Raw genomic sequence first — 107,916 nt, forward strand, 5'->3', positions numbered from 1 at the left:
AAAACATGTCGCGCACCACGGCGCGCGACACCACAATGCCCGCCCCGGTGGTAAGGCCCTGCACTGACCGGAAAAACACCAGCTGGCCAATGCTTTGCGACAGTGCGCAGCCCATGGAGGCCAGCGTAAATGCGGCCAGCCCCCACAGCACCACCGGTCGGCGTCCCACGCTGTCGGACAGGGCGCCATGAAACAGGCTCATGAAGGCAAAGCCGAACAGGTAGGCCGACAGGGTTTGCTGCATCTGCAAAGGTGTGGCATCCAGCGAGCTGGCAATGCCGGCAAACGCCGGGATGTAGGTGTCAATGGAAAACGGTCCGAGCATGCCCAGCGTGGACAGCAACACCGCCAGCGCCCAGCGCGGCGCGCGCCACAGGTGTTGTGCGTCGGGATTCATCCGGACTGTTAGCGCGGCACACCGATCAGGGTGACCAGCACAATCAGCATACCCAAAACCAGATTCACCAGCACCCAAGATCGGATTTGCGCCAGCGCCGCAGCACCTGCAGGCCAGTCGGCGGCTGGTACGGCTCGGCTTAGGCGCTTGTACAGGCCAAACCGGATATGACCGAAAATCAGCATCATGACGATGCCCAACGTGGCCATGATGGTCCACTCCAGCGGCATGCTGAAATGCCCGCCCGCCTGCACCACCTGTTTGGCAACCTGGCCGATCATCCAAAGGCCCGTGACCAGCGCTACCGCAACGGCTGCCAGTACGGCGCCAAAGAAGCGGCCCAGCACCGCGTGCATCAGGCGAACCCGCACCGCCGGCTCCAACACACCGACGGCCGGGCGTAAAAAGAAATGGGCAAACACCATGCCTCCGATCCAGACGATGATGGCGAGCAGGTGCAGGGTTTTAAGGATGGCGTACGACATGGACAAGACTCATGAATGGAACAAGATGGGGAGTGTGCATCAGGAACGGCAACAGAGTCAGCCTGGGGGTGAAAGCCTGTCGCAGGTTCGGCCAATTTGAATCAGCAAAAAAAGCTGATGCGCCTGCGGAGCACCTATTCAGGCACTTATGATGACCGAAGTACTACTATGATGATAGCTAAAAGGCTATATACAGCAATTAATGGTGCCCGGGGCCGGAATCGAACCGGCACGCCTTGCGGCGGGGGATTTTGAGTCCCCTGCGTCTACCAATTTCACCACCCGGGCCACGCTTTGAGGCTCGAATTATGGCACAGTGCAAGTTATGAAATATTCAACCATTGAAGATCTGATCGGCAACACTCCCCTGGTACGTTTGCAGCGCATTGGGGCCACTGAAAGTGCTGCACGTAGCAATGTCATTCTGGGCAAACTGGAGGGTAATAACCCGGCCGGTTCGGTCAAGGACCGTGCCGCCATGTCGATGATCCAGCGCGCCCAGGAGCGCGGCGAGATCAAGCCGGGCGACACGCTGATCGAGGCCACCTCGGGCAACACTGGCATTGCGCTGGCCATGGCGGCGGCCATCAAGGGCTACCGCATGGTGTTGATCATGCCCGAGGATTTGTCGATCGAGCGCGCGCAGACCATGAAAGCGTTTGGCGCCGAGCTGATTTTGACGCCCAAAAGCGGCGGCATGGAATACTCGCGCGACCTGGCTGACCAGATGGCGCACGAAGGCAAAGGCCATGTGCTCGACCAGTTCTCCAACCCCGACAACCCGCGGATCCACGTGGAGACCACCGGACCCGAAATATGGTCAGCCACCAAAGGCAAGATCACCCACTTTGTCAGCGCCATGGGCACCACTGGCACCATCACCGGGGTCTCGCAATACCTCAAGAAAAAGAACCCGGCCATCAAAATCATCGGCGTGCAGCCCACCGAGGGTTCGCGCATTCCGGGCATCCGCAAGTGGCCGCAAGCCTATTTGCCCAAAATTTACGACCCTACCCACGTCGATGAGCTGCTCTACGTGAGCCAGGAAGATGCCGAGGAAATGTGCCGCCAACTGGCCCGCGAAGAAGGCATCTTTGCCGGCATTTCTGCCGCGGGCGCCTGCTGGGTGGCGCAGGAAATTGCCAGACGTGAAAAACATGCAACCATTGTCTTCATCGTCTGCGACCGGGGCGACCGCTATCTGTCCACCGGCGTCTTTCCGGCCTGATGACGCGTGGCCCTCAAAATTCCAGGAACCCAGCATGCACATCGACAAAGAAATTGACACCAGCGGGCTCAACTGCCCGTTGCCCATCCTGAAAGCCAAGAAGGCCCTGGCCGAGCTGGAAAGTGGCCAGGTCCTCAAGGTGATCGCCACCGACGGCGGCTCGCTGCGCGATTTCCAGGCCTTCGCCAAACAGACCGGCAACGAGTTGCTGGAGCAGCAGACGCTGGGCGAGGAATTCATTCACGTGCTGCGGCGGCGCTAATCCGGTCATTGCGAGCGAAGCGTGGCAATCCATGACTTCGTGGATTGCCACGCTTCGCTCGCAATGAGACGAATTTAGTTAAGCCGCGCCAACTGGTCCCTGACCTTGGCCAGCGTGGCTTCAAAATCGGCCAGGCGTTTGCGCTCCTGCTCGATCACGGCGGCGGGAGCCCGGGCCACGAACGCTTCGTTGCCGAGCTTGCCGTGCGCCTTGACGATTTCACCTTCCAGCCGCGCCAGTTCCTTACCCAGGCGCCCCTGTTCTGCGGCCACGTCAATAGCCATGAACAGACATATTCGCGCCTCGCCCACGACGGCCACCGGCGCGGCTTGCGCGGCGGCGGCCCAGGAAGCTTCGTCTTCAAACACGCGCACTTCGCTGAGCTTGGCCAGCGCCTGCAGCACGGGTGCCGCCTGCGTCATGAAAGCGGCCTCGGCGGCTGAACCGGCAATGGCAAACAGCGGCAAACGAGTGGCCGGCGACACACTCATTTCGCCGCGCAGGTTGCGGCAGGCGTCCACCAACTGCTTGAGCTTGGCCACATGGGCAATCGCGGCTTCGTCAATGCGCTCGGGCTGGCTCACCGGGTAGGCGGCGATCGCCACCGAGGGACCGTCTCGCCCGGCCACCGGGGCAATTTTTTGCCACAGTTCCTCTGTCACGAACGGGATGATCGGATGCGCCAGGCGCTGGATGGTCTCCAGCGTGCGGATCAGCGTGCGGCGCGTGGCGCGTTGCTGCGCGGCATTGCCCTGCTGGATTTGCACCTTGGCGATTTCCAGGTACCAGTCGCAGAACTCGTTCCAGATAAAGTCGTAAATGGAGGCGGCGACATTGTCGAGACGGTAGTCGGCAAAGCCCTGAGCCACCTGGGCTTCGACCTTTTGCAGCAGGGAGACGATCCAGCGGTCGGCCGCGCTGAAGTCGAGGTAAGTGGCGCCCACCTCGCACTCGGCCGCCGTGTGCTCTTTCAAACCGCAGTCCTTGCCTTCGCAGTTCATCAGCACAAAGCGGCTGGCGTTCCAGAGCTTGTTGCAGAAGTTGCGGTAGCCTTCGCAGCGCTTGGCATCAAAGTTGATGGAGCGACCCAGCGAGGCCAGCGAGGCAAAGGTGAAGCGCAGCGCGTCGGCACCAAAGGCCGGAATGCCCGCCGGGAACTCTTTTTCGGTGTTCTTGCGCACCTGCGGCGCGGTCTCGGGCTTGCGCAGGCCTTCACAGCGTTTGACCAGCAGTTCGGGCAGCGCAATGCCGTCGATCAAATCCACCGGGTCGAGCACATTGCCCTCGGACTTGCTCATCTTGTGGCCCTGCGCGTCGCGCACCAGGCCGTGGATGTAGACGTGTTTGAACGGCGCCTGGCCGGTGAAGTGCGTGGTCATCATGATCATCCGGGCGACCCAGAAGAAGATGATGTCATAGCCGGTGACCAGCACACTGCTGGGCAGATAGAGGTCGAAATCTTCAGTTTTTTCGGGCCAGCCCATGGTGCTGAAAGGCACCAGCGCCGACGAGTACCAAGTGTCAAGCACGTCTTCGTCACGTTTGAGCGTTTTGCCAGGGGCCTGCGCCTGGGCCTCACGCTCGTTGCGCGCTACATAGACCTTGCCGTCTTCGTCGTACCAGGCCGGAATCTGATGACCCCACCAGAGCTGGCGGCTGATGCACCAGTCCTGGATGTTGTTCATCCACTGGTTGTAGGTGTTGACCCAGTTCTCTGGCACAAACTTGACCTGACCAGACTGCACCGCGTCGATGGCTTTTTGGGTGATGCTTTTTCCCGTGGGGTCTTGCTCAGACACTTTGGACATGGCCACAAACCACTGGTCGGTGAGCATGGGCTCAATCACCTGACCGGTGCGGGCGCAACGTGGCACCATCAGCTTGTGTTTTTTGATTTCGACCATCAGCTCCAAAGCCTGCAGGTCCTTGACGATCTGTTTGCGGGCGGCAAAACGGTCCAGGCCTTGGTAAACGGCCGGTGCCTCGGTGTTGATCTTGGCATCCAGCGTCAACACACAAATCATCGGCAGCTTGTGGCGCTGACCTACGGCGTAGTCGTTCAGGTCGTGCGCCGGCGTCACTTTGACCACGCCGGTGCCAAAGGCCTTGTCAACGTAGTCGTCGGCAATGATCGGAATGGTGTGGTCGCACAGAGGCAGCGTCACGTGTTTGCCGATCAAGTGGGCATAGCGCTCGTCTTCCGGGTGCACCATGGCGGCCACGTCGCCGAGCATCGTCTCGGGGCGCGTGGTGGCGACCACCAAACCCGGGGCCAGTTTGCCATTCACCAGCTGCGGGCCGTCGGCAAACGGGTACAGGATGTGCCACAGGCTGCCGTCTTCTTCCTCGGATTCCACTTCCAGGTCTGACACGGCGCTCATCAGCACCGGGTCCCAGTTGACCAGACGTTTGCCACGGTAGATCAGGCCTTGCTCATACAGACGCACAAAGGTCTCCGTCACCGTTTTGGACAGCTTGGGGTCCATGGTGAAGTATTCGCGGCTCCAGTCCACCGTGTCGCCCATGCGGCGCATCTGGGTGGTGATGGTGTTGCCACTCTTTTCCTTCCACTCCCAAACCTTGCTGACGAAGTTTTTGCGTGCCTCGGCTGGTGTCGGTCCCATGTCGTGGCGGCTGATGCCTGCAGCTTGCAACTGGCGCTCGACCACAATTTGCGTGGCAATACCGGCGTGGTCGGTGCCCGGAATCCAGGCGGTGTTGAAGCCAGCCATGCGGTGGTAGCGTGTCAGGCTGTCCATGATGGTTTGGTTGAACGCGTGCCCCATGTGCAGCGTGCCGGTCACGTTGGGCGGCGGCAACTGGATGCAAAAGTTGTCACCGCGCGCAGCCGCCTCCGCATTTGGCGCGCCAGTGCCGCGGTAACCCGCCACACCGTAGCCGCGCCCTTCCCATTCGGGGCCCCAATGCGCTTCCAGCGCTGCGGGCTCGAAAGATTTGGACAGGCTGTTGAGGCCGGGTTGCTGGAGTGCGTCAGTCATGGTGTTTTGCCGAGGTGCCTGGCGCGCATTGCGGCGGCGCCAGGATGTCGCAGCAGGCGTGCAAGGCCGCACTGCGATGGGATTGTTCAAGGGACCTTGATTTTATTCGACCCGACCCTCAAGTGACTCGACTTGTCCGCATCAACACGGCAGCCAGTTGGTCGATTGTCGAAATGATTATCGGTTTCCAGTGTTCAATAGCCCGGAGCAATGACAGACATTGACAGCGTCAATTGGACGCCCTTGGGCGAGGCAGGTAAAGTGCAGGCGTCTTTGACACCAAGTTCAAGGCAAACCCTTTTTATTCAACCCTAAGGAGAATTCCATGGCAGCACTCAAAGGCTCAAGAACGGAAGACAACCTGAAAGCCGCCTTCGCAGGCGAGTCACAGGCCAACCGCCGCTATTTGTATTTCGCGAACAAGGCCGACGTGGAAGGCCAGCCCGACGTGGCAGCCCTGTTCCGTTCCACCGCTGAAGGCGAGACCGGTCACGCGCACGGCCACCTGGAGTGGCTGGAGCAGTGCGGCGACCCCGCCACCGGCATGCCGTTTGGTGCCACCCGCCAAAATCTGGCCTCGGCTGTGGCGGGCGAAACCCACGAGTACACCGACATGTACCCGGGCATGGCCAAGACGGCCCGCGAGGAAGGTCACGACGAAGTGGCCGACTGGTTTGAAACCCTGGCCAAAGCCGAGCGTTCGCACGCCAATCGCTACGCCAAGGCTTTGGCCGAACTGGCCGATTGATGTTTGAGTGATTCGTGTTGGGCGCTGCCTGCAGCGCCCAATGCCAATCCCATACCGCGTCGAAGCGGTGTGCAATTGCTGTTTCCCGCGCCACCACAACATTCTTGACAAGGAAGATCACCATGGCTACCGAGGGCAATCTGTCAGCACCCACCCGTCACGCGATCGACTGGAATAACCCCGAGTACTACGACGAAGAGAAAACCTTCGTCGAGCTGGAGCGCATCTTCGACATCTGCCATGGCTGCCGCCGTTGTGTGAGCCTGTGCGGCGCCTTTCCCACGCTGTTCGACCTGGTGGACGAGAGCAAGACCATGGAAGTGAATGGCGTTGACAAAAAGGATTACTGGCAAGTGGTGGACCAGTGTTACCTGTGCGACCTGTGCTACATGACCAAGTGTCCTTACGTGCCGCCGCACCAGTTCAACCTCGACTTCCCGCACACCATGCTGCGCGCCAAGGCCATCAAGTTCAGGAAGGGTGAAGTGGGCGCCGCCGAGAGGTTCCTGGCGTCCACCGACGTGCATGGCCAGCTCGCCGGCATTCCGGTCGTGGTGCAGGTGGCCAACGCGGCCAACAAGACCAAGGTGGCTCGCAGTGTGATGGAAAAGGTGGCGGGCGTGGACAAGGACGCCTGGTTGCCCTCGCTGGCAAGCAAAAAGTTCCGCTCGGCAGCGCCAGAAGCCAAGGCAACGGTAGTGAAAGACGGCGAGAAAACGCCCGGCAAGGTGGCGATTTTTTCCACCTGCTTCATCAATTACAACGAACCCGGCATCGGCCTGGACCTGCTCAAGATACTCGACCACAACGACATCCCCTACGTGCTGGTCGAAAAGGAAAAATGCTGCGGCATGCCCAAGCTGGAACTGGGTGACCTGGAATCGGTGAACGCCAGCAAGGAGGCCAACATTCCGGTGCTGGCCCGCTACGCCAAGGACGGCTTTGCCATTATGGCGGCGGTGCCGAGTTGCGCGCTGATGTTCAAGCAGGAAATCCCGCTGATGTACCCCGATGAGGCGGACGTGCAGCTGGTCAAGGCGTTTATGTGGGACCCGTTCGAGTACCTGATGCAGCGCAAGCGTGACGGTCTGCTGAAAGAAGAATTCCCGGTACCGCTGGGCAACGTCAGCTACCAGATTCCCTGTCATGGCCGGGTGCAGAACATTGGCAAGAAAACCGAGGAAATGCTCAAGATGGTCCCCGGTACCACGGTGAATACCTTCGAGCGCTGCTCGGGTCACGCCGGCACCTTCGGCGTCAAAAAGCTGTACCACCAGCAGGCCATGAAAATTGGCAAACCGCTGTTCAAGGGCATGGCCAGCATGAAGGACGGCAGCAAGCCCGACTACATCAGCTCCGACTGCCCGCTGGGTGGCCACCACATTGCCCAGGGCTTCGAGGTCAACGAACTGGGCACCCCTGAATTGCAGCACCCCTTGAGCCTGATCGCCAAGGCCTACGGACTGAAATAACACACTGAACACACCATGCAAATCACCGGAAACATCACCCCCGACAGCCTCATGAGCCTGGAGACCTACAGCAAATGGCGCAAGGCCAACAAGCCCGCCGTGATGGCGCACCGCAAGTTGCGCAGCGTGCATCTGGGCGAGCACATGACGCTGCAGTTCGAGTCGGAGACCACCATCCGCTACCAGATTCAGGAGATGCTGCGCATCGAGAAGATTTTTGAGGAGGACGGCATCCAGCAGGAAATCGACGCCTACGCCGCGCTGGTGCCCAGCGGCAGCAACTGGACCGCGACCGTGCTGCTGGAATATCCCGATGTCAGCGAGCGCAAGCGTGAGCTGGCGCGCCTGATCGGGGTGGAAGACCGTCTGTTTGTCGAGGTCGAGGGCCAAAAGCGCGTTTATGCCATCGCCGACGAGGACATGGACCGTGAAAACGACGAGAAAACCTCGGCCGTGCACTTTGCCCGCTTCGAATTGACCCCGGCCATGTGCGCCGCGGTCAAGGCCGGCGCCGCGGTCAAGCTGGGCTGCGATCACACCGCCTATCCGGCGCATATCGCGGTCGCCGATGACACGCTGGCCTCGCTGGCCTCTGACCTGAAGTAGGAATCCTGCATACTATGGGCTCGTCATTGCGGCCTCAGACCTGATCCGGGGTTGCAGCACCCGCAACCCATCGATGCCGGATCAGGTCCGGTGTGACACCTCCGGTTATTACGTCATGCTGTTTTTACTCTCCCCCGCGAAATCGCTCGACTTCGAGACCCCTGCCGGTGACGTGCCCCACACCCAGCCGCTGTTCGTACCTCAGTCAACCGAGCTGATCACGATCCTCAAGCAAAAGTCGCCGCAGGAGATCGCCAGCCTGATGAGTCTGAGCGACAACCTGGCGGGGCTCAACGTGGCACGCTACCAGGCTTGGCGACCCAGGTTCAGCGCCAAGAACGCCAAGCAGGCGGTTCTCGCCTTCAATGGCGACGTCTATGACGGGCTCGATGCCAAAACCTTGAGCGCGGACGACCTCGCCTGGGCGCAGGAACATGTCTGCATCCTGAGCGGCCTGTATGGCGTGTTGCGGCCGCTGGACTACATGCAGCCGTATCGGCTGGAGATGGGCACCAAACTGCCCAACGCACGCGGCAAGGACCTGTACCACTTCTGGGGGTCGCAGATTGCCAACTACCTCAACACCCGCTTGCAACGCGACACATCACCGGTGATCGTCAACCTGGCCAGCCAGGAATACTTCAAGGCGGTGGACCAAAAGGCGCTCAAGGCAAGGGTGGTGGACTGCGTGTTCGAGGACTTCAAGGACGGCAAGTACAAGATCATCAGCTTTTATGCCAAGCGTGCGCGCGGCCTGATGGCGCGTTTTGCCACCACGCGGCGCCTGAGCTTGCCAGCGCAACTCAAAGTCTTCGACCTCGACGGTTATGCGTTCGAGGCGACCCAGTCCAGCGCAGAATGCATGGTATTCCGCCGCCGCTTGACAGATTAGGCTTTGATGAGCACGCCGAACCATTCCCCGCTGGGTCATGCCTGCGCCTATGCAGACCAGCATGACGCCTCGATTCTGTTTCCGATCGCGCGCGCGCCGCAGCGCGCCGATTTGGGCATTGGCGCCACCCTGCCTTTCCTGGGCGCCGACCTTTGGACCGCCTACGAACTGAGCTGGCTCAACGCGCGCGGCAAGCCTCAGGTGGCGCTGGCGCACCTCACGGTGCCTTGCGAGTCGGTCAACCTGATCGAGAGCAAATCGCTCAAACTGTATCTGGGCAGTTTCAACAACACCCGATTTGCCGATGCCACCGAAGTGGCGGTGCGCTTGCGCACCGATCTGACCGAAGCCGCCTGGCGCGGCGGCGTGGTGCAAAGCAGCGTGGGTGTGAACCTGGTGACAGCCGACGTGTTCGACCGCGAACCCATCTACGAGCTCGACGGCCTGAGCCTGGACCGGCTCGATCTGGACTGCGACCGCTACACCCCGGCACCTGAACTGCTCAGCTCCGTCATTGACGAGGCGCCGGTGTCCGAGGTGCTCACCAGCAACTTGCTGCGCAGCAACTGCCCGGTGACGGGCCAGCCCGACTGGGGCAGCGTGCAGATCAGCTACTTCGGCCCGCAGATCGACCAGGCCGGGCTGTTGCGCTACCTCATCAGCTTTCGCAATCACCAGGGTTTTCATGAGGATTGCGTGGAGCGCATGTTCATGGACATCATGGCACGCTGCCGTCCGCACAAGCTCAGCGTGTATGCCCGCTACACGCGCCGCGGTGGGCTGGACATCAACCCGTTTCGCACCAGCCACCCGCAGGCGCTGCCGCCCAACCACCGCAACGCGCGCCAGTAGTGCTCGCCTGATTAGCAGCAATAATGCCGCTTCACGCCAACATCGCCATGACAACACCTGCCAAAAACACCGACCTCGATTCTGTCGAAGGTCTGCTCGGACGCCTGGAGCAACTCAACCAGATCGGCGCCGCGCTGTCCAAGGAGCGCGACATCACCCGGCTGCTGGAATCCATCTTGCTGGCGGCAAAGGGCATTACTCGCGCCGACGGTGGCACCATCTACAGCAAGGACGCCAGCGGAGACAGCTTGCGATTCGAGATTTTGCGCACCGATTCGCTTCAGATTGCCATGGGTGGCAGCGCAGCTGAGCCGATGCACTTCCCCGACCTGCCGCTGATCAACGCTGCGGGGGCGCCGAACGACTCGCTGGTGGCGGCTTATGCGGCCATTCACCGCGTCACCGTCAACATCGAAAACGCCTACACTGACCCTGATTTCGACTTTTCCGGCACCCGCAAGTTCGACCAGAATACCGGCTACCGCTCCCAATCCTTCCTGACCGTGCCGATGTGCAACCAGGACGGCGATGTGATTGGCGTGCTGCAATTGCTCAACGCCATGCGCCCCGGCAGCTCGGAAGTGGTGCCTTTTTCCAAGGCCGACCAGCAACTGGTGGAATCTCTGGCCTCGCAGGCCGCCATTGCGCTCAACACCCGCCTGCTGATCAGGCAGCTCGAAGACCTGTTTGAATCCTTCATCAGCCTGATCAACCTGGCGATTGACGAAAAATCGCCCTACACCGGCGGCCACTGCCAGCGCGTGCCAACGCTGACCATGATGCTGGCCGAAGCCGCGGCGCACAACCAGGAAGGCCCGCTGGCCGAATTCACCATGACCGAGCTGGACCGCTACGAGCTCAAGATTGCCAGCCTGCTGCACGACTGCGGCAAGATCACCACGCCAGTGCACGTGGTGGACAAAGCCACCAAGCTGCAAACCCTGTACGACCGCATTGATCTGATCGACACCCGTTTCGAGGTGCTCAAGCGCGACGCCGAAATTGCCGCCTTGCGCCAGCAACTGGCGCTACGCACCAGCGTCGATGTCGCCGCAGAGCGTGCGCTGACGACAAGCCTGACAAGCCAGTTTGGCACACTCGACGAGGACCGCAACTTTTTGCGCGCCACCAACTCCGGCGGCGAGTTCATGAGCGATGCCGCTGTGGCGCGCGTGCGCCATATCGCCAGCCATCACCAGTGGCGCAACGCCGACGGCCGGCAAGCCGATTTTTTGTCCGTCGAAGAAACCGAAAACCTGTGCATCCGCAAAGGCACGCTGACCCCGGCCGAGCGCGACACCATCAACTACCACATCGTGTCCACCATCAAGATGCTGGAAAAATTGCCGTGGCCCAAACACCTCAAAAACGTGCCCGAGTTTGCCGGCGGCCACCACGAGCGCATGGACGGCAAGGGTTACCCCAAGGGGCTCACGCGCGAGCAAATGTCGGTGCAGGCGCGCATCATGGGCATTGCCGATATTTTCGAGGCGCTGACTGCCTCCGATCGCCCCTACAAGCCGGGCATGAAGCTGTCGCAAGCCATCGGCATCATGGTCAAAATGAAAGAAGACGGCCATATCGACCCCGACCTGTTCGATATTTTCCTCAAGCAGGGCGTTTACCTCAGTTACGCCCAGGCCTTCGTCGATCCCGCGCAAATTGACGATGTCAAGCTGACACTTTAAAAATTTATCTGCTTTGGAGTTTGCCGGTCATGACAGACGGACGATCGATGCAGCACGGATAATTGGCGCATGTCTGCCCTTTTTGCACGCCCCCCGCGCTTTTCGCCACGCACGATTGGTATCGGCGCGGCCGTGATCACCGTGCTGATCTGGACCTCGTTCATTTTGATCGCCCGCGCCTCGGCCGACCCGGCGCGCGGCGGTGTGCTCACGCCGCTCGACATTGCCTGGTGCCGCATCGTCGGCGCGGCGCTGATTTTGCTGCCCTGGGGGGCCTACCTGGTGCATCAGGACCGCACCCGCGGCATCACGAGTGCCTCCTGGCTGAGGCTGTCACCCTTGCCCAGGCGCATTACCATTTCGGTCGGATTCTTTGGCGGTCTGCTTTACGCTCTGCTGGCCTACAGCGGCTTTGCCCACGCCCCGGCGCTGCACGCCTCGGTGCTGATGCCGGGCAGTTTGCCGCTGTGGACCGCGCTGCTGGCGGCCTGGTTGCTGCGCGATCGCATCACCCCGGGGCGCGCGCTGGGCCTCGGGCTCATCGTGCTGGGCGACCTGATGGTGGGGGGCTTAAGCCTGCTGCGCGCTTTTGACGGCGGCGACGTCTGGCTCGGCGACCTGCTGTTCATGAGCGCAGCCCTGTGCTGGGCCACCTACAGCGTGCTGGCGCGCCACCACGGGCTCGATGCGGTGCGCGCCACCATCGCCATCACCACCTTTGCTGCCGTCACTTTTGTGCCGATGTACAGCGTGTTGGCGCTGACCGGGGTGGTGCAGGCCCACATCTTTGCGGCACCGCTCAAGGACCTGCTGTTTCAGGCGCTGTTCCAGGGTTGGGGCTCGGTGGTGATCTCGGGCATCACGTTCACCCAGATGATCCGCCACTTCGGCCCGGTGCGCTCCACCATGATCACCGCGCTGGTGCCGGGTCTGTCGGCGATGGGCGCCGTGCTGTTGCTGGGCGAACCGCTGCACTGGAATCTGGTGGCCGGGCTGGTGCTGGTGACCGCCGGCATTTTGTTCGGCGTGCGCGCCGCCACCCTGAAGACCACCGAACAAGCCATTCTGCAGAGGGCCACCGCATGAACTTGCTGGCCTTGGACACCAGCACCGACATCATGTCGATTGCGCTGCAGCGCGGCACTGACGCTGGCGTCGCGCTGTTCCAGCACAGCGCAACGGGCGGCGCGCAGACCTCCACCCATTTGATTCCCGAAATCCTGCGGCTGATGGCGCTGGCGCAACTGCGTTTTGCCGACCTGGATGCCATCGTTTTCGGTGCCGGGCCGGGCTCGTTCACCGGCTTGCGCACCGCCTGCTCGGTGGCGCAGGGGCTGGGCTTTGGTGCGGCAATTCCACTGTTGCCGGTGGATACCCTGATGACCGTGGCCGAAGAAGCGCGTTGGCAAACCGGCGCCGCAGAGACCTTTGCGGCCACCGTCTTGCTCGATGCCCGGATGGACGAGTTGTACACCGCCGACTACGTTTTTGAACATGACGGCTGGACACCGTGCACCAGCGTGCGCCTGATCAAGCCTGAGCAGCTGGTCTGGAACGGCACGAGTGTGCTGGCCGGCAATGTGTTCGACAGCTATGGCGCGCGCTTGCCCGCACTGGCAACGCGCATCTCGGCCCTGCCCATGGCCACCGCGCTGCTGCGTCTGGCGCCGACCCTGCTGGGCGCAGGTGCGGCCGTGCCGGCCGAGCAAGCCATGCCCAGCTACATCCGCGACAAGGTGGCACAAACCACGCAGGAGCGCGCCGCCATCAAGGCGCAAGCCGGAGTGGCGCCATGAACCTGCATGCTCCTGACCAGGCGGTGGCGGCCCGTTTCGAGCCCATGAACGAACATCGACTCGACGTCGTCGTCGCCCTGGAGCAGCAAGCCCATCCCCATCCCTGGCAGCGGCGCCATTTTGTGGACTGCCTGGCCAGCGGCTACGAAGCGCAGTTGCTGATCGCTGGTGACACCCTGCTGGGTTATTTTGTCGCGATGAAGGGCGTCGAAGAAGTGCATCTGCTCAACATCACGGTCGCGCCCGAGCACCAGCGCCAAGGCTGGGCTCGCGTCATGCTCGACGCCCTGATCCTGTGGTCGCGCGGCCAGGGCGCGCAATGGTTGTGGCTGGAAGCGCGCGACGGCAACACTCGGGCACTGCACGTTTACAAAGCGCACGGTTTTCGCACAGTGGGCGTTCGGCGCCAGTATTACCCGGCGGCGCAAGGACGGCGCGAAGATGCGGTAGTGATGAGCCTAAAGCTCGAAAACGCGCCTGAGCTGGACGTGGCGCCATGAGCCTGGCCCTGGACGCGCGCCAACGCGCCATGCTGCTCGAAATGGGCGTGCGCGTCTGGCAGCCAGAGGCGCCAGACGCACACGCTGAAGACGCACGCGGTGCCAGCCCGCCAAGTCAAGACAAGATCACGGCCGTGGCCAGTTCTGCCGGGACTGAGCCGACGGCCAGCAGTTCGCCGCAGGCTGATGCCGTGGCACCGCCTCGGATGCCATCCAGGCCGCCAGCGCCCACCAAGGTGGCCGAACTGGTCAGCGGTATTGCCGGCATGGACTGGCCCACCTTGACCGAGACTGTTCGCCAATGCCAGGCTTGCGCCATGTGCCTGGGGCGCCGAACGCCGGTGTTGGCGCCACCGCCGCAGCCCACCGCATGCGACTGGCTGGTGCTGAGCGACCCGCCGGATGAAATGGAAGAGCGCGCGGGGCGGCCCTTTGTCGAAGAAGCTGGCCAGTTGCTCGACAACATGCTGTGCGCTGTCGGGGTGAAACGCTGGGACCAAGCCGCCAGCGCCAGCCTGTCAGCGGCAGAGCGCGCCTACCTGACCCCCGTGCTCAAGTGCCGCCCGGCCCTGATGCGGGCGCCCGACGCGACCGAGTTGAGCACCTGCGCCCACTTCCTGCGCCGCGAAATCGCCCTGACCCAGCCCAAGGTGATCCTGGCGATGGGCCGCTTTGCCATGCAACTGCTGCTCAGTGAGACCCCGCCCGAACAGGCCAGGCTGCCGCTGGGGAAATTGCGCGGCCAGGTCTGGCGCTTTGCCGATGTGCCGGTGGTGGTGACCTATCCGCCAGTTTTTCTTTTGCGCAACGGCGTTGACAAGGCCCGCGCCTGGGCCGACCTGTGCCAGGCACGCGCCGTGGCGAGCAGCGCCAGCAGCGACATGGCCACCCGGTAAAATCCGCCCATGCTGACTGTCAAAACCCAATTGCTCGATGTGCTGCGCACCACGCTGGAAGACATCCAGCCCGGCGCGGGCGCCAAGGCGGCTTTCGAATCGCCCAAAGTCGCCGCGCACGGCGACCTGGCCACCACCGCCGCCATGCAACTGGCCAAGCCGCTCGGGCAAAACCCGCGGCGACTGGCCGAGAGCCTGTGTACCCTGCTGCGCGCCACGCCGCCCTACCAGACCTGGGTCGAGGCGCTGGAAATAGTCGGTCCCGGTTTCATCAACATCAAGCTCAAGCCCGCGGCCAAGCAGCAGGTGGTGCGCTCGGTGCTGTTGCAAGCCGACCGTTACGGCGCACAGGCGGACAACGGCCAGCGCATGCTGGTGGAGTTTGTCTCGGCCAACCCGACCGGGCCGCTGCACGTGGGCCACGGACGCCAGGCGGCTCTGGGCGACGCCATTTGCAACCTGTTCGAGAGCCAGGGCTGGCTGGTGCACCGCGAGTTCTATTACAACGACGCCGGTGTCCAGATCGGCACGCTGGCGACCAGCACGCAATTGCGCGCGCAGGGTTTCAAGCCGGGTGACGCCTGCTGGCCGACCGACCCCGACAACCCGTTGAGCAAGAACTTTTACAACGGCGAATACATTGCCGACATTGCGGCCGACTTCCTGGCCCAAAAGACAGTCACCTCCGACGACCGCGCCTATACCGCTTCGGGCGATGCCGACGACCTGGACAGCATCCGCCAGTTTGCCGTGGCCTATTTGCGCCATGAGCAAGACCTCGACCTCTCGGCCTTTGCCGTCAAGTTCGACAACTATTACCTGGAAAGCAGCCTCTACACCAGCGGCAAGGTCGATGCCACGGTCAAGCGCCTGATCGAGGCCGGCAAGACCTATGAGCAGGACGGCGCGCTGTGGCTCAAGTCCACCGACTACGGCGACGACAAGGACCGCGTCATGCGCAAGCAGGACGGCAGCTACACCTACTTTGTGCCCGACGTCGCCTACCACATCAGCAAGTGGGAGCGCGGCTTCCAGAAGGTCATCAACATCCAGGGCACCGACCACCACGGCACCATTGCCCGCGTACGCGCCGGCTTGCAGGCGGCCAATGTGGGCATTCCTCAGGGCTACCCCGACTACGTGCTGCACACCATGGTGCGCGTGGTCAAGGGCGGCCAGGAGGTCAAGATCAGCAAGCGCGCCGGCAGCTATGTGACGCTGCGTGATTTGATCGAGTGGACCAGCAAGGACGCGGTTCGCTTCTTTCTGCTCGGCCGCAAGCCCGACACCGAGTACACCTTCGATGTCGATCTGGCGGTGCAAAAGAACAACGACAACCCGGTGTATTACGTGCAATACGCGCACGCCCGCATCTGCTCAGTGCTGACTGCCTGGGGCGGTCAGGTCAGCGCCCTGCACCCCGTTGATTTGTCGCCGCTGCAAAGCCAGCAGGCGCTGGCATTGATGCTGCTGCTGGCCAAATACCCCGACATGCTGGCTGCCGCTGCCGATGGTTTTGCCCCGCACGACGTGACTTTTTACCTGCGCGAACTGGCCGCCTGCTACCACAGCTATTACGATGCCGAGCGCATTCTGGTCGATGACGAGGTACTCAAGCTGGCGCGTCTGGCGCTGGTGGCGGCCACCGCCCAGGTGTTACGCAATGGCCTGGCGGTGCTGGGTGTCAGTGCCCCGGAAAAAATGTAACCCGAAGACAAGCAAAGACAACTCATGAAACAACAACGCGGCAGCACCTTTTGGGGATTTATCCTCGGGTTATTGGTCGGGCTGGGCTTGGCACTGGCGGTGGCCGTGTATGTGACCAAGGTGCCCATCCTGTTTTTCAACAAAGCGGGCAGCCGTAACCCCGATCAGGATGCCAATGAGCTTGAAAAAAACCGCAACTGGGACCCCAACGCACCGCTGTATGGCAAGAATCCCGCCAAACCGGCAGGCCCTGCCGAAACCATGGTCCCGGCACCCGAAGCCAACAAGATCGAGAACAAACCGGCGGTCAATGCCGACCCCCTTGGCGATCTGGTCAAGGCGCGCACCAAGAGCGGCCCCGCATCGACGGCGGCCGGCAGTACAGACCCTTTCACTTACTTCATCCAGGTCGGCGCCTACCGTACGAACGAGGATGCCGAGGCGCAGCGCGCCAAGCTCTCATTAGCCGGCATTGAGACCAAAATCTCCGAACGCGAGCAGTCAGGCCGGTCGGTTTTCCGCGTGCGGCTTGGCCCGTTTGACAAGCGAGAGGACGCGGACGCCGCCAAAACCCGCCTTGAAAGCGCGGGGATCGAAACCGCCCTGGTGCGCGTGCAACGCTGAACTTTGTCGCAGTTGGCCGCTCATAGTTTGCTTCTTCCATCCTCAAGAGAATTCACCATGCAACGTCGTGCATTTGTTGGCAACTACGGAGCGCTTGCACTTAGTGCCGCATTCCTCCTGCCATCCGGCCGGGCGCTGGCGCAAGCCAATTTACCCCGCGCCGGGACAGATTTCCTGGCCCTGAACCGACCGGCCCCGGTAGAAACACCCGCCGACAAGATCGAGATCATCGAATTTTTTGGCTACTACTGCCCGCATTGCAACGCCTTCGACCCGGTGTTATCAGCCTGGGTCAAAAAACTGCCCAATGATGTCGTCTTCAAACGGGTGCCGGTTGCGTTCACGGGTGGCGCAGAACCACAGCAACGTTTGTATTACGCGCTCGAAGCCATGGGATTGGTCGAACAGCTTCACGCGCGCGTTTTTGCTGCCATTCACGGCGAAAAACAAAATCTGGTCCAAAGCGCGGCCATCATCGACTGGGTGGTCAAACAAGGCGTTGACAGAGCCAGCTTCACTGAACAATTCAACTCGTTTTCTGCCGCCACCAAAGCCACGCGCGCCAGGCAACTGCAGGCCGCTTACCAAGTCGAAGGCGTGCCTGCGCTAGGTGTCGCGGGACGTTATTACACCGACGGCGCCCTGGCCCGGAGCATGGACCGGGTCTTGCAGGTGGTTGACTTTTTGACAGCCGAAGTTCGCCGTAGCCGCTAAGCCCGGCATCCTGCGGCCAGAGTCGAGCAATATCGGGCTGCGATGGCATGAAAGCGGGTGAGGCCCGCTACAATCTTGTAAACACTTACGCAAGATTCATGCCTTTATGAAAATCCCCTTCCAATGCTGGTTTGTCACCTGTGCGCTGGCACTGTCCGTGTCGGTTGCCTGCGCGGAAAATGCCGATCGGGACAAACCCATGAACGTCGAGGCCGACGCGCTGCGGTATGACGACAACAAGCAGGTCAGCACCTTCACCGGCCAGGTGGTACTGACCAAGGGCACGATCCTGATCCGCGGCGACAAACTGGAGGTGCGCCAGGACTCGCAGGGATACCAGTATGGCGTGGTCACAGGCGTTCCAGGTCAGCGCGCATTTTTCAAGCAAAAGCGCGAAGGCGTCGATGAGATCATTGAAGGCGAGGGCGAAACCATTGACTACGATGGCCGCCTGGACACCGTCAAATTTACCGGCCAGGCGCAATTGCGGCGTTTCCAGGGCGCCAAGCTCAACGACGAGTTCAATGCCGGCATCATCGTTTACAACAATTTGACCAATGTCTTCACCCTGGACGGCGCCCCGGCTGCGGGATCAACAGGCAGCACCGGCCAGCCCGGCGCGCCGGCCGGCCGGGTTCGCGCCATGCTGGCGCCCAAGTCCGCACCGGCGTCGGCACCCGCCAGCAGTGCGCCACTGCGCAGCAGCCCCAAACTGGGCGGCTCTGCGCAGTAATGACCATGCCCGCAATGACCGCCCCCGTGCCAGACACCGATCTGCCAGAAAGTCGCCTGGAAGCGCATCACCTGCAAAAGTTTTATGGCAGTCGCAAGGCCGTCAAAGACGTGTCACTGGCCGTGCGCAAGGGCGAGGTGGTGGGGCTGCTGGGCCCCAACGGCGCCGGCAAAACCACCTCTTTTTACATGATCGTGGGCCTGGTGCGGGCCAGCGCGGGCGACATCACCATCGACGGCCAGTCCATTGAACACATGCCGATTCACCGGCGTGCTCGGCTCGGCTTGAGCTATTTGCCGCAAGAGGCCTCCATCTTTCGCAAGCTCAATGTCGAGGACAACGTGCGCGCGGTGCTCGAATTGCAGCTGGATGCGCAAGGCAAAGCCCTGAACAAAGCCGAGATCGAGAAGCGCCTGACCGGCTTGTTGCAGGACTTGCGGGTGGATCATTTGCGCGACTCGTCAGCTCTGGCCCTGTCCGGCGGTGAGCGCCGGCGCGTAGAGATTGCCCGCGCCCTGGCTACCCAGCCCCGGTTTATTTTGCTCGACGAACCCTTTGCCGGCATTGATCCGATTGCCGTCATTGAGATTCAGCGCATCATCTCCTTCCTGAAAAGCCGGGGCATCGGGGTGCTGATCACCGACCACAACGTGCGCGAGACCCTGGGCATTTGCGATCACGCCTACATCATCAACGACGGCAGCGTGCTGGCGCAAGGAACACCGGCCGAAATCATCAACAACGTCGATGTGCGCCGGGTGTACCTGGGCGAGCACTTCAGAATGTGATGAAACAGGGCCTTTCCTTACGCACCTCCCAGCATCTGGCGCTGACACCACAGTTGCAGCAGTCCATCCGTCTGTTGCAACTCTCCACCCTGGAGCTCGGTAGCGAAGTGGACCAGATGCTCGACGACAACCCGTTTCTGGAACGCACCGAGGAGGCAGCCGAGCGCGAGTCGTATGGCCTGGAGCAGGCCGATACCGCCGTTAGCGCGAACGACCGTGAACTCGAGTACGCCTCTTATTCAGGCACCCCGGACGACTACAGCTCAAAGTCCAGCACCGATAACAGCGCCGAGGACAGTTCATCCGCCGTGGACGATGGCCCGAGCTGGGAAGGTGACGGTAGCGTCAGTATGAGCCCGGACGACGGCGAATGGGGCGGCGAGGCGCGCGCCCATGGCAACAACCTCAGTGGTGGCGGCGACGAGATGGATGCCACCGAGCTGGCGCGCAACCAGGAGTCGTTGCAGAGTTTTCTACAGCGCCAGGCGCTCACCCTGCGGCTGGGCGCTGAAGACCAGGCCGCGCTGTATTTTTTGATCGAGTCGCTCAATGACGAAGGCTATCTGGAGGACGACCTGACCGATCTGGCCAGGGGACTGGCGGGCGATGACGACAGTCAGATCGAAGAGCTGGTGCACCATTTCACCGTGGCACTGCGGCTGCTGCAGAGCCTGGAACCCACCGGTGCAGGGGCGCGTGATCTGGCCGAATGCCTGCGCCTGCAACTGCAAGCGCTGCAAGCCGACCCGGCCATCGAGGCCGACACGCTGGCGGTGGCTTTGCGCATTTGCAGCCAACCGATGGATTTGCTGGCAAGGCGCGACATCAAGCACCTGATGCCCTTGTGCGAAGCCAGCGATGCGCAGTTGCGTGCCGCCATCGCCCTGATTGGCCGCCTGGAACCCAAGCCCGGCCGCCGCTTTGTCAATGTCGAGCGCAACATCGTGGTGCCCGATGTGCTGGTGGTGGCCATTGGACAGGGCACCCAGGTGAAATTCCAGGTGCGACTGAACCCTGACGTAATGCCGCGCCTGCGCGTGCACGATATTTACGCCAACGCTCTCAAGGGCCACAAGGCTGGTGGCAGCGACGCCGCCAACTTTGCCGCCCTGCAGCAGCGCCTGCAGGAAGCGCGCTGGTTCATCAAGAACATCCAGCAGCGCTTCGACACCATCCTGCGCGTCAGCACGGCCATTGTGGAACGCCAGAAAAGCTTTTTCATCCACGGCGAGCTGGCCATGCGCCCGCTGGTACTGCGCGAAATTGCCGATGAATTGGGCCTGCACGAATCCACCATCAGCCGCGTCACTACCGCCAAATACATGGCGACACCCTATGGCACCTTCGAGCTCAAATACTTCTTTGGCTCCGGTCTGGGCACCGAGTCGGGCGGCAACGCGTCGAGCACCGCAGTGCGCGCGCTGATCAAGCAGTTCGTCGCCGCCGAAAGTCCCAAAAAACCACTGAGTGACAACCAGTTGTCCGACATGCTCAAGGAGCAGGGCATTGAATGCGCCCGTCGCACCGTGGCCAAATACCGCGAAGGCCTGCGCATTGCACCGGCGAGTTTAAGGAAAGAATTGTGAAACTTTGCGGGACAGACCGCAGTTACGCGAAGCGAACCAGCTCTGTCCTCAACATTTTGTCGGATGTTAGATGCCGCACCTTGCGGGACAGACCAAGAAATTTATGAACCAACTCCAACTTTTCCTCCCCTGCGCCGCTGGCGTCGAGGACTTCCTGGCGCCTGAGGTGCTGCGCATCACCGGCTTGCCGCCGGGCTGTATCACCAAGCAGCGCGGCGGCGTCGCGGTGCGCACCTCGCTGGCGCAAGCCATGCTGCTGAACCTGCACAGCCGCCTGGCCCAGCGCGTGCTGGTGCTGCTGGGTTATACCGAATACCGCAATGAACAAGACCTGTACCGCGCTGCGTCCGAAGTGGCCTGGGAGCGCTGGTTCACCCCGCGCGAATCCATCAAGGTCGAGATCACCGCGCAGCATTGCCCGCTCACGTCCTTGAACTTTGCCGCGCTCAAGATCAAGGACGCCGTGTGCGACCGCTTTCGCGCCGTGGCCAATGGCGTGCGCCCCGACGTCAACACCCAGTGGCCCGACGTGCGCATTTACGCCCACCTGACCACTGATAGCTGCTCGCTCTACATCGACACTTCGGGTGAGCCGCTTTTCAAACGCGGCTGGCGCGAAGACAAGGGCGACGCGCCACTGAAAGAAACGCTGGCGGCCGCCATGCTGGCCGCCGCCGGCTGGTTCGACGGTGAAGACGATTTGAAACCGCTCTACGACCCGTGCTGCGGCAGCGGCACCATCGTCATCGAGGCGGCGCAAATGGCCTGCAACATTGCCGCCGGCAGCCGCCGCCGTTTTGCCTTCGAGAAGTATGTGCCGTTTCAAAAACAGGTGTGGGACGCCATCAGGCAGGAAGCCGTGGCGGCCGAGGTGATCCGGTCACCCGGGCAAAAACCCATCATCTTCGGCAGCGATGTCGCGCACCGCATGGTGGACTTTGCGCAGCACAACGCGGCGCGCGCCGGCGTGGCCGACGTGATCGAGTTCCGCGGTGGCGATGCCCTGCAGCGCATGCCACCCATCGACGTCAGCACCACGGGTGGCGGCGTGATGGTGCTGAACCCGCCCTATGGCGAGCGCATCGATGTGGGCGGCGTCGCCAAAGGTGGCGCACGCCACGCGGGTGATGCGGGCGGCTTTGAAGACGAGCCCAATGTGCCGCGCTTTGGCGCCCGTGAACTGCCGCAAATCGAGGGCGCGGGTGAATTCTTCAACCAGTTGGCCAGCCACTGGAAGAAAAATTATTCTGGCTGGACCGCCTGGGTGCTCACCCCCGACCTGAAACTGCCGGGCAAGATGCGGCTCAAGGAAACCCGCCGTGTGCCGATGTGGAACGGCCCCATCGAATGCCGCCTGTTCCGCTTTGACATGGTGGCGGGGAAAATGGGGTGAGGGTTGTCCTTGACACCAACATCGTGCTCGACGCCTTTGTTTTTGACGATCCTGGCGCACGGCCGCTCAAATCGGCGCTGGCCGCCCATCAGCTTGAATGGATCGCCACCAAGGCCATGCGCGATGAACTGGTGCGGGTGTTGGGCTACCCCAAGATCGTGCCGCGCATGCTGTTTCACCAGGTCAGCGTAGCGCACGTGCTGGCCCAGTTCGACGGCCAGGCCATGCTGGTCGACACCGCACCCAAGGCCGGGGTTACCTGCCGCGACCCCGATGACCAGATGTTCATCGATCTGGCCGTCTCGCACCAGGCTTTGTTGCTGAGCAAGGACCAGGCGGTGCTTTGCATGCGTAAAAGACTCCAAGGCTGCTCAGTCAAAGTGCAAGAAACTGTGGACTAATTCGCTTTGGTATGGGGTATGCCAAATCATGTGGCAAAAGTAAACTCGACCCTGTCGGATGGGCAGTTCGGTCCATGCGGCTTGTTCTACCTTATTTTTTGCGAGAAAAATCATCATGTTTCATCACGCTACTGCCACTGACGCCAAAAACTTCAACTTCAACACGCTGCCATCCCGTCAGAGCGCGCCCGTTGCGCCGACCCTGCCCGAAGAGCTGCTTCCGTTTACCGTCCGACTGGTGCACAACGAAGCCGATTTGAGCAAGGCCGTTCAAATCCGGCACGCAGCTTATGCACGCCATCTGCCGGACTTTGCGGAAACACTCAAAATAGCCGAAACCGATGATGTCGAAAACGGCGTGGTGGTGCTGCTGGCGGAGTCCAAGGTGGACGGTTCGCCGCTGGGCACCATGCGCATCCAGACCAACCAGTACAAGCCGCTGTGCCTGGAACAGTCGATCGCGTTGCCCGAGTGGCTCACGGCACGCCCCTTGGCAGAGGCCACCCGACTGGGTGTCACCAACGAGAAAGGTGGGCGTCTGGTCACCACGGTGCTGTTCAAGGCCTATTTTCAGTATTGCCAGCAAACCGGTATCGAATGGATGGTGGTGACGGCGCGCGCACCCGTTGACCGGACCTATGACCGCCTCATGTTCAACGATGTCTTTCCAGAGGCAGGCTACATCCCCATTCACCACGTGGGCAACCTGCCGCACCGCGTGATGTCGTTCAACGTCGAAACGGCTGAGGATCGCTGGGCCGCAGCCAAGCACCCCTTGCTCGGCTTCATGTGCAGCATCCATCATCCGGACATCGATCTTGGTAATCCACGCCAAGGCTACGCCGGGTTGCAGGCACTGGCCACTTTTCCTGCGCACGGTGCAACGCTTCCCATGTGAGTTGGCGGGGTCGGGCGTTGGTTCATTTCAGCGACACCCGACTCACCCCTCTGCTTTCATGGGCGAGCAGAAACGCTCAGTCAGCTTTATGATCTGATGGTCGTTATTGGATAACAAAGCCATGAAAAAAATGCCAAAACCGTCCGGGTTTTTCCGGAATCGGACAGATCAGTTCAACCATTTCCTGGAACAGATGCTGTATGTCTTTTCGACCTACGCGCTGCCCTTGGTCATCGGACTGCTCTCGTTGTTGGCTCTCTTTGCCTGGAAAACACAATACCCGTTCACTGAACCACGCCAACTGCCCATCCAGGTGATCCAAGGGGCCGCTGACACCCTTGAACCGGCACAAGCGTTGGCCCTGTTGCGTGGGCAAACCCTGCGCCCCTTCCATGACACCCGGCTTTCCGAAACGCCTGCCTGGTTCACTTTCGTAATTCCCAAAGATGTTGCACCTTCAGCTCGGATGGTCGAATTTCCATCCCGCCATGCCATGGACGTCGCATGCTGGGATGCCAGCACGCTGAGTCCACTGGGCAGGGGCAGCCGCCAAGGTGCGACCGGTGGCATCTCCACCATCAAAGCGGGTTTTGCGCTTGAACTGAGTCCGGTCCTGCATGATGATGCCCAAGTGCTGTGCCGCAGCAGCGCCATTGGCCCGGCCCGTCTTTCAGTCCTCCAGTGGCAGGCGGCGGACTTAAAGATGTCTGCACTGGAGTTCCACCGCAAGTCGGGGCTTCTGGACGGCGGCATTTTGATATTGGCGGGCTTTATCCTGATCACAGCCTTGATCAACCGCAACGGGCTGTACGTGTTGTTCGCAGCCTGGCTTGTGATAAATTTGCGCATGGCTTCCCTGTCTGCTGGCTGGGACACGCAATGGCTGGGCAACACCGTGCCGCAAGAATGGCTGATACAGGCAAGGTCTGTGACTCTGACCCTGTATTACATATTGACCCTGACGCTGTTCACCTCGCTTTTCAGGGAAGATTTATTACTTGTCGGCTACAAATTCATCGTGCGGATAGCGCAATGGACCTGCTTCCCATTGCTGGTGTTGTCCATTTCCTTGCCCTATGCTTCTTATTTGCCGATGATTTGGTTGGTTGCCGGCTTCGGCATTGCCATGCTGATTCTTCTGCTGGTTCGCATTCTGCGGAAAACAAAATCGCGAGTTGCCATCTTGTATGGCACTGCCATCAGCATTACTCTGGTCGCCAGTCTCTATGAGGTGCTGGCGGCGGCGCTCGGCATCAAAGGGTTGATTGGATCGGTCAACAGCGTCACTGCCGCCTTGTCTTCAAGCCTGCTCACAGCGCTGGCAATTGCCGAGCATATGCGACAGGAGCATGAACAGCGTCTGCAAGTGCAGGCAGAACTGGCGCACACCTTCGAGGCCATGCCCATCGGCCTGTTTACCCTTGACCAGCGCGGCCGCTTCCTGAGCGCCAATCCTGCCCTGATTGACATGCTGGGCTCCCATGTTCTTACCAATGAGGGCAACAGGTGGCAGCGCTATTTTGCCGACGGCGCCTGGACACAATTGCATCAAATGGTGTTCAGCAAAAGCCAGAGCGAAATGGAAATCGATGGCAGAACAGCCCCAGGCTCTGCGACTCCCAAGCGTTTTCTCGTCAAGGCCACGCTGGCGCGCGACAAGATCGAGGGCTCGCTGCAGGACATCACGGAAAAATCCAGAGCCACTGCCGAACTGGAATTCCTCGCCAACCACGATCCGCTAACCAAGATACTAAACCGACGCGGTATCGAAAAAGCGCTCAGCCAAGCCATATCGGGTCAGTCCGAAGGAAAGCCACTGGCGGTGGCCTACCTTGACCTTGACCGCTTCAAGCTCATCAACGACCTGTTTGGCCATGGCGCCGGCAATGAAGTACTGCAGCAGGTGTGCGGTCGGGTGTCGGACATGCTGTCACGCGAATTCCATTTCGGCCGTGTCGGTGGGGATGAGTTCATCATTGTCTTTCCGGCAACCCCGATCACCCTGGCCTCGGTGGTCTGCCGCGGTCTCATCGACCTGCTGGGCAATGAGCCTTACCGCGTTGGCGACAATGCCTTCAACGTGCGATGCTCGATCGGGCTGGTCGAGGTCAGCCCCGGCATGCAGTTCAACGATGTCATGTCAACGGCCGACCGCGCCTGTCGCGAAGCCAAAACCACCAGCGGCCCCGGTCTGGTGGTGTACGAAAAGCACGCGGCGGCGTTTCAGCAACACGAGGCCGAACTGAAATTGATCGCCCTGCTCGCCACCCCGTCGGCCACTGACTGCCTGTACCTTGAGATGCAGCCCATCATGTCGCTCAAGGCGCCGCATGCATCGCTCAATTTCGAGGTGCTGCTGCGCATGCGCGACCCGCAGGGCAAGCAGGTCAACACCGAGCACCTGATCAAGGCAGGCGAAGCCAGTGGCCGCATGGGCATGATTGATCGCTGGGTGCTGACCACCACGCTGGCCTGGCTCAACGCCCATGCGGCGCAAATGAAGCACACCAAGTTCGTCTGCATCAATTTGAGCGGCGCATCACTCAACGACGAAGAATTCCTGAGCGAGATTTACACCATGCTGGAGCAAAACCCGCATCTGATTGACAAGCTGTGCCTTGAAATCACCGAAAGCGTGGCGCTGCACGATCTGGACAACACCCGCCGTTTTGTGGACACCGTGCGGGGTTACGGCGCCAAGGTCGCGCTGGATGACTTCGGCGCGGGCTACACCTCGTTTTCCTATCTGAAGGAGTTCAAGGCAGAACTGCTGAAGATCGATGGCAGCTTCATAGTCAACATGAACCAGCATCCGGCCAACATCGCCATCGTCGAAGCCATCGTCAGCCTCGCCAACAACCTGGGCATGAAGGTGATTGCCGAATGGGCCGAGGACAATGCCACGGTGGAAATGCTGACCGAGATTGGTGTCGATTACGTGCAGGGCTTTGCCGTGGCGCGCTCACAGCACCCCGACAAGCTGCTCACCGCCGCGTCGTCGGCCAGTTTTATCCAGGACGCAGAACTGGCCCACTTCGTCGGACTGATCGGCAAGGCCGACCCGATGCAACCGATCGCGGATCTGTTTTCCGATGTGCCCCGCCAGGTGCATTGACGCCGGGTCAGCACACCTCAAGGCCGCACCGGGCGTTTCTCGATGAAAGCCTGAACACCCTCCAAGGTGGATTCATCCATCATGTTGCAGGCCATGGTTTGCGCCGCATCCTCATAGGCTGCCTCGATGCCGTTTTCAAGCTGACGATAAAACAGGCGCTTGCCCAGAGTCACCGCCACGCGCGATTTGGCAACGATGCTGGTGACCAGGCGCTCTACCTCGTCGTCCAGCGCCTGCGGTTCGGCGATGCGGTTGATCAGGCCTTTGTTCAGGGCCTGCTCGGCAGTGATGAATTCGCCCGTGACCAGCATCTCGAACGCCGCTTTGCGACCGATGTTGCGTGCCAGCGCCACACTGGGGGTGGCGCAAAACAGGCCCAGATTGATGCCGTTGACGGCGAATCTGGCGGTGCTGGCCGCCACGGCCAGGTCGCACATGGCGACCAATTGGCAACCGGCCGCTGCGGCGACGCCGTGCACACGCGCAATCACCGGCACCGGCAGCTTCTGGATCGCCATCATCATGCGTCCGCACTGTCGAAACAGGTTTTGGTAGTAGGCCTGCGACGGCTCGGTGCGCATTTCTTTCAGGTCATGGCCAGCGCAAAACGCCTTGCCTGCAGCGGCCAGCACGACCACGCGCACCGTGTCGTCCCTGGCGATACGATCCAGCTCGCCCTGAAAGGCCTCCAGCAAAGCTTCGGACAGCGCATTGAAGGCCGCCGGGCGATTCAGCGTCAGGGTGACGGCGCCGCGCGCATCGCGGGCGGACAACACCAGGGGTTCTGTGACAGGGCTCATGATGGCATCCTCAGCCAAGCTGCCCCGCGCCAAGCAGGCGCGCATGTTCGATCTTGACGCACTGGTTCATCACCGAGTCCAGACCGGCTGCGCGCGCCAGTGCGTCGGCCTCGCGGTTTTCCACGCCAATTTGCTGCCAGAGGCACTTGGCGCAGATCTGCACCGCCTCCTGGGCGGTGGGCAACACCTCTTCGGTGCGCCGAAACACATCGACGATGTCCACGCCAAACGGGATGTCTGTCAGGCTGGCGTAGCATGGTTCGCCCAGAACCGACTCGCCCGATGCGGCATAGCGCGGATTCACCGGAACAATGCGAAAACCGTGCCGCTGCAGGTAGTGGGCAACCTCATGGCTGGGGCGCTGCGGATCAGCCGACAGGCCCACCACGGCGATGGTGCAGGGCTGGCGCAGCAGGCGGCGCATGGTGTCGATGTCAGTGCTCATGACTTGGTTTCCTTTGGCGCCATTTTGACATCATGCGCCTCGCGGCGGCGACAGGGATAATCTGACCAGATCAACTTTTTGAGCAGCGAGGCACGGCATGTCAGGAAAATCGAACGACCCGCAGGCCACCCCGGTCGATGTGGTCATCATGGCTGCGGGCAAGGGCACGCGCATGAAAAGCAGGCTGCCCAAGGTCTTGCACCGGCTGGCCGGGCGCGCCCTGGTGCAGCATGTGGTGGACACGGCAGCCGCCTTGTCGGCGCGCCAGGTCACGGTGATCACCGGGCATGGTGCTGATGAAGTGGAGGCAGCGTTGAACGCCAATCGCAGCGGCGAGTTTGAGCTGGGCTTTGTGCGCCAGGAGCCGCAGCTGGGCACCGGCCATGCGGTGCAGCAAACCGTGCCGGTGCTGCGCGACGACGGTATCGTGGTCGTGCTCTCGGGCGACGTGCCGTTGACGCAGGCCGACACGTTGCAACAGCTCATTGCCGCCTGCGATGGCAGCCGACTGGCGCTACTGACGATCGATTTTGCCGACCCCACGGGCTATGGCCGCATCGTGCGCACGGACGCTGCGGTGCAGGCCATCGTCGAGCAAAAAGACGCCACGACTGAGCAACTCGGCATCACCGAGGTCTATAGCGGCATCATGGCCGTGCCAGCGGCCCAGCTCAAGCGCTGGCTGGCGCGGATCGACAACCACAATGCCCAGGGCGAGTATTACCTGACTCAGATCGTGGCATTTGCCGTGGCCGATGGCGTGCCGGTGGTGGCTCACAAGATTACCGACGCCTGTCAGGTGGCAGGGGTCAACAACCCGGTGCAACTGGCCGAACTGGAGCGCGCCTACCAGCAGCGCCTGGCCGTGCAGTTGATGGAACAGGGCGTGCGCCTGGCCGACCCGGCACGCCTGGATGTGCGCGGCAGTTTGCATTGCGCGCAGGACGTGTCGATCGACGTGAATTGTGTCTTTGAAGGCGAGGTTTCATTGGGTGAAGGCGTGCGCGTGGGCGCAAACTGCGTCATCAGCAATGCCAGCATCGCCGCCGGCGCCGTGATCCACCCGTTCACCCACATCGAAGGCGGCAGACCGGGCAGCAAGGACGAGGTCGAGGTCGGCGCCGGTGCCCTGATTGGCCCGTTTGCGCGCCTGCGCCCTGGTGCCAGGCTGGGGGCCGAGGTGCACATCGGCAACTTTGTCGAAGTCAAAAACGCCACCCTGGCCAAAGGCGCCAAGGCCAACCACCTGGCCTACCTGGGCGACGCCACGGTGGGCGAACGCGTCAACTTTGGTGCCGGTTCCATCACCGCCAACTACGACGGCGCCTTCAAGCACCGCACCATCATCGAGGCCGACGTCCACATCGGCAGCAACTGCGTGCTGATTGCGCCCATGACCGTTGGTGCCGGTGGCACGGTGGGTGGCGGCTCGACACTGACCAAGGACACACCACCGCTGGCCTTGACGGTGGCACGCGCCCGCCAGATCAGCATCCCGAAATGGAAACGTCCCAGCAAATAGATTTTTACACCGAAACAGGCAACGGCACCCGCGCACCGAATTTGCTGCGTTTGACGCTGAAAAATGTCTTGACGTTGCGCACGTTGGCATCGACGGTGAACAACCGTTGCGTCAGCGCCAGGTAGTCGGGCATGTCACGCGCATGCACCACCAGGCAAAAATCCGGACCCGGCGAGACTCGGTAGCACTGCTGCACCGCGTCCTCGATCAAGACTTTTTTTTCAAAAGCTTCCAGTGCCGCCTGGTCTTGCCGGTCCAGCGTGATCTCGACCACGGCGCACAGGTTATGACCGATGACACTGGCCAGCGTATCGACACTGAGCACCGCGATCTCGCGCTCGATCAGCCCCGCCTCGTGCAGCCGCTTGACGCGCCGCAGGCAGGTGGGCGGCGACACATGCACCAGTTTGGCCATGGCCTGGTTGCTCAGCGACGCATCGGTCTGCAGACGTTCCAGCAGTTGCAGGTCGATGGCATCGAGTTCAGGTTGAGATGCGCTCATGTCAAGCTCCCGTATTCAGCGACGCTGCCAGCGCCGTGCCCACCACGGCCACAGCAGGTTCAGCGCCAAACCCAGCATCACCAAAGCAGCGGCCAGCAGTTTCCAGCCCGGCAGGCCCTCCCCAAGCCACAGTGCCGACCCGCCCATGCCAAACAGCGGCACCAGCAAGGCCATGGGCGTGATGGTGGCCGCCGAGTAGCGCGACAGCAACCAGCCCCAGGCGGCATAGCCGAACAGCGAATTGCCCCAGGCCTGCCACGCCACCGCGGCCCAGGTGAAGGCATCAGCCTGCTGCAAGCCCGCGGCCAAGGCGTCCCAGCCCTCCACCCAAAGCGACAAGGCGGCAAGCGGTGGCACGGCAAACAGACTGGACCACACCACATAGGCCACCCTGTTGATGCGCCCGGCCGCGCGCGACACCAGGTTGCCGCCGGCCCACGACAGCGCGGCCAGCAGAATCAGCCCCAGGCCCAGCAGCGTGGTGCTGCCGTCAGTGTGCGCCATGATCACGCCCAGGCCGGCCGCGCCCAGCGCCAACGCAATCCACTGCACCCGCTGCAGCGATTCACCCGCCATCAGCATGGCCAGGCCGATGGTGAAAAACACCTGCGTCTGGATCACCAATGACGCCAGGCCAGGCGAAATGTGACCATTCATGGCGACAAACAGCAACCCAAACTGACCGACACCAATCAGTAAACCGTAGCCTGCCAGGTTGCGCCAGGGCACGGCCGGGCGCGGCAAAAAAAACACCATCGGCAGCACCACCACGAGAAAACGCAGAGTGGCAAACAGCAAGGGCGGCATCTGCCCCAGCGCCAGTTTGATCACCACAAAATTGGTGCCCCAAACCGCCACCACGGCCAGAGCCAAAAGAAAGTGCCGCAGCGATAGCGATGTTTTCATTCAAATAGTTTTATATTTTGAAATAAATAGTTTCTTTTTCCAATTATAGAAATTTAAGTTCTGTAAATTAACAAAATAGACAACCTATTTCACGCCGTGGCTTTTAGCATCAATGCCTTCACTTCAGGAGTTCCCATGTGTGGCATTGTCGGCGCTGTATCCAATCACAACATCGTCCCCGTTCTGGTGCAGGGTCTGGCCAGGCTGGAATATCGGGGTTATGACTCCTGTGGTGTGGCGGTTTACGCCGATGGCCTGCAGCGTGCGCGCAGCACCGCGCGCGTGTCGGAGCTGATGGAACAAATCGACAGCACCCATCTGCAGGGAAGCACTGGCATAGCACACACCCGTTGGGCCACCCATGGCGCGCCCGCCGTGCACAACGCGCACCCGCACTTCAGCCACGGCCCAGGCCCGGATGCCGCCAGCAGGCCCGGCTACATTGCTCTTGTGCATAACGGCATCATTGAAAACCATGACGAGCTGCGCGCCGCCTTGCAGGCCAAGGGTTACGTGTTTCAGAGTCAGACTGACACCGAGGTGATCGCCCATCTGATTGACAGCCTGTACGACGGCGACCTGTTCGAGGCCGTGAAAGCCGCACTGGGTTCATTACATGGCGCCTATGCCATTGCGGTGTTTTGCAAAGACGAGCCGCACCGCCTCATTGGCGCCAGAGCCGGCTCGCCGCTGATTCTGGGCGTGGGGCCAGACGGCCAGTCGCACTACCTGGCCAGCGATGCCATGGCTCTGGCCGGAGTCACCGACCAGATTGTTTACCTGGAAGAAGGTGATGTGGCTGACATTCAGCTGGGCAAATACTGGCTGGTCGACAAAGCCTTCAAGCCGCTCACGCCAGCGCAGCGCCCGGTCAAAACGGTGCATGCCCACAGTGGCGCAGCCGAGCTGGGGCCGTACCGCCACTACATGCAAAAAGAGATTTTCGAGCAGCCACGCGCCATTGCCGACACCCTGGAAGGTGTCACCCACATCATGCCGGAGCTGTTTGACGGCGCCGACACCAGCGCAGCGCGGGTCTTCAAGGACATCGACGCGGTGCTGATCCTGGCTTGCGGCACCAGTTACTACAGCGGCTGCACCGCCAAGTACTGGCTGGAAAGCATCGCGAAAATCCCGACCCAGGTCGAAGTGGCCAGTGAATACCGTTACCGCGACTCGGTGCCGAATGCGCGCACCTTGGTGGTCACCATCACCCAGTCGGGCGAGACCGCTGACACCCTCGCGGCCCTGCGTCACGCACAAAGCCTGGGCATGAAACACACGCTGACCATCTGCAACGTGGCCACCAGCGCCATGGTGCGCGAATGCGAGCTGGCCTACATCACCCGCGCCGGTGTCGAGATCGGCGTGGCCTCCACCAAAGCCTTCACCGCCCAGTTGGCAGGCCTGTTCTTGTTGGTGCTGGCGCTGACGCAATCACGCGGCCTGCTCAGCGCGTCAGAGGAAGCACGCCACATCAAGGCCATGCGCCACCTACCGGCCGCCCTGCAGGCCGTGCTGGCGCTCGAGCCCCAGGTGATCGCCTGGTCACAGGACTTTGCCGCCAAGGAAAACGCGCTGTTTCTGGGCCGTGGCCTGCATTACCCGATTGCCCTCGAAGGCGCCCTCAAGCTCAAGGAAATCAGCTACATCCACGCCGAAGCCTACCCGGCAGGCGAGCTCAAACACGGACCACTCGCCCTGGTCACCAGTGCCATGCCGGTGGTCACCGTGGCGCCCAACGATGCGCTGCTGGAAAAGCTCAAAAGCAACATGCACGAAGTGCGCGCCCGCGGCGGCGTGCTGTATGTGCTGGCAGATGCCGATTCGCACATTGAAAGCAGCGAGGGTGTGCACGTGATCCGCATGCCAGAGCACTACGGCGAACTCTCGCCCATGCTGCATGTGGTGCCACTGCAATTGCTGGCCTACCACACCGCCTGCGCGCGCGGGACGGATGTGGACAAACCGCGTAACCTGGCCAAGTCGGTCACGGTGGAGTAATCTCGCTTTTACCATTTCAAGGCTTCAAAGTTCCGCCACACACTGCCTCAATTTTAGGTTGCAGATCAAGACCAAGGCATTGTCCTTGGTCCACCTTGACCCTGCCCATCAAAACCTCATTGACCGCATCCTGAAGCTCCATCAGGACGGTCTGAACAGCCGCCAAATAGCGGACCACCTGAATGATCTTGGGACCACTTCGTGGACCGGGAGGCGGTTCTATCCAGAGTTAGTCTTTGGATTGATCAAGAAGACGAAGATGAGAGTACAACGGGAAGTGTCAGCAATTGCGGAGATGCGTTGCCAGTTGCGTCCAACCGGAACAAATCCGATCAATGGAACTCAATATTCGCCTGGAAGCATCAGCACCCACTGCTCCCCATCCCAACAGGCGTACAAAACCTGCTCAGGTAGCGGAAAGTCGGTGTAGGGGATTTGCTGACTGGCACGCACGTTTCCGTTGCCATCTTCAAGCGTCAGCAAAGCCGCTGAATCACTGACAACAAGCCTAACCAATACAAACCAGTCCGTTGTGCCCAACTCCAGCAGGTAGCTGGCGACGGCATCAAACAACCAGAAAGAACCAGTTTCATCAGCGAGGTATTTGGCGCCGTCGGTGATCAAACACCGACGGCTCAGGCGGTAGGACCGCTCAGTTCCGGTGAACTGAGCCAAAGTTGTTGGATCGAACGCCATCATCAGACCCAATTAAGCGGATGTTTTGGCTGGTTTCAGTTTGCAGAGTTTGTCGAGCAATTCCATTGCTACCGAATCACCGGATTCGATGAGTAAAGCAATACGTCGCATCACTAGCCGGGATTTTTGACTATTACCCTTCGATAGTTCCCGCAAAACAGTAGGCGAGATGGATGCATTATTATTCAGCTTGACCTTAATCGTGTCGATGTGAGTCTTGATGGTTTTCTCACATGCCATCAGCGCTATATCAACTTCAGCCAATGTCAGTTGACCAATTGATGTAGACTTTTCTTTCGGCAATTTTACAGTCGTCTCTGCTTTGCTATCTGCTGTGTCATTCATGGAAACCTCCAAATTTGAAATAAACGCCATCGAAATAACAGCGTCCGTTGATCATATTTGGATGCAGAATATATGTAAGTTAAAAATCTACTGATCCAAAAGTGAAACCAAAAGTCAACTGAATTAGTAGAGATTGAGAATGTCAGCTTAGCTTAATCACAATAATACTGAGTCCAGAAGAAGGATCGGTGGCATATGAAAAATCTCTTGCTGTTGATTGCCTAATAACATTCAACAGTCTTTCCTTGCTGATTTTTGTGCCAGATTTTTCAATAGTCTTGATTGCGTCTTTATTGTTCATTATTTCCTCCGTTTAGTACATTTCTTCTTTCACGCGTTCAATATTCTCATCGTTGTTCCAATTAGAACGAATGAAAGCATTCAACGCATAACGAGCAACTGATGACCTTTTGTGTCCAAGACGATGGCATAGCTCGTCAAATCTATTGGTGAAATCTTGTGTTGCGCGGAAACCAACAACTTGATTCCGTTCAGGTGTGAATATTTCCATGTCGTTCTCCTATCTGATTTGTTTCACATCTATTTATTGGATCGCTTAATGTGGGTCAAATCCTTGCCTTTGGCGCTATAAACAAGCCAACTGATTGTTTCACCTGTCCGGATTGGCTCCATTAGGACAGAAGACACAATACTAATTGACTGAAAATCTTTCGTAAGCCGTGGACTTAATTTCTGCTCTACTTCATCCCACACACGATTTGTCATGCTTGTCGGAATTAGTAATATTGCATGAACATGATGCGGATGTCTTTTGTCAGCAAATGATTTCTTCAAACTAGATTCTTCGAATTCGTAATAGCAACCGAATTCATGAACCACAATCAATTCCTTAGCATGCCGACAAAGTCGCTTATTCACCTTCCAAACCACTTTGTGTTTGTACTGATCTAACCAATAGTCCGGTCTTGGAACAGACCCGGAGGCTTTGAATACAGCAGTTATTGCAAAGGGAGTCCAATCCTTTCTCATTGACTCTATCCATTCACTCTCTGCGTTCAGTAAAGTTTCTTTAGTTGGTATTATTAGGTCTGTTGGTATTAATTCAATCATTATTGATCCTTATCGGTTATGTAACAAAGGTCATACCCAGTAAAGGGCATCCAGGAAAACTTCCCGCGTAATCAAGACGTCATTGAAGTGCATGTCGCTGTCCTGATAAGACCCGACATGTCCATCTATTTATACGTGTGTAAAACCGTGAAAATTCGGAAAAAAAAGCCCGCGACTAGCGGGCAAATTGATGGTCACTGAAGAATGCAAAGTCAATCCAATATTGGCTCGTTCATCAGTTCATATTGCATTGTCTTAATCATGCTCCTAATGTCAGGAAAACACTGTCGAACAACGCTTTTCAAGAATGCTTCCTCTACCTCAGGATAATCTTCTCTAGTTGCTATTACCCTCAGCCGATCCAAAAGTGCTTGTTTGAATTCGGAAGATGCCATGAAGTCAAAGGCAACCAGATGAAATCTGGACTTAACAGCAACACTCAACCGTTGCGGTTCATTGGCGGTCATGATGAAGCAGTTGTTGGAAGAATACTCTTCCACCAATCCCCTCAAGGCTGCCTGAGCATCCTTTGACAAATAGTCTGCCTCATCCAGCACAACTACCCGTCTCGCGCCCGAGAAGGTCAAGGCGGAGCAGGTGCGCTCTAAGTTCCGCACCATTTCGATTGAATTCTTCATGGTACAGTTAATGAATAAGGTTTCGTCTGGATTGATTAATTTGGCGACGGTAGTTTTTCCACAACCTGGCTTGCCGTAGAACATTAGTGACATGCCACCTTTATCAGATACCAATTTGCGGAGCCGTGTTGCCAGCGCTGGTGGTAATACTAAGTCGTCAAATTTAGTGGGGCGGTACTTTTGTGCCCAATCAAGTTCGTTCATTTTCATCTTTGTCTCCTTCTTATGCTGCCAATGCCTGGGGCGTATCGTTGAGGATGTCCTGCAACGATTCGCTTTCTTCGACCTCAAAGTTGATCTCCTTCAATTCTTTCAAGATGCGTTTGAGTTTCTTACTGACCGCGTCATCAGGGCAATTTGGCAGTCGAACTTTGAAGCTAAATTCGTTGACTGTTCCATTTGGAACAACGTCGATGACAGCATCATCGGCGAGCACTGCCTTGGGTTTGCTTTGGGAGGATAGACCCAACTTTTCCCTAACGTTTGTTCCAGCGAGGCACGGGTTAATTACGCCCTCGTCGATCTTCGACGCGAATGAGTCATCGCTCATCGTTGCGATATGGTAAACAGTAGTCCATGTGTTGGGCAGCTTGTCGGCATTCGCAATCAGCTGGTCATATTTGCTTCCAATTTGGATAAATTTCCGTATCGTTGATGACTCTGACTTGTAGCCAATGAGCTCACAGAACTTCTCAAATTCAGACTTGATCCCCTTTGCCTTCATGTCTGAAACGACTTTCCCCATACGCAGGACTGATTCAGCGGTCTTCCTTGCATAACCATTGAATTTTGCTGCCATTTCGTTGGCACGAGGTGGTTCATTCAAATCTATTAAATTGCTAGTAACAAGTGCATTCATGATAATTTCCATTTCTAAAAAAGTTAAGTTAAACTGTTGATTTATAAAGACCTTTTCCTCTATCTCTCAACAGTTCCTATTTTATAGATTTCACACTTTTTTCCGACTGCTTAGATAATTGCTGCATATAAAGTGTTAGCATATCTGTTCCATTTGGAACGGTGAAAATGAAGAAATCTGACAACTCCCGGCACTTCCCATATAAGCACCCGACTTTTGGCACCAAGCACAAACCAAAAGCTAAGTCTGCTTGGGAGGGGTCTGTGTATTACTGGTGGTGGCAGCACTTGCGGCGCAATCAGGACTATCTTGAGACTTGCGCCAATGATGGGCATGGCAAGCTGGAAGCGACTTACAAAGAGTTCGGGGATGTACGCAGTGATGACTTCAAAGCGTGGTGGTCAGACGGTGGTCGTGGCGGTCACTTGTTTGCGAACCCTCGTGCGGAGGACTCAATAAGGGTGCTTGGACTGAACGAGGCAGCGCTAGGCAGCGAAGAAGCCCTGACCGTGAGTATTCCATTGAATCTGCCTCGCAAAATGATTGAGCAGCGACTAAAGCAGCTTCTCGATACACATCACACGGGCAAACGTGGGCATCAATTGGCGAAGAAGAGCACGGCTAGGTTTCGTGTCCACGGTCAACCTAACGTGCCGGCACTGGCGCAGGGACTTTTGGTTTATGACGCTGTGATCAAAGCAGCGGGATCTTCCCCAAAGACTCCGCATTGGAAAATTGCAACCGACTTGAAGATTGTTCCCCTGGAGCAGCGCGTATTGGCGAAAGATACAGATGCCGAAAAGACCGACAAGAAGAGGATTCTGACGATCACGGTCAGCCGCTATATGAGGCGGGTACAGGAGTCGATTCGACGTGCTGGGGAAGGAGTTTTTCCTTAGGGCTCGTCTTGAAGTCTTATTTCCACTTGCTGGATTCCAGAAGTTCGGCTTTGCCTCGAGGCAATGACTGCCTGAAATCCTGCCAGTTTCAGTCACACATCAACTGTCGACTTCGTCCATATAGCTTCACATGCGGCAAGCATTACACCCAGAAAACAAGGAAAAAGCGAATTTTTCTGACGATTTTGAGCATCCATGACTACAAACATTGTCTACAGACTACACAAAGCTCCTATGTACTGTACAAAACCAAAATGCAGTGCTACGATTGCATTTCAAACTTGTTGAAAGGACATGAAATGAGCGAAAAACGTCAAAAATTTGTTGAGCTCGCTGAAAAGAGAGTGACGAGAGCAATCAAGGATTTGCGTTTGATCGGGAATTTGTCGAACAGAAACAACTACACCTATTCAGACTCAGATGTACAAAAAATCGTCTCGGCACTTGACATGGAGGTGAAAAATCTAAAATCGAAGTTCGCTACCGATGACGGAAAAGCAGTGCAAGTATTCAAACTTCAATAATTTAATCTTAAAAGGGAGCGCGTATGGAAGAAAAATTATCAAGAAAAATTGCGGAGCAGATGCTCGCAGCTCATTCAGCCGACGATATCAAGGCGATCATTTCCGACACCGAGTTGGACTATTGGTTCTCTGCCGATAGCAATTGGAAGCCCTACGGTGGTCGGGAAAAGAACTGGGACACAGTTGGCAACCAGCAGGCAAATGCTGTAGGCTCGTTGGTGGAGTTGATTACCAACGCTGTGGACGCAATACTCCAGCGTAAGGCTCGTGAAGCTGGATTAGTGAATTTTCGAAGCGCAGAAGCACCCCAGTCGATGTTTGAAGCAGTTAAAAGGTACTTTCCCCATGTGGTGGAAGGAAGAATAGCCAACCTTGGTGCGAAGCAACGAACAGAGCTCGCTGAAAAGTGCGTGATCATTGGTGTCAAACGAGCCAGTCGTATCAATAGCAAATATCCTACATACACGATCCTTGACCGCGGAGACGGTCAGCTCCCTGATGATTTTCCAAATACATTCTTGTCCTTAAGCGAACGCAATAAAGAGGGAATTCCATTTGTGCAAGGTAAATTCAATATGGGTAGCACTGGAAGTCTCCGATTCTGTACGTCGGCGAATATAAATCTTGGGCATTACAAACTATTAATATCAAAGCATCCTGGACAGAACTATTGGGGCTGGACTCTAATTAGGGTACGAAAGCACCGCGCGGGTGAATCTCTGCCAGTTGCTGAGTATTTTTGCCCGGGTGGACAAATACCACGATTCAGATCAGAAACTTTGCAAGGACTTGGACATCCAACGATCGGAGTCGTATCTGATGGGACAATAATTAAACTTTATGAATATGATGTCGGCGCACCAGCACATACCGTGGACATTGGTTTGTATGATGCATTGACAGTAAGCCTAGTCGACTGTGCACTGCCAGTCCGTGTTTATGACTTTGACGCTAAACCTGTCGATAACAAAGGAGACTTGCGAAAAGAGGGAATCGCAGCTCGAACGTTTAGTGGGATGAATGCAACCCTCGTAAATGAAGCTGAGGAGAGTTCCGATGACGGGGTTATCGTTGGCGCCAAAGACACTGAATGGCAACATTTGGTACTTGAAGACAAGACGGAGGACTTAGGGGTAATTAAGATAGTGGCAACAGGTGTAAAAAAACTTAAAGACTACCTCCTAAAACAACCCGCGCGAGTATTTTATACAGTAAATGGACAAAGGCATGCTGTTGAGCGCGCTAGCTTTTTGAATACAAGAGTTGGTCTGGGGGATATACGAAATCACGTAATCATTAACGTAATCTGCGATCGAATGGATACAACGGCATTATCTAATATATTCATGCCGGACAGAGAAAGGAAGGTTGATAATAATCAATCTCGTCAACTTGAAGAAACTGTGATCAATGCTCTTCGAAATGACGACAAGCTTCGTGCTTATGCAGCTGAAATTAGATTGCGTAGGGCTACAGAATATGTTGATGAGACAGAAGAGTCCAAGGAACTTCTGGAAGAGCTTGTAAAATCTGACCCAGATATTAAAGAACTGTTTGGGCTAGGTGCAATGTTGCCTGAAATTACGCATGTTCCAGGCGGTGGAATCATTTTTGAAGGGAAAAAATTTCCAACAATTCTTGTGCCGTTAAATTTGAAACCTGAGGGCAAATTGCTGGTTAAAGAAGTGCCAATAAATGCAACGCGAAAAATTGAATGTGGTACTGATGCTGAAAACGAATATCTTTCTAGAATTGACTCTCCAGGTGAAACATGGTGTTCGTTGACGCCTGACTTGATGCCGCACAGTGTTAAGGTGCGCAATGGAACTGCGACATTCACTATCAAAGTTCCCAACTCAGCGAAGGTTGGTGATACCTGCCAAGTTGAGTTTGGCTTCGTGGACAATGGTAGAAATGTAGAGCCGCTCAAATTTGGTGTGTTGATACGTTACACCGAGGCAGAGGTTTCGAATTCCAAAAAAGGCGGAAATAAGACTGATACCAAGGCTAAAGTTGCTGACAGTCTTGCTTTACCGAAATTTGATTGGGTTGATCAGGCAGATTGGGATAACCATAGTTTTGATGAGAATTCGGGTGCATACGTAGCCGTAGGCGATAGCACAGTAGTTTATATAAATAGAGATAACAAGTCACTTCGGTACATGCGCGTCAAGGAAAAGGATGAGGCTGCGCGTCAAGTGTTCGAAACAATGTTTAAGTATGGTTTGGGTATATTTGCACTATCTATCCACCGAAAAGCCACTTTAGCGAGTGAGCACAATGCTGCCGAAGGTCAATCTCATTCAGGCGACATAGAGGAAACGGTGCGTGTTGCGTCAGACGGTATTGCTGCACACATAATAACCGTCATCAAGCGACTCGGAGGCGGAGACCTAGCAAAATAATGCTGCCCCGTAAGGGGCAACCTAGCATGATGAATTTGGCAGCATTGAGCGATTCCACGTAGACGTTTGTGGGGGGCTTTGGGTGCTTGCCACCTCGGTGGTTTCGAACGCGTGCCTTGCGAAGTGTGAGTTCGACCATGGGGATCGCTTTGTTGCACTAGAATCGGCGTACCCGGTCACGTGCGTGGATCGAGGCTTCGTCGCCCTTAGCGTTCACCAATACTGAGCTGAATTTAACTTGACTATGAACTCTATTCCTGTTGTTGCCATAGATTTTTTCTGTGGAGCTGGTGGAATGACTAACGGACTGATCCAAGCGGGGATCCACGTTCTTGGTGGAGTTGACAATCAGCCGCTTTGCGAGCGGACGTACGTACAAAATAAAAATCCCGACGGAACAAATCCAGCATATATTTGTAAAGATATTTTTCCAAAGACTAGGTCTCACCCCAACGGACAGCAGCATGAAATTCGAGACGCAATTGAAGTTGCTATTCGGAACTTTAAGCGACTGCATGGTATTCGTAAGGTAAAGCTGGTTTTTGCAATATGCGCGCCATGCCAGCCGTTTACGAAGATAACGAAAATTGAGATGTCCGAAGGTCGCCAGTTCAAGCGAAAAAATGATGCCAATCTGTTGACTACGACATTGGCATTAATTAAGGAGTTTAGACCTGCAGCGTTAATTTGTGAAAACGTTGAAGGTATGATTGGTAAAACTGAGGATTCTGTACTTGGAGGATTCAAGCGTACTTTGAAGAGGAATGGCTATTCATTCCAAGCCAAGGTAATCAACGCATCTAAGTTTGGTGTACCACAAAATCGTCGTCGAACCATTGGTATTGGTATCGATGCAAGAGTTTATCCGGGTGAAATTGAAGTGCCTGAGATGGATGAAGAACGTGATGGAATTGTCACTGTATCCGAGGCAATCGGTCATCTGCCGGCGCTTGCCGCTGGCGATGTTGATCCATTCGATCCAAACCACAGGGCGCGAGCTCTTTCGCCACTTAATTTAAAAAGAATAGCTAGCGCCCCACCTGGAGGAAGTAATGCTTACCTCTCCAATACTCCGTATGGTGACTTGACTTTGGATTGCCATAATCGATTAGAAGAAAAATCGGGTACGCGGTCATTTAGCGACGTCTATACACGTTTGAGTGGATCTGCTTTAGCACCTACTATAACGACCAAGTGTGTTTCAGTTAGCAATGGTAGATTTGCGCACTACGATCTTCGGCAGAATAGAGGTTTGACACCTCGTGAGGCTGCGTTACTCCAGACATTTCCAGAAGAATATATTTTTTATCCGGAAGACAATATACAGTTCTCAGCAATTGTAATTGGTAATGCTGTACCACCAAGACTAGCGGCTTACTTTGGAAACGCGATCATCAGAGCAATTGAATAGATTGCGATGATTAAATGTGACTTGTTGTGGTTTGTCTAGCCGCAGCGCAGCAGTATTCGACTGAACTGATGTCAGGTACTGTCTGTTGACATGACCTTATTTTCCAAATGCGTACCGGCATTTGAGAATACCCGGATCGCGCTCAACGATCTTCATCAAATGAAAGCCAAAGGCGATCTTTTGACTAAATTCATTATAGAATTACTAAAATATAATCAGACACTCTAAATTATTGATCTAAAAGGGAATTTGAGTCGACGGTAACAATGTACATATTCATCTCGTTTTAATAAAATGGCATTTGGCATTTTTATAATGGGATAAATTATGGCACTTGGTAAGCAAGCAAAAGTTTTGACCAAACAGCAAGCGGATGGTCTTTACCTATCCTTGGAACTAACAAGGGAACCCGAGCGTAACCGTCTCATCTTTCTGCTGTCGGTAAAGGCAGGTCTTCGCGCCAAAGAGATTGCGGGATTAACTTGGTCCATGGTGGTGGATGCGTCTGGGTTAATTGCTGAACAGATTTCTTTAGAGAATATTGCATCCAAGGGTAAATCTGGTCGCACCATCCCGATCAACAAGCATTTGAAAGGTGATCTTGAGGAGCACCTTTGTCGTGCTTTGCGACGGTGTTCATTGAGCGACCTTCTGCAGCAGAGGATCGTACAGACACAACGTGGAAGTGCTACCAGTGCTCAGGTTGTCGTAAACATGTTCAAAGGGTGGTACGCTAAAGCAGGGTTAGTTGGTTGTTCATCCCACAGCGGTCGAAGGACGTTCATTACGAATGCAGCAAAAAAGATATCCACCGTTGGCGGTTCCCTTAGAGACGTGCAGTGGTTGGCAGGGCACAGCAGTCTTCAAACTACTCAGCGATACATTGACGGTGATAGTGACGCTCGGCGAAAGGTAGTAGACCTTGTCTGACATCCTTCACATCTACACAAGGGTATCAACCGCAGTACAAGCGGACGAAGGTATGTCCTTGGACTTTCAGCGTGAACTGGGGGAGAAGCGTGCCAAGGACCTTGGTTTCGATTTCAAAGTTTGGAACGAAGGCGGCAAATCTTCCAATCACGAAGAAATCGACAAGCGACCCGTGTTGTCGCAACTGCTGACGGAAATTCAACGTGGGGCGGTCAAGCACCTGTTTGTGTATGACCAGTCTCGCCTATCCCGTAACGATTACGTCAGCTCCATTTTTCGATACGAGTGCAACAAGCACGGCGTCACCCTTTACAACAAGGAAGGCAAGTACGACCTTGCAAACCCTCAGGACCAATTTCTAAAGCAAATTCTTGATGCCGTTGGGCAGTTTGACAACGCCCAGCGAACCGAGCGGACACGACTTGGCAAATTGGCGCGGATTCGGCAAGGATATTGGCTAGGGGGACCACCTCCGTACGGATACGAAATTAAAGACCGGAAACTGGTGGTCAATGAAAATGAATCCAAATGGATCAGGGTGATCTTCGAACGGTATGCTGATCGAGTTCCACTGATGGATATCAAGGCAGAGTTGGATCGCAATGGCGTTGAACCGAGGCGGAAGAGAGGAACTTGGACACTTGGGTCATTACAAGCGCTGCTGCGCAATTCCCATTATGTAGGGCACTATGACTTTAAGGATGGGAAAAGTGGCGAGGAAATCCGCACTGACTGCCCACCAATTCTTTCAGCAGACCTTTGGACACGAGTTCAGGCAACCCGTGAACAAAACATGGTTCATCGAAGTGCTACTAACCCGGTCAAACATTTCTACTTGCTGAAAACCATCCTTCGTTGTGGTCATTGCGGGACGTGGATGTCCGGTATCTATTCAGAGCATCAGAGCAAAAATCACTACTACTGTCCAAAAAAGGAAAGGCAGTGGAGGAAGTTCCAGATCCCGGATGATGAAAAGTGGAAGCGTGGTCGGGTGTGTGAGATGACAAGATCATTGAACCTTGCAGCGACAGACGATCTTGTGTGGAATGCTGTCCTTGATGCTTTGTCAAAGAGTTCACTGATTAAAGAGGCAGTAAAAAGAGATGCCTTGGGCGAGGGTGGTCAACGTCTGAAAGCGTCAGATCACGAAGTCAAAGTTTCCACCAATAGGGTACGTCAGTTGAAAAAGACCCTGGCGAAGAGCGAGGACAGTCTGACTGATTTGGAAGCGGAACGCTTGATGGGGCGCATCACACCAGCTCAATATCCAAAAATCAAGGAAACCATCACCAAAGAAACACTCCAAATCAAAGCGGAAATTGAGCGTCTTGAGGCATTTGTCGCCGGCGTTCAGCAACAGAAAAGTTGGATTGATTGGGTTGGTAAATTCCGGAAAAAAATCGACGCTTACAAAAGTTTTACCCCAGAGCAGAAAAAAGAACTGCTACAGGGACTGGTGACCGTGATCGATGTTCACCTGATAGACAACCAGACACATTGGTTAGAGGTGCAGTTTCAGTTGCCGTTGGTTGATGACAATATTGAGCACTTGGATGTCACCAAGAAATCGGGATACGCTGTAAAGGACGGCACAAACGCACTCATGATTGAAATGAACTCACGCCCCTATGCCAAAAAAAAGTCGTTGCAATCAATGGGTTAGCGAATGGTAAAAGCGACATCAGTCAGTCACGGTGGAGTAGCGATCCCCGCCGCTTGACATGGCCATTTCCGCGTCCTTACGTCGCATCAGGTTATCCCGGCAGGGTGCGTTCAGGTCTATAGTGGTTCGGTTAACAACGCAACTCAAGGAGCGCGAAATGGAAAACAAGAATCCGAGTTCTGCTGGCAAATGCCCCGTCATGCATGGTGGCGCCACATCGGCCAGTATGTCAAAAACAGATTGGTGGCCCAAAGCGCTGAGCCTGGACATCCTGCACCAGCACGACAGCAAAACCAACCCGATGGGCGCGGACTTCAACTACCGCGAAGAGGTCAAAAAACTTGACGTCGATGCCCTGAAAAAGGACCTTAAAGCCCTGATGACCACCAGCCAGGATTGGTGGCCGGCAGATTGGGGCCACTACGGCGGCCTGATGATTCGCATAGCCTGGCACTCGGCTGGCACCTACCGCATCGCCGATGGACGTGGCGGTGGCGGCAAGGGCAACCAGCGTTTTGCGCCGCTGAACTCCTGGCCCGACAACGCGAATCTGGACAAGGCGCGCCGCCTGTTGTGGCCGATCAAGAAGAAATATGGCAACCAGCTCAGTTGGGCCGACCTGATCATCCTGGCCGGCACCATGGCTTACGAGTCTATGGGACTGAGGACCTTTGGTTTTGCCTTTGGCCGCGAAGATATCTGGCACCCCGAAAAAGACATCTACTGGGGCGCTGAAAAAGAATGGCTGGCGCCCAGTGGTGGTCCCAACAGCCGTTACTCGGGCGAACGCGAGCTGGACAATCCGCTGGCGGCCGTGATGATGGGCCTGATCTACGTCAACCCCGAAGGTGTGGACGGCAAACCCGACCCGCTCAAAACCGCCCATGACGTGCGCGTGACCTTCGAGCGCATGGCGATGAACGACGAGGAAACCGTGGCGCTCACCGCCGGCGGCCACACTGTCGGCAAGGCGCATGGCAACGGTGCTGCCGCCAAGCTGGGCCCGCCCCCCGAAGCCGCCGAGCTGGAAGAACAGGGCCTGGGCTGGATGAATCACACCAGCCGAGGCATCGGCCGCGACACCGTGACCAGCGGTATCGAGGGCGCTTGGACGACGCATCCGACCCAATGGAATGTCGGCAAAGGCGGCTACTTCGACTTGCTGCTCGGCCACGACTGGTGGCTGTACAAGTCTCCGGCGGGCGCCTGGCAGTGGGAACCCGTCAACATCAGGGAAGAAGACATGCCGGTTGACGTCGAAGATCCCTCGATCCGCTGCAAACCGATCATGACCGACGCCGACATGGCGATGAAGTTTGATCCCGCGTACCGCAAGATCGCCGAACGATTCCGCCAGGACCCAGCCTATTTCTCGGACATGTTTGCCCGCGCCTGGTTCAAGCTGACGCACCGCGACATTGGCCCCAAGGCCCGCTACATTGGCCCGGATGTGCCCAAGGAAGACCTGCTCTGGCAAGACCCGGTGCCCGCGGGCCGCACCGATTACGAGGTGGCTGCCGCCCGGGCGAAGATTGCCGCCAGTGGCCTGAGCATCAGCGACATGGTGACCACAGCCTGGGACAGCGCCCGCACCTTCCGCGGTTCGGACAAGCGCGGTGGCGCCAACGGCGCGCGTATCCGTCTGGCTCCGCAAAAGAACTGGGAGGGCAATGAACCCGCCCGGCTGGCCAGGGTGCTGGCCGTGCTGGAAGGCATTGCAGCGCAGACCGGGGCCAGCGTGGCCGATGTCATCGTGCTGGCCGGTAACGTCGGCGTCGAGCAGGCGGCCAAGGCGGCAGGTTTCGAGGTGACCGTGCCCTTCGCGCCAGGCCGGGGCGATGCCACGGCGGAAATGACCGATGTCGAGTCGTTTGCGGTACTGGAGCCGCTGGCCGACGGTTACCGGAACTGGCTCAAGCAAGACTTCGTGGTCAGCGCCGAAGAACTGTTGCTCGACCGGACCCAACTGCTGGGCCTGACCGCGTGTGAGATGACGGCACTGGTCGGTGGCATGCGCGTGCTCGGAACCAACTACGGCGCTACCCGGCACGGTGTGTTGACCGACCGGGTGGGTGCCCTGAGCAACGACTTCTTCGTCAACCTGACCGACATGGCCTACACCTGGAAACCTGCCGGGCGCAACCTGTACAACATCTGCGAGCGCAAGAGCGGCACGGTCAAATGGACGGCAACCCGGGTTGACCTCGTTTTCGGCTCAAATTCCATCCTGCGCGCCTACGCGGAGGTCTATGCCCAGGATGACAACAAGGCAAAGTTTGTCCAGGACTTTATTGCGGCGTGGGTCAAGGTCATGAATGCTGACCGGTTCGATCTGGCCTGAGTTGAACCACCTTGACGGTGACCGAACCCATGAACATGCCAGCGACACCGGCAAAGCCGTGGGCGCCGATGAGCATCGCCCGCTTCGCTGTGAATGTCTTCCAACACTTTCCCGACACTTTTTTTGCCAAGCGATACGGACCTCTTGCGGTGGTGCTGGAAACAGTGGTCGCAGTAGCGGGCAGGGTGAGCGTTGCTGCGCACCGCATGGAAAGCGACTATGGCTGGATCCGTGTGCTGATCTTGCTGGTGCAGGGCGCGTTTTTCAATTTATCTGGCCGCGTGGACGACGGCACCTGCGCCAATGTGCCAGCGCCTCAGATCGCCATCGATTACTGGCAACTCGCGCCCGATGCACGTTTGCCAGCGAACTGGCCAGCAACCAGACCTGAAGACAATATGAACATCGCAAAACATGACTAATGCGCTATGGTTTTTGCTGGTTGGCGGGCTGCTGCTGACGCGCGGCCTGACGGCGTCTTTGTTGAAAAATCTGCCCGTCACGCCGGCCATTGTCTATCTGGCGGTGGGCATGCTGGTGGGGCCGACCGTGTTCAATTTCTTCCACTTCAATCCGCTCAAGGAATCGGCGCTGCTGGAAGTGCTGACCGAAGTGGTGGTGCTGATCTCGCTGTTTTCAGCCGGTGTCAAGATGCCGGTACCGGTGAGCCTGGCGCGCTGGCGGGCGCCGATGATGCTCGCCTCGGTGTCGATGGTAGCCAGCGTCGGGCTGATCGCTGCCTTTGCCTGCTACGCCTTGGGTCTGCCGCTAGGTGCGGGCATTTTGCTGGGGGCCATTTTGTCGCCTACCGACCCGGTGCTGGCGACCGACGTGCAGACCCGCCATCCGGGCGACCGCGACCAGTTGCGCTTTACCCTGACCTGTGAAGCCGGCATGAACGACGGCAGCGCATTTCCGTTTGTGATGCTGGGCATGGGCCTGCTCGGGCTGCACGATCTGGGCGACTCCGGCCTGCGCTGGGTGCTGGTCGATGTGCTGTGGGCCACCTCAGCGGGTATTGCCATCGGCGTCGCAGCCGGTGTGGCGCTGGCCCATTGGGGACGCACATTGCGCCGCCTCGCGCCAACCCAACCCCTTATGAACGACTTTCTCGGCCTGGGTTTGATCGGCGTGGTCTATGGCCTGAGCGTGATGGTGGATGCCTGGGGTTTTCTGGCGGTGTTTTTTGCCGCTGTGGCGCTGCGCCAGACCGAAGTCAGGCACCTCGACGCCGAACGACAAGACCCCGCACCAGCACCGGGCGACACCAGCACATCCGTCACCGGGCAAACTCCAGCCACGGCAACCATCAGTGCGCAATCCCTGATCTTCAAGGAACATCTGGAACGGCTCTCGGAGTTGATGCTGGTGCTGCTGATCGGCGGCTCGCTGTTTCTTGATTCCTGGAGCTGGCGCGCTGTGGCGCTGGCGCTCTTTGTCTTCGCCGTGGTGCGTCCGGTGAGTGTCCTGACCGGCTTGCTGGGCACCCGCACCAGCTGGACCATCCGCAGCCTGATCGGCTGGTTTGGCGTGCGGGGTATTGGCTCTCTGTACTACCTGATGTTTGCCATCCAGCATGGCCTGCCCGAAGCGCTGGCGCTGGAATTGATGCAATTGACACTGATCGTGGTCACACTGTCCATTTTTGTGCACGGCACCAGCGTCAAACCGCTGCTGGGCCGCTTCTGGCGCTTTCGTCAGTATCTGCCGGAATGGCGCCAAGGCGGGGACGATCCGCCACCACACTAATTGCTATTGGTGATTCTTTGCGCCTTGAGCACGACATGCGTGTGGCGCAAATTGCGCAGCGCGCTTTCCAGTTGCTGCGCATCGCGCACGGCAATGATGAATTTCAGATCGACTGCGCCTTGCGGCGACTCGTCGGCCATGTTGATCTGGATGATGTCCACCTCTGCAGCGGCCAGGGCAGACGCCACCTTGGCCAGCACCCCTTTGCCGTTGTTCACTGTCACCACGATGCCGGTTTCGAAAGTGCGCACCGGCTCATCGGCCCACTCCACCACGATGAAGCGCTCGCTGTCCTTGTTTTTGAGCTTGACGGCCACCTGGCAGTCCCGGTGGTGAACCGTCAGGCCCTCACCACGACCCAGGTAACCCAAGATGGGATCGCCCGGAACAGGTCGGCAGCAAGTGGCAAAACGCACCGAGGTGTTCTCGCTGCCATCGATGGCGACACCGCCCTGGGCCACAGCCTCTCCGGCCATGAAACGCTCGCGCGTGAGCAGCAAGGCATTTGGCTTTTCGCCCGCGTCGGACAGCAGCTTGGCAAGCCGCTTGGCCACGATGCTGGCGATGCGCCGACCCAGGCCGATTTCCACCAGCAAGTCGGAACGGGTGCGGTTGCCGCTGAAACGCAGCAACTTGTCCCAGACACCGGCCATCGCACCCTGCTCGTCGGGCAGGTGCTCGATGCCCTCGGCGCGCAACGCTTGCGCCAGCATTTTTTCGCCCAGGTTTTGCGAGTCGTCCTGTGCCAGCGAGCGCAAATGCTGGCGAATTTTGGAGCGCGCCCGCGCCGTGCGGACAAATCCCATCCAGGCCGGGTTGGGGTAGGACTCTTTGGCCGTGATGATCTCGATCACATCGCCGTTTTGCACTTCAGTGCGCAGCGGCACCTGCTCGTTGTTGACCCTGGCTGCCACCGCGTGGTCGCCCACGTTGCTGTGGATGGCATAGGCAAAATCGACCACGGTGGCGCCGCGCGGCATGGCCATGATCCGGCTTTTCGGGGTAAAAACATACACGGCATCGGGAAACAGATCAACCTTGACATGCTCCCAAAACTCATTGGCATCGTGGGTTTCATTGCCGATGTCGAGCAGGGACTGCAGCCACTTCGACCCCAGGCGGTCCGGGTTGGCCTTGGACTCGTCGGGGCTTTCCTTGTACAACCAATGTGCGGCAATGCCGGTTTCCGCCACCAGGTGCATGGCTTCAGTGCGCACCTGAAATTCCACATTGATGCTTGAGGGCCCCACCAGGGTGGTGTGCAAGGACTGGTAGCCGTTGATTTTGCTGATGGCAATGTGGTCCTTGAACTTGCCGGGCACCGGTTTGTAGAGCTGGTGCAGCAGCCCGAGCGCGGTGTAGCAGTCGATCAGACCCGGCACGATCACGCGAAAACCATAGATGTCGGTGACCTGGGCAAAGCTCAGGTTTTTTTCGTCCATCTTGTGGTAGATCGAATAAAGGGATTTCTCCCGACCGTAGATTCTGACGGTCATGCCATGGCGCTCAAAGGTGGCCTCCAGGTCGGCTTGCACTTTTTGGATCAGGTCGCGGCGGCGCCCGCGGGCCTTGGCCACCGCTTTGCTCACAATGGCGTAGCGCCAGGGTCGCAGGTATCTGAATGACAGGTCTTGCAACTCCCGATAGGTTTGATTGAGCCCCAGCCGGTGGGCAATCGGGGCATAGATTTCCAGCGTTTCAGAGGCAATGCGCGCCCACTTGGTGCGTGGCGCATCGGACAGGGTGCGCATGTTGTGGGTGCGATCGGCCAGTTTGATCAGGATCACACGCACATCGCGCGCCATGGCCAGCAGCATTTTGCGGAACGACTCGGCCTGGTTTTCCTCGCGCGTGTTGAATTGCAGTTTTTCGAGCTTGGTCAGGCCGTCCACCAGTTCAGCCACCGGCGAACCAAAGCGCTCGATCAGGTCCGTTTTTGTGACCGCGCAATCTTCCATGGCATCGTGCAACAGGGCGGCCATGAGCGCCTGGGCGTCGAGTTTCCATTCGGCGCATTGGGCCGCCACCGCAATCGGGTGGGTGATGTAGGGCTCGCCGCTGTTGCGCAGTTGCCCCAAATGCGCTTCGTCTGAATAACGGTAGGCCGATTTGACACTGGCCAGGTCGGCGGCACTGAGGTAGTCGAGCCGGCTGGTCAGGCGCGCGAAACTGGCCGCTGCGGCATTCGATTCAGCCGCACTCATCACCTTGGGCAGGGGCGGGCCTTGGCTTGCTTTTGGCGGGTTCGGGTTGGTTGCGGCGCACATGCCATGAATATAGCGCGCCGAATGCGAATTTGTGAATGAAAAACAAAAAAGCACCGCAAGCGGTGCTTTTCACAGGCTGCCGATGGCGTGCTTACAGAGGCACTTTTTTCAGCATCTCGATGCCCACCTTGCCAGCTGCAATTTCACGCAGGGCGGTCACGCCCGGCTTGTTCTTGCTCTCGACTTTGGCCGCGTGGCCATGGCTGAGCATGCGTGCACGGTAGGATGCCGCCAACACCAATTGGAAGCGGTTAGGAATCTGCAACAGGCAGTCTTCAACAGTGATACGGGCCATGAATTCTCCAAAACCAGGTGGGGCGCACTAGGCAATATGCAGTGCTTGAAAGGTGTCTGCCCTGGCGCGGCGCTGCGCCAGATACTTGAGCCGCTGTGAATGCACGATGGTTTTCAGGTCAAACACGGCGCGGTCAAACGACTCGTTGATTATAACGAAGTCGAACTGCGACACCTGCGCCATCTCGGCGGCGGCATTCACGAGCCGGGCGTCAATGACCTCGGGGGTATCTTCGCCGCGGCGCTCCAGACGCGAGCGCAACTCTTCCCAGCTGGGTGGCAAAATGAAGATGGTGACGGCATTGGCAAATAGGCTCCTGATTTGCAGCGCACCCTGGTAGTCAATTTCAAGAATGACGTCCGAGCCCTGCGCCATGCGCTCTTCGATGGCTTTTTTCGACGTGCCGTAGCGGTGGTTGTGGACCTTCGCCCACTCGACAAACGCGTTGGCCTGCACCATGGCATCGAACTCTGGCTCGGAAACAAAAAAGTATTCGCGGCCGTGCTTTTCCTGGCCGCGCGGCGCGCGCGTGGTGTGCGACACCGACGGCCGCACCTGGGCGTCGAGCTCCAGCAGCGCTCTGACCAAGCTGGACTTGCCAGCGCCGCTTGGGGCGGCCACAACAAACAAATTTCCGGGGTAGTCCATCAGAAGGGGCTTTGTGAAAAAGTAACCGAGGGGATTTATTCTATGTTTTGCACCTGTTCGCGCATCTGCTCGATCAGCACCTTCATGTCCACCGAGATGTGCGTGAGTTCCAGTGCCGCCGATTTGGAACCCAGCGTGTTGGCCTCGCGGTGCAGTTCCTGAATCAGAAAGTCGAGCCGCTTGCCAATTTCGCCCCCCTTGGCGATCAGCCGCTCCAGTTCATCCAGATGCGAGCTCAAGCGAGTCAGTTCCTCGGCCACATCAATGCGAATGGCAAACGCGGTGGCCTCGGCCAGCGCCCGGTCTTGCGCGGCTTCGGGCAACGAACCGCCTTCGACCAGTCCCATGGCATCGCGCCAGCGGTCCAGGAAACGCTGGCGCTGCTGCGCCACCAATTGCGGCACCAGCGGCTCGGCTTGCGCCGCCAGGCTGCGCAATTGCACCATGCGGTCCTGCAGCATCAGGGCAAGCCGGGCGCCCTCGCGTTCACGCGCCGCCAGCAGCGCCGCCAGCACCTGCTCGGCCAGCGCCATCAACTCAGCCTGCCAATCCTGCTCGGTCACCGCGCCACCCGCCGTCAGGCGAATCACATCGGCCACGCTCAAGGGCGTGGCCAGCGGCAACCAGGCCTTGACGCTGTCCTGGATCGTGTTGAGGCGTTGCAGCAACCGCGCGGAAGGCTCGGTCACCAAGCTGGCCGCATGGCTTTCGAGGACGGCGCGCACTTCGACCTTGCCGCGCTTGAGGCGGTGCACGAGCAACTCGCGCAAGGCCGGCTCGAAGCCGCGCAATTCATCGCTCAGCTTGAAGGTCAAATCGAGATAACGACTGTTCACCGAGCGGATTTCAAGACCCAGCCGCGCGGCTGACGCTGCCGGGACGTCGGCCGCTGGGGAAGCCGCGGCGGGGTTGTGCTGGGCGCTGGCGTAACCCGTCATGCTGTAAACTGACATATCAATAATCTGTTGTGTTGAATGGTGTCAAGAATAACCCGGTTCCAGCGACAACCGATGTCCGTTCATTCGAAAATATGGCCAACCCCAAACCCTCCTCGTTAATGCCAGGTACCCCGATCGGCGGTTACCGGGTGATCCGACGGGTCGCCGCTGGAGGTTTTGGCGTGGTCTATCTGGCTGCGGGGGACGATGGCCAGCAGGTCGCCATCAAGGAATATCTGCCGGCCTCGCTGGTCAGTCGCGCGCCGGGCCAGCTGCAGCCCCAGATATCACCTGAAAAGCTGTCGCTGTACCGGCTGGGTCTGAAAAGTTTTTTTGAAGAAGGGCGCTCGCTGGCGCAAATCTCCCATCCTTCGGTGGTCAGCGTGCTGAATTTTTTCCGGGAAAACGAAACCGTTTACATGGTGACCAACTTTCTGGAAGGCGCCAGTCTGCAAGATTTCATTGTGACTGCGCGCAATCTCAGACAAGCCAAGGTCTTTCGCGAATCCACCATCCGCTCGCTGTTCGATGAAGTTCTGCGCGGCTTGCGCATCGTCCACCAGCACAAAATGCTGCATCTCGACATCAAGCCTGCCAATGTTTTCATCACCGACGACAACAAGGCCGTGCTGATCGACTTTGGCGCTGCGCGCGAAGTGCTGAGCAAAGAAGGCAACTTCATCCGCCCCATGTACACCCCCGGCTTTGCCGCGCCGGAGATGTACCGGCGCGACACCACCATGGGTCCCTGGACCGATATTTACGCGATCGGTGCGTGCATGTTTGCCTGTATGCACGGCTTCCCACCCAGCGATGCGCCGCAACGCGCGCCCGAAGACAAAACCCTCAACACCTTGAAGCGTTTGCAAGGTGTTTACTCGGACGACCTGCTTGAGATTGTGCATTGGTGCATGGAGCTGGATCCACAAAAGCGGCCGCAGACCGTCTTTGCCCTGCAAAAGGAATTGAACCGCACCGGGGCACGGCGTTACACCCAACTGACGGTGGGCGACAAGGTCAAGCTTCAGTTTGACAGCGTCATGACCAGCACCAAAAAAACGGTCCTCATGGTCACGCAAATAGGCAAGAACTTCTGATGAGGTTTTCTGTCTTCCAGACGAGTCGCCAAGGGGGCCGCAAGGCCAACGAAGACCGCATGGGTTATTGCTACACCCGTGACAGCGCCGTGCTGATGCTGGCCGATGGTCTGGGCGGACACCCCGAGGGCGAAGTGGCTGCTTTTTTGGCGATTGAAACCGTGGCCGCCATGTTTCAAAAAATGGCCCAACCCGAACTGGATGATGTGGCCGAGTTTCTGGGCGACGCCGTGATGGCGGCGCATTTGCGGATTCTCAACTACGCGACGGACAAACGCATGAGTGATTCACCGCGTACCACCCTTGTGGTGGCGGTCATCCAGTCCGGCCGGGTCAGTTGGGTCCATTGTGGCGACTCCCGGCTTTATATGGTGCGCCAACAGCAACTGCTGGCCCGCACCCAGGATCATTCTTTTGTTGAACGCAGTCGCGGCCTTCCGGACACTGCCCACGCCGAGCACAACCGCAATGTTCTGTTCACCTGCCTGGGCTCGCCCGTCAAGCCCATCTACAGCCTGGCCATGCCCGTGGCTTTGCAGCCAGGCGACAAACTCATGCTCTGCTCTGATGGCTTGTGGTCCAGCCTGCCCGAACAGGACATCGTCAGCGAGCTGAGTCAAAAAACGGTGGAACACGCGGTGCCCGACCTGGTTGATCAGGCGCTTCTCAAGGCTGGACCGCACAGCGACAACGTCACCTGTCTGGCACTCGCCTGGCAAACGCCGAATTATGCGGAACCCGGGCAGGGTGACATCGCCAACGTATCGATCCAGGAGGTCGATTTACTTCTAGCCGACGACAACGATCGAAGTAACTGAAGCACAGGTCCCGACGACCGAACAATTTGAGCCCCTGACATGACCGCTTATGCAAGAACAGGCGCACGCGCCGCCAACGCCCTGCGCCCGGTGACCCTCACCCGCAACTACACCCGCCACGCCGAAGGTTCGGTGCTGATCGAGTTTGGCCACACCAAAGTGCTGTGCAACGCCTCGGTGCTCGACAAGGTGCCGCCACATCAAAAGGGCAGCGGCCAGGGCTGGGTCACCGCCGAATACGGCATGCTGCCGCGCGCCACCCACAGCCGAAGCGACCGCGAAGCCGCGCGCGGCAAGCAGACCGGCCGCACCCAGGAAATCCAGCGCCTGATCGGCCGCGCCCTGCGCTCGGTGTTCGACCTGACTGTGCTGGGCGAGCGCACGCTGCACCTCGATTGCGACGTGATCCAGGCCGATGGCGGCACTCGCACGGCCGCCATCACCGGCGCTTTTGTGGCGGCGCAAGACGCGGTCAACGGCTTGCTGGCGCAAGGCAAACTGAGCCAGTCGCCAATCCGTGAAGCGGTGGCAGCCATCTCGGTCGGCATTGTGCAGGGCACGCCGCTGCTCGACCTGGAATACACCGAAGACGCGGCCTGCGACACCGACATGAACGTGGTCATGACGGCCAGCGGCCATTACGTGGAAGTGCAGGGCACTGCCGAAGGCGCCGCCTTCAGCCGCGTCGAGATGGATGCGTTGTTGGCGCTGGCCGACCAGGGCATTCGTGAGCTGATCCAAATGCAACAGGCGGCGCTCGCCCGGCCGTCGCGGTCATGAAACTGGTCTTGGCCTCCAACAACTCCGGCAAGCTGGCCGAACTGCAGGCCATGTTTGCGCCCTTGGGTTTTGAACTGGTGCCTCAAGGCCAGCTTGGCATTGCCGAGGCAGAAGAGCCGTTTCACACCTTCATCGAGAATGCGCTCGCCAAGGCGCGGCACGCCGCCCGGCTCAGCGGCCTGCCCGCCATGGCCGACGACGCCGGCCTGTGCGTCGATGCCTTTGGCGGCTTGCCGGGTGTGCAAACCGCTTTTTATGCCACCCAATTCGGCTACCCCAAGGGCGACGACAACAACGTGCGCGCCCTGCTGGAGCAGATGCAAGATATCGACAACCGGCGCGCAGCGCTGGTCAGCACGCTGGTGGCGCTACGCTCGCCCGATGACCCCGAGCCGCTGGTGGCGGTGGGAAGGGTGGTCGGCGAAATTGCCCGCGAACCGGTGGGTTCCAATGGTTTTGGTTTCGACCCGGTGATGTTCATCCCGGAGTTTGGTTTGACTTTTGCCCAGCTGCCGGTTGAAATCAAAAACGCGAACAGTCACCGGGGGCGGGCCGCGTCTGCCATGGTGGCGTTGATGCGTGAGCGCTGGCTGTGAAGGGTCAAAAACCTGAGCCATTGGTAGCTGAACCCGCGAGGCAGGCCCTTTGGGCGGCTTCCTCAAGCTCCACCATGATCCCGATCCAGCAAGAAGCCACCTTCACGGATACACCTGTCTCGACACGCGACATCCAGCACTACATGCGCCCCGGCACGCTGCAACTCGGCAGCCTGCCACCCTTGTCGTTGTATATGCACCTGCCCTGGTGTCTCAAAAAATGTCCTTATTGCGATTTCAACTCGCATGAAATGCGCGCTGCCGATCTGCCCGAGCAAGCCTACATCGATGCCCTGATGGCCGACCTGGAAGCCGCGCTGCCGCTGATCTGGGGCCGCAGCGTGCAAACCGTGTTCATGGGCGGCGGCACGCCCAGCCTGTTCTCGCCGCAAGCCATCGATCAGCTGCTGGCGGGCATAAGGGCACGCGTGAGACTTGCCCCAAACGCAGAGATCACGCTGGAAGCCAACCCCGGCACCTTCGAGAAAGACCGCTTCAAGGCCTACCGTGCCGCCGGTGTCACGCGCCTGTCGGTGGGTGTGCAAAGCTTCAACGACGATTTTTTGCGCGTGCTGGGCCGGGTCCATGACCGCGCCCAAGCCATCGCGGCGGTCGAGGAGGCGGCGCATGCGTTTGACACTTTTAATCTGGACCTGATGTACGCACTGCCCGGCCAGACGCTTGACCAGTTGCGCGCAGACGTTGAAACCGCGCTGGCACTGGTGCCCCGGCACCTGTCGATTTACCACCTCACCATCGAGCCCAACACCTACTTTGCAAAATTCCCGCCGGCCGCCGTGGACGGCGACCTGGCCGCCGACATGCTGGACCTGATCACTGACCTGACAGGCGCTGCGGGGCTGCAACGCTACGAAGTCTCGGCCTATGCCCTGCCTGGCCACGCCAGTGCGCACAACCTGAACTATTGGCAGTTTGGCGACTATCTGGGCATTGGCGCTGGTGCCCACAGCAAGCTCAGCTTTGCCCACCGGGTGGTGCGCCAGGTGCGCGCCCGCAACCCGGCGCTCTACATGACGCAGGCCGTGGCAGGGCAGTGCGTGGTGCAGGACATGGATGTCAAACGGTTTGAACTGCCATTTGAGTTCATGCTCAACGCGCTACGACTGGCGAGTGGATTCGATGTCAGCCTGTTTGCCGAACGCACCGGCATGCCGCTGTCGGCGCTCCAAGCCGGGCTGGACCAGGCGCAGGCGCAAGGCCTGCTCGATGTGCAAGGCACGCGCATCCAACCCAGCGTGCGCGGTTTTGACTTTTTGAACGATTTGCAGGCGATTTTTTTGCCCTCTGCACGCTGATGCCAACTGCCTATTCGGGCTTGCTGCAGGCTTTCAGCAGTGTGACGCCGCCGTCTGAGGCCAACCAGTCGGACAGCGGCTGGCAGCGTGCCTGCACGCACACCTCGTAATCGGGGGTGAACTCCGAGCGGGTCAGGCGCAACTCAGGCGGGTTGGTGAACGTTGGGGTGTATTGGTACCAGCCCTGGCGCAACACCGCATCGGGCGGCGGCTCCATGCCGGCAGCCGATCCGCGCACCCGGGCTTGCACCGCGTGCAGCACCGGCTGCCCACGCACAGCGTCGACCCGCACCGCGTAGTCTTCTTCCCAGCGCACTTTTTCGATCGAATGGGTCCAGGCCAGCGTGAACTCGGTCACCGGAAAAAACACGGCGGGTGCCCCTTGCAGCGCGGCAGCCAGGCTCAGGCAGATGCCCAGGGCGCTCAATTGCCAATCCTCAACCCGTCACTTAGAAGCGCGGCTGCGCCAGACATGCCAGACAACAAAAACGGCAATCAACCCCAGGCCCAGTTCGTCCGTGAAGGGCAACGCCGCCACCAGCAGACTGGCCGCCAGAATGGCGACCACGCGCTCCGTCCAGTTCAGTGGCGTGATCAAAAAGCCGATGGCGCCCGCGCCCCACATGGCAATTGCCACCAGCGCTTTAAGCACAATCCAGGTCGTGTCCAGCCAATCTCCGCTTTGCAGCATCAGCGCCGGGCTATAGACCGCCATGAACGGCACGATGAAACCCGCAATGGCCACCCGCAGCGCCTGGATGCTGATGGCCAGGCCACTGACCCCCGCAATCGGCGCTGCGGCAAAAGCAGCCAGCGCCACCGGCGGCGTCAGGTCGGCCATGATGCCAAAGTAAAAGACGAACATGTGCGACACCAGCAGCGGCACGCCCAGCTTCAGCAGCACTGGTGCCGCCAACGAGCTGGTGATGATGTAGTTGGGAATGGTCGGAATGCCCATGCCCAGCACCAGGCAGATCACCATGGTCAGCAGCAACGCCAGAAACAGGCTGTCCTCGCCCACCGCGATGATGCGCCCGCCCAGCTCGGCTGCCACACCCGTCAGGTTGATCATGCCGATGATGACGCCCACCAGGGCGCAGGCAATGGCCACCGGCAGTGCATGGCGCGCACCATCGACCATGGCCTGAATCGCCAGCGTGCGGGCATCGGCACCCACGCGCCGGATCAGGGTGAAGGCCACCAGCAGCGCCACCACGACAAAAAACGTGCCGACGCCGAACTGGAAGAAACCGGCGCAGGCCAGCCCCAGCAACGCCCAGAACAGGCCGCGCAAGGCCAGGTTGCTGACCCCGGTCATCACCGCTGCGCCAAATATCAGCACCACGGTGAGCGCCAGCCCCACGGTGCCGGAAAACAGCGGCGTGTAGCCCGAAAACAGCAGCAACACCAAGCCCATCAGCGGCAGCAGCAGGTACCAGCGCAGTCGCACAGCCGTCCACGGGTTGGGGCATTGGTCTTTGGGCAAGCCGTTGAGCCCCTTGCGGCCCGCTTCCAGGTGCACCATCCAGAACGCGGTGATGAAGTACAGGATAGCCGGGATCAGCGCGGCCTTGACGATCGCAACATAGGGCACGTTGATGGTCTCGGCCATGATGAAAGCCACTGCACCCATCACCGGCGGCATGATCTGGCCGCCCATGCTGCTGGTGGCCTCGACGCCACCTGCAAAGGCCGGGCTGTAGCCAAAGCGCTTCATCAGCGGAATGGTGAACTGGCCCGTGGTGACCACATTGGCGACACCCGAGCCATTGATGGTGCCCATCAAGCCTGACGAGATCACGGCCACCTTGGCCGGGCCGCCGCGGGTGTGGCCGACCATGCCCATGGCAAAGTCGTTGAACAGGTTGATCATGCCGGCCTGCTCCAGGAAAGCGCCAAACAGGATGAACAGAAAAATGTAGGAGGACGATACATAGGTTGGCGTGCCATAAATGCCCTCGGTGCCAAAACCCAGCGTGCTGACGATCTGGTCCACGCCAAAACCCCGGTGCGCCAGGGCACCCGGCAGGTGCTGGCCAAACAGGCCGTAGAGCAGAAATACTGCGCAAATGATAGGCAGGCCCCAACCCATGACGCGCCGAGCGGCTTCGAACACCAACGCCACGGTGACCACGCCGATCACCCAGTCCATGGGAATGAGCTCACCGGCACGCTGCGTCAGGTCGGCCTCGAACACCCAGTGGTAAAGGCTGAAGACAAAGCCCGTGAGGCCCAGCAGCCAGCCCAAAAGCTGGCCCTTGCCCGCATGGCGGGTGCTGTCGGCAAAAGGCGGATACAGCGCAAAGATCAGCAGCAGCACAAAACCCACATGCACCGCGCGCACCACCTGGCTCGACAAGGGGCTGAACGCCGCCGTGATGAGCTGGAAGCTGGAAAACAGCAGCGCGACCCAAAAGATGGCACCGCTCAGCGTTTTGGTTTGGGGTTCGTGGTCATCACTCATGGGCATCTCGCAGACATCTGAAACAAAAACGGCCCCGACAGCGGGGCCGCAGCAGGGCACAACTCGTTTACTTGATCAGGCCCACTTCCTTGTAGTATTTGGCAGCACCAGGGTGCAGTGGCACCGGCATGCCTTTGACGGCGTTTTCGCGCTTGATGGCCTTGGCCGCATTGTGCGCCGCATACAGCGTGTCGATGTTGTCGTACATGGTCTTGGCCATCTGGTAGGCCAGCTCGTCGGAGACGCCCGAGTGCGTCACCAGAAAGTTGGGGATGGCGGCGGTGGCGATGTCTGCCGTTTGGCCGGCATAGGTGTTGGCCGGGATGACGGCAACCTGGTAGGCGGCATCGCCCACCTTGCCGACCACATCGGCCGGCACCGGCACCACGACGATCTTGACCGAGGTAGCCAGGTCGCGGATCGAGGCCACGCCCAGACCAGCAGACTGCAGCGTGGCATCGAGTTGGCGATTCTTCATCAGCTCGACCGATTCGCCAAACGGCAAATACTCGACCTTGCCGAGGTCGGCGTAGCTCAGGCCGGCGGCCTTCAGGATGGCGCGGGCGTTGAGCTCGGTGCCTGATTTGGCGGCGCCCACCGAGATGCGTTTGCCCTTGAGGTCGGCCAGGGTGGTGATGCCCGAGTCGGCATTGGCCACGATCTGGATGTAGTTGTTGTAGGTGGCCGACAGGCCGCGCAGCTTGTCGAGCTTGGTCTTGAAGCCGGCCTCGGCGTCGCCTTTCCAGGCATCCGACACGGAATCGGCCAAGGCCAGCGCCAATTCACCGCGACCAGCTTGCAGCAGGTTGAGGTTTTCGGCTGAGGCCTTGGTGACCTGCGCGGTGGAACGCGTGTTGGGGATGGCTTTGGCATAAATTTGCGACAAGGCCACGCCCAGCGGGTAATAGACGCCGCTTTGGCCACCCGTGAGCACATTGACAAATTGCTGTTGCTGGGCCAGCGCGGCGCTGCTGATGAGGGCGGCGCCCAGAGTCAGGGCGAGGCCGATTTTTTTGATAAGAAGCATGGGGATCAATCTCCAGTCAGTAAGGTTTGAAACGACAAATATGAGCAAGACGTGATTATTGGTCAACTCGCCCGACTTGTGTGCTGGTGTTTTCCCCAGAAAACAGACTTATTCCATCGACTTGGTGTCCAGCAGACCCGTCGATGCAAATCAAGTACGATTCCATATCCGGAGCGACAGCCTGACTGCCGTTTCACCGATTTCCGCTTCCTTGAGCCAACCATTTCCAGGAGACTTTCATGCACGCCACTGCCTTGTCCACCTTCCGATTTCCAGCGAACACCTGCATTCCGCAAGCGCAGCCCAAAGCGCATGGCACGGTGACAGAACATTCGCCCGGCACCGAGGTCATGACTGACCTGGCCAGCGTCAAGGCGGCCACGATCGATCCGCACATCTCGCTGGACCAGGCCGAGCAGGCCATGATCCATCAGGGCGTGCGCTCGCTGTTCGTGGTGAGCGGTTTCCCGTGCGTGGACGGCCTGATCACGCTGGCTGACATGGCCGGCGAAAGACCGATGCGATTGGTCAACGAGCGCCACATCCGGCGGCAGGATCTGTCGGTGGCCGATGTCATGATACCGCTCTCGAAGCTGGACGCGCTCGACTACGATGAACTCAAGTCGAGCACCGTGGCCCAGGTGATTGCCACCTTCAAAAAACTCAAGCACAGCCACCTGCTGGTGGTGCAAGCAGCCACCGCACAAGGCCCGGCGCGCATCCGCGGCGTGATCTCGCTGACCCAGCTGGAGCGGCAATTGGGCCGGTCTTTGCCGGAGGCCATGCCACGTCCCTGAACCATCATGAAGATGCCTACCACCGACACCCTGGCCCTGGGCCGGCAGGCCAAGCAGGCCTCTGCCCTGATGGCCAAAGCGCCGGCCGCTGTTAAAAACGCCGCCTTGCGCAAACTTGCCGAACTGCTGCGCGCCAATGTCGAGGCGCTGCAGATCGACAATGCCAAAGACTTGGCGCGAGCCGTGACGGCGGGTTTGGCCGCGCCGATGGTGGACCGGCTCAAGCTCAGTCCAAAAGTGATCGAGACCTGCGCCCAGGGCTGTGAGCAGCTGGCCGCCATGGCCGACATCATCGGCGAAATCACCGCACTGCGCCAGCAGCCCAGCGGCATTCGCGTGGGACAGATGCGCGTGCCGATCGGTGTCTTCGGCATGATATTCGAGAGCCGCCCCAACGTCACCATCGAAGCGGCTTCCTTGAGCATCAAAAGCGGCAACGCCTGCATCCTGCGTGGCGGCTCGGAGGCCATCGATTCCAACAAGGCGCTGGCCCGGTTGGTTCAGCAGGCCTTGATCGCGTCCGGCCTGCCCGCAGACGCTGTGCAACTGGTGCAGACCACCGATCGCGCCGTGGTGGGCGACCTCATCACCATGCCCGAGTATGTCGATGTGATCATTCCGCGCGGCGGCAAGGGGCTGATCGAGCGCATCAGCCGCGACGCCAAGGTTCCGGTTATCAAGCATCTCGACGGCAACTGTCACACTTTTGTTGATAACCCCTGCGACCTGGCCATGGCCGTCAAGGTGGCTGACAACGCCAAAACCAACAAATACAGCCCGTGCAACGCCACCGAGAGCCTGCTGGTGGCGCGCGGCGTGGCCGCCCAATTTTTGCCTTTGATTGGCGCCATTTATGCGGCCAAGGGCGTCGAGATGCGCTGCGACCCGGAAGCCCTGGCGCTGCTGCAAGCCTGCCCGCAAGCCATGGTGTTGCAGCCCGCGCTGGAGTCCGACTGGTTCGAGGAATATCTGGCGCCGATCATCAGCATCAAGGTGGTGGCCGGTGTGGACGAGGCCATTGCCCACATCAACCAGTACTCCAGCCATCACACCGATGCCATCCTGACGCGTGACCATATGCACGCGCAGCAGTTTTTGCGCGAGGTCGATTCGGCCAGCGTGATGGTCAACACCAGCACCCGCTTTGCCGACGGTTTTGAATACGGCCTGGGTGCCGAGATCGGCATCAGCACCGACAAGTTCCACGCCCGCGGCCCGGTCGGCATCGAGGGCCTGACCTCGCTCAAGTACGTGGTGCTGGGCGAGGGAGAAGTGCGCGCCTGAACCGGCTCAGGCCTGCTGTTTTATTGAAAGATTTCCATGAACAACTTTTTTGCTTGCCTGGGCGTGGGCGCCCTGGCCTTGACGGGGGCCGCCCACGCCAGCCCGCAACTGGCCATCGACCATGGTTGCTACAGTTGCCACGGTGCCTACCCGCGCGGTGAGGCGCCCAACTTTGAAAGCCTTGCCAGCAAATTGGGCAAATACAGGGGCGATGCCGACGCCGTGGCCAAATTTGTCACCAAATACCGCACAGGCGAGCCGTTGGAGCACATCGATGCCCATGAACGTCTGAGCGCAGAGACCGCCACGACGCTGGTGCACTGGCTGGCTGAAGGCGGCAAGTAGGCCCTTAAAATCAACGACCACACTATGCAAGGTCTCCTATGGTTCCGCACCTGATCACCGCCCTGACGGGCCCCATCAATGAGCTGGAGCAGCGCGTGCTGGACTCCATGCCCGCCATCGAGCGCTGGTTCCGGCTGGAGTGGATGGAGCACACGCCGCCGTTTTACAGCTCGGTGGACGTGCGCAACGCCGGCTTCAAGCTGGCCCCGGTCGATACCAACCTGTACCCGGGTGGCTGGAACAACCTCACCCCCGAAATGCTGCCGCTGGCGGTACAGGCGGCCATGGCCGCCATCGAAAAAATATGCCCCGAGGCGCGCAATCTGCTGGTGATCCCCGAAAACGGCCAGCCCAGCAGCTTTTACCTGGCCAATATGGCCCAGTTGCAGCGCATTTTCAACATGGCGGGCCTCAACGTGCGGCTCGGCTCGATCGACCCGGCCATCAAGAAAAACACCACCTTCGAGCTGCAAAATGGCGACAAGGTCACGCTGGAGCCAGTCCTTCGCAGCAAGCGCCGCCTTGGGCTCAAGGACTTCGATCCCTGCACCATTTTGCTCAACAACGACCTGAGCGCCGGCGTGCCCGGCATTCTGGAAGAAACCTACGAGCAGTACCTGCTGCCGCCGCTGCACGCGGGCTGGCCCACACGCCGTAAAAGCACGCACTTCAAATGCTACGAAGAGGTGTCCAAGCGTCTGGGCAAGCTGCTGGGGGTGGACCCCTGGTTGACCTATCCGCTTTTCGACCGCTGCGAAAACGTCAATCTGGACCAGGCAAGCGGCCTCGAATGCCTGCAAACCCAGGTCGATACGGTGCTGGCCCGCGTCAAGCGCAAGTACAAGGAATACGGCATCAAGGAAAAACCGTTCGTGGTGGTCAAGGCCGACCACGGCACCCATGAGCTGGGCATTGTCACCGTGCGCGATGCCAAGGACATGCAGAGCCTGCAGGCGCGCATCCAGTCCCTGACCAAAGGCCGCAAAACACCGCTGTTGCCGCATGACTTCATGGTGCAGGAAGGCGTGCTGACGCAGGAACGCGTCAACGACGCCGTGGCCGAACCCGTGGTCTATATGATGGACCGCTATGTGGTGGGCGGTTTCTACCGCGTGCATGCCGGGCGCGGCATCGATGAAAACCTGAACGCCCCCGGTGCCGGTTACGTGCCGCTGGCGTTCGAGCACAGCACCCAGTTGCCACAGCCCGGCGTCAAACCCGGCGCCAGCGTGCCCAACCGGTTCTACATGTACGGCGTGATCGGGCGTCTGGCCATGCTCGCCGCCAGCTACGAACTGGAAGCGACCGATCCCGACGCGCAGGATTTCGAATAGCCTGCGTTTCTGACGCAAAATAGCGTTCCCTCAAACCACGGAGCCCGTCGCCGCTAGCCGCCGGGTGACTATTTGGCTATATCCCAATCGTCGCTGCGCGCCCTCACACTGGGCGCCATCGGGGTCGTCTATGGCGACATCGGCACCAGCGTGCTCTATGCCGTCAAGGAGGTCTTCGGCTCGGGCCATGTGCTGTTTACACCCGACAATGTGCTGGGCATTTTGTCGATCTTTTTCTGGACCCTCACGGTCATCATCTCGCTCAAATACGTGACCCTGGTGCTGCGCGCCGACAACAACGGCGAGGGCGGCTTGGTGGCCATGCTGGCGCTGGCCTCGCAGTCGGTCAAAGACAAGCCGCGCCTGCGCCGCGTGCTGCTCTTTGTCGGTATTTTTGGCACCTGCCTGTTTTATGGCGACGGCGTCATCACACCTGCCATCTCGGTGCTGTCAGCGGTCGAAGGCCTGGAAGTGGTGTCGCCCAATTTCAAGAAGGCGGTGATCCCGCTCACGCTGGTGATTTTGTTTGGTCTGTTTGCGGTGCAAAAACGCGGCACCGCCGACATCGGCAGATTTTTCGGTCCGATCACGCTGGTCTGGTTTGCTTGTATTGCCGCGCTGGGGCTGTGGCACATTGCGCACAACCCCGCTGTGCTTTGGGCGCTCAGCCCGCACCATGCGCTGCGTTTCATGTGGGCTGAGCCGCTCACCACCTTCATCATCCTGGGCGCGGTGGTGCTGTGCGTCACCGGCGGCGAGGCGCTCTATGCCGACATGGGCCACTTTGGCAAAAAACCGATCCGGCTGGCCTGGTTTTGCGTGGTGATGCCAGCCCTCACACTCAATTATTTTGGCCAGGGGGCGCTGCTGCTGCATGACCAGACCGCCGTCAAAAACCCGTTTTTCATGATGGCCCCCGACTGGGCCCTGCTGCCGCTGGTGGGTCTGGCCACGCTGGCCACGGTGATCGCCTCGCAAGCGCTGATCACCGGCGCCTTTTCAGTCACCAAACAGGTGATCCAGTTGGGCTACTTGCCGCGTTTTCAGGTTTGGCACACCAGCGTCAAGGAAACCGGGCAAATCTACATGCCGTTCGTCAATTGGGGGCTGTTTGTGCTGATTGTGCTGGCGGTCATGCTGTTCAAGTCGTCGAGCAACCTGGCCGCCGCCTACGGCATTGCCGTCACGCTGGACATGCTGATCACCACGGTGCTGACCTTCTTTGTGATCCGCTATGCCTGGCATTACCCGCTGGCGCTGTGCCTGGCCGCGACCAGCGTGTTTTTTGTGGTGGACCTGGCGTTTTTCAGCTCCAACCTGCTCAAACTGGTCGATGGTGGCTGGTTTCCATTGTTGATTGCCGCCGGGGTTTTCACCGTGATGCTGACCTGGAAAGATGGCCGGCGTCTAATGAACAAAAAGCTGGCCGCCGATGCCATCGATCTGACCAGCTTTCTGGAAGCCGTGTTTGTCAGCCCGCCAACCCGCGTCGCGGGCACCGCGGTGTTTCTGACCGCGGCGTCCGGCACCGTGCCCAATGCCATGCTGCACAACCTCAAGCACAACAAGGTGCTGCACGAGGTCAACCTGTTTGTCACGGTGTTCAACCACGAAGTGCCCTGGATCGGCATGGACAAGCGCCTGGAACTCGAAGCGCTGGGGCACGATTGCTGGCAGGTGGTGGTGAACTACGGCTTCAAGAACGACCCCGATCTGCCGCGCGCGCTGCAGTTGATGAAGGGCCGTGGTTTTCATCTGGATCCGATGAGCACCAGTTATTTCCTGAGCCGCGACACCATCGCCCCCACGCTTGGCGGCGGCATGGCGCAATGGCGCGAAAAACTGTTCGCCCAAATGCACCTGAACGCCAGCGGCGCGGCCAGCTTCCTCAAGCTGCCCAGCAACTCGGTGGTCGAGCTGGGCAGCAAGATTGAAATCTAAGGACCCCGAATGCACCTGTTGTTTGTCGCCGACCCGCTTGAATCCTTCAAGATTTACAAGGACACCACCTTTGCCATGATGCGCGAGGCGCAAGCGCGCGGCCACCAGATCAGCGCCTGTGAAGCCAAGGACATCATGTGGCAGCGTGGCGCCGCCGTGGCCGCTTGGGTGCGCGACATCACGCTCACCGGCGACCTGGTGCACTGGTTCAGCGCGGCGCAGCGCAAGCCCGATGAGCGCAGGCAGGCGCTCAAGGACTTCGACGCCGTGGTGATGCGCAAGGACCCGCCGTTCGACAGCGAGTTTTTCTACGCCACCCACCTGCTGGAGCAGGCCGAGCGCGAGGGCGCCAAGGTTTTCAACAAACCGCGCGCCCTGCGCGACCACCCCGAAAAGCTGGCCATTCTCGAATGGCCGCAGTTCATCGGACCGACCCTGGTCACACGCGACGCGCAGGACATCAAACGCTTTCATGCCGAGCACCACGACATCATCCTCAAACCGCTCGACGGCATGGGCGGCACGGGCATCTTCCGGGTCAAGGCAGATGGCCTGAACCTTGGGGCCATCATCGAAACGCTGAACCGGGACGGCGCCCAGACCGTGATGGTGCAAAAGTTTTTGCCTGCCATCTCAGAGGGCGACAAACGCATTTTGGTGATTGGCGGCCAAACCGTGCCCTATTGCCTGGCGCGCATTCCGCAAGGTGGTGAAGTACGCGGCAACCTGGCCGCTGGCGGCAAGGGCGTGGCCCAGCCCCTGAGCCCGCGCGACCGCGACATCGCCGAAGCCATCGGCCCGGTGCTGGCCGGGCGCGGTTTGCTGCTGATGGGGCTGGACGTGATCGGCGACAGCCTGACCGAGATCAACGTCACCAGCCCGACCTGCTTTCAGGAAATTGCTGACCAGACCGGGTTTGACGTGGCCGCCATGTTTGTGCAGGCGCTGGAAGCTGCGGCGGCATCATGAACCAAAACCATCCGCACCATCGCGCTGACCTGGTCCGCATTGCCACCCTCGCCATGACCGAGCGCGGGCTGGAACCTGAATTTCCGGCGCGTGTCGAGCGCGAGCTGGCCACCATCACCGGCCCCGGCAGCGAGGCTGGCCCGGATATCCACGACCTGACGGCGCTGCTGTGGTGCTCCATCGACAACGACGATTCGCGCGATCTGGATCAGCTCACGGTCTGCGAGCCGCTGGACCAGGGCCTGGTCAGGCTGTGGGTGGCCATCGCCGATGTGGACGCGCTGGTCAAGAAAGGCGGCGCCATCGACGAGCATGCGCTCACCAACACCACCTCGGTGTACACCTCGGCGCGCATTTTCCCGATGCTGCCCGAGCGCCTGTCCACCGACCTGACCTCGCTCAATTTTGCCGAAGACCGGCTCGCGCTGGTGACTGAAATGGTCTTCAACGCCGATGCCTCGCTGGCGGGCGCCACGGTGTACCGCGCCCGGGTGCGCAACAAGGCCAAGCTGGACTATGACGCTGTCAGCGCCTGGATAGACGGCGACGCCGCGCTGCCTGCTGCAGCCGCGGTGGTGCCCGGCATGGAGGCGCAACTGCGCACGCAGGACGCGCTGGCCCAGCGTCTGCGGGTGCGTCGGCGTGCCGAGGGCTCGCTGGAATTGGAAACCTTTCAGCCGCGCGCCGTGTTTGATGGTGAGCAAGTGATCGATATTCTTCAGCAAGTGCAAAACCGCGCGCGTCAACTGATCGAGGAAGTGATGATTGCCACCAACGGCTGCACCGCGCGTTACCTGGCCGGGCGGGGCGGTGCCTCGTTGCGGCGCGTGGTGCGCTCGCCTGAACGCTGGCAGCGCATTGTGGCGGTGGCCCAGGAGTTAGGCGAAACCCTGCCGACCGAGCCCGACTCCAAAGCGCTGGAGGCTTTTCTGGCCAAACGCCGCCAGGCCGACCCGTTGCGCTTTCCCGATTTGTCGCTCGTGATCGTGCGGCTCATGGGCTCGGGCGAATACGTGGTGGAGACGCCCAGTGGCCCCCCGGTGGGCCACTTTGGACTGGCCGTGCGCGACTACACGCACTCGACGGCGCCAAACCGGCGCTTTCCCGACCTGATTACCTCGCGGCTGCTCAAGGCGGCGCTGGCCGACAAGCCACAGCCTTATTCGAACGCTGAACTGGCCGACCTGGCCCTGCATTGCACCCGCCAGGAAGACGCCGCCCAAAAGGTCGAGCGGCGCATGCGCAAGTCCGAGGCGGCGCTGCTGCTGGAGGCACACATCGGCCAGCGCTACGACGCGATCGTGACCGGCAGTACCACCGACGGCATCTGGGTCCGCATTTTCACGCCACCCGCCGAGGGCAAGCTGGTACGCGGGCAAACCAGCCTCAAGGTGGGCGACCAAATCCGGGTCAAGCTGGTCGCCACTGACGTGGAACGCGGCTTTATCGACTTTGTGACAAGCGATTGAGCCCCGCCTCCAATACCGGCCTGAACCTGGCCCAGCAAGAAGCCGTGAACTTCATGCACGGCCCCTGCCTGGTGCTGGCCGGCGCCGGCTCGGGCAAAACGCGCGTCATTACCCACAAGATCGGCCGCTTGATCCAGTCCGGGGTGGCTGCCAAAAACATCTTCGCCATCACCTTCACCAACAAGGCCGCCGCCGAGATGCGCGAACGCGCCCGGGGCCTGATCGGCAAGGCGGCCAAGGACGCGGTGATTTGCACCTTTCACGCCCTGGGTGTGCGCCTGCTGCGCGAAGATGGCGCGGCGCTGGGGCTGAAACCGCATTTTTCGATTCTCGACAGTGACGACGTCAACAGCATTCTGAAAGACGCTGGCGGCTCGGTGGACGCTGCCACGGCGCGCCAATGGCAATGGACCATCAGCCTGTGGAAAAACCAGGGACTCAACGCCGCAGCGGCGGCAGCCCAGGCCAGCAGCGACAGCGAGCGCACCGTGGCGCGCGTGATGGCGCATTACGAGGAACGGCTCACTGCCTACCAGAGCGTGGACTTTGACGACCTGATCAGCCTGCCCCTCAAACTGCTGCAAAACCACGAATCCGTGCGGCAAAAGTGGCAGGCCCAGGTCGTGCACATTCTGGTGGACGAGTACCAGGACACCAACGCCACCCAATACGAATTGCTGAGACTGCTGGTCGGTGGCAAGGACCCGGCGCAGGCCCGCTTTACCGCGGTGGGCGACGACGACCAGTCCATTTACGGCTGGCGTGGCGCCACGCTGGACAACCTGAAAAAGCTGCCCGTCGATTTTCCGGCGCTCAAGGTCATCAAGCTGGAGCAAAACTACCGCTCCACCGGTGCCATTTTGCGGGCCGCCAACAACGTGATCGGCCCCAACCCCAAGCTCTACCCCAAAAACCTGTGGAGCGACCTGGGCGAAGGCGAACCGGTTCGGGTGGTCGATGCCGACACCGAAGAACACGAGGCCGAGCGCACCGTGGCGCGCATCCAGAGCCTGCGCGCCAGCGGCCTGAACCAGGCCGGGCCGCAGTTCAAGGAATTCCGCGACTTTGCCGTGCTCTACCGCGCCAACCACCAGGCCAAGACTTTTGAGAAGGCACTGCGCAAGGCGGCGATTCCGTACAAGGTGTCCGGGGGCACCAGCTTTTTTGACCGCGCCGAAATCAAGGACCTGTGCGCCTGGTTTCGCCTGTGGATCAACAACAACGACGACCCGGCGTTTTTGCGCGCCGTGACCACGCCCAAGCGCGGCATTGGCCACCAGACGCTTAGCGCTTTGGGCGACTTTGCCAGCAAATACCGGGTCAGCATGTTCGAGGCGCTGTTTTCCAGCAGCCTTGGGGCAGTGATCTCGGGCAAGGCGCTGGGCAGTCTGCACGAGTTCGGCCGCGAGATCAACGACCTCGAATTCCGCGCCCGCCACACGCTGGGGGCTGAGGCCGCCAAAGCCTTCTTGATTGACTGGCTCAAGGCCATCGGCTTTGAGAAATACCTTTACGACGGAGAAGACAGCGACAAAGTGGGCGCCGCGCGCTGGAGCAACGTGCTGGACTTTTGCGACTGGATGAGCGGGCGCTGTGGCGGCCAGATCGACGATGCGGCCGGCGTGAGCACGGCGGGCGAGGTCAAGTCGCTGCTCGACGTGGCGCAAACGGTATCGCTCTTGTCCACCATCAACGAGCGCGAGACCGACCAGAACGTGGTCACGTTGTCCACCCTGCACGCATCCAAGGGACTGGAGTGGCCGCATGTGATGCTGGTCGGCGTGACCGAGGGCATGCTGCCGTTCAAGCTGCGCGACAACCCCGACGACCTGCCGGCGGGCAACGCGTCGAGCGCGCTGCGTGCGGCCGCACAAGAGGCCGCCAGCGAGACACTCACCACGCATCTGCAAGAAGAGCGCCGCCTGATGTACGTCGGCATCACCCGCGCCCAGCGCAGCCTGGCCGTGAGCTGGACACGCAAGCGCAAAAAAGGCCGCGAGATGATTGCCGCCCAGCCCAGCCGCTTCATCGCCGAGATGGGACTGGATCAGAACACGGTAAAAGAAGACCCGCGCGAGAAGCTCAAGGCCTTGCGCGCCGAATTTGCCCAGAAGGCGCTGGACGGCGCGGCGGCGCGGGCGCTGGTGCGCTGACAAAGAAAGGCCCTGGAACTTCATGAACTTCACATCTCCTGCCATCACGGTGGCGTTCGTGTTTGCCTTCGCAGCCGCACCGCCCCCGGCTGTCGCTCAAGGCAAGGCTGAAGCCGCCGCCTCCAAAACGCTGGACTGGCAGCAGTGCAGCGCCCTGCGCGGTGACAGCGTGGCCCGCCTGCAATGTTTTGACCGGTGGGCGGCGCAGCAAGCCCGGCCCAACGCGCCCGGCACAGCCGTGCGGCCAAGCCCGCAAGCCTCAGCGCCGGTCCTCATCACCATGACAGCCCCCGAAGTGCACAACTGCAAGAACCCGCGGTTTTCAGAGCTGTCGCGTTATTGGGAGCTGGAGGCCGGCAGCGACTGCGGCACCTTCGGCATACGCGGCTACCAGCCCATCAGCCTGTCGTGGATCGGCTCGGACAGCGTCAACACCCAGCCCACCTCGCCATCGCCCGAGCATTCGGCGACGTCCGCCCTGTCGTTCAAAACCTCGGAGCTGCGCATTGGTCTGTCGGTCCGCACCAAAATCGCACAAGGACTGCTGACGCAAAACGAGCCATTCAAGCGCGACTCGATCTGGTTTGCCTATTCGCAAAAATCCAACTGGCAACTCTTCAGCGGCGACCTGTCACGCCCGTTCCGCACCACCGACCATGAGCCCGAGCTCATCTACATCTATCCGCTGGAGGCGCCATTGCCCTGGGGTTGGCAACTGCGCTACGCCGGCCTCAGCGTGAACCACCAGTCCAACGGCCAGCCGCTGCCCCTGTCCAGAAGCTGGAACCGCACCGTGCTGATGGCGGGCATGGAAAAGAACCAGGAGTTTTACGTGTTCGGCAAGCTCTGGTACCGCATGCCCGAGGTGGCGCAAGCCGATGACAACCCCGACATCAGCGACCTGATCGGCCGCGCCGAATTGACGGGCTATTGGAACGTCAACCCCGACCACACGCTGGGCGTGACCCTGCGCCACTCGCTGCGCGCCAACAGCAACGGCTCGGTGCGCCTGGAGTGGCTGCGCAAACTGGGCGACAGCGGTTTTGTCGGCAACAACAGCGGCCTGCGTTTGCACACCCAACTGTTCAGCGGTTACGGCGATTCGTTGATCGACTACAACCGCCGGCGCACGGTGCTGAGTGTGGGACTGAGTCTGGTGGACTGGTAGCTACTAAATCTGCGGCTTCTTGCGCTGGTCTTTGTTGACCTAGCATTCGTTTTCACGACCACATTGACCAGGGCAGTCATTCAGATGACTGAGCGCGGTCTCAATTGTGTTTGATCATGACATGACGGGCGCAACTGTAGTCTTCCAACGCATAGACCGACATGTCTTTCCCATAGCCTGACTGCTTCATGCCGCCGTGCGGCATCTCGGAAACCAGCATGAAGTGCGTGTTGACCCATGTGCAGCCGTATTGCAGGCGTGAAGCGATGGCCATCGCCTGGCCCACATCGCGCGTCCAGACAGAGCTTGCCAAGCCGTATTCCGAGTCGTTGGCGTAAGCAATGGCTTGCTCAGCATCCTTGATCCGGGTGACCGATACCACCGGGCCAAACACCTCGCTGCGGACGATCTCGTCTTTCTGCAGCGCTCCGGCCACCACGGTGGGTTTGTAGAAGAAGCCTTTGCTGCCCAGTGTGCTGCCGCCGGTGGTGATTTCGATGTGAGAGAGTTCCCGTGCGCGATCCACAAAGCTGGCCACGCGATCACGCTGGCGCATTGAAATCAGCGGACCCATCTCGACGCCGCTCTCTTGCTGGGTGCCTGTTTTGATGGTGGAGACGGCGCTGCTGAGGTCGGCGACCAGACGGTCATAAATCTTTTCGCCCGCGTAAATGCGGCAGGCCGCCGTGCAGTCCTGCCCGGCGTTGTAGTAGCCAAAGGTACGCACGCCCTCAACCACGCTGGCAATGTCGGCATCGTCAAGCACGATCACCGGCGCTTTGCCGCCCAACTCCATGTGGGTGCGCTTGATGCCGCGCGCAGCCGCTTCCATGATCTTGCTGCCGGTGGACACGTCGCCGGTGAGCGATGCCATGCGGATGCGCGGGTCGCGAATCAGCGGCGCACCCACCGTGTCGCCGCGGCCACAGACGATGTTGACAACACCGGGTGGCAAGATATCGGCCAGCAATTCACCCAGGCGCAGGGTGGAGAGTGGCGTCATTTCAGATGGCTTGAGGACCACCGTGTTGCCCATGGCAATGGCTGGTCCGAGCTTCCAGGCGGCCATCATTTGTGGATAGTTCCACGGCGCGATGGAGGCCACCACGCCCAACGGATCGCGGCGGATCATGCTGGTGTGGCCGGGCAGGTATTCACCGGCCAGCGAACCCGGCATGTTGCGGATGGCCCCGGCAAAAAAGCGGTACACGTCAGCAATGGCGGGTATCTCGTCGTTGCGTGCGGCGCTGAGCGGTTTGCCGCAGTTGAGTGACTCCAGCATCGAGAGTTCGTCGCCATTGGCCTCGATCGCATCGGCGATTTTGTGCAGGTAGGCGCTGCGGTCCTTCGGGGTGAGCGCCGCCCAAGCCGGAAAAGCGGCGTTGGCGGCATCGACAGCCTGGCGCAGCTGGTCGGCGCTGGCTTCGCGCACCTCGCACAGCGTTTCTCCGGTGGCGGGGTTCAACACCTGCTCGGCGCGGCCTTCGCCGGTAACAGGGGTGCCGTTGATCAGCAATTGGGTAGGGAAGCGCGGAGCAGCCATGATGCGTTGCATAGTGTGGTTGATAAAGGGTTTAGCGTTGATTCGGATTGGCATCACCATCACGGGTGAGGCGCCAGGCAACAATGATCAGCGGCGCGGTCAGCAGCATCACCAGCAGCGCCACCACGTTGGTGATGGCGGCGTCGCGCGGGCGGCTGAGTTGGCTGAGAAGCCAGATCGGCAACGTTTTGTCGCTACCGGATGTAAACGTGGTGACGATCAGCTCGTCCACCGACAGGGCAAACGCCAGAATGCCGCCGGCCAGAAGTGCGGTGCCGAGTTGGGGCACGATGACATGGCGCAGTGTGGTCAGCGTATCCGCACCCAGGTCCATCGAGGCCTCCCACAAGCGGTTGGGCAAACGGCGCAAACGCGCCACCACGTTGTTGTGAACAATCACCACACAAAACGTGGCATGACCCACCACAATCGTCCAGTAGCCCGGCGTGACTTCCATCAACCTGAAGGCAGACAGAAGCGCAATTCCGGTCACGATGCCGGGCAGGGCAATCGGCAGGATCAGCAGGGTGGTGAAAGCGTTTTTGCCGAAGAATCGGTCGCGGTTCAGGGCGGCGGCCGTCAGCGTACCCAGCACCATGGCGATCAGAGTGGCCATGGCTGCCACCGATAGCGACAAGCCAATGGCGGAGCGAATATCGTCGCGCTCAATGGCCAGGCTGACCCAGCGCAGCGTCAGGCCGGTGATGGGGAAGCTGTAGCCTGCGCTGTTGTCGTTGAAGGCGTACAGCGCGATGAACACCAGTGGCAAGTGCAGGAAGGTCATTCCCCCATACGCAGCCAGACGCAAAAGCAGACCTTTAGGCAGGTGGAATGCACGGCGGGATATCTTTTTTTCAGAGTGCATTGAAAGCCCCCAACCGTCGTGCCAGCGCCAGGTACAGCGTAATCAGAACAATCGGCACGCAGGTAAATGCCGCAGCCATCGGAATGTTGCCAATGGTGCCTTGCAGGGTATAGACCATGTTGCCGATGTACAGGCCGGAAGGGCCGACCAGTTGCGGGATGATGTAGTCGCCCAGCGTGAGTGAAAAGGTGAAGATCGAACCCGCCACCACACCCGGAAAAGCCAGCGGCCACAACACGGTGGTGAAGGTTTTGAACGGGCTGGCGCCCAGATCGGCTGAGGCCAGCAACAAATTGGCGGGCACCCGCTCAATGGCAGCCTGGATCGGCAGAATCATGAACGGCAACCAGATGTAGGTCAGCACCAGAAAGCGCCCCAGATTGGAGGTCGCCAGCGTGTCGCCACCAATCACCGGCAGGCGCAGCACGGCTTCCAGCACCGGAAGCAGGCCAAGCTGCTTGACGACCCAATAAATCATGCCCCCCTGCGCCAGCAGCACCGTCCAGGCGTAGGCCTTGACGATGTAGCTGGCCCACATGGGCAACATCACGCCGACAAAGAAAAAACCCTTTTCACGCGGCCCCGCGTAGTGCGCCATGTAATAGGCCACGGGAAAACCAATGGCCACCGTTCCCAGCGTCACCGCCACGGCCATGCCCAGCGTGCGCAGCACGATGTCGTAGTTGGCGGGGCTCAGCAGACTGGCAAAGTTGGCGGCGGTGATCTCGGTGGTCACCGTCATCGCCATCTCGTCGAAGGTAAAAATGCTCTGGCTCAGCAGCGTCAGGAGCGAGCCAACATAGACCACACCAAACCACAGCAAGGGCGGCAGCAACAGCAAAAAAATGGTCAAGGCTTGCCGTTGGTACAGCAGCGTGGACAGCGTGTTTCGCCAGCTGCCATTCAATGCGGGCAGGAGCGGTAAAGCTGCGGCTTTAGTCATCGAGCATCACCATGTGTTGCTCGGCCCAATGCAAGGCCACTGTCTGACCGGGCTGAAGATCAGCGCCAGGTTGCTGCGAAGGCACTGTGCTTGTGTTGTCAGACTGAAGTGCGGTGATGACGTGGCTGCCAACCTTGATCTCAAGTCGCTGCGAGGCACCCAAAAATTGCACCGCCAATAATTCACCCTCAAGCTGCACTTGCCCTGCGACCTTGGGCGCATCGGGCTTGGTGACATGGATGTTTTCCTGGCGCACAGCAAAGGCTTGGCGCTTGCCGCACAATGGCTCGGCCAAGTCAGCAGTAAATACGTTGGAGCTTCCCACGAAGTCGGCGACAAAACGGGTGCGCGGCCGGTAATAGAGCTCGCGCGGGGTAGCAATTTGCTCAATCCGGCCGTTGTTGAACACGGCAATGCGGTCGGACATGGACAGCGCCTCACCCTGGTCATGCGTGACATACACAAAGGTGATGCCCAGTTTGCGGTGCAACACCTTGAGCTCGACCTGCATCTGCTCGCGCAACTTCAGGTCAAGCGCGCCAAGTGGCTCATCAAGCAGCAAGATGCGCGGCCGGTTGACCAGCGCGCGCGCCAGTGCCACACGCTGGCGCTGCCCTCCCGAGAGTTGCGCCGGTGTGCGGTTGCCATGATCCGGCAACGCCACCATGGCCAACGCCTCCTGAGCCAGCGCGTGGCGCTCTGCCTTGGCCATCTTGCGCACCATCAGACCATAGGCCACGTTGTCCAGCACGTTCATGTGCGGGAACAGCGCGTAGTCCTGAAACACGGTGTTGACATCGCGCGCATACGGCGGCGTGCCCGCAGCTTCCTGACCCAGCAACGCAAGGTTGCCGCTACTGGGCTGCTCAAAACCGGCCATCAACCGCAAGGACGTGGTCTTGCCCGAACCCGATGGCCCCAGCATGGAAAAGAACTCGCCTTCTTCCACGCGAAAGCTCACATGGTCAAGCGCGGTGACATCGCCATAACGTTTGGAGATGTCCTTGAACTCAATGGCGACTGACATGCCTGCTGCTTTCTAATTCACGTGTAAACATCGCCGTCCCGAACGATGAAGGAAGGCCGCCATTGCGAACAGTGAAGCGACGTGACCCTCTTTCACGTTGATGTCTGTCTATCAACGTCCGCCCTGAATGGCGATGTAGTCCAGCGCCCACCTGGAGTAAGGCACGCAATTGCTTTGGGTGGCGCACTTGGACTCGGGGGTCTTCCAGAACTTGATTTTGGCAAAGTCGGCAAACCCGTTGTCTTTGCAGAAGTCACTGCCACCCGGCGCTTTGGCTTTGCAGGCGCCCGGTGTCACCGGGTCGCTGCCGAACCATTCAGCCAGCGGCGCTTGCACCTTGTCTCCCAGAGAGTGTTCCATCCACTGGTAAGCGCAATTCACATTTTTGGCATTGGCGTGCAACATGGTGGTATCGGCCCAGCCGGTGGTTCCTTCCTTGGGGATGGTGGAAGCAACCGGTTTTTTCTCGGCCTTGAGGGTGTTGACCATATAACCCCACGAGCCAGTGGCCACAATGCCTTCGCTCTTGAAGTCGTTCATTTGAACGGTGGCATCGTGCCAGTACCGGTGCGTCAACGCCTTTTGACCGCGCAGCAGTTCCAGGACGGCGGCGTATTGTTTTTCATTGAGCTCATACGGGTCCTTGATGCCGAGTTCGGGCTTTTTGCTCATCAAATACAGAGCCGCATCAGCGATGTAAATGGCGCCGTCATAGGCCTGCACACGGCCTTTGTTGGACTTGCCGTCAGGTAGTTTTTGTTCTTCAAACACCACCGACCATGAAGTGGGGGCCTGCTTGAACACGTCGGTGTTGTACATCAGCACGTTGGGGCCCCATTGATAAGGCGTGCCGTAGTGTTTGCCGTTGACGGTGTGCCAGGAAGCGTTTTGCAGGCGCTTGTCAATGTTTTTCCAGGACGGGATCAGGGCCGGATTGATCTCCTGCACCAGCTTGGAGGCCACCAGCCGCAGGCTGGCATCACCCGAGGCGGTCACCAGATCGTAGCCACCGGCCTTCATCAGCGTGACCATTTCATCCGAGGTGGCGGCGGTCTTGACGTTGACCTTGCAGCCCGATGCTTTCTCGAAACCGGTCGCCCAGTCGTAGGCCTTGTCAGACTCGCCGCGCTCAATATAACCCGCCCAGGCGATGATATTGAGCTGGCCTTCGCCCTTGCCCACAGCAGTGGGAGGTGCCGCCAAGGTTGACGCTGCAGCAGCGACAGCCAGCAGCCCGGTGAGTAATGCACGGTGGTGAGACATCAATTTCTCCTGGTGGGGGTTAAACGGCAAACCCGGGGGGTCGGGGCCTGAATTCATTCTAGGGACAAGACTGCACGGCAACCACCGGATTGCATGAATACAATCCATCGATAAAACAGAAACCTTGAGCAGGAATGTCAGAGAAACCACTCCGGAATCGTAGGTAGAGCGACATACCCTAGGGTTAACACCAAGCTTACGCTGGGAAAATACCGGAATGCTGTTTGAAATTTGAAAAATGAAAACTTCATTTAAAAGCATACGCTATTTCATCGCGGTGGCCGAATCCGGGTCGATTTCGGCGGCGATTCATGAGCTGGGGGTGTCGCAATCGGTGGTGTCGCAAGCCATTGCGCAGGTGGAGGCCGATTTGGGAACACTGCTGTTTGACCGCCGCGCCCGTGGCATGACACTGACCCACGCCGGCCACCAATTTCTGCGCCACGCCCATCAAATCGAAGTGGCCATGCGCAACGCGCGCGAAGCGCTCTCGTCGCGACCGCACACTGTCACCGGCCACCTCAACATTGGCGTGACCAGCCTGATGGTGGGCTACTACCTGCCTTTTTTGCTGGACCGTTTCAAGCGGGTCTTCCCGCGCATCACGGTGCAGATTACCGAAGACCGACGCGACTATCTGGAGCATGCGCTGGTGAGTGGTGAACTCGATGTCGCGCTGATTGTGGTGTCACAGTTGCAGAACCAGAGCGCGATGGAGACCGAAACCATTTTGCGCTCAGGCTGGCGCGTATGGTTTCCGGTAAATCACCGGCTCACCGATGAAGACAAAATTGCCGCCATCGATTTGGCGCAGCAACCGCTGATCGTCCTGCAGGTAGACGAGTTGGGCGACACGGCCACGGCCTTGTGGAATAGTGCCGGGGTGGACCCGCATGTGCTGATTCGCACCTCCTCGGTGGAAGCGGTGCGCAGCCTGGTGGCCACCGGGGCGGGCTGCACGGTGCTGCCCGATATGCTGTATCGGCCCTGGTCTTTGGAAGGTGACCGCATCGAGGCGCGCCCTCTGGCGCAACCGCTGCCGCAGTTGGAGGTGGGGCTGGCGTGGCGCAAAGGTGCGGAGCAGCCCGAATCCTTGAGTAATTTTTTAACCGCGGTGCACCCGACCCTGGACAGTCGCTTGGGCGCTGGCGCGGCGCATGGGGTACGGTGCTGAGCCTGGGCTTAAGTCTGGTGGACTGGTAGTCCACAAACTATGTCAAACAGTATTTGACATCCGCTTGTTTTCATCTAAACTTTGTAGAAATCGGTTTTGGTTTTACAGAGGGTCTGATATGCAAGTTGAAATTGTGCTGAGAAAATTTGGCAACAGCACCGGCGCCGTGTTTCCCCCTGCTATTTTGAAGGACCTTGGCTTGAAGGCTGGCGTCTCTTTAACGATGGACGCCACGGCTGACGGAAAAATCATGCTGACTCCAAAGCGCAGATACAAACTGGCAGAATTAATTGCGCAATGCAATCTGAAAGCGCCCCATCCTGCTGACATGGTGCTGTGGGATGCTGCCAAACCCGTAGGCCAAGAGGCTTTTTGATGGCAATCTTTGATCGTGGCGATATTGTTCACTTGAGCCTTGAGCCTGTCGTTGGCCGTGAAATGAAAGGGGAGCGCCGTTACGCACTCGTTTTGACCACAAAAGAATTCAATGTGCTGGGTGATGTGCTGGTTGCCCCCATCACGCAAGGTGGCGATTTTTCACGTTTTGAAGGTTTTGCGGTGTCGCTCATGAACACAGGTTGCAGCACTCAAGGCGTGGCATTGGTCAACAAGTGCCGCATGATGGACCTGGTCGCCAGAAAAGCAAAAAAGGTCGAAAGAGCGCCGCAAGAAGTTATTGACGATGCACTCGGGCGATTGTTGGCTCTTTTTGAGTGACTGGTGGGTTTTCTCGATGACCGCAGGAGACTCTTTGCCGATTTTTGAAATTCCAGACTGCGGACGTTCAACGTGGAGCTAAGGGGCTGCGCGCTTTTGCGCAGTCCCGCTTGAGGGGTTAGGCGTCTGGATTTGCATCGCCGACCTGGCTTGAAGTGTGGAATGCCAAGGTAATAATTGTCGGGAAAATAAAGCCCTTGAGATAGGAGAGCGGGTGCCTACCCAGGGTGAAATCGACAGGTAGGTTTCCGAAATGCGCCCAATAGTGCGTTGCAATAAGCCCGGTGATGCCGACCCACATCCCCCACAAAGCCCAGCGGTTGCCAAATACGACGAGCAGCAAACTGAGAGTAATCACCACTCGAAGGACTGATTGTGCGTATTCGAATGTTGTATGAGCACTGATGCCGGTGCCTAGATACAGGTCGCAGAGAGTAAAGGTGTGGTAATAGATCAGCAGTCCGGCGAGAACAAGGATGATCAGGCGCCGAAATAACAGAAACCGGCTCGTCTGCATTACAGGTAGTGTCGTCACCTCGGTCTTCCATTCAATTGCGTATAAAAATGGGGACAACCCTCATACTCCTCGATTCGCTTTGGTCGATATCCTACTTCTGAATCGCCCCGGGAATTGAGGAGGCTCCAAACTTTGAGAAGATGGAGCCATGAGCAAGAAATCAAATCGTTTTTCCCCCGAAGTGCGCGAACGCGCCGTGCGCATGGTGCAGGAGCACCGTGGCGAATATGCATCCCTGTGGGCTGCCGTTGAATCGATCGCACCCAAGATCGGCTGCGTCCCCCAGACGCTGCATGAATGGGTACGCCAGCATCCAAACAGCCGTTATCAAGAAGAAGTTTTAAACACCCATCACGCGTTGCGACGAGATTGATCGACCATCATGGCCAACCGGGTTCACCCCACACCGATAGACGCCGATAACCCTTGCGGCAGCTTGCCTGCCGCTTGTAGCGATTGGCGCGTCGGTGACGCAGATTCCATGTCGGCACGGGCCACAACAGAGCCCACCCTGGATGCCGGATATACGACTGCAGGCGCTTCCCAAATAGCCAAACTATCGGTCAGCCTCTTGCTGTTGTGGGGGAGTCCATATACGTAGGGTTAGGTTTTAACACGCGGGTCTGCATGCAACGTATTTTTAACACGCCGCTTCATGACCGACCAGCCGTCGAAGCCATAGCGGTCTTCAAGTAGCTGCCGAATGTTGCCCAGCGCGACGAGCACTGCTTTCGCTTTGTCTTCACACTCAGATAGCTTGTACACAGCTTTTCCGTGAACCATGTCGTTTCTCATGGTTTGGGCATCCATTACAGTTTTAAGATCGGCTTGGGCAATGAACTTGGATAGTGTTTCGTTTTTTGGGTCGAAGCACACCCACACTTGTTTGATGTTCTCGATACCTCGGAATTTGTTCATAAGGACATCTGCTTGCGTTGACGGAAAACCAGCAGATACGACCAGTTGTCTGAGCGTGCGGTACAAAGTTTTTTCGACGGTGAACATAGCCGTGAGAAGTGCCTCGGCGTGATGCCCATTCTTGATGAGTGAATTCACGCGCTTTGTAGCCTCGGTATAGCCAAGCTTGACGGGATACATGGGACTCCTTTTAAAAAAACCTCTCTTAAGAAACTTCCGCAGCAGCCCTGAGAAATCGGATAGTTGAAGTCATGCTGAGGAGGTTTCCTGTGGTGTAAGTTGAAAGCCCAATTGGTGAGCCCGACGAGTGAGATTTTGCACCACTCTTTGACGGTAGCGCTCCTCGTACTCGTCCTGCCCGGCCTCGACAAAGGCTTGCCCCTTGGTCAGCATGAAATAAACCAGTCGGGCCAGCTTGTGCGCACTGGCCGTGATGGCCTTGGGTTTATCCATGCGCGAACACAATCGACGGTGATGGGCGCCCAGTGCGGTTTGACTCTTGCGCAGCGCCTGCGCGGCCATGCGCAAGGCTTGGGCGGCCCGGTTGGCACAGGGCTTGGTGGCACTTGAGAGCACCTTGCCGCCCGAAATCTTGGTACCCGGACACAAGCCCAGCCACGAGGTGAAATGCTTGACTGTGGGAAAGCGTGCCAGATCGACACCAATCTCGCTGATGACTTTCAACGCGGTGCTGGTATCAATGCCGGGTATGCGCGTCAGGTCAACGCCGCTGGCTTCGAACAGGTAGGCACGCGCATCAAAGCGAACTGAATTCTTGGCCGGCGTGCCGCGTTTGGGAGCCCCCAATCCGATCTCTGGCAACGCATGGCCCTTCAGCGCCCCCAGCAGTTGCTGCAGCTTGCCATCGCACTCGGTGATCTGGGCGGTATAGGCGTCGATCAAGGCCAGCGCCTGCTTGAGGGCAAACAGGTGCTCGTCGCGCCAGTTGCCCTGTAGCGCCGCGGCGACCTCGGCCTCATCAGCCTTGATGCGCCGATCCCGCAGTTTGGCCAGGGTGGCGGCGTCACGCTCGCCCGCGACGATGGCGCGCACGATGGCTTGGCCGGTCACCCCCATGATGTCGGAGATGACGTGGTGCAGTTGCACATTCATCTGCGTCATCGCCTTTTGCAAATGCTGGACATGGCGTGCCTGATATCGTGCTGCCGCTCAAAGCCGCCACCGTGCGCCGCGAAGCCCACAAACACCTGGAAGACCTGCCTGGCTGGTGCAACACGGTGGTGGGGGATGCCCTGAGCGAGCTCACCCGCCTGGATGAGCGCATCAACCAATATGACAAATATCTGGCCCACATTGCCAAAGAGGACGAACAGTCCAGGCAACTCATGCGCTTAAGCGGCGTTGGCACCACAACCGCCAGCGCCATTGTGGCCACCATCGGCAAGGGTTACGACTTTACCTGCGGTCGCCAGTTCTGTGCCTGGCTGGGTCTGGTTCCGGGCCAATACAGCTCTGGCGGCAAGCAGCGCCTGGGGCGCATCACCAAGGCCGGTGACCCATACCTGCGCACCCTGTTGATCATGGGCGGTAAGGCGGTGTTGTCAGCTGCCAAGAACAAGACCGACCCGGTGAGCCGATGGGCGATCAGCGTACAAGAGCGCCGGGGCTACTGGAAAGCCGTAGTGGCCATTGCGGCCAAGAATGCGCGCATGTGTTGGGCGATGTTGCAGCAGGGCGATGCGTTCAAGTTGCCTGCGTGATCAGCACAGCGCTGACGCAGATCGCGAAATTAAAGTTGAAGTTGTAAATGTCACCGTGTGATGACTTGTCGTTGATGAGTGAAAGGTTTGGACCTGCGCCGGGGAATGCTCGGTAGCTTTAAGGAAGGTAGCAGAATGGGAAACCAAACTGAGCCCCGACTAACGAATGGAGCCCTCGGCGCGCGTCTTTCATCAGGGTTCGCTGCAAGCAATGCAGCCTCGAATGACCGTTTGTAGTTTCGCCGTCCGCATGCCTTGCACTGAATAGGCAACGACAGAAATCGCACAGTGATGTAGGGGAAGAAGGAAGTCAGGTTTCGTGGTCAATCGCTGCGCGATTCACCACGAGGGATATTTGTTTGACAAAGGTGGGGAAGCCCTTGTAGTTTGAGTTAAAAGGCGCGACGCTTTTTCGCGTCCTTTTTGAACGACTTGTTATATGCTATTTTCAAACTAGCGACCTATATTTTTCAATTAAACTATTAGCTTCTTCATTACTTATTGGTTCAAACAAGAATTCTTGAAATATTGGATTAATGAGAGCCAACTTAAAGCGTTCATCATCTTTTATGTGTTCATCATCGTGCATGTATACATAGCCCTTTTCTTTCTCTTCTCTTTCAGGAGCCTCTATTGCTAAAATTGGATGAATTAAATGACTTTTAAAATACTGGCCATGCACATTGGAATAAATTACTTCTATTGAAAGATCCGGCCCACGATATGATGATTGAGCCGGATTGTTTTTTACCCTATACACGTTTTTTGCATGACTAATAGAAAAATCCTCCATCATTTTTTCTATTTTTCTTGTTTCAAAGTGCATATCGGATTTTTTCTCCTCTTGTGCACTTAAATTACCAATAAATGAATATTCATATAGCTGATCTTTCCATTCATATTCTACATGCTTGTAAATAAGCTTAATGCGTGTGTGAACATGAAGCGCAGGACTATCACCAATATTTTTCACGATAGCTTTTATACCTAGCTGTCTTCTTTTTTCTCCAAAGTAAGCGGAACCTGAGGTTTCGGTTATATCAGGTATTAGTGTAGGTACATTTGAAAACATTAATTGTTTTTCAGTTTGTTTAAGTAGATTTTGACTAACCTCAACAGATTTATTTGAGGCGTTGACTTGGAAGAAGGTTAGTATCACATAAATAAGAGTTACTATTACCAGTACGACGGAAAAAACAACACCGATAATTGAAGCGTAACGATTGTTTATGTTCTCAAGTGTAATTAATACACCATCATCACTAATGTAAAGAAGCACTAAACTAGTTAGGCCAGCTCCTAAGAAAAAAAATATTATATTCTTTACAACGTTATTCATTGAGGCTTCTTCTCTTTTTTTTGCATATAACGTAATGTAGCCGAGCGCCTATCTTGGCATTCCCAAGCTAGACGACGAAATAAACTGGGACTCCATCCATTCAACGCGATGCCCATTGAGCGGCAGGACACATGCCACCAAGGTTTGTGGCCAATTTCGCAAAAAGTTGAAGTCAATTCCATCCCTTTGAACCCCGTCGCCTATCCTGGCGAAGTTAGGTTAATGATCTAACGTTTTTCGACGTTCTGGTGGTCTGCACTATAGCTCACTGGACCACGCATCCGAGCGTCTGCAATCGCTGCCCACCCGCCCGCCAGAGGCAGCCACTCCGAAAATTCTTGATAACACCCAACGGCCTCGGGCTTGCGCGCTACTTCACCAGCTGATTGAGCTGGATGATCGGCATCAGCACCGCCAGCACGATCAGCATCACCACCAGCCCCATGGCCACAATCAGCAGCGGCTCCAGCAGGGTGGCAAGCTGCATGGCGCGGCGCTGCACCTCGGTGCTGAGCTGTTTGGCGGCGCGCTGCAGCATCAGCGGCAGTGTGCCGGTTTGTTCACCCAGGCGCGCAAACAAGGCCAGCAGCCCCGGAAAGCGCTTTTTTTGCGCCAGCGCAGAGGCCAGCGGCGCACCTTCGCGCACCAGCACCAGTGCGTCGAGCGCGTCGGTGCGCATGGCGCGGTTGGACAGGGTCTGGGCGGCGGCCTGCAAGGCTTTCAAAATGGGCACGCCAGCAGATGCCAGCATGGCCAGGGTGCTGGCAAAACGCGCCGAGTTGTAGCTGCGTGACATCTTGCCCAGAATCGGCAGATTGAGCCAGGCGGCATCGAATTTTTCACGCGCCTGGTCATTGGCCAGCGCCAGGCGGGCGGCAAATGCGCCAGCCGCCAAAGCCATCAGCAGCAGCCAGCCGTAGCTTCTCAGAAAAGTGCTGGTATTGATCATGATGACGGTGAGCAGCGGCAGCGCGCGCTTGCTGCCGGCAAACACGTTGGCCACCTGCGGCACCACGTAGGTCACCAGGAACAGCACGATGACCACCGCCACCACCGACACGATGGCCGGGTACAGCGCGGCGCCGATCAGCTTGGCTTTGAGCGCGTGCTGCTCTTCGAGGTCGTCGGCCAGGCGTTCCAGCACCAGCCCCAGGTTGCCGCTTTGCTCGCCGGCGCCGATCACCGCGACAAAAATATCCGAGAACTCGCGCGGGTGCTGGGCCAACGCCTTGGCAAACGGCGTGCCGCCATTGACCTCGGCGCGCAGCGTGGCCACCAGCTCGCGCTCGGGCGTTCTTTCGGCCTCGTCCGACAGTGAGGTGAGCGCACGCTCCAGCGGCAGGCCCGAAGACACCAGACCGGCGAGCTGGCGCGTCCAGATGGCCAGCGCGGTGGCGCTGAAAACGCGGCGTTGACCCCAGGACTTGCCCGCTCGTGACTGATCACCGGCCTGGGCGCTGATAGCCTCCACCCTGAGAGGCACCAGCGCCTGCGCGCGCAACAGTCCGCGCGCGGCCTTGGCCGAGTCGGCCTCGATCACGCCCTTGCGGGTGTCGCCGGCGGCGCTGATGGCTTCGAAGGAATAAACCGGCATGGTCGATGGATGGACAAGCCTAGTCGCGCGTGACGCGCAGCAGTTCTTCGCGCGAGGTGATGCCAGCGCGCACCAGGCGCTCGCCGTCCTCGCGCATCAGCACCATGCCCGAGGCAATGGCTGCGGCGCGGATGTCGGCCTCGCTCGCGCGGCTGTGGATCTGGGCGCGGATGGCGTCGTCGGTGACCAGCAGCTCAAACACGCCGCTGCGGCCGCTATAGCCGGTTTGGCCGCACTGGGGGCAGCCGACGGGGTGGTTGTCAAGCTTGCACTGCGGGCACAGTTTGCGCACCAGGCGCTGGGCCAGCACGCCGAGCAGGCTGGAGCTCAGCAAAAACGGCTCGACACCCATGTCGGTCAGGCGCGTCACGGCGCTGGCGGCGTCGTTGGTGTGCAGCGTGGCCAGCACCAGGTGGCCGGTCAGGCTGGCCTGAATGGCGATTTGCGCGGTCTCGAAATCGCGGATCTCGCCGATCATGATGATGTCGGGGTCTTGCCGCAGGATGGCGCGCAAGGCCTTGGCAAAAGTCAGGTCGATCTTCGGGTTGACCTGGGTCTGGCCGACGCCGGCCAGCTCGTACTCGATCGGGTCTTCCACCGTCATGATGTTGTTGTGGGCGGCGTCCAGCCGCTGCAACGCGGCGTAGAGCGTGGTGGTTTTGCCCGAGCCGGTGGGGCCGGTCACCAGCACAATGCCGTGCGGCTGCGTCACCAGGTGCTCAAAACGGCGCAGCACCTCGCCCTGCATGCCCAAAGCCTCCAGGCTCAAGCGGCCCTCGGATTTGTCGAGCAGGCGCAGCACGGCGCGCTCGCCATGGGCGCTGGGCAGCGTGCTCACGCGCACATCCACGGCGCGGGTGCCGATGCGCAGGCTGATGCGGCCGTCTTGCGGCAGGCGGCGCTCGGCAATGTCGAGCTCGGCCATGATTTTCAGGCGCGAAATCAGCGCGGCGTGCAGCGCCCGGTTGGGCTGCACCACCTCGCGCAGCGTGCCGTCAACGCGAAAGCGCACGGATGAATGGCGCTCGTAGGGTTCGATGTGGATGTCGCTGGCGCCGTCGCGCGCGGCCTGCGTCAGCAGCGCGTTGAGCATGCGGATGATGGGCGCGTCGTCCGAGGTTTCCAGCAGGTCTTCGATGGCGGGCAGCTCCTGCATCATGCGCGTCAGATCGGCGTCGCTTTCGACCTCGCTGACCACCGCTGCGGCGCTCGATTCGCCCTGCGCATAAGCGGCGCTGATGCGCTGGATGAGCGCATTGGCCACCATCGTCTGCAATTGGCTGTGCGGGTATTTGCGCAGCACCTCGCCGACGGCGCCGGGCGCCGACTCGGCATGCACCAGCAGGCTGAAGGCGCCCGCGTCTTCTTCCAGCAACAGCTGGTGGCTGCGGGCAAAGGCGTAGGGCAGGGGGTAACGCATGGGCCAGTTCGATGGCTGGAAATTACGGGCCGGTCGTGATCATCGGGGTGGGCGAGCCGCTTACCGATTTGACCGGTGCCGGCGGCAACAGCGGCGCCTCGTTGATCGGCGCCAGCAGGCTGGGTGCGGGCTGGGCTTTTTGCAGGCCGGCGCGCATCAGGTCATAGCGATCGAGCGAGAGCTGGTCGGTGGCCTGCGCGTCGCGCACCACCACCGGGCGCAAAAACACCATCAGGTTGGTTTTCTTGCGGCTGCGGTTTTCGCTTTTGAACAAATTGCCGAACAGCGGCACGTCGCCCAGGCCAGGCACTTTTTCCTGGTTGCCCGAGTATTCGTCCTGCAGCAGGCCGCCCAGCACCACGATGGCGCCGTCTTCCACCAGCACGTTGGACTCGATGGTGCGCTTGTTGGTGGTGGGGCCGCTGGTGGCGTTCAGGGTGGAGGCCAGCACGCTGGAAACCTCCTGGTAGATGGCCAGCTTGACGGTGCCGTTTTCACTGATTTGCGGCTTGACCTTGAGCGTCAGGCCGACGTCCTTGCGCTCAAAGGTGGTGAACGGGTTGACCGAGCCGGTGTTGCTGCCGGTATTGGTGAACTGGCCGGTCGGGAAAGGCACGTTCTGGCCGATCACGATCTTGGCTTCCTCGTTGTCCAGCGTCAGCAGATTGGGGGTGGACAGCACATTGCCGCTGCCGCTTTCCTCCAGGAAACGGGCCAGAAAACCCAGCACATAGACGCCGTTGGTCTTGCGCGCGGCGCCGTAGTTCAGGCCACGCGCCGGCAGCACATCGCCGCTGACGACACCGGTTGACAGGTCAATGATGTTTTTGCCACCAGAACCAAAATTGGTGCCCAGCAGGCCGATGATGGTGTCACCGGCCTGGCCGATGGCGCCCTGCCACTGGATGCCGAATTCGGCCACCCGGTCGGCGCTGACCTCGGCGATCAGGCTCTCGACGAACACCTGGGCGCGCCGGCCGTCGAGCTTGTCGATGACGGCGCGCAGCTGGCGGTATTGCGGCTCGGGCGCGGTGATGATGAGCGAGTTGGTGGCCACATCGGCTTGTATCTGGCCGCCCGTGGTGGCTTGCGCGCCAGTGGCGCCCGCCGCGCCCGTCGCGCCCGTGGGTGCCGCCGCGGGGGCGGTACCGCCACTGACAGCGGCGCGCAGGGTGGCCGCGATTTTGGTGGCATCGGCATTTTTCAGGTAAACCACATGGATGTTGCCCGCCGCGCCATTGTTGCTGCCTGCTTCGGGCTGGTCGAGGCGCGCCACCAGCGAGCGCGCCAGCGCCAGTTGCGCGCCGTTGGCGGCTCGCAGAATCAGGCTGTTGGAGCGCGGCTCGGCGATCAGCGTGGTTTTGAACGAGGTGTCGGCCTGGCCGGGCGGCGCGCCCGCGCTGCTGGCGCCCAGCAGGCGCAGCACCAGCGGCGCCAGGTCGGCGGCAATGGCGTGCTGCAGCGCAATGACTTCGATATCGGTGGCGTTGGCCACGTCCATGGCGGCAATGATGCGCCCCAGGCGGCGCAGGTTGTCGGCGTAGTCGGTGATCACCAGCGAGTTGCTGCCGGGGTTGGCGTTGATGGTGTTGTTGGGGCTGATCAGGGGCCGCAATACCGGCACCAGGTTGCTGGCCGACTCAAAATTGAGCTTGAAAATTTGCGTTGCAATCTGGTTGCCCGAGGGCAGCCTGCCTTCGTCGCCATCGAGCATGCTCACGCCGGCACTTTGCAGCTTGGCATCGGCCTCGGGCACCACCTTGTACAGGCCATCCGACTCCACCAGGGTGAAGCCCTGCAAGCGCAGCGCTGCGACAAATTGCCCCATGGCGGCGGCGCGGCTCACGGCTTTGTCGGTCACCAGCGTCAGCGTGCCTTTGACGCGCGGATCAACCACCACATTGCGCCCGGTGATGCTGGCAAAGGTGCGCGCCACGGCGTCGATCTCGGCGTTGTTGAAGTTCAGCGTCACCAGGTCACCCGACCTGGCCGCGCCCTGCGCCATGGCGTTCAGGGGCGACATTGCCATCACCACGGCCAGCAGGGCGCATGCCGCAGCGGCATGAAGGCCATGGTGGGGTTTTGAAGAGTTCAATAGATTCATGCTGGTTCAACCCACTTTGATGATGGAGCGCGCACCGTTGCGCCGCCCGATGAGGTTCAGAAGATTGGACAGGGCCGCCTGATGCTCGGGCACGGCGCTGGCCTCGCCATTAAAGCGCAGCTGGCCGCCCACCCATTGGCCCGTGCCTGAGACTTGCAGGCTGCCCTGCAGCGTCGCCAGGGCCAGCGTCACCGGCGTGCCGCCCTGCAGGCTGAAACGGTAGCTGCCCATGGGTCGCAGCGTGGACAGGTGCGAGGACAGGTTCATGGCGTCGAGCTGCGCCGCGCCGCTGAGTTGCAGGCGCCCGGCGGCCCAGTCCAGTGTGAGGCCCTGTGTGCTCAGGTTCAGCTCGCCCTGCGGCTGCACCGTGTTCCAGGGCGTGCCCAGGCCCGCTAGCAGGGCGGCCGGCCACTGCGACCGGGCGTCCGACAGCGTCAGGCGCAGCCCGTTCCAGCGCGGCTGCAAGCGCATCGTCCAGGCTTGCTGCAGGCAGCAGTCGGCGTTCAGTTGTAGCTTGGCACCCGTCAGAGCGGGTGCCAGATGCCAGTCCAGCCGGCCCGGCAGCGTGGCTGAATCCTGGCTGCCGGCCCCGCCCTTGAGCGTGACGCGGGCCGAGCCTGTCCACACGGTGCCGCGCGCCTGCTGCAACAGCACCTGGCCGGCGCTGGCGCGCTGCACCAGCGATGACAGCCAGCGCGCCGGCGCAAAGACCAGCGTGCTCAGCGCCAGGCCCAGCAACGCGCCGGCCAGCGCCCAGCGCCAGGGTGTGTCTGCCCGCATCGGCTTCATGGCCGCGCCCCCAGGTTCAGCACCAGCGTGCCGTCCCAACTGCCAGCCGGATTGCGCACCAGGTGCGCCTCGACCGGCGCGGTGTGGGCGTTTTGCCGGACCGTGGCCAGCCATTGCGCCAGCGCGCCGGCACCGACCGCCTTGAGCGTGACCGTGGCACGGTCGAACTGCATGGTCATCTGCGCGTCGCTTCCCAATGGCGCCAGTGCGGCGTCGAGCGCCTGGCGCGCCTGGTCGGCCGACAGCGCGGGCTGCGCCTGCAAGGCTTTGGCCTGCGCCTGCAGACGCTGCATGTGCTGCAACTGGGCGTCGAGCGTCCGGTGCTGCGCCGGTGCCGCTTTCAGCACCGCCAGCGCCGGGGCCAGCGCCAGCCACCACAGCAGGGCCAGGCTGACCAGCACACCGGCCAGCATCACCAGGCGCTGCTCGCGTGGCGATACGCTGTGCCAGCGGGTTTGCAAGGTTGCCAGAAGCTTCATGGTGTCGCCTCCGCCCGGACTGCCCACTGCGCGCCCTCCCAGGCGGCTGCCAGACCCTGCTGCCTGAGCGCCAGCGCCACCCGCGCCTGCTCCGTGTCATCGACGGCCGGTGCCGTGGCGCGCAGTTCTTGCGCCGTATAGTCAATCGCCGTGAATGTTTGCGTGGCGGGCAGCACCGCAGCCAAGATTGAGAGCATGGCCTCCAGGTCAGCCTCGCTTGCCGCGCCGCTGGCACGCTGCAGGACGGCCACTTCGCGCGCCATTTGCAGCGGCGCATCGACCACCACGGGAATCTTGGGGAAGGTCTGCGTGAGCACCGCGCGCACCGCCTGGCGCTTGGCTTGCAGCGCCGCCTGCTCGCGCCAGGCCCAGGCATTCAAGGCGACGAAGTTGACCAGCACCAGCGCCACCAGGGCCAGTCGCGCCGCGCGCCACTGCGGGGAGCGCAGCAAATTTTTCGACCCCTGCGCCAGCCGCGCCCAGGCCCGATCCCGGTTGGCGTTGACCAGCTCGAACTGGGCCAGGTCCCAGGGCGTTTGCGCTGCCTGCAGCAGTCGCTGGGGACGCGGTTGCAGGGCCACCGGGCGCTTGAACAGGCTTTCGGCCAGCGCCGCCGCGGCGGGCTCGGCGACCACTTCAGGCAGGTCAGCCTGCGCTGGCGCGTCACCCAGCCAGGCCACAGCGGCAGCCGACAGCGGGCACAACACCAGATTGGCGCCCAGCAGCATCGGATGCTGCTCGTCGCCCAGCACATACAGGGTGTGCGCCAGCGCCTCGGGGGTGAACTCGGGCACGATGCGGTGGGCAGCCAGGCCGGCCTGGGCCAGCGCCTGCAAGTGCGCGCCGAGCCAGGTCTTGTCGCAAGCCGCCACCCAAATCGGTGCCTCGGCCACCGGCTGGGGTTGCAGCGCCAGGTGCAACTGCGCCGGGTCGTCGAGCAGGCGCTCTTCGAGCAGGCCCTCCAGGATGGCGCGCAGGCGGCTGGCGCCACGCTCGGCCATCAGGCCACGCGCCAGACTGCCCTTGGGCAACTGGACCTGATGCCAGGACAGTGCGGACATGGGCAGCAGCACCACCACTTCGGTCTGGCGCTCAGTGGGCAAGGGCAGCAGCGCCAGCGGCACACTGGCGTAGCTCGCCGGCGCGCTGCCGTCCGCAGTCAGCACGTAGTCGTACTGCGCAGAAGCATCGGCGCTGGCATTGGGCAGGGCAATGATCAGGGAAGTCATGGTGGCAAGATCATTGTATGGGGGGCTGGCCAGACTGGACCACCTCGCGGGTGCGGCTCAAAATTTTGACCTGCAAGCCATCGCGCTGCAGTACCGAGGTCTCCTGCAGAATAGTCTGGCCTACCCGGAGTTGCCCGGTCACGCTGAAAAACCGCGTCGCCACTGCGTGCAGGCCGGCATCGAGTTTGATTTCAGCGTTCCCGATGCGTTGCACGGCGTCAGGCAGTGTGCTGAAGTGTTGTGCGTCGCGCGCGCCCGCCAGCGAACGCGCCCGCGCCATGTCCAGATTTTCGATGCTGGCCATCAGCACCTCGGGCGTTGCGGTATTGAGATTGACCGGCGTGCGCGCCGGCAACAGCGTGACATACGGGCGCAGGGACAGCAGGGTGGCGGGCGACAGCCCGAGCCAGACCAGATCAGACACTGCCTGCGGCCGCAAAGGCGCAACCGCCGCGGCCTGCGTGTCCGTGGCAGGCGCATGGGCCAGCAACAGCTGCCGCGTGAACGTCATCAGTTCGTCGTCGGGCAGATTCAGTTGCCGGAACAGGCGTGTCCAGGCCGCCACCGTGGGCTCATGCAATTTGCCGTTGTCGAGCAGATTGGTCACGTTCAGGCGCGCCTGCATGTCTTGCATGCTGCCAGCCAAAAAAGCATCCTGCACGCCGTCGGCGTCGTCGCCGACCAGCGCCTCGCCCTGTTGCGCCGCCAAAAAGGTGGTCAGGCGCGCGGGTGCCAGTGCCACGGCCCAAGGCTCGGCCAGGTGGTCGGGGCCGCCCTGGCGCGCGTCCTCACGCAAGATCAGCCTTGCCCAATCGAGCGCGCCGGTCAAAATCCAGGCCGACTGCACGCGGGTGCGCTGGGCCGATTCCACCTCGACGCCGCGCCATTGCTGCCACAGCATGGCGGACGCCAGCGTGGCCACCAGCACCACGGTGAGCATGGCGGTCAGGATGGCAGCGCCGCGTTGCGCCCTCATTTGCCACCCCCGATCGAACCGCGCACCCAGTCGCGCGTCAGCGTGCCGTTGATCGCCTGGCCGGGCGGCAGTGTCAGCACCAGGCGCACGCCATCGGGCGCGGCGGCGGGTTCGCCCGGGCCGGGAGCGCTGGCGGCAGGAGGCGCCGCAGCCGGTCCGTCGGCGCTGGACAGCGGGTTGCTCCAGGCGTTGCCCCGGTAATAAAAAATTTGCCACTGCTCCAGCGCCACCGTGCGCACCTCACGCGCCCGATCATCGTCGCCGGGGGTTTGCGCCCAGACCTGCGCTTTTTGCCAGGCCAGCTCCAGCGCGCCACGCGTCAGCAACGGCGGTGACTGCCAGCGCAACCACTGGCCCGCCGCGCTGCGCTGCGTCCAGGCCACCACCCGCAAGCCCTCGCCCGGCTCGGCGCTGCCGCGTCTGAGAATGCGCAGCGCGCGGCCGTCCCAGTCCAGGCTCGGCGTGCCGGGCTGCTCGACCATGGCGTCGAGGTCGGCGCCCCATTGCGCCAGCGTGGCCTGCAGCGCCAGCACGTCGTCGGATTGCTGCTGCAAGCGAACTTGCGAACGACTGATGCCGTCGAGACCGCGCCAGCTCAGCACCGTCATCAAGGCCATCAGGGTGATCGCCACCAGCAGCTCGATCAGGGTGAAGCCCCGGCAGCAAGGTTTGCGCTGCATCAGTGGCGCCCCACCACGGTGGTCAGGCGCCAGATCGGCACCTTGCCGTCGAGCACCCTGGCATCGACCCGCCTGAAGTTGGGGTTGGGCGTGGGGCGCACCCCCAGCGCCACCGTCAGGCTGCGCCCGGCCTGCTCGCACGCCTCGCTGCTGTCGCCCACATCGGGCATCTGCTGGAGCAGGCGGATTCTGACCAGCTCGTTTTCTGCGCACAACTGCGCCAGCACCATGTCGGACTGGCGCTGCGCATGCCGGGTCAGCGCAGCCGTGGCTTGCAATCCGGCCATCAGGGCAATGGCCACGATGCCCAGCGCCACCAGCACCTCGACCAGCGTGAAACCGCGCGCCCGCTGCTTCATGGCGAGGTGGCCCGCACCGCGAACGGCCGCACGCCATCGGTGGCCAAGCGCACAGCTTTGGCTGGCTCGCTGCTTGAGAACAGCGTCACGACTTGCGGCTCGATGATGGGCTCGGGGCCCAGCAAGAGGGTGGCCAACCGCCCGGCGTTTGCCAAAACCGGCGCATCAATGGCAGCCGAGGTGTCCGTATCGAGCCAGGTTTGCGGCAAATCGTCTTCTGGCAGAGCAGATGGCGGCAAACCGGTAAACGCAAACCCCTGCGGGGTCACCTGCCAGCGCACCGGCACGCCGCTCACCTGCGAGCGCGAGCGCGCCGACTCGAACAAGGCGGACAGGCGCTGCGCTTCACGCTCGAGCCGGGTCTGGGTGCCGTCGCGCATGGCAAAACCGATGCCCGCAGAGGCCATGGCCACAATCGCCAGCACCACCAGCAGTTCCAGCAGGGTAAAGCCCGCCGAAGACCGGCGACGCCAGCGTGACAACTCAGGGCTGCCAGCTACCGATGTCTGCATCGCGGCCCTCGCCACCGGCCTGGCCGTCAGCGCCATATGACATCACATCGACCTCGCCCTTGATGCCGGGGTTGAGGAAAATGTAGGAATGGCCCCAGGGGTCTTGCGGCAGCTTGTCGAGGTAGTTCTTCCAGTTGGCCGGCAGCGGCGGCGTGGTGGGCTTGACCAGCAGCGCCTGCAGACCCTGCTCGGCTGTCGGGTAGCGCATGTTGTCGAGGCGGTAGAGCTTGAGCGCCTGCACCAGGTTGGCCACATCGGTCTTGGCCGCCGTGACGCGCGCATCGTCGGCGCGGTCGAGCACGTTGGGCACGATCAGCGCCGCGAGCACACCAATGATGAGCAGCACCACCATCAACTCGATCAGGGTGAAGCCGCGCTGGAGGTGGCGCAAAAGAGGGGATGAGATTTTTTTCATGTGTCCGGTGTTGCCAGTTTGAAAAGCGCGCGACATGCGTTTCGACAAGTTTAGCCAGAAAAAAACCAGGGACTGGCTGGCATCGTGTGCTCAACCAGGACGGCTGGATCGAGCGCCGCATGGACGCCGTGGCCCTGGGCGTGCGGCGCGGTAATTACACTGCCTGCTGCGCCAGCCGCCTGGCACGGCTGGCCAGCGCTTCGACCAGGCGCGCCTTGGCTTCGGGGTAGATCAGGCTCTCTTCCAGCATGATGTGGTCGTGGCACAGGCTCACAAAGACCTCGGCATTGTGTTTGAGCTCGGCCATGTCCACCCAGTCTTCGCCTTGGGCGATGGCGCGCAGCATGGGTGCGAGTTCAAGCCAGTTCTGCTCGATCCAGCGGTGGTCTTGTTGCAGGGTTTGCACGGCCTGCACCAGTTCGGCGTTGCTGCTGAGCAGCAGGTCGGGGAACACCAGTTGTTCTTCTTCGGCGTGGTGCGGGCGCGCCACTTCTGAAAAGAAGGCCTCGATGGTTTTGGCTTTTTGGCGGGTGTGCGGGCTCTCGCTGTCGGTATCGAGCCGTTCCAGCAAATCGACCAGTTCGGCCAACTGCTGGTGCATTTGCCGGTGGCAGGCGTCGAGGGCTTTGAATCGGTCAACTTGCTGGATGGCTTTCATGGTGGCTCCTGGGGCTAGATGGACTCATTTTGGCGGGCACTTCGGGCATTTCTTTGAGCCAAATCAAGTTGTTCGCCTATTTTTGGCGAAGAAATTTTTTTGATATAGATCAGCAAAATGGCAATTCACGGGGTCGAAAGCTTCATCGGAGCGGCCGTTGGGCGTAGGATGCCACCCTCACCTGCAGCATCATCTCGCAAGCGTTTGCAGGGCAAGGAGACAACTTTGCAAGCTACCAATATTTCGAACCCGGCCTATTTCCACAAGGTCGTCGATTGCCAATGGGCCTGCCCGGCCCATACCCCCGTACCGGAATACATCCGCCTGATTGGTCAGGGTCGCTACAGCGACGCCTACATGATCAATTGGGTGAGCAACGTGTTTCCGGGCATTTTGGGTCGCACCTGCGACCGCCCCTGCGAACCCGCCTGCCGGCGCGGTCGGGTCGAGGAAAACAACGGTGCCAAGCCCGAGCCGGTGGCCATTTGCCGCCTGAAGCGGGTGGCGGCCGACTTCAAGGACGACGTGAAGGCGCGCATGCCCACGGTGCTGCCGCCCAACGGCAAGCGCGTGGCCTGCGTGGGTGCCGGGCCGGCGTCGCTCACGGTGGCGCGCGACCTGGTGCCGCAGGGCTACGCCGTGACGGTGTTCGAGGGCGAGAGCAAGGCCGGTGGCTTTGTGCGCACACAAATCCCCAAGTTCCGCCTGCCCGAGTCGGTGCTGGACGAAGAAACCGGCTACATTCTGGACCTGGGCGTTGACTTCAAGCCCGGGCAACGCATCGATTCGCTCAAGGCGCTGCTGGGTGAAGGCTATGACGCGATTTTCATTGGCAGCGGTGCGCCGCGCGGCCGTGATCTGGAGGCGCCCGGGCGCAAGGAGGCGGCGGCGCATATCCATATCGGCATCGACTGGCTGATGTCGGTGTCGTTTGGCCACATTACCAAGACCGCCGAGCGCGTCATCGTGCTGGGCGGCGGCAACACCGCCATGGACTGCTGCCGTTCGGCACGGCGCATGGGCGGCAAGGACGTGAAAGTGATCGTGCGCAGCGGCTTCGAAGAGATGAAAGCCTCGCCGTGGGAAAAGGAAGACGCGCAGCACGAGGGCATCCCGATCCTCAATTACCACGTGCCAAAATCGTTCGAGCACGACAACGGCAAGCTGACCGGCATGATGTTCGAGATCGTGCGCGCCGAGTACGACGCCAAGGGCCGGCGCAGCCTGATCCCGACTGGCGAGCCCGATGTGTTCGTGCCCTGCGATGAAGTCTTGGTGGCGGTGGGCCAGGAAAACGCCTTCACCTGGATTGAGCGCGATTGCGGAATTGAATTCGACAAATGGGGCCTGCCGGTGCTGACTGAGGGCACCTTCCAATCGACTCTGCCTAACGTGTTTTTTGGCGGTGACTCGGCCTACGGCCCAAAGAATATCATCACCGCCGTGGCCCACGGGCACGAGGCGGCGGTGTCGATCGACCGGCTGCTGCACGGCGAAGACGTGACCCAGCGGCCCGCCCCCATGGTCAATCTGATGTCGCAAAAAATGGGCATCCATGAGTGGAGCTACAAAAATGCGGTATCGAACGACGTGCGCTTCAAAGTGCCATGGACCACGGCAGAAAAAGCCCTGGCCAGCATCAAGGTCGAGGTCGAGTTGGGTTTTGATGCCGCCACCGCCTTCAAGGAAGCCAGCCGCTGCCTGAACTGCGACGTGCAAACGGTTTTCAAGGGCAACCTGTGCATTGAGTGCGATGCCTGCGAGGACATCTGCCCGATGGACTGCATCAGCTTCACCAGCAACGGCGAAGAGGCAGACCTGCGTACCCGGCTGAAGGCGCCAGCCACCCATGCCGAGCAAGACCTGTATGTGTCGGGCGAGCTCAAAACCGGCCGCGTCATGGTGAAGGACGAAGACGTCTGCCTGCACTGTGGTTTCTGCGCCGAGCGCTGCCCCACGGGCGCCTGGGACATGCAGAAATTGTTACTCAACACCACGCAAGCGGGGCCGCGCGCACGCGACACCAAGTCAGCCGCTGCCCATTCCAATGTCACGGAGGCCGCATGAAACGCCTTGAAGCCATCAACGATTTCGTCATCAAGTTTGCCAACATCAACGGCTCGGGTTCGGCCAGCGCCAACGAACTGTTTGCCAAAGCCGTCATGCGCATGGGCGTGCCAGTGAGTCCGCGCAATATTTTCCCCAGCAACATCCAGGGCATGCCCACCTGGTACGAGGCCCGGGTGTGCGAAAAAGGCTACCACGGCCGCAGAGGTGGCGTGGACATGATGGTCGCGATGAACCCGCAGACCTGGGACGAGGACCTGGCCGAGATCGAGCCCGGTGGCTACCTGTTTTACGACTGCACCCGGCCCATTCCCGAGTCCAAATTCCGCAAAGACATCACGGTCATCGGCGTGCCGCTGACCGAAATCACCAACACTGCCTACTCCGACCCGCGCCAGCGCCAGTTGTTCAAGAACATCATTTACGTGGGCGCCTTGTCGGTGCTGCTCGACATGGATGCCTCGGTGTTCGAAAAGCTCTTTGCCGAGCAGTTCAAGGGCAAGGAGCGCTTGCTGGCCTCCAACATGCAGGCCATCAACCTGGGCCGCGACTACGTCACGCAACATCTTGAGTTTCCGATCGGCCTGCAGGTGCGCAAATCCGACATGATCGGCGACCAGATTTTTACCGACGGCAACAGTGCCGCAGCGCTGGGTTGCGTCTATGGCGGTGCCACGGTGGCAGCCTGGTACCCGATTACGCCGTCGTCCTCGGTGCCGGAAAACTTCCAGAAATACTGCGAAAAATTCCGTGTCGACGCCAGCACCGGGCAGCACAACTTTGCCATCGTGCAGGCCGAGGACGAGCTGGCTTCGATCGGCATGGCCATCGGGGCCGGCTGGAATGGCGCACGGGCCTTTACCGCCACCTCGGGCGCCGGCATTTCGCTGATGACCGAGTTCATCGGCCTGGCTTACTTTGCCGAGATCCCGGTCACGCTGATCAACATCCAGCGCGGCGGCCCGAGCACCGGCATGCCCACGCGCACCCAGCAGTCAGACCTGTTGTCTTGTGCCTATGCGTCCCACGGCGACACCAAGCATGTGATGCTGTTTCCGCAAGATCCGCACGAGTGTTTTGAGCACGCGGCGGCAGCGCTGGACTTGGCCGACCGGCTGCAAACGCCCATTTTTGTCATGAGCGACCTCGACATCGGCATGAACCAGCGCCTGTGCAAACCGTTTGTCTGGGACGACAAGCGAGAGTACGACCGCGGCAAGGTCATGACCGCCGCCGATCTGGCCGCCGGCAAGGATTTTGGCCGCTACAACGACGTCGATGGCGACGGCATTCCGTGGCGCACCTACCCCGGCACGCATCCCACCAAAGGCGCGTATTTCACCCGTGGCACGTCCAAGGATGCGTATGCACGCTACTCGGAACGCGGGCCGGACTACATCTACAACATGGAGCGCCTGCTGAAAAAGTTCAAGACAGCCGCCGATCTGGTGCCGCAGCCCATCGTGCACAAAGCGGCCGAGTCCACGCGCATCGGGGCCATTTATTTTGGCTCCACCACTCCCGCCATGCGTGAGGCGCTGGACGTGCTCGATGAAGACGGCATCCATGTGGATGGCATGCGCCTGCTGGCCTACCCGTTCCCCAAATCGGTGGAGACCTTCCTGGCCGAGCATGACACCGTGTTCGTGGTGGAGCAAAACCGCGATGCCCAGATGCGCACCTTGCTGATCGACGAAATCGATGCGAACCCCAAACAACTGGTGAAAGTGCTGCACTACGACGGCACCCCGATCACGGCGCGCTTTATCGTGAGCGCCATCGCCGCCAAGCTGGCGCTTCTGAAGGAGACTGTATGACCTACCTTGCCAAACCCAGGCTGCATCACCCCACGCTGACCAAAAACAAGGTCGGCTACACCCGGCGCGACTACGAAGGCCCGGTCTCCACGTTGTGCGCAGGCTGCGGCCATGATTCCATCTCGGCGGCCATCATCCAGGCCTGCTGGGAGATCGACATCGAGCCGCACCGCGTGGCCAAGCTCTCGGGCATCGGCTGCAGTTCCAAGGCGCCCACCTACTTCCTGGGCGCGTCGCATGGCTTCAACACGGTGCACGGGCGCATGCCTTCGGTGCTCACCGGTGCCAACCTGGCCAACCGCGAGCTGATGTACCTGGGCGTGTCGGGCGACGGCGACTCGGCCTCGATCGGCCTGGGGCAGTTTGCCAACGCCATGCGCCGCGGTGTCAACATGGCCTACATCGTGATGAACAACGGTGTCTATGGTCTGACCAAGGGGCAGTTTTCGGCCACGGCAGACCGCGGCTCCAAGAGCAAAAAGGGCGCCATCAACACCGACAGCCCTGTCGATCTGGTCGGCATTGCACTGCAACTGGGGGCCACCTACGTGGCGCGCAGCTTCTCGGGCGACAAGGCGCAGCTGGTGCCGCTGATCAAGGGCGCGCTGGCGCACGGCGGCGCGGCGTTCATCGATGTCATCAGCCCCTGTGTCACCTTCAACAACCACGCCGGCAGCACCAAGAGCTATGAATACGTGCGCCAGCACGATGAAGCGGTCAGCGTGATCGACTTCGTCGCGCCCGGCCAGGAAATCACCACCCAGTACGCGCCGGGCGAATTGGTCGAGGTGGAGCAGCACGACGGCTCGGTGTTGCGCCTGCGCAAGCTGCACACCGACTACGACCCCACCGACCGCTATGCGGCCATGAGCTACATGAACAGCCATGCCGCGCGCGGTGAAGTGGTCACCGGTCTGCTGTACCTTGACCCGCTGCCCACCGATCTGCACACCTCGCTCAACACCAGCGCGCAACCGCTCAACACCCTGGGTGTGCAGCAGCTTTGCCCGGGCGCCAGCGTGCTGGACAAAATCAACGCGGCACTGCGTTAAAACCATTACCCCTAGGAGCCTGTCATGACCGAACGTACTGTTTTTCAATCGATATCGCAGCGCCATGTGGTCAATGTGGCCCCTGGCGCCACGGTCTATACCGCTGCCTGTGTGATGACGCGTGCAAACTGCGGCAGCGTGCTGATCATCGACGCCGCCAACACCTTGCTGGGCATCGTGACCGAGCGCGATCTGATGACCCGCGTGCTGGCCAAGTCGCTCGACCCGGCCACCACCACCGTGGCCGACATCATGACGCGCAATCCCGACTGCGTGGTGCCCGAGACCAAGGTGGCCGATGCCGTGCTGCTGATGATCGAGCGCGGTTACCGGCATTTGCCCATCGTCACCGAGGCCAAAAAGATTCTGGGCGTGTTCTCGGTGCGCGACGCCATGCCGCGCGAGGTGCAGGCGGCTGAACAGCTGGCCGAATTTAACGAGCAGGTGAACGACGCGCTGGGTTAAGAACCATCGGCGTGCAGCCATTGCCGGACCCATTGCAGCGCGCTTTGCAAGTGCGCCAGGGCCGGCGGGCCGGGCGGCTCGCCCAATTCAAATTGCTCACCACGAATCGCCAGCAGGGTGCACGGTGGTGGCGGCTCGCCCTGCACATCCTGAAACACCTGCAGCAAGGCCTGCGGTGACAGGGCGTGGGTGGTAAAGCTGGCATCCTGTGCCGGCTTGAGCTCTGTCACCTGGAATGGCGCCGGGCAGGTCAGGCTGGCATCAATGAAGAGCACGCGTTGCCGGCCGATCAGGTCCAGCGCGTGCTCAATCTGCAACTGGTAATCTTCCAGAAACTCGACCTGGTCTTGTAAAGCGTCTGGCAGTTGCGCGCGCAGGGCGGCCAGGCACAGCGGCCCCAGCGCATCGTCACCCCGGCTCAGATTGCCCCAAGCCAGCACCAGCAGCGGCGCGATCATTTGGTGCGCGTCAGCCCGCCATCGGACGACTTCTGCATCTGATCCAGCAGCGTGCCGTCGGCTGCCAGCAGCGTCACCTCCAGCGGCATCCGGCCCAGCGCGTGGGTGGCGCAGGACAGGCAGGGGTCATAGGCGCGAATGGCCACTTCGATGTGGTTGAGCAGGCCCTCGGTGAGTTCCTGGCCGTCCAGATAGTCGCGCGCCACCGAGCGCACCGCTTCGTTCATGGCTTGATTGTTGTGGGTGGTGGATACGATCAGGTTGCAGCGCTTGATCAGGTCGTCGTCGCCCACCTCGTAGTCGTGGATCAGGGTGCCGCGCGGCGCCTCGATCATGCCAACGCCATGGCGCTGGCGCACGCCGCTGGTGAGCAGGTCGCCCGACAGCAGCGCCGGGTCCGCCAGCAGTTCGGCGACCACTTCCACCGCGTGCAGCATTTCGATCATGCGGGCCCAGTGGTAGGCCAGCGTGGCGTGCACCGGCTCGCCCCGGCCCCAGGCAACAAAGGACTGGCGCTCGATTTCAGCAAAGGCGCTCGGAATGAAGTCACAGTTTTGCACGCGGGCCAGCGGACCCACGCGGTACCAGCCCAGTTGCGCGCCCAGGCTGCGCAGGTAGGGAAACTTCATGTAGCTCCAGGGGCGAACTTCTTCCTCGATCAGTTCCAGGTAGCGCTGGTTGTCCACCTGGTCAAACAAAATGCGGCCATTTTCATCGCGCACCCGCAGCACGCCGTCGTACAAATCCATGGCGCCGTCGGGACGCACCAGCGACATCAGCTTGGAGCGAAAGCTGCCAAAATTGTTGTACAGCGCGGGGTTTTGCGCGTGCAACTGTTTGGCAATGTCCACCGCATCTTGTGCCCATTGCAGCATCCGGGGCAGATCGCGCTGCAGGCTGTTGCGTTCCTCCAGAGTCACCAGCTTGTTGATGCCGCCCGGCACCGCGCCGGTGCCGTGGATGCGCTTGCCGGCGGTGATGCGGATGATTTCCTGGCCGAACTTGCGCAGCAAAATGCCTTTTTTGGCGATCTCGGGGTGGGCTTGCGCCACGCCCACGATGTTGCGCTTGGCCACTTCGGAATCAAAGCCAAAGAGTAAATCGGGCGATGCCAGGTGAAAGAAGTGCAGTGCATGGGATTGCAGGATTTGCCCGTAGTGCATCAGCCGCCGCACGGCGTTGGCGCTGGCGCTCACCGGCGTGGCACCCAGCACGCGGTCAAACGCCTTGGCCGCTGCCAGGTGGTGCGACACCGGGCAGATACCGCACAGGCGTTGCACCATCACCGGCACCTCCCAGTAGGGGCGGCCTTCGATGAATTTCTCGAAGCCCCGGAACTCGACAATGTGCAGGCGCACCTGTTCGATGTGATTGTCGGCGTCGAGCAGCAGCGTCACCTTGCCATGCCCCTCGACGCGCGACACCGGGTCGATAGCCACCCGGCGCAGACCCTCCGGGTGGGCGGCGGTTTCAAGTGGAAAAGTCATTGCCCAGTACTTTCCTGTGAGGGATGTCATGGCGAGCGAGGCGCGGCAATCCATGACTTCCGGACGTCATGGATCGCCACGTCGCTTCGCTCCTCGCGATGACGAGTGTCTCAGTCATAGTGAATCAACCCTGGTCCCAGTTGCGGCGTGCGTCCGGCCAGCAGGTCGGTCAGAAAAGACCAGATGGCGCCGTCGCCGGGCGGGCAGCCCGGCAAAAAATAGTCCACATGCACCACCTCGTGAATCGGGTGCACATGGTTGAGCGGCAGCGGCAGCTCGGGGTCGTTGGGGACCTGGCTGCCGGCCACCGTACCGTTGTGGCTGCAATACACATCGCACATCATCTGGCCCACATCGCGCTGGTTGCGCTGCGCTGGCAAGCCGCCGTTGATGGCGCAGGCGCCCACGGCCACCAGCGTCTTGCAGTGAGCCCGGAACTCGCGCAGCACCTGCACGTTTTCGGCATTGCACAGGCCACCTTCGATCAGGCCGATGTCGCAGCTGCTGATGGTTTTGATGTCGGTCAGCGGCGAGCAGTCGAACTCGACGTGCTCCAGCAGTTCCAGCAGGCGCTCATCAATGTCGAGCAAGGACATATGGCAGCCAAAACAGCCCGCCAGCGACACCGTGGCCACCTTCAGCTTGCGCGGCGCGTGCAAGTGTGTTGCACCCGTCAAGGCGGTCGTCATGTCGCGTCCTCCTGTGACACCGGATGGCTGTCAAAGCGGCGCTGGCCGATCGGGATGACAAAGCCGCGACGCTTGGGCAGGATGGCGCCCACCGGGCAGATGCTGGCGGCGCGGTCGCCCGGGGCGATGGCGCTGCCCGCCAGTTGGCCGCTGTCGCTGTTGACCAGCAAGTGGCTCGTGATGCCGCGCCCGCCCATGGCAAACACGTGCTTGCCCTCCTGGGCGCTGGCGCGCACACACAATTCGCACAAAATGCAGCGGTTCAGGTCCAGTAGCAGGTTGGGGTGGCTGGCATCGACCCGACGGTTGGGATAGAACTCTTCAAAATGGGGACCAACCATGCCCATCTGGTAAGCCGTGGCCTGCAGCAGGCAGTTGCCGCTTTTTTCGCACGACGGGCAAAAGTGGTTGCCCTCGACAAACAGCATCTGCAGCAGCGTTCTGCGCTGGGCGTTGAGTTCGGGGGTGTCGCTTTCCACCTCTTGCCCGCTGGCGGCCGCAATGGTGCAGGCCGCCCCGGTGCGGCCGTTGACCTTGACGGTACACAGACGGCAGGAGCCGTGTGCGGCAAAGTCGGAGTGCCAGCACAGGTGCGGAATGTAATGCCCGGCGCGGCGGGCGGCTTGCAGAATGCTGTCACCCGGGCCGAATTCGACCTCTTGCCCGTCCAGCGCGAAAGTGCCGGGGCTCAAGGCGTCAATGCGGCTGTCGGTCGTCATTCAAAATTCTCCAGGTGCGCGCCGCTGTCGTTGCGCCCGGTGGCACGGCGCGCCTGGGACAGCTCGGCGTCCATGTCGAAGCCGGCGACAAAGTGCAGCGACTTCAAATGCTGCTCATAGGCCGGGCGAAACTTGGCAATGGTGTCGCGCAGCGGGTTGCAGGCACCGGCACCCAGCCCACAGTGGGTGGCACCGTGCATCAATTTGTCGAGTTCATACAGCACCTGTATGTCGGCACTGGAGCCGTAACCGCGTTTGAGCTTGTCCATCTGGCGCACCACCAGCTCGGTGCCGACGCGGCAGGGCGTGCAAAAGCCGCAGCTCTCGTGGGCGAAAAAGTGGGCAAAGTTGCGAGCCACCTCGAACATGTCGCGGCTACGGTCGAACACCATGAAAGCGCCCGCCGTGGGCACATCCTCGAAACTGATGCGGCGGTCAAATTCCAGCGCCGACAGGCACACTCCGGAGGGTCCGCCGACCTGCACCGCCTGCGTGTCGCGGGCGCCGCAGTCTTCCAGAATGCGCCCGACGCGGGTGCCGAACGGGTACTCGTAAATGCCGGGGCGCTCGCAGTCGCCGGAGACTGAATGAATCTTGGTGCCGGTCGATTGCGCCGTGCCGATGCGCGCCCACCAGTCGCCGCGGTGCACCGCAATGTGGGTCACGGCGCAAAAGGTTTCAACATTGTTGACGGTGGTGGGCTGGCCCAAATAGCCGTGCTCGACCGGGAAGGGCGGGCGAATGCGCGGCACGCCACGCTTGCCTTCGAGCGACTCGATGAGCGCAGACTCTTCGCCGCACACGTAAGCGCCGGCGCCCACGTGGATGCTGATGTCGAAATCAAAGCCAGCCTTGCCCTGAATCGACGCGCCCAGCAAGCCTTGTTCGCGCCGGCGATGCAGCGCCGCTTGCAGGGGTTCCAGCAGGTAACGGTACTCGCCGCGCAAATACATCAAGCCATGCTTGGCGCCGATAGACCAGGCCGCGATGGTCATGCCCTCGAACAGGGTGTCGGCGTAGCGGGTCAGCAGCACCCTGTCCTTGAAGGTGCCGGGCTCGCCTTCGTCGGCGTTGCAGACCACGTAATGTGCCTGCCCCACGGCATTGCGGCACAGTTGCCACTTGGTGCCGGTGGCATAACCGGCGCCACCGCGGCCGCGCAATTTGGAGCGCTTGAGGTCGTCGAGCATGGCCTGGGGCTCGCGCGCCAAGGCCGCGGCAATACCGGCGCCCGGGGCCGGTTGCACGCCCAGCTTGACATTGGCCATGCGAATTTGATCGTCAACCTGCGACCACTCAGACGGCCATTGCGCGGCCGGCACCTGGTGCTCGATCAGTTCTGCCATCTGCGCAATCCGCTCAGGGTTCAGCCGGGTGATGACTTGATGGTGGTTGATGAGCGCCGCCGTGCCCTGGTCGCACAGGCCGGTGCATGACGTGGTGGCGATGCTCACCAGGCCATCGGCGCGCGTCTGCTCGGGGGCCACTTTCAGCAATCCGCACAAATGCCGCAGCAAGGCCTCGCTGCCGAGCATGCGGTCGGTGATGTTGTCGCTGAACAGCACGCGGTAGGCGCCCACCGGCTGGGTATGGAAAAAACGGTAAAACCCCGCCACGCCTTCGACGTGCGCCAGTGTCAGCCCCAGAGCGGCGGCTGTCTGGCGCAGGGCAGGGCGCGGCAACCAGCCATGCACAGCCTGAAACTGGCGCAGGATTTGGACCAATGCATGAGAATCGTGGCCGTGGCGCTGCAGCACCGACTGAAGTTCAAACACCGATTGCGCGGACAGTGGTGAATTTGCGCTCATGGACAGCAATATAGCGCACAAAATTACAATAGGGCTTGCGCAAAACTGCCCCAGCGTTGTTGTTCCGTCTGGCCGGGACAATTTCATCCTAAGCAGTTGGGGTCAGAGCACGTCGCTTCGAGAGTGGTCTGACCCGCAAAGATCAAATTGGTTGGGGTCAGAGCACGTCGCTTCGCGAGTGGTCTGACCCGCAAAGGATCAACTCAGCAGAACTGGAATCAACATGATGGACCGATTTTTAAGCACTTGTGATGACGCCTTGCGAACGGTATTCGCCCAGCACCGTGGCACCCAGGCCTGCCCGACGGTGCCAGGTGATGCCACCGAGCTCTCGGAACTCGATAAAAAAGAAGCGGGTGCGCTGATGCGCGTCAACCATGTGGGCGAGGTCTGCGCCCAGGCGCTTTACACGGCGCAGGCGTTTGCCACCAGCAATGAGGCGCTGCGCGCCCATTTCCAACAAGCCAGCGCCGAGGAAACCAACCACTTGGCCTGGACTGAACAGCGCCTCAAGGAACTGGGCGACCGGCCCTCATGGCTCAACCCGCTGTGGTACGCCGGCGCATTCGGCATCGGCCTGCTGGCGGGCAAGCTGGGCGACAAGGTGAGCCTGGGTTTTGTGGTGGAAACCGAAAATCAGGTGGAGGCGCATCTGGACAGCCATCTGAGCCGTCTGCCCGCCGGTGACCACGCCTCGCGCGCCATCGTGGCGCAAATGAAGGACGACGAGGCGCGCCATGCGCTCAACGCCAAAGAGCTTGGCGCCATTGATTTGCCACCGCCGGTCAGGGGCCTGATGACCCTGGCGGCCAAGGTGATGACCACCGTGGCGCACCGCATCTAAACTCAGGCCTCCAGCACCTCGAAGCTGGTCGTGATGTCTGCGGTTTTGCCCAGCATGACGCTGGCCGAGCAGTATTTGTCGTGGCTCATGGCAATGGCCCGTTCGACCGCAGAAGCGGTAACGCCCTTGCCGGTCACGGTGAAGTGCATGTTGATTTTGGTGAACACCTTGGGGTCGCTCTCGGCGCGCTCGGCGTCGAGCTTGACCGTGCAGCCGCGCACATCGTGGCGACCGCGCTTGAGGATCAGCACCACGTCATAAGCGGTGCAGCCGCCGGTGCCGGCCAACAAGGTTTCCAATGGGCGCGGTGCCAGGTTAAGGCCGCCGTTTTCGGGTTTGGCGGCGTCGGGTGCGCCGTCCATCACCAGCGTGTGGCCGCTGCCGGTTTCGGCCACAAAACCCATGCCCGAGCGCGTACCCAAAGCGCCGATCCAACTCACTGTGCATTCCATGTTCAGATTTCCTTCAAGGTTCAGGAGCCGCGATTGTCGCTTTTTGTCGCCATTTGTCGTCGTGGGCGGGGCGCTTATCATCAGGACCCTATGAAAACTACCCAATTAAGCCCCGCCGACTACCTCATCAAGATACTGACCGCCCGTGTCTATGACGTGGCCGTCGAGTCGGCCCTGGAGGTCGCGCCTTCATTGAGCGCGCGCCTGAACAACACCGTGCTGCTCAAGCGCGAAGACCAGCAGCCGGTGCACAGTTTCAAGCTGCGCGGCGCCTACAACAAGATGGCGCACTTGACCCCGGCGCAACTCAAAAAAGGCGTGATTTGCGCCTCGGCCGGCAACCACGCGCAAGGCGTGGCCCTGAGCGCGCAGCGCCTGGGCTGCCGCGCCGTGATCGTCATGCCCACCACCACGCCGATGCTCAAGGTCGATGCCGTGCGCGGCTTCGGCGGCGAGGTGGTGCTGTTCGGCGACAGCTACTCCGACGCCCACGGCCACGCGGTGGCGCTGGAGAAAAAAGAGGGCCTGACCTTTGTCCATCCATTTGACGACCCCGATGTGATTGCCGGCCAGGGCACCATTGCCATGGAAATGCTGCGCCAGCACCAGGGTCGCCTCGA

The 107,916-nt window shown here is 60.0% G+C and carries 104 protein-coding genes, 1 tRNA gene and 2 pseudogenes (1 of these 107 running past the window's edge); 58 read left to right on the forward strand and 49 right to left on the reverse strand.

Annotation, left to right across the window (positions count from 1 at the left end; genetic code table 11):
• The 3 genes from PHF15_RS08075 to PHF15_RS08085 all read right to left on the reverse strand — a co-directional run.
• A protein-coding gene (locus tag PHF15_RS08075; RefSeq protein ID WP_300120214.1) for a multidrug effflux MFS transporter crosses the window boundary here: on the reverse strand, nucleotides 1-397 show its beginning. The gene continues 842 nt to the left of window position 1, outside the view; the window shows 397 of its 1,239 coding nt (coding positions 1-397); the start codon lies at nucleotides 395-397; its stop codon lies off the left edge, out of view.
• An 8-nt stretch (nucleotides 398-405) separates the two neighbouring features.
• On the reverse strand, nucleotides 406-882 hold the full coding sequence (locus tag PHF15_RS08080; protein WP_300120215.1) for a CopD family protein: 477 nt from the start codon (nucleotides 880-882) through the stop codon (nucleotides 406-408).
• Between the two features lie 203 nt (nucleotides 883-1,085).
• A tRNA-Leu gene (locus tag PHF15_RS08085) sits at nucleotides 1,086-1,170 on the reverse strand.
• Nucleotides 1,171-1,207: 37 nt separating this feature from the next.
• Between PHF15_RS08085 and cysM the strand changes: the two genes are divergently transcribed.
• On the forward strand, nucleotides 1,208-2,110 hold the full coding sequence (gene cysM / locus PHF15_RS08090) for a cysteine synthase CysM (RefSeq protein WP_300120216.1): 903 nt from the start codon (nucleotides 1,208-1,210) through the stop codon (nucleotides 2,108-2,110).
• Nucleotides 2,111-2,144: 34 nt separating this feature from the next.
• Nucleotides 2,145-2,372 carry a sulfurtransferase TusA family protein gene (locus tag PHF15_RS08095; protein ID WP_300120217.1) on the forward strand — a complete coding sequence of 76 codons (228 nt, stop codon included), beginning with the start codon at nucleotides 2,145-2,147 and terminating at the stop codon, nucleotides 2,370-2,372.
• 74 nt (nucleotides 2,373-2,446) lie between these two features.
• Here PHF15_RS08095 and PHF15_RS08100 read toward each other — a convergent pair whose 3' ends face one another.
• The gene (locus PHF15_RS08100; RefSeq protein ID WP_300120218.1) at nucleotides 2,447-5,371 is read right to left on the reverse strand and encodes a valine--tRNA ligase; all 2,925 of its coding nucleotides are present in this window, start codon (nucleotides 5,369-5,371) and stop codon (nucleotides 2,447-2,449) included.
• Nucleotides 5,372-5,696: 325 nt separating this feature from the next.
• Here PHF15_RS08100 and PHF15_RS08105 point away from each other — a divergent pair, with 325 nt between their 5' ends.
• The 20 genes from PHF15_RS08105 (at nucleotide 5,697) to PHF15_RS08200 (ending at nucleotide 26,780) form a co-directional block, all read left to right on the forward strand.
• The gene (locus tag PHF15_RS08105) at nucleotides 5,697-6,119 is read left to right on the forward strand and encodes a rubrerythrin family protein (RefSeq protein ID WP_300120219.1); all 423 of its coding nucleotides are present in this window, start codon (nucleotides 5,697-5,699) and stop codon (nucleotides 6,117-6,119) included.
• A gap of 122 nt (nucleotides 6,120-6,241) precedes the next feature.
• Entirely contained in the window at nucleotides 6,242-7,591 is a 1,350-nt protein-coding gene (locus PHF15_RS08110) for a heterodisulfide reductase-related iron-sulfur binding cluster (protein WP_300120220.1), read from the forward strand.
• Nucleotides 7,592-7,606: 15 nt separating this feature from the next.
• Nucleotides 7,607-8,197 carry a DUF3501 family protein gene (locus tag PHF15_RS08115; protein WP_300120221.1) on the forward strand — a complete coding sequence of 197 codons (591 nt, stop codon included), beginning with the start codon at nucleotides 7,607-7,609 and terminating at the stop codon, nucleotides 8,195-8,197.
• Nucleotides 8,198-8,312: 115 nt separating this feature from the next.
• Complete coding sequence (gene yaaA / locus PHF15_RS08120) at nucleotides 8,313-9,089, forward strand: peroxide stress protein YaaA (RefSeq protein WP_300120222.1); 777 nt, start codon at nucleotides 8,313-8,315, stop codon at nucleotides 9,087-9,089.
• Nucleotides 9,090-9,095: 6 nt separating this feature from the next.
• On the forward strand, nucleotides 9,096-9,941 hold the full coding sequence (gene queF / locus PHF15_RS08125) for an NADPH-dependent 7-cyano-7-deazaguanine reductase QueF (protein ID WP_300120223.1): 846 nt from the start codon (nucleotides 9,096-9,098) through the stop codon (nucleotides 9,939-9,941).
• A gap of 47 nt (nucleotides 9,942-9,988) precedes the next feature.
• Nucleotides 9,989-11,629, forward strand: a complete 1,641-nt coding sequence (locus tag PHF15_RS08130) for an HD family phosphohydrolase (RefSeq protein ID WP_300120224.1) — start codon at nucleotides 9,989-9,991, stop codon at nucleotides 11,627-11,629.
• 69 nt (nucleotides 11,630-11,698) lie between these two features.
• Entirely contained in the window at nucleotides 11,699-12,715 is a 1,017-nt protein-coding gene (locus tag PHF15_RS08135) for a DMT family transporter (protein WP_300120225.1), read from the forward strand.
• The gene (gene tsaB, locus PHF15_RS08140) at nucleotides 12,712-13,425 is read left to right on the forward strand and encodes a tRNA (adenosine(37)-N6)-threonylcarbamoyltransferase complex dimerization subunit type 1 TsaB (RefSeq protein ID WP_300120226.1); all 714 of its coding nucleotides are present in this window, start codon (nucleotides 12,712-12,714) and stop codon (nucleotides 13,423-13,425) included. Before PHF15_RS08135 ends, tsaB begins: the two co-directional genes overlap by 4 nt.
• Nucleotides 13,422-13,925, forward strand: a complete 504-nt coding sequence (gene rimI, locus PHF15_RS08145; protein WP_300120227.1) for a ribosomal protein S18-alanine N-acetyltransferase — start codon at nucleotides 13,422-13,424, stop codon at nucleotides 13,923-13,925. Before tsaB ends, rimI begins: the two co-directional genes overlap by 4 nt.
• Nucleotides 13,922-14,821, forward strand: coding sequence for a uracil-DNA glycosylase (locus tag PHF15_RS08150; RefSeq protein WP_300120228.1), 900 nt, complete (start codon nucleotides 13,922-13,924; stop codon nucleotides 14,819-14,821). The genes rimI and PHF15_RS08150 overlap by 4 nt, the downstream gene beginning before the upstream one ends.
• A 9-nt stretch (nucleotides 14,822-14,830) precedes the next feature.
• Nucleotides 14,831-16,528, forward strand: coding sequence for an arginine--tRNA ligase (gene argS, locus PHF15_RS08155; protein WP_300120229.1), 1,698 nt, complete (start codon nucleotides 14,831-14,833; stop codon nucleotides 16,526-16,528).
• 24 nt (nucleotides 16,529-16,552) lie between these two features.
• On the forward strand, nucleotides 16,553-17,152 hold the full coding sequence (locus PHF15_RS08160; protein WP_300120230.1) for an SPOR domain-containing protein: 600 nt from the start codon (nucleotides 16,553-16,555) through the stop codon (nucleotides 17,150-17,152).
• A 57-nt stretch (nucleotides 17,153-17,209) separates the two neighbouring features.
• Nucleotides 17,210-17,866 carry a thiol:disulfide interchange protein DsbA/DsbL gene (locus tag PHF15_RS08165; RefSeq protein WP_300120231.1) on the forward strand — a complete coding sequence of 219 codons (657 nt, stop codon included), beginning with the start codon at nucleotides 17,210-17,212 and terminating at the stop codon, nucleotides 17,864-17,866.
• Nucleotides 17,867-17,972: 106 nt separating this feature from the next.
• On the forward strand, nucleotides 17,973-18,599 hold the full coding sequence (gene lptA, locus PHF15_RS08170) for a lipopolysaccharide transport periplasmic protein LptA (RefSeq protein WP_300120232.1): 627 nt from the start codon (nucleotides 17,973-17,975) through the stop codon (nucleotides 18,597-18,599).
• A 5-nt stretch (nucleotides 18,600-18,604) separates the two neighbouring features.
• Nucleotides 18,605-19,387 carry an LPS export ABC transporter ATP-binding protein gene (lptB, locus tag PHF15_RS08175; protein ID WP_300120233.1) on the forward strand — a complete coding sequence of 261 codons (783 nt, stop codon included), beginning with the start codon at nucleotides 18,605-18,607 and terminating at the stop codon, nucleotides 19,385-19,387.
• Entirely contained in the window at nucleotides 19,387-20,973 is a 1,587-nt protein-coding gene (gene rpoN, locus PHF15_RS08180; RefSeq protein WP_300120234.1) for an RNA polymerase factor sigma-54, read from the forward strand. The genes lptB and rpoN overlap by 1 nt, the downstream gene beginning before the upstream one ends.
• A gap of 103 nt (nucleotides 20,974-21,076) precedes the next feature.
• Nucleotides 21,077-22,366: a class I SAM-dependent RNA methyltransferase gene (locus tag PHF15_RS08185; RefSeq protein WP_300120235.1), complete on the forward strand. Its 1,290-nt coding sequence runs from the start codon at nucleotides 21,077-21,079 to the stop codon at nucleotides 22,364-22,366.
• Nucleotides 22,363-22,767, forward strand: coding sequence for a putative toxin-antitoxin system toxin component, PIN family (locus PHF15_RS08190; RefSeq protein WP_300120236.1), 405 nt, complete (start codon nucleotides 22,363-22,365; stop codon nucleotides 22,765-22,767). The genes PHF15_RS08185 and PHF15_RS08190 overlap by 4 nt, the downstream gene beginning before the upstream one ends.
• A 115-nt stretch (nucleotides 22,768-22,882) precedes the next feature.
• On the forward strand, nucleotides 22,883-23,665 hold the full coding sequence (locus tag PHF15_RS08195) for a hypothetical protein (protein WP_300120237.1): 783 nt from the start codon (nucleotides 22,883-22,885) through the stop codon (nucleotides 23,663-23,665).
• Between the two features lie 121 nt (nucleotides 23,666-23,786).
• The gene (locus tag PHF15_RS08200) at nucleotides 23,787-26,780 is read left to right on the forward strand and encodes an EAL domain-containing protein (RefSeq protein ID WP_300120239.1); all 2,994 of its coding nucleotides are present in this window, start codon (nucleotides 23,787-23,789) and stop codon (nucleotides 26,778-26,780) included.
• Nucleotides 26,781-26,797: 17 nt separating this feature from the next.
• Here PHF15_RS08200 and PHF15_RS08205 read toward each other — a convergent pair whose 3' ends face one another.
• On the reverse strand, nucleotides 26,798-27,580 hold the full coding sequence (locus tag PHF15_RS08205; protein ID WP_300120240.1) for an enoyl-CoA hydratase: 783 nt from the start codon (nucleotides 27,578-27,580) through the stop codon (nucleotides 26,798-26,800).
• A gap of 10 nt (nucleotides 27,581-27,590) precedes the next feature.
• Nucleotides 27,591-28,025: a CoA-binding protein gene (locus PHF15_RS08210; protein ID WP_300120242.1), complete on the reverse strand. Its 435-nt coding sequence runs from the start codon at nucleotides 28,023-28,025 to the stop codon at nucleotides 27,591-27,593.
• 97 nt (nucleotides 28,026-28,122) lie between these two features.
• On the opposite strand from PHF15_RS08210, the gene glmU reads away from it, so the two are divergent.
• Nucleotides 28,123-29,547 (forward strand): bifunctional UDP-N-acetylglucosamine diphosphorylase/glucosamine-1-phosphate N-acetyltransferase GlmU, encoded by a 1,425-nt coding sequence (glmU, locus tag PHF15_RS08215; RefSeq protein ID WP_300120243.1) that lies wholly within the window; start codon nucleotides 28,123-28,125, stop codon nucleotides 29,545-29,547.
• A 4-nt stretch (nucleotides 29,548-29,551) separates the two neighbouring features.
• Here the strand turns inward: glmU and PHF15_RS08220 are convergent, their stop codons facing one another.
• Nucleotides 29,552-30,049, reverse strand: coding sequence for an Lrp/AsnC family transcriptional regulator (locus PHF15_RS08220; RefSeq protein WP_300120244.1), 498 nt, complete (start codon nucleotides 30,047-30,049; stop codon nucleotides 29,552-29,554).
• Between the two features lie 15 nt (nucleotides 30,050-30,064).
• A complete protein-coding gene (locus PHF15_RS08225) occupies nucleotides 30,065-30,955 on the reverse strand; it encodes an EamA family transporter (protein ID WP_300120245.1) in 891 nt (296 codons plus the stop codon).
• A 135-nt stretch (nucleotides 30,956-31,090) separates the two neighbouring features.
• On the opposite strand from PHF15_RS08225, the gene glmS reads away from it, so the two are divergent.
• Nucleotides 31,091-32,959, forward strand: a complete 1,869-nt coding sequence (gene glmS / locus PHF15_RS08230) for a glutamine--fructose-6-phosphate transaminase (isomerizing) (RefSeq protein WP_300120246.1) — start codon at nucleotides 31,091-31,093, stop codon at nucleotides 32,957-32,959.
• Nucleotides 32,960-33,301: 342 nt separating this feature from the next.
• Here glmS and PHF15_RS08235 read toward each other — a convergent pair whose 3' ends face one another.
• The 7 genes from PHF15_RS08235 to PHF15_RS08265 all read right to left on the reverse strand — a co-directional run bounded on the left by PHF15_RS08235 (nucleotide 33,302) and on the right by PHF15_RS08265 (nucleotide 36,568).
• Nucleotides 33,302-33,658 carry a DUF6876 family protein gene (locus PHF15_RS08235; RefSeq protein WP_300120247.1) on the reverse strand — a complete coding sequence of 119 codons (357 nt, stop codon included), beginning with the start codon at nucleotides 33,656-33,658 and terminating at the stop codon, nucleotides 33,302-33,304.
• A 9-nt stretch (nucleotides 33,659-33,667) separates the two neighbouring features.
• Nucleotides 33,668-34,000: a hypothetical protein gene (locus tag PHF15_RS08240; RefSeq protein ID WP_300120248.1), complete on the reverse strand. Its 333-nt coding sequence runs from the start codon at nucleotides 33,998-34,000 to the stop codon at nucleotides 33,668-33,670.
• A gap of 142 nt (nucleotides 34,001-34,142) precedes the next feature.
• Nucleotides 34,143-34,301, reverse strand: coding sequence for a hypothetical protein (locus PHF15_RS08245; protein ID WP_300120249.1), 159 nt, complete (start codon nucleotides 34,299-34,301; stop codon nucleotides 34,143-34,145).
• A gap of 12 nt (nucleotides 34,302-34,313) precedes the next feature.
• Entirely contained in the window at nucleotides 34,314-34,511 is a 198-nt protein-coding gene (locus tag PHF15_RS08250; RefSeq protein WP_300120250.1) for a hypothetical protein, read from the reverse strand.
• Between the two features lie 29 nt (nucleotides 34,512-34,540).
• On the reverse strand, nucleotides 34,541-35,071 hold the full coding sequence (locus PHF15_RS08255) for a hypothetical protein (RefSeq protein WP_300120251.1): 531 nt from the start codon (nucleotides 35,069-35,071) through the stop codon (nucleotides 34,541-34,543).
• A gap of 212 nt (nucleotides 35,072-35,283) precedes the next feature.
• On the reverse strand, nucleotides 35,284-35,919 hold the full coding sequence (locus PHF15_RS08260) for an AAA family ATPase (RefSeq protein WP_300120252.1): 636 nt from the start codon (nucleotides 35,917-35,919) through the stop codon (nucleotides 35,284-35,286).
• A 13-nt stretch (nucleotides 35,920-35,932) separates the two neighbouring features.
• Nucleotides 35,933-36,568 (reverse strand): hypothetical protein, encoded by a 636-nt coding sequence (locus PHF15_RS08265; RefSeq protein WP_300120253.1) that lies wholly within the window; start codon nucleotides 36,566-36,568, stop codon nucleotides 35,933-35,935.
• A 167-nt stretch (nucleotides 36,569-36,735) separates the two neighbouring features.
• Here PHF15_RS08265 and PHF15_RS08270 point away from each other — a divergent pair, with 167 nt between their 5' ends.
• The 9 genes from PHF15_RS08270 to PHF15_RS08310 all read left to right on the forward strand — a co-directional run bounded on the left by PHF15_RS08270 (nucleotide 36,736) and on the right by PHF15_RS08310 (nucleotide 48,490).
• Nucleotides 36,736-37,467: a hypothetical protein gene (locus PHF15_RS08270; RefSeq protein WP_300120254.1), complete on the forward strand. Its 732-nt coding sequence runs from the start codon at nucleotides 36,736-36,738 to the stop codon at nucleotides 37,465-37,467.
• A gap of 299 nt (nucleotides 37,468-37,766) precedes the next feature.
• Nucleotides 37,767-37,991, forward strand: coding sequence for a hypothetical protein (locus PHF15_RS08275; protein WP_300120255.1), 225 nt, complete (start codon nucleotides 37,767-37,769; stop codon nucleotides 37,989-37,991).
• A gap of 23 nt (nucleotides 37,992-38,014) precedes the next feature.
• Complete coding sequence (locus PHF15_RS08280) at nucleotides 38,015-40,396, forward strand: hypothetical protein (RefSeq protein ID WP_300120256.1); 2,382 nt, start codon at nucleotides 38,015-38,017, stop codon at nucleotides 40,394-40,396.
• Between the two features lie 244 nt (nucleotides 40,397-40,640).
• Complete coding sequence (locus tag PHF15_RS08285; protein ID WP_300120258.1) at nucleotides 40,641-41,807, forward strand: DNA cytosine methyltransferase; 1,167 nt, start codon at nucleotides 40,641-40,643, stop codon at nucleotides 41,805-41,807.
• 327 nt (nucleotides 41,808-42,134) lie between these two features.
• Entirely contained in the window at nucleotides 42,135-42,737 is a 603-nt protein-coding gene (locus tag PHF15_RS08290) for a site-specific integrase (protein WP_300120260.1), read from the forward strand.
• Nucleotides 42,730-44,400, forward strand: coding sequence for a recombinase family protein (locus PHF15_RS08295; protein WP_300120261.1), 1,671 nt, complete (start codon nucleotides 42,730-42,732; stop codon nucleotides 44,398-44,400). The genes PHF15_RS08290 and PHF15_RS08295 overlap by 8 nt, the downstream gene beginning before the upstream one ends.
• Nucleotides 44,401-44,557: 157 nt before the next feature.
• Nucleotides 44,558-46,741 (forward strand): catalase/peroxidase HPI, encoded by a 2,184-nt coding sequence (gene katG, locus PHF15_RS08300; protein ID WP_300120262.1) that lies wholly within the window; start codon nucleotides 44,558-44,560, stop codon nucleotides 46,739-46,741.
• Between the two features lie 11 nt (nucleotides 46,742-46,752).
• Nucleotides 46,753-47,163 (forward strand): hypothetical protein, encoded by a 411-nt coding sequence (locus PHF15_RS08305; protein WP_300120263.1) that lies wholly within the window; start codon nucleotides 46,753-46,755, stop codon nucleotides 47,161-47,163.
• Complete coding sequence (locus PHF15_RS08310) at nucleotides 47,156-48,490, forward strand: sodium:proton antiporter (RefSeq protein WP_300120264.1); 1,335 nt, start codon at nucleotides 47,156-47,158, stop codon at nucleotides 48,488-48,490. The genes PHF15_RS08305 and PHF15_RS08310 overlap by 8 nt, the downstream gene beginning before the upstream one ends.
• Here the strand turns inward: PHF15_RS08310 and PHF15_RS08315 are convergent.
• The 4 genes from PHF15_RS08315 to PHF15_RS08330 all read right to left on the reverse strand — a co-directional run bounded on the left by PHF15_RS08315 (nucleotide 48,487) and on the right by PHF15_RS08330 (nucleotide 52,653).
• The gene (locus PHF15_RS08315; protein WP_300120332.1) at nucleotides 48,487-50,694 is read right to left on the reverse strand and encodes a bifunctional (p)ppGpp synthetase/guanosine-3',5'-bis(diphosphate) 3'-pyrophosphohydrolase; all 2,208 of its coding nucleotides are present in this window, start codon (nucleotides 50,692-50,694) and stop codon (nucleotides 48,487-48,489) included. The two genes, PHF15_RS08310 and PHF15_RS08315, sit on opposite strands and share 4 nt — an antisense overlap.
• A 154-nt stretch (nucleotides 50,695-50,848) precedes the next feature.
• Complete coding sequence (rpoZ, locus tag PHF15_RS08320) at nucleotides 50,849-51,052, reverse strand: DNA-directed RNA polymerase subunit omega (RefSeq protein WP_296541503.1); 204 nt, start codon at nucleotides 51,050-51,052, stop codon at nucleotides 50,849-50,851.
• 27 nt (nucleotides 51,053-51,079) lie between these two features.
• Nucleotides 51,080-51,700 (reverse strand): guanylate kinase, encoded by a 621-nt coding sequence (gene gmk, locus PHF15_RS08325; protein WP_300120266.1) that lies wholly within the window; start codon nucleotides 51,698-51,700, stop codon nucleotides 51,080-51,082.
• Between the two features lie 35 nt (nucleotides 51,701-51,735).
• Complete coding sequence (locus PHF15_RS08330; RefSeq protein ID WP_300120268.1) at nucleotides 51,736-52,653, reverse strand: YicC/YloC family endoribonuclease; 918 nt, start codon at nucleotides 52,651-52,653, stop codon at nucleotides 51,736-51,738.
• A gap of 77 nt (nucleotides 52,654-52,730) precedes the next feature.
• Here PHF15_RS08330 and PHF15_RS08335 point away from each other — a divergent pair, with 77 nt between their 5' ends.
• From PHF15_RS08335 to hemW, 5 genes are all read left to right on the forward strand, one after another.
• Complete coding sequence (locus PHF15_RS08335; RefSeq protein ID WP_300120270.1) at nucleotides 52,731-53,735, forward strand: serine/threonine-protein kinase; 1,005 nt, start codon at nucleotides 52,731-52,733, stop codon at nucleotides 53,733-53,735.
• On the forward strand, nucleotides 53,735-54,553 hold the full coding sequence (locus tag PHF15_RS08340; protein ID WP_300120272.1) for a protein phosphatase 2C domain-containing protein: 819 nt from the start codon (nucleotides 53,735-53,737) through the stop codon (nucleotides 54,551-54,553). Before PHF15_RS08335 ends, PHF15_RS08340 begins: the two co-directional genes overlap by 1 nt.
• Nucleotides 54,554-54,592: 39 nt before the next feature.
• Entirely contained in the window at nucleotides 54,593-55,333 is a 741-nt protein-coding gene (gene rph / locus PHF15_RS08345) for a ribonuclease PH (protein WP_300120273.1), read from the forward strand.
• Entirely contained in the window at nucleotides 55,330-55,929 is a 600-nt protein-coding gene (rdgB, locus tag PHF15_RS08350) for an RdgB/HAM1 family non-canonical purine NTP pyrophosphatase (protein ID WP_300120275.1), read from the forward strand. Before rph ends, rdgB begins: the two co-directional genes overlap by 4 nt.
• A gap of 74 nt (nucleotides 55,930-56,003) precedes the next feature.
• Nucleotides 56,004-57,245 carry a radical SAM family heme chaperone HemW gene (gene hemW, locus PHF15_RS08355; RefSeq protein ID WP_300120277.1) on the forward strand — a complete coding sequence of 414 codons (1,242 nt, stop codon included), beginning with the start codon at nucleotides 56,004-56,006 and terminating at the stop codon, nucleotides 57,243-57,245.
• Between the two features lie 10 nt (nucleotides 57,246-57,255).
• On the opposite strand, the gene PHF15_RS08360 is transcribed toward hemW, so the two are convergent.
• The 3 genes from PHF15_RS08360 to PHF15_RS08370 all read right to left on the reverse strand — a co-directional run bounded on the left by PHF15_RS08360 (nucleotide 57,256) and on the right by PHF15_RS08370 (nucleotide 60,736).
• On the reverse strand, nucleotides 57,256-57,672 hold the full coding sequence (locus PHF15_RS08360; protein ID WP_300120279.1) for a DUF1850 domain-containing protein: 417 nt from the start codon (nucleotides 57,670-57,672) through the stop codon (nucleotides 57,256-57,258).
• Between the two features lie 18 nt (nucleotides 57,673-57,690).
• A complete protein-coding gene (locus tag PHF15_RS08365) occupies nucleotides 57,691-59,709 on the reverse strand; it encodes a TRAP transporter permease (protein WP_300120280.1) in 2,019 nt (672 codons plus the stop codon).
• Between the two features lie 67 nt (nucleotides 59,710-59,776).
• The gene (locus PHF15_RS08370) at nucleotides 59,777-60,736 is read right to left on the reverse strand and encodes a TAXI family TRAP transporter solute-binding subunit (protein WP_300120281.1); all 960 of its coding nucleotides are present in this window, start codon (nucleotides 60,734-60,736) and stop codon (nucleotides 59,777-59,779) included.
• A gap of 239 nt (nucleotides 60,737-60,975) precedes the next feature.
• Between PHF15_RS08370 and PHF15_RS08375 the strand changes: the two genes are divergently transcribed.
• The 9 genes from PHF15_RS08375 (at nucleotide 60,976) to PHF15_RS08415 (ending at nucleotide 72,196) form a co-directional block, all read left to right on the forward strand.
• Nucleotides 60,976-61,533: a CBS domain-containing protein gene (locus PHF15_RS08375; RefSeq protein ID WP_300120282.1), complete on the forward strand. Its 558-nt coding sequence runs from the start codon at nucleotides 60,976-60,978 to the stop codon at nucleotides 61,531-61,533.
• A 6-nt stretch (nucleotides 61,534-61,539) separates the two neighbouring features.
• Complete coding sequence (locus PHF15_RS08380) at nucleotides 61,540-62,817, forward strand: glutamate-5-semialdehyde dehydrogenase (protein WP_300120283.1); 1,278 nt, start codon at nucleotides 61,540-61,542, stop codon at nucleotides 62,815-62,817.
• Between the two features lie 36 nt (nucleotides 62,818-62,853).
• Entirely contained in the window at nucleotides 62,854-63,162 is a 309-nt protein-coding gene (locus PHF15_RS08385; RefSeq protein ID WP_300120284.1) for a hypothetical protein, read from the forward strand.
• A 38-nt stretch (nucleotides 63,163-63,200) separates the two neighbouring features.
• Nucleotides 63,201-64,496 carry a glutamate--cysteine ligase gene (gene gshA, locus PHF15_RS08390; protein ID WP_300120285.1) on the forward strand — a complete coding sequence of 432 codons (1,296 nt, stop codon included), beginning with the start codon at nucleotides 63,201-63,203 and terminating at the stop codon, nucleotides 64,494-64,496.
• A gap of 72 nt (nucleotides 64,497-64,568) precedes the next feature.
• The gene (locus PHF15_RS08395) at nucleotides 64,569-66,437 is read left to right on the forward strand and encodes a potassium transporter Kup (RefSeq protein WP_300120286.1); all 1,869 of its coding nucleotides are present in this window, start codon (nucleotides 64,569-64,571) and stop codon (nucleotides 66,435-66,437) included.
• 9 nt (nucleotides 66,438-66,446) lie between these two features.
• Nucleotides 66,447-67,406, forward strand: a complete 960-nt coding sequence (gene gshB / locus PHF15_RS08400; RefSeq protein WP_300120287.1) for a glutathione synthase — start codon at nucleotides 66,447-66,449, stop codon at nucleotides 67,404-67,406.
• A complete protein-coding gene (locus tag PHF15_RS08405; RefSeq protein ID WP_300120288.1) occupies nucleotides 67,403-68,875 on the forward strand; it encodes an RNB domain-containing ribonuclease in 1,473 nt (490 codons plus the stop codon). Before gshB ends, PHF15_RS08405 begins: the two co-directional genes overlap by 4 nt.
• Nucleotides 68,872-71,028, forward strand: a complete 2,157-nt coding sequence (locus PHF15_RS08410; protein WP_300120289.1) for a UvrD-helicase domain-containing protein — start codon at nucleotides 68,872-68,874, stop codon at nucleotides 71,026-71,028. The genes PHF15_RS08405 and PHF15_RS08410 overlap by 4 nt, the downstream gene beginning before the upstream one ends.
• A 22-nt stretch (nucleotides 71,029-71,050) precedes the next feature.
• Nucleotides 71,051-72,196, forward strand: coding sequence for a phospholipase A (locus PHF15_RS08415; protein ID WP_300120290.1), 1,146 nt, complete (start codon nucleotides 71,051-71,053; stop codon nucleotides 72,194-72,196).
• Nucleotides 72,197-72,296: 100 nt separating this feature from the next.
• Here PHF15_RS08415 and PHF15_RS08420 read toward each other — a convergent pair whose 3' ends face one another.
• The 5 genes from PHF15_RS08420 to PHF15_RS08440 all read right to left on the reverse strand — a co-directional run bounded on the left by PHF15_RS08420 (nucleotide 72,297) and on the right by PHF15_RS08440 (nucleotide 77,837).
• Nucleotides 72,297-73,712: a gamma-aminobutyraldehyde dehydrogenase gene (locus tag PHF15_RS08420; protein WP_300120333.1), complete on the reverse strand. Its 1,416-nt coding sequence runs from the start codon at nucleotides 73,710-73,712 to the stop codon at nucleotides 72,297-72,299.
• Between the two features lie 58 nt (nucleotides 73,713-73,770).
• On the reverse strand, nucleotides 73,771-74,523 hold the full coding sequence (locus tag PHF15_RS08425; protein WP_300120291.1) for an ABC transporter permease: 753 nt from the start codon (nucleotides 74,521-74,523) through the stop codon (nucleotides 73,771-73,773).
• 70 nt (nucleotides 74,524-74,593) lie between these two features.
• Entirely contained in the window at nucleotides 74,594-75,547 is a 954-nt protein-coding gene (locus tag PHF15_RS08430; RefSeq protein WP_300120292.1) for an ABC transporter permease, read from the reverse strand.
• The gene (locus PHF15_RS08435; RefSeq protein ID WP_300120293.1) at nucleotides 75,540-76,574 is read right to left on the reverse strand and encodes an ABC transporter ATP-binding protein; all 1,035 of its coding nucleotides are present in this window, start codon (nucleotides 76,572-76,574) and stop codon (nucleotides 75,540-75,542) included. Before PHF15_RS08435 ends, PHF15_RS08430 begins: the two co-directional genes overlap by 8 nt.
• 111 nt (nucleotides 76,575-76,685) lie before the next feature.
• On the reverse strand, nucleotides 76,686-77,837 hold the full coding sequence (locus PHF15_RS08440; RefSeq protein ID WP_300120294.1) for an ABC transporter substrate-binding protein: 1,152 nt from the start codon (nucleotides 77,835-77,837) through the stop codon (nucleotides 76,686-76,688).
• Between the two features lie 238 nt (nucleotides 77,838-78,075).
• Here PHF15_RS08440 and PHF15_RS08445 point away from each other — a divergent pair, with 238 nt between their 5' ends.
• The 3 genes from PHF15_RS08445 to PHF15_RS08455 all read left to right on the forward strand — a co-directional run bounded on the left by PHF15_RS08445 (nucleotide 78,076) and on the right by PHF15_RS08455 (nucleotide 79,728).
• The gene (locus tag PHF15_RS08445; RefSeq protein WP_300120295.1) at nucleotides 78,076-79,011 is read left to right on the forward strand and encodes a LysR family transcriptional regulator; all 936 of its coding nucleotides are present in this window, start codon (nucleotides 78,076-78,078) and stop codon (nucleotides 79,009-79,011) included.
• Nucleotides 79,012-79,129: 118 nt separating this feature from the next.
• Nucleotides 79,130-79,387, forward strand: coding sequence for a ChpB-ChpS toxin-antitoxin system antitoxin (locus PHF15_RS08450; RefSeq protein ID WP_300120297.1), 258 nt, complete (start codon nucleotides 79,130-79,132; stop codon nucleotides 79,385-79,387).
• On the forward strand, nucleotides 79,387-79,728 hold the full coding sequence (locus PHF15_RS08455; protein WP_300120298.1) for a type II toxin-antitoxin system ChpB family toxin: 342 nt from the start codon (nucleotides 79,387-79,389) through the stop codon (nucleotides 79,726-79,728). The genes PHF15_RS08450 and PHF15_RS08455 overlap by 1 nt, the downstream gene beginning before the upstream one ends.
• 118 nt (nucleotides 79,729-79,846) lie before the next feature.
• Here the strand turns inward: PHF15_RS08455 and PHF15_RS08460 are convergent, their stop codons facing one another.
• Nucleotides 79,847-80,302 carry a hypothetical protein gene (locus PHF15_RS08460; protein ID WP_300120299.1) on the reverse strand — a complete coding sequence of 152 codons (456 nt, stop codon included), beginning with the start codon at nucleotides 80,300-80,302 and terminating at the stop codon, nucleotides 79,847-79,849.
• A 91-nt stretch (nucleotides 80,303-80,393) separates the two neighbouring features.
• Between PHF15_RS08460 and PHF15_RS08465 the strand changes: the two are divergent.
• Nucleotides 80,394-80,555: pseudogene (locus PHF15_RS08465) on the forward strand (IS3 family transposase); the annotation flags it as partial.
• A 293-nt stretch (nucleotides 80,556-80,848) separates the two neighbouring features.
• Here the strand turns inward: PHF15_RS08465 and PHF15_RS08470 are convergent.
• Together PHF15_RS08470 and PHF15_RS08475 are read right to left on the reverse strand one after the other, a co-directional pair.
• On the reverse strand, nucleotides 80,849-81,343 hold the full coding sequence (locus tag PHF15_RS08470; RefSeq protein WP_300120300.1) for a hypothetical protein: 495 nt from the start codon (nucleotides 81,341-81,343) through the stop codon (nucleotides 80,849-80,851).
• Nucleotides 81,344-81,412: 69 nt separating this feature from the next.
• The gene (locus tag PHF15_RS08475; protein WP_300120301.1) at nucleotides 81,413-82,276 is read right to left on the reverse strand and encodes a transposase; all 864 of its coding nucleotides are present in this window, start codon (nucleotides 82,274-82,276) and stop codon (nucleotides 81,413-81,415) included.
• A gap of 44 nt (nucleotides 82,277-82,320) precedes the next feature.
• Here PHF15_RS08475 and PHF15_RS08480 point away from each other — a divergent pair.
• Nucleotides 82,321-82,884, forward strand: a pseudogene (locus PHF15_RS08480) (IS110 family transposase); the annotation flags it as partial.
• 448 nt (nucleotides 82,885-83,332) lie between these two features.
• On the opposite strand, the gene PHF15_RS08485 reads toward PHF15_RS08480, so the two are convergent.
• The 13 genes from PHF15_RS08485 to PHF15_RS08545 form a co-directional block, all read right to left on the reverse strand.
• Nucleotides 83,333-84,223: a hypothetical protein gene (locus PHF15_RS08485; RefSeq protein WP_300120302.1), complete on the reverse strand. Its 891-nt coding sequence runs from the start codon at nucleotides 84,221-84,223 to the stop codon at nucleotides 83,333-83,335.
• 370 nt (nucleotides 84,224-84,593) lie between these two features.
• Nucleotides 84,594-85,817, reverse strand: coding sequence for a type II secretion system inner membrane protein GspF (gspF, locus tag PHF15_RS08490; protein ID WP_300120303.1), 1,224 nt, complete (start codon nucleotides 85,815-85,817; stop codon nucleotides 84,594-84,596).
• Nucleotides 85,818-85,836: 19 nt separating this feature from the next.
• Nucleotides 85,837-87,237, reverse strand: a complete 1,401-nt coding sequence (gene gspE, locus PHF15_RS08495) for a type II secretion system ATPase GspE (RefSeq protein ID WP_300120304.1) — start codon at nucleotides 87,235-87,237, stop codon at nucleotides 85,837-85,839.
• A 22-nt stretch (nucleotides 87,238-87,259) separates the two neighbouring features.
• Nucleotides 87,260-89,266 (reverse strand): type II secretion system secretin GspD, encoded by a 2,007-nt coding sequence (gspD, locus tag PHF15_RS08500; protein ID WP_300120335.1) that lies wholly within the window; start codon nucleotides 89,264-89,266, stop codon nucleotides 87,260-87,262.
• Nucleotides 89,267-89,347: 81 nt separating this feature from the next.
• Entirely contained in the window at nucleotides 89,348-90,130 is a 783-nt protein-coding gene (gspN, locus tag PHF15_RS08505) for a type II secretion system protein N (RefSeq protein WP_300120305.1), read from the reverse strand.
• The gene (gspM, locus tag PHF15_RS08510; RefSeq protein ID WP_300120306.1) at nucleotides 90,127-90,609 is read right to left on the reverse strand and encodes a type II secretion system protein GspM; all 483 of its coding nucleotides are present in this window, start codon (nucleotides 90,607-90,609) and stop codon (nucleotides 90,127-90,129) included. The genes gspN and gspM overlap by 4 nt, the downstream gene beginning before the upstream one ends.
• Entirely contained in the window at nucleotides 90,606-91,838 is a 1,233-nt protein-coding gene (gene gspL, locus PHF15_RS08515) for a type II secretion system protein GspL (RefSeq protein WP_300120307.1), read from the reverse strand. Before gspL ends, gspM begins: the two co-directional genes overlap by 4 nt.
• 10 nt (nucleotides 91,839-91,848) lie before the next feature.
• Nucleotides 91,849-92,814: a type II secretion system minor pseudopilin GspK gene (gspK, locus tag PHF15_RS08520; RefSeq protein WP_300120308.1), complete on the reverse strand. Its 966-nt coding sequence runs from the start codon at nucleotides 92,812-92,814 to the stop codon at nucleotides 91,849-91,851.
• Nucleotides 92,811-93,494, reverse strand: a complete 684-nt coding sequence (locus PHF15_RS08525; RefSeq protein WP_300120309.1) for a prepilin-type N-terminal cleavage/methylation domain-containing protein — start codon at nucleotides 93,492-93,494, stop codon at nucleotides 92,811-92,813. Before PHF15_RS08525 ends, gspK begins: the two co-directional genes overlap by 4 nt.
• On the reverse strand, nucleotides 93,494-93,853 hold the full coding sequence (gene gspI, locus PHF15_RS08530; RefSeq protein ID WP_300120310.1) for a type II secretion system minor pseudopilin GspI: 360 nt from the start codon (nucleotides 93,851-93,853) through the stop codon (nucleotides 93,494-93,496). Before gspI ends, PHF15_RS08525 begins: the two co-directional genes overlap by 1 nt.
• On the reverse strand, nucleotides 93,850-94,365 hold the full coding sequence (locus tag PHF15_RS08535; protein WP_300120311.1) for a prepilin-type N-terminal cleavage/methylation domain-containing protein: 516 nt from the start codon (nucleotides 94,363-94,365) through the stop codon (nucleotides 93,850-93,852). Before PHF15_RS08535 ends, gspI begins: the two co-directional genes overlap by 4 nt.
• Nucleotides 94,337-94,780: a type II secretion system major pseudopilin GspG gene (gene gspG / locus PHF15_RS08540; RefSeq protein ID WP_300120312.1), complete on the reverse strand. Its 444-nt coding sequence runs from the start codon at nucleotides 94,778-94,780 to the stop codon at nucleotides 94,337-94,339. The genes PHF15_RS08535 and gspG overlap by 29 nt, the downstream gene beginning before the upstream one ends.
• 154 nt (nucleotides 94,781-94,934) lie before the next feature.
• Nucleotides 94,935-95,438, reverse strand: coding sequence for a hemerythrin domain-containing protein (locus tag PHF15_RS08545; protein WP_300120313.1), 504 nt, complete (start codon nucleotides 95,436-95,438; stop codon nucleotides 94,935-94,937).
• 225 nt (nucleotides 95,439-95,663) lie between these two features.
• Here PHF15_RS08545 and PHF15_RS08550 point away from each other — a divergent pair, with 225 nt between their 5' ends.
• From PHF15_RS08550 to PHF15_RS08565, 4 genes are read left to right on the forward strand one after another with little or no spacing between them, the layout of a single operon-like run.
• On the forward strand, nucleotides 95,664-97,505 hold the full coding sequence (locus PHF15_RS08550) for an FAD-dependent oxidoreductase (protein ID WP_300120315.1): 1,842 nt from the start codon (nucleotides 95,664-95,666) through the stop codon (nucleotides 97,503-97,505).
• On the forward strand, nucleotides 97,502-99,322 hold the full coding sequence (locus tag PHF15_RS08555) for a 2-oxoacid:acceptor oxidoreductase subunit alpha (RefSeq protein ID WP_300120316.1): 1,821 nt from the start codon (nucleotides 97,502-97,504) through the stop codon (nucleotides 99,320-99,322). Before PHF15_RS08550 ends, PHF15_RS08555 begins: the two co-directional genes overlap by 4 nt.
• Entirely contained in the window at nucleotides 99,319-100,374 is a 1,056-nt protein-coding gene (locus PHF15_RS08560) for a 2-oxoacid:ferredoxin oxidoreductase subunit beta (protein WP_300120317.1), read from the forward strand. Before PHF15_RS08555 ends, PHF15_RS08560 begins: the two co-directional genes overlap by 4 nt.
• A 24-nt stretch (nucleotides 100,375-100,398) precedes the next feature.
• Nucleotides 100,399-100,839 (forward strand): CBS domain-containing protein, encoded by a 441-nt coding sequence (locus PHF15_RS08565; RefSeq protein WP_300120318.1) that lies wholly within the window; start codon nucleotides 100,399-100,401, stop codon nucleotides 100,837-100,839.
• Here the strand turns inward: PHF15_RS08565 and PHF15_RS08570 are convergent.
• The 5 genes from PHF15_RS08570 to PHF15_RS08590 all read right to left on the reverse strand — a co-directional run bounded on the left by PHF15_RS08570 (nucleotide 100,836) and on the right by PHF15_RS08590 (nucleotide 106,000).
• Nucleotides 100,836-101,297: a hydrogenase maturation protease gene (locus tag PHF15_RS08570; protein ID WP_300120319.1), complete on the reverse strand. Its 462-nt coding sequence runs from the start codon at nucleotides 101,295-101,297 to the stop codon at nucleotides 100,836-100,838. The two genes, PHF15_RS08565 and PHF15_RS08570, sit on opposite strands and share 4 nt — an antisense overlap.
• The gene (locus PHF15_RS08575; protein WP_300120320.1) at nucleotides 101,294-102,784 is read right to left on the reverse strand and encodes a Ni/Fe hydrogenase subunit alpha; all 1,491 of its coding nucleotides are present in this window, start codon (nucleotides 102,782-102,784) and stop codon (nucleotides 101,294-101,296) included. Before PHF15_RS08575 ends, PHF15_RS08570 begins: the two co-directional genes overlap by 4 nt.
• A 110-nt stretch (nucleotides 102,785-102,894) precedes the next feature.
• Entirely contained in the window at nucleotides 102,895-103,473 is a 579-nt protein-coding gene (locus tag PHF15_RS08580; RefSeq protein ID WP_300120321.1) for an NADP oxidoreductase, read from the reverse strand.
• Nucleotides 103,470-104,192, reverse strand: coding sequence for a 2Fe-2S iron-sulfur cluster-binding protein (locus PHF15_RS08585; protein WP_300120322.1), 723 nt, complete (start codon nucleotides 104,190-104,192; stop codon nucleotides 103,470-103,472). Before PHF15_RS08585 ends, PHF15_RS08580 begins: the two co-directional genes overlap by 4 nt.
• Nucleotides 104,189-106,000 carry an NAD(P)H-dependent oxidoreductase subunit E gene (locus tag PHF15_RS08590; protein WP_300120323.1) on the reverse strand — a complete coding sequence of 604 codons (1,812 nt, stop codon included), beginning with the start codon at nucleotides 105,998-106,000 and terminating at the stop codon, nucleotides 104,189-104,191. The genes PHF15_RS08585 and PHF15_RS08590 overlap by 4 nt, the downstream gene beginning before the upstream one ends.
• Before the next feature lie 223 nt (nucleotides 106,001-106,223).
• On the opposite strand from PHF15_RS08590, the gene coq7 reads away from it, so the two are divergent.
• Nucleotides 106,224-106,844: a 2-polyprenyl-3-methyl-6-methoxy-1,4-benzoquinone monooxygenase gene (gene coq7, locus PHF15_RS08595; RefSeq protein ID WP_300120324.1), complete on the forward strand. Its 621-nt coding sequence runs from the start codon at nucleotides 106,224-106,226 to the stop codon at nucleotides 106,842-106,844.
• A gap of 2 nt (nucleotides 106,845-106,846) precedes the next feature.
• On the opposite strand, the gene PHF15_RS08600 is transcribed toward coq7, so the two are convergent.
• Complete coding sequence (locus PHF15_RS08600; RefSeq protein WP_300120325.1) at nucleotides 106,847-107,296, reverse strand: OsmC family protein; 450 nt, start codon at nucleotides 107,294-107,296, stop codon at nucleotides 106,847-106,849.
• A 90-nt stretch (nucleotides 107,297-107,386) separates the two neighbouring features.
• On the opposite strand from PHF15_RS08600, the gene PHF15_RS08605 reads away from it, so the two are divergent.
• Nucleotides 107,387-107,916 (forward strand): pyridoxal-phosphate dependent enzyme (locus PHF15_RS08605; protein ID WP_300120326.1); only part of this gene is annotated, 530 nt, incomplete at its 3' end.

Origin of the sequence: Rhodoferax sp. (assembly GCF_028689295.1) — a bacterium.
In the GTDB taxonomy this organism is placed as follows: domain Bacteria; phylum Pseudomonadota; class Gammaproteobacteria; order Burkholderiales; family Burkholderiaceae_C; genus Rhodoferax.

Bases quoted from the DNA above. Each gene is read 5' to 3' on its own strand.
- rph (WP_300120273.1), top strand. From the start codon at position 54,593: ATGACCGCTTATGCAAGAACAGGCGCACGCGCCGCCAACGCCCTGCGC.
- PHF15_RS08165 (WP_300120231.1), top strand. From the start codon at position 17,210: ATGCAACGTCGTGCATTTGTTGGCAACTACGGAGCGCTTGCACTTAGT.
- PHF15_RS08240 (WP_300120248.1), bottom strand. From the start codon at position 34,000: ATGAATGACACAGCAGATAGCAAAGCAGAGACGACTGTAAAATTGCCG.
- PHF15_RS08365 (WP_300120280.1), bottom strand. From the start codon at position 59,709: ATGAGTGATGACCACGAACCCCAAACCAAAACGCTGAGCGGTGCCATC.
- hemW (WP_300120277.1), top strand. From the start codon at position 56,004: ATGATCCCGATCCAGCAAGAAGCCACCTTCACGGATACACCTGTCTCG.
- PHF15_RS08200 (WP_300120239.1), top strand. From the start codon at position 23,787: ATGAAAAAAATGCCAAAACCGTCCGGGTTTTTCCGGAATCGGACAGAT.
- PHF15_RS08225 (WP_300120245.1), bottom strand. From the start codon at position 30,955: ATGAAAACATCGCTATCGCTGCGGCACTTTCTTTTGGCTCTGGCCGTG.
- gspI (WP_300120310.1), bottom strand. From the start codon at position 93,853: ATGAAGCAGCGGGCGCGCGGTTTCACGCTGGTCGAGGTGCTGGTGGCG.
- PHF15_RS08195 (WP_300120237.1), top strand. From the start codon at position 22,883: ATGTTTCATCACGCTACTGCCACTGACGCCAAAAACTTCAACTTCAAC.
- PHF15_RS08455 (WP_300120298.1), top strand. From the start codon at position 79,387: ATGGCAATCTTTGATCGTGGCGATATTGTTCACTTGAGCCTTGAGCCT.
- coq7 (WP_300120324.1), top strand. From the start codon at position 106,224: ATGATGGACCGATTTTTAAGCACTTGTGATGACGCCTTGCGAACGGTA.
- gshB (WP_300120287.1), top strand. From the start codon at position 66,447: ATGCACCTGTTGTTTGTCGCCGACCCGCTTGAATCCTTCAAGATTTAC.
- PHF15_RS08150 (WP_300120228.1), top strand. From the start codon at position 13,922: ATGAGCCTGGCCCTGGACGCGCGCCAACGCGCCATGCTGCTCGAAATG.
- PHF15_RS08440 (WP_300120294.1), bottom strand. From the start codon at position 77,837: ATGTCTCACCACCGTGCATTACTCACCGGGCTGCTGGCTGTCGCTGCT.
- PHF15_RS08590 (WP_300120323.1), bottom strand. From the start codon at position 106,000: ATGAGCGCAAATTCACCACTGTCCGCGCAATCGGTGTTTGAACTTCAG.
- gspK (WP_300120308.1), bottom strand. From the start codon at position 92,814: ATGAGGGCGCAACGCGGCGCTGCCATCCTGACCGCCATGCTCACCGTG.
- katG (WP_300120262.1), top strand. From the start codon at position 44,558: ATGGAAAACAAGAATCCGAGTTCTGCTGGCAAATGCCCCGTCATGCAT.
- gspE (WP_300120304.1), bottom strand. From the start codon at position 87,237: ATGCGTTACCCCCTGCCCTACGCCTTTGCCCGCAGCCACCAGCTGTTG.
- gspN (WP_300120305.1), bottom strand. From the start codon at position 90,130: ATGAAGCCGATGCGGGCAGACACACCCTGGCGCTGGGCGCTGGCCGGC.
- gspD (WP_300120335.1), bottom strand. From the start codon at position 89,266: ATGGCAATGTCGCCCCTGAACGCCATGGCGCAGGGCGCGGCCAGGTCG.
- PHF15_RS08525 (WP_300120309.1), bottom strand. From the start codon at position 93,494: ATGCAGCGCAAACCTTGCTGCCGGGGCTTCACCCTGATCGAGCTGCTG.
- PHF15_RS08130 (WP_300120224.1), top strand. From the start codon at position 9,989: ATGACAACACCTGCCAAAAACACCGACCTCGATTCTGTCGAAGGTCTG.
- PHF15_RS08095 (WP_300120217.1), top strand. From the start codon at position 2,145: ATGCACATCGACAAAGAAATTGACACCAGCGGGCTCAACTGCCCGTTG.
- PHF15_RS08470 (WP_300120300.1), bottom strand. From the start codon at position 81,343: ATGTATCCCGTCAAGCTTGGCTATACCGAGGCTACAAAGCGCGTGAAT.
- PHF15_RS08485 (WP_300120302.1), bottom strand. From the start codon at position 84,223: ATGAATAACGTTGTAAAGAATATAATATTTTTTTTCTTAGGAGCTGGC.
- PHF15_RS08375 (WP_300120282.1), top strand. From the start codon at position 60,976: ATGCACGCCACTGCCTTGTCCACCTTCCGATTTCCAGCGAACACCTGC.
- PHF15_RS08575 (WP_300120320.1), bottom strand. From the start codon at position 102,784: ATGACTTTTCCACTTGAAACCGCCGCCCACCCGGAGGGTCTGCGCCGG.
- PHF15_RS08430 (WP_300120292.1), bottom strand. From the start codon at position 75,547: ATGACTAAAGCCGCAGCTTTACCGCTCCTGCCCGCATTGAATGGCAGC.
- PHF15_RS08405 (WP_300120288.1), top strand. From the start codon at position 67,403: ATGAACCAAAACCATCCGCACCATCGCGCTGACCTGGTCCGCATTGCC.
- PHF15_RS08280 (WP_300120256.1), top strand. From the start codon at position 38,015: ATGGAAGAAAAATTATCAAGAAAAATTGCGGAGCAGATGCTCGCAGCT.
- PHF15_RS08265 (WP_300120253.1), bottom strand. From the start codon at position 36,568: ATGAATGCACTTGTTACTAGCAATTTAATAGATTTGAATGAACCACCT.
- yaaA (WP_300120222.1), top strand. From the start codon at position 8,313: ATGCTGTTTTTACTCTCCCCCGCGAAATCGCTCGACTTCGAGACCCCT.
- glmS (WP_300120246.1), top strand. From the start codon at position 31,091: ATGTGTGGCATTGTCGGCGCTGTATCCAATCACAACATCGTCCCCGTT.
- PHF15_RS08255 (WP_300120251.1), bottom strand. From the start codon at position 35,071: ATGATTGAATTAATACCAACAGACCTAATAATACCAACTAAAGAAACT.
- gmk (WP_300120266.1), bottom strand. From the start codon at position 51,700: ATGGACTACCCCGGAAATTTGTTTGTTGTGGCCGCCCCAAGCGGCGCT.
- PHF15_RS08135 (WP_300120225.1), top strand. From the start codon at position 11,699: ATGTCTGCCCTTTTTGCACGCCCCCCGCGCTTTTCGCCACGCACGATT.
- PHF15_RS08185 (WP_300120235.1), top strand. From the start codon at position 21,077: ATGAACCAACTCCAACTTTTCCTCCCCTGCGCCGCTGGCGTCGAGGAC.
- lptB (WP_300120233.1), top strand. From the start codon at position 18,605: ATGCCCGCAATGACCGCCCCCGTGCCAGACACCGATCTGCCAGAAAGT.
- PHF15_RS08585 (WP_300120322.1), bottom strand. From the start codon at position 104,192: ATGACGACCGACAGCCGCATTGACGCCTTGAGCCCCGGCACTTTCGCG.
- PHF15_RS08310 (WP_300120264.1), top strand. From the start codon at position 47,156: ATGACTAATGCGCTATGGTTTTTGCTGGTTGGCGGGCTGCTGCTGACG.
- PHF15_RS08220 (WP_300120244.1), bottom strand. From the start codon at position 30,049: ATGAGCGCATCTCAACCTGAACTCGATGCCATCGACCTGCAACTGCTG.
- PHF15_RS08115 (WP_300120221.1), top strand. From the start codon at position 7,607: ATGCAAATCACCGGAAACATCACCCCCGACAGCCTCATGAGCCTGGAG.
- PHF15_RS08105 (WP_300120219.1), top strand. From the start codon at position 5,697: ATGGCAGCACTCAAAGGCTCAAGAACGGAAGACAACCTGAAAGCCGCC.
- PHF15_RS08475 (WP_300120301.1), bottom strand. From the start codon at position 82,276: ATGAATGTGCAACTGCACCACGTCATCTCCGACATCATGGGGGTGACC.
- rpoZ (WP_296541503.1), bottom strand. From the start codon at position 51,052: ATGGCCCGTATCACTGTTGAAGACTGCCTGTTGCAGATTCCTAACCGC.
- PHF15_RS08205 (WP_300120240.1), bottom strand. From the start codon at position 27,580: ATGAGCCCTGTCACAGAACCCCTGGTGTTGTCCGCCCGCGATGCGCGC.
- PHF15_RS08370 (WP_300120281.1), bottom strand. From the start codon at position 60,736: ATGCTTCTTATCAAAAAAATCGGCCTCGCCCTGACTCTGGGCGCCGCC.
- PHF15_RS08235 (WP_300120247.1), bottom strand. From the start codon at position 33,658: ATGATGGCGTTCGATCCAACAACTTTGGCTCAGTTCACCGGAACTGAG.
- PHF15_RS08385 (WP_300120284.1), top strand. From the start codon at position 62,854: ATGAACAACTTTTTTGCTTGCCTGGGCGTGGGCGCCCTGGCCTTGACG.
- PHF15_RS08545 (WP_300120313.1), bottom strand. From the start codon at position 95,438: ATGAAAGCCATCCAGCAAGTTGACCGATTCAAAGCCCTCGACGCCTGC.
- PHF15_RS08285 (WP_300120258.1), top strand. From the start codon at position 40,641: ATGAACTCTATTCCTGTTGTTGCCATAGATTTTTTCTGTGGAGCTGGT.
- PHF15_RS08560 (WP_300120317.1), top strand. From the start codon at position 99,319: ATGACCTACCTTGCCAAACCCAGGCTGCATCACCCCACGCTGACCAAA.
- tsaB (WP_300120226.1), top strand. From the start codon at position 12,712: ATGAACTTGCTGGCCTTGGACACCAGCACCGACATCATGTCGATTGCG.
- PHF15_RS08580 (WP_300120321.1), bottom strand. From the start codon at position 103,473: ATGACGACCGCCTTGACGGGTGCAACACACTTGCACGCGCCGCGCAAG.
- PHF15_RS08600 (WP_300120325.1), bottom strand. From the start codon at position 107,296: ATGGAATGCACAGTGAGTTGGATCGGCGCTTTGGGTACGCGCTCGGGC.
- argS (WP_300120229.1), top strand. From the start codon at position 14,831: ATGCTGACTGTCAAAACCCAATTGCTCGATGTGCTGCGCACCACGCTG.
- PHF15_RS08335 (WP_300120270.1), top strand. From the start codon at position 52,731: ATGGCCAACCCCAAACCCTCCTCGTTAATGCCAGGTACCCCGATCGGC.
- PHF15_RS08160 (WP_300120230.1), top strand. From the start codon at position 16,553: ATGAAACAACAACGCGGCAGCACCTTTTGGGGATTTATCCTCGGGTTA.
- PHF15_RS08275 (WP_300120255.1), top strand. From the start codon at position 37,767: ATGAGCGAAAAACGTCAAAAATTTGTTGAGCTCGCTGAAAAGAGAGTG.
- PHF15_RS08445 (WP_300120295.1), top strand. From the start codon at position 78,076: ATGAAAACTTCATTTAAAAGCATACGCTATTTCATCGCGGTGGCCGAA.
- PHF15_RS08250 (WP_300120250.1), bottom strand. From the start codon at position 34,511: ATGGAAATATTCACACCTGAACGGAATCAAGTTGTTGGTTTCCGCGCA.
- PHF15_RS08340 (WP_300120272.1), top strand. From the start codon at position 53,735: ATGAGGTTTTCTGTCTTCCAGACGAGTCGCCAAGGGGGCCGCAAGGCC.
- PHF15_RS08425 (WP_300120291.1), bottom strand. From the start codon at position 74,523: ATGACCTTCCTGCACTTGCCACTGGTGTTCATCGCGCTGTACGCCTTC.
- PHF15_RS08245 (WP_300120249.1), bottom strand. From the start codon at position 34,301: ATGAACAATAAAGACGCAATCAAGACTATTGAAAAATCTGGCACAAAA.
- PHF15_RS08450 (WP_300120297.1), top strand. From the start codon at position 79,130: ATGCAAGTTGAAATTGTGCTGAGAAAATTTGGCAACAGCACCGGCGCC.
- PHF15_RS08330 (WP_300120268.1), bottom strand. From the start codon at position 52,653: ATGTCAGTTTACAGCATGACGGGTTACGCCAGCGCCCAGCACAACCCC.
- PHF15_RS08555 (WP_300120316.1), top strand. From the start codon at position 97,502: ATGAAACGCCTTGAAGCCATCAACGATTTCGTCATCAAGTTTGCCAAC.
- queF (WP_300120223.1), top strand. From the start codon at position 9,096: ATGAGCACGCCGAACCATTCCCCGCTGGGTCATGCCTGCGCCTATGCA.
- rimI (WP_300120227.1), top strand. From the start codon at position 13,422: ATGAACCTGCATGCTCCTGACCAGGCGGTGGCGGCCCGTTTCGAGCCC.
- PHF15_RS08110 (WP_300120220.1), top strand. From the start codon at position 6,242: ATGGCTACCGAGGGCAATCTGTCAGCACCCACCCGTCACGCGATCGAC.
- gspF (WP_300120303.1), bottom strand. From the start codon at position 85,817: ATGCCGGTTTATTCCTTCGAAGCCATCAGCGCCGCCGGCGACACCCGC.
- PHF15_RS08435 (WP_300120293.1), bottom strand. From the start codon at position 76,574: ATGTCAGTCGCCATTGAGTTCAAGGACATCTCCAAACGTTATGGCGAT.
- gspM (WP_300120306.1), bottom strand. From the start codon at position 90,609: ATGAAGCTTCTGGCAACCTTGCAAACCCGCTGGCACAGCGTATCGCCA.
- PHF15_RS08270 (WP_300120254.1), top strand. From the start codon at position 36,736: ATGAAGAAATCTGACAACTCCCGGCACTTCCCATATAAGCACCCGACT.
- PHF15_RS08080 (WP_300120215.1), bottom strand. From the start codon at position 882: ATGTCGTACGCCATCCTTAAAACCCTGCACCTGCTCGCCATCATCGTC.
- rdgB (WP_300120275.1), top strand. From the start codon at position 55,330: ATGAAACTGGTCTTGGCCTCCAACAACTCCGGCAAGCTGGCCGAACTG.
- PHF15_RS08315 (WP_300120332.1), bottom strand. From the start codon at position 50,694: ATGAGTGCGGCTGAATCGAATGCCGCAGCGGCCAGTTTCGCGCGCCTG.
- gshA (WP_300120285.1), top strand. From the start codon at position 63,201: ATGGTTCCGCACCTGATCACCGCCCTGACGGGCCCCATCAATGAGCTG.
- PHF15_RS08565 (WP_300120318.1), top strand. From the start codon at position 100,399: ATGACCGAACGTACTGTTTTTCAATCGATATCGCAGCGCCATGTGGTC.
- PHF15_RS08535 (WP_300120311.1), bottom strand. From the start codon at position 94,365: ATGCAGACATCGGTAGCTGGCAGCCCTGAGTTGTCACGCTGGCGTCGC.
- PHF15_RS08210 (WP_300120242.1), bottom strand. From the start codon at position 28,025: ATGAGCACTGACATCGACACCATGCGCCGCCTGCTGCGCCAGCCCTGC.
- cysM (WP_300120216.1), top strand. From the start codon at position 1,208: ATGAAATATTCAACCATTGAAGATCTGATCGGCAACACTCCCCTGGTA.
- glmU (WP_300120243.1), top strand. From the start codon at position 28,123: ATGTCAGGAAAATCGAACGACCCGCAGGCCACCCCGGTCGATGTGGTC.
- PHF15_RS08415 (WP_300120290.1), top strand. From the start codon at position 71,051: ATGAACTTCACATCTCCTGCCATCACGGTGGCGTTCGTGTTTGCCTTC.
- gspG (WP_300120312.1), bottom strand. From the start codon at position 94,780: ATGAAAAAAATCTCATCCCCTCTTTTGCGCCACCTCCAGCGCGGCTTC.
- PHF15_RS08260 (WP_300120252.1), bottom strand. From the start codon at position 35,919: ATGAAAATGAACGAACTTGATTGGGCACAAAAGTACCGCCCCACTAAA.
- rpoN (WP_300120234.1), top strand. From the start codon at position 19,387: ATGAAACAGGGCCTTTCCTTACGCACCTCCCAGCATCTGGCGCTGACA.
- PHF15_RS08100 (WP_300120218.1), bottom strand. From the start codon at position 5,371: ATGACTGACGCACTCCAGCAACCCGGCCTCAACAGCCTGTCCAAATCT.
- PHF15_RS08570 (WP_300120319.1), bottom strand. From the start codon at position 101,297: ATGATCGCGCCGCTGCTGGTGCTGGCTTGGGGCAATCTGAGCCGGGGT.
- lptA (WP_300120232.1), top strand. From the start codon at position 17,973: ATGAAAATCCCCTTCCAATGCTGGTTTGTCACCTGTGCGCTGGCACTG.
- PHF15_RS08290 (WP_300120260.1), top strand. From the start codon at position 42,135: ATGGCACTTGGTAAGCAAGCAAAAGTTTTGACCAAACAGCAAGCGGAT.
- gspL (WP_300120307.1), bottom strand. From the start codon at position 91,838: ATGACTTCCCTGATCATTGCCCTGCCCAATGCCAGCGCCGATGCTTCT.
- PHF15_RS08380 (WP_300120283.1), top strand. From the start codon at position 61,540: ATGAAGATGCCTACCACCGACACCCTGGCCCTGGGCCGGCAGGCCAAG.